At 38.1% G+C, this 115,343-nt stretch carries 107 protein-coding genes and 6 pseudogenes (2 of these 113 running past the window's edge); 17 read left to right on the top strand and 96 right to left on the bottom strand.

Going from position 1 to position 115,343, the window contains the following annotated elements; genetic code table 11:
* From MKX65_RS02455 to MKX65_RS02445, 3 genes and pseudogenes are all read right to left on the bottom strand, one after another.
* Positions 1-715, bottom strand: partial view of a hypothetical protein gene (locus MKX65_RS02455; RefSeq protein ID WP_340902096.1) — the start only. Its footprint begins 716 nt before the window's first position; the window shows 715 of its 1,431 coding nt (coding positions 1-715); its start codon is at positions 713-715; its stop codon lies beyond the left edge, outside the window.
* The gene (locus tag MKX65_RS02450) at positions 691-2,010 is read right to left on the bottom strand and encodes a DUF2399 domain-containing protein (RefSeq protein WP_340902094.1); all 1,320 of its coding nucleotides are present in this window, start codon (positions 2,008-2,010) and stop codon (positions 691-693) included. The genes MKX65_RS02455 and MKX65_RS02450 overlap by 25 nt, the downstream gene beginning before the upstream one ends.
* 885 nt (positions 2,011-2,895) lie before the next feature.
* Positions 2,896-3,966 (bottom strand): annotated as a pseudogene (locus MKX65_RS02445) (transposase); the annotation flags it as partial.
* 255 nt (positions 3,967-4,221) lie between these two features.
* Between MKX65_RS02445 and MKX65_RS02440 the strand changes: the two are divergent.
* The 6 genes from MKX65_RS02440 (at position 4,222) to MKX65_RS02420 (ending at position 7,464) form a co-directional block, all read left to right on the top strand.
* Entirely contained in the window at positions 4,222-4,662 is a 441-nt protein-coding gene (locus MKX65_RS02440) for an Hsp20/alpha crystallin family protein (protein WP_014481451.1), read from the top strand.
* Between the two features lie 251 nt (positions 4,663-4,913).
* Positions 4,914-5,345 (top strand): cell wall hydrolase, encoded by a 432-nt coding sequence (locus tag MKX65_RS02435; protein WP_340902092.1) that lies wholly within the window; start codon positions 4,914-4,916, stop codon positions 5,343-5,345.
* Positions 5,346-5,393: 48 nt separating this feature from the next.
* Positions 5,394-5,630: a DUF3888 domain-containing protein gene (locus tag MKX65_RS02430; RefSeq protein ID WP_340902091.1), complete on the top strand. Its 237-nt coding sequence runs from the start codon at positions 5,394-5,396 to the stop codon at positions 5,628-5,630.
* Between the two features lie 687 nt (positions 5,631-6,317).
* Positions 6,318-6,488: a hypothetical protein gene (locus MKX65_RS02425; protein WP_340902088.1), complete on the top strand. Its 171-nt coding sequence runs from the start codon at positions 6,318-6,320 to the stop codon at positions 6,486-6,488.
* Positions 6,485-6,661: a recombinase family protein gene (locus tag MKX65_RS26995; protein ID WP_445677900.1), complete on the top strand. Its 177-nt coding sequence runs from the start codon at positions 6,485-6,487 to the stop codon at positions 6,659-6,661. The genes MKX65_RS02425 and MKX65_RS26995 overlap by 4 nt, the downstream gene beginning before the upstream one ends.
* 131 nt (positions 6,662-6,792) lie before the next feature.
* Positions 6,793-7,464, top strand: coding sequence for a zinc ribbon domain-containing protein (locus MKX65_RS02420; RefSeq protein WP_340902087.1), 672 nt, complete (start codon positions 6,793-6,795; stop codon positions 7,462-7,464).
* 240 nt (positions 7,465-7,704) lie between these two features.
* Here the strand turns inward: MKX65_RS02420 and MKX65_RS02415 are convergent, their stop codons facing one another.
* The 17 genes and pseudogenes from MKX65_RS02415 to MKX65_RS02335 form a co-directional block, all read right to left on the bottom strand.
* The gene (locus MKX65_RS02415) at positions 7,705-8,982 is read right to left on the bottom strand and encodes a TIGR02679 domain-containing protein (RefSeq protein WP_160549667.1); all 1,278 of its coding nucleotides are present in this window, start codon (positions 8,980-8,982) and stop codon (positions 7,705-7,707) included.
* 10 nt (positions 8,983-8,992) lie between these two features.
* Positions 8,993-13,210 (bottom strand): TIGR02680 family protein, encoded by a 4,218-nt coding sequence (locus tag MKX65_RS02410; protein WP_340902086.1) that lies wholly within the window; start codon positions 13,208-13,210, stop codon positions 8,993-8,995.
* Positions 13,211-13,222: 12 nt separating this feature from the next.
* A complete protein-coding gene (locus tag MKX65_RS02405; protein WP_340902083.1) occupies positions 13,223-14,602 on the bottom strand; it encodes a TIGR02678 family protein in 1,380 nt (459 codons plus the stop codon).
* Between the two features lie 2 nt (positions 14,603-14,604).
* Positions 14,605-16,107 (bottom strand): TIGR02677 family protein, encoded by a 1,503-nt coding sequence (locus tag MKX65_RS02400; RefSeq protein ID WP_160549670.1) that lies wholly within the window; start codon positions 16,105-16,107, stop codon positions 14,605-14,607.
* Positions 16,108-16,154: 47 nt separating this feature from the next.
* Positions 16,155-16,346: a hypothetical protein gene (locus MKX65_RS02395; protein ID WP_160549671.1), complete on the bottom strand. Its 192-nt coding sequence runs from the start codon at positions 16,344-16,346 to the stop codon at positions 16,155-16,157.
* A gap of 186 nt (positions 16,347-16,532) precedes the next feature.
* Complete coding sequence (locus tag MKX65_RS02390) at positions 16,533-16,874, bottom strand: nucleotidyltransferase family protein (RefSeq protein ID WP_340902082.1); 342 nt, start codon at positions 16,872-16,874, stop codon at positions 16,533-16,535.
* A 4-nt stretch (positions 16,875-16,878) separates the two neighbouring features.
* Positions 16,879-17,277, bottom strand: coding sequence for a nucleotidyltransferase substrate binding protein (locus MKX65_RS02385; protein WP_160549673.1), 399 nt, complete (start codon positions 17,275-17,277; stop codon positions 16,879-16,881).
* 549 nt (positions 17,278-17,826) lie between these two features.
* On the bottom strand, positions 17,827-18,000 hold the full coding sequence (locus tag MKX65_RS02380) for a hypothetical protein (RefSeq protein WP_340902078.1): 174 nt from the start codon (positions 17,998-18,000) through the stop codon (positions 17,827-17,829).
* Between the two features lie 54 nt (positions 18,001-18,054).
* On the bottom strand, positions 18,055-18,216 hold the full coding sequence (locus tag MKX65_RS02375) for a hypothetical protein (protein WP_340902076.1): 162 nt from the start codon (positions 18,214-18,216) through the stop codon (positions 18,055-18,057).
* A 235-nt stretch (positions 18,217-18,451) separates the two neighbouring features.
* Positions 18,452-18,835, bottom strand: coding sequence for an aspartyl protease family protein (locus MKX65_RS02370; protein WP_160549674.1), 384 nt, complete (start codon positions 18,833-18,835; stop codon positions 18,452-18,454).
* On the bottom strand, positions 18,832-19,092 hold the full coding sequence (locus MKX65_RS02365; protein WP_160549675.1) for a hypothetical protein: 261 nt from the start codon (positions 19,090-19,092) through the stop codon (positions 18,832-18,834). Before MKX65_RS02365 ends, MKX65_RS02370 begins: the two co-directional genes overlap by 4 nt.
* 356 nt (positions 19,093-19,448) lie before the next feature.
* Positions 19,449-20,723, bottom strand: a complete 1,275-nt coding sequence (locus MKX65_RS02360) for a reverse transcriptase domain-containing protein (RefSeq protein ID WP_340902072.1) — start codon at positions 20,721-20,723, stop codon at positions 19,449-19,451.
* A gap of 792 nt (positions 20,724-21,515) precedes the next feature.
* A pseudogene (locus tag MKX65_RS02355) lies at positions 21,516-22,870 on the bottom strand (IS1182 family transposase).
* A 567-nt stretch (positions 22,871-23,437) separates the two neighbouring features.
* Positions 23,438-23,956 (bottom strand): RNA polymerase subunit sigma-24, encoded by a 519-nt coding sequence (locus tag MKX65_RS02350; protein WP_160549547.1) that lies wholly within the window; start codon positions 23,954-23,956, stop codon positions 23,438-23,440.
* Between the two features lie 86 nt (positions 23,957-24,042).
* The gene (locus tag MKX65_RS02345; protein WP_160549546.1) at positions 24,043-24,240 is read right to left on the bottom strand and encodes a hypothetical protein; all 198 of its coding nucleotides are present in this window, start codon (positions 24,238-24,240) and stop codon (positions 24,043-24,045) included.
* 49 nt (positions 24,241-24,289) lie between these two features.
* Complete coding sequence (locus MKX65_RS02340; protein WP_340906139.1) at positions 24,290-24,547, bottom strand: hypothetical protein; 258 nt, start codon at positions 24,545-24,547, stop codon at positions 24,290-24,292.
* Between the two features lie 227 nt (positions 24,548-24,774).
* Positions 24,775-25,185: a YcdB/YcdC domain-containing protein gene (locus MKX65_RS02335; protein ID WP_340902069.1), complete on the bottom strand. Its 411-nt coding sequence runs from the start codon at positions 25,183-25,185 to the stop codon at positions 24,775-24,777.
* A gap of 137 nt (positions 25,186-25,322) precedes the next feature.
* Here MKX65_RS02335 and MKX65_RS02330 point away from each other — a divergent pair, with 137 nt between their 5' ends.
* Positions 25,323-26,438: an IS4 family transposase gene (locus MKX65_RS02330; protein ID WP_101730630.1), complete on the top strand. Its 1,116-nt coding sequence runs from the start codon at positions 25,323-25,325 to the stop codon at positions 26,436-26,438.
* Between the two features lie 141 nt (positions 26,439-26,579).
* On the opposite strand, the gene MKX65_RS02325 is transcribed toward MKX65_RS02330, so the two are convergent.
* Positions 26,580-27,623: a YcdB/YcdC domain-containing protein gene (locus MKX65_RS02325; RefSeq protein WP_340902067.1), complete on the bottom strand. Its 1,044-nt coding sequence runs from the start codon at positions 27,621-27,623 to the stop codon at positions 26,580-26,582.
* 135 nt (positions 27,624-27,758) lie between these two features.
* Positions 27,759-27,821: pseudogene (locus MKX65_RS02320) on the bottom strand (hypothetical protein); the annotation flags it as partial.
* A 296-nt stretch (positions 27,822-28,117) separates the two neighbouring features.
* Between MKX65_RS02320 and MKX65_RS02315 the strand changes: the two are divergent.
* On the top strand, positions 28,118-29,314 hold the full coding sequence (locus MKX65_RS02315; protein ID WP_340902065.1) for a DUF4085 family protein: 1,197 nt from the start codon (positions 28,118-28,120) through the stop codon (positions 29,312-29,314).
* Between the two features lie 22 nt (positions 29,315-29,336).
* Positions 29,337-29,651: a hypothetical protein gene (locus tag MKX65_RS02310; RefSeq protein ID WP_160549549.1), complete on the top strand. Its 315-nt coding sequence runs from the start codon at positions 29,337-29,339 to the stop codon at positions 29,649-29,651.
* A 360-nt stretch (positions 29,652-30,011) separates the two neighbouring features.
* Here the strand turns inward: MKX65_RS02310 and MKX65_RS02305 are convergent, their stop codons facing one another.
* Positions 30,012-30,773, bottom strand: a complete 762-nt coding sequence (locus MKX65_RS02305) for an N-acetylmuramoyl-L-alanine amidase (RefSeq protein WP_160549543.1) — start codon at positions 30,771-30,773, stop codon at positions 30,012-30,014.
* A gap of 179 nt (positions 30,774-30,952) precedes the next feature.
* Here MKX65_RS02305 and MKX65_RS02300 point away from each other — a divergent pair, with 179 nt between their 5' ends.
* On the top strand, positions 30,953-31,234 hold the full coding sequence (locus MKX65_RS02300; RefSeq protein ID WP_340902062.1) for a hypothetical protein: 282 nt from the start codon (positions 30,953-30,955) through the stop codon (positions 31,232-31,234).
* Here MKX65_RS02300 and MKX65_RS02295 read toward each other — a convergent pair whose 3' ends face one another.
* The 38 genes from MKX65_RS02295 to MKX65_RS02110 form a co-directional block, all read right to left on the bottom strand.
* The gene (locus MKX65_RS02295) at positions 31,235-32,239 is read right to left on the bottom strand and encodes an IS1595 family transposase (protein ID WP_340902061.1); all 1,005 of its coding nucleotides are present in this window, start codon (positions 32,237-32,239) and stop codon (positions 31,235-31,237) included. It abuts the gene before it with no gap.
* Positions 32,240-32,597: 358 nt separating this feature from the next.
* Positions 32,598-33,932, bottom strand: a complete 1,335-nt coding sequence (locus MKX65_RS02290) for a recombinase family protein (protein ID WP_377058063.1) — start codon at positions 33,930-33,932, stop codon at positions 32,598-32,600.
* On the bottom strand, positions 33,877-35,160 hold the full coding sequence (locus MKX65_RS02285) for a recombinase family protein (RefSeq protein WP_340902058.1): 1,284 nt from the start codon (positions 35,158-35,160) through the stop codon (positions 33,877-33,879). Before MKX65_RS02285 ends, MKX65_RS02290 begins: the two co-directional genes overlap by 56 nt.
* 77 nt (positions 35,161-35,237) lie before the next feature.
* Complete coding sequence (locus MKX65_RS02280) at positions 35,238-36,221, bottom strand: N-acetylmuramoyl-L-alanine amidase (RefSeq protein ID WP_160547816.1); 984 nt, start codon at positions 36,219-36,221, stop codon at positions 35,238-35,240.
* Positions 36,205-36,639, bottom strand: a complete 435-nt coding sequence (locus MKX65_RS02275) for a phage holin family protein (protein ID WP_160547817.1) — start codon at positions 36,637-36,639, stop codon at positions 36,205-36,207. Before MKX65_RS02275 ends, MKX65_RS02280 begins: the two co-directional genes overlap by 17 nt.
* 88 nt (positions 36,640-36,727) lie before the next feature.
* Positions 36,728-37,786 carry a hypothetical protein gene (locus tag MKX65_RS02270; protein WP_340902055.1) on the bottom strand — a complete coding sequence of 353 codons (1,059 nt, stop codon included), beginning with the start codon at positions 37,784-37,786 and terminating at the stop codon, positions 36,728-36,730.
* Complete coding sequence (locus MKX65_RS02265) at positions 37,783-38,940, bottom strand: prophage endopeptidase tail family protein (protein ID WP_160547819.1); 1,158 nt, start codon at positions 38,938-38,940, stop codon at positions 37,783-37,785. Before MKX65_RS02265 ends, MKX65_RS02270 begins: the two co-directional genes overlap by 4 nt.
* A gap of 15 nt (positions 38,941-38,955) precedes the next feature.
* Positions 38,956-41,556 (bottom strand): phage tail tape measure protein, encoded by a 2,601-nt coding sequence (locus MKX65_RS02260; RefSeq protein ID WP_160547820.1) that lies wholly within the window; start codon positions 41,554-41,556, stop codon positions 38,956-38,958.
* Positions 41,557-41,620: 64 nt separating this feature from the next.
* A complete protein-coding gene (locus MKX65_RS02255; protein WP_160547821.1) occupies positions 41,621-41,899 on the bottom strand; it encodes a hypothetical protein in 279 nt (92 codons plus the stop codon).
* Positions 41,900-42,051: 152 nt separating this feature from the next.
* Positions 42,052-42,228 (bottom strand): hypothetical protein, encoded by a 177-nt coding sequence (locus MKX65_RS02250; protein WP_340902054.1) that lies wholly within the window; start codon positions 42,226-42,228, stop codon positions 42,052-42,054.
* An 11-nt stretch (positions 42,229-42,239) separates the two neighbouring features.
* Positions 42,240-42,665: a hypothetical protein gene (locus MKX65_RS02245; protein ID WP_160547822.1), complete on the bottom strand. Its 426-nt coding sequence runs from the start codon at positions 42,663-42,665 to the stop codon at positions 42,240-42,242.
* A gap of 25 nt (positions 42,666-42,690) precedes the next feature.
* Positions 42,691-43,572, bottom strand: a complete 882-nt coding sequence (locus MKX65_RS02240) for a major tail protein (protein WP_160547823.1) — start codon at positions 43,570-43,572, stop codon at positions 42,691-42,693.
* Entirely contained in the window at positions 43,573-43,917 is a 345-nt protein-coding gene (locus MKX65_RS02235; RefSeq protein WP_160547824.1) for a hypothetical protein, read from the bottom strand. It abuts the gene before it with no gap.
* Positions 43,914-44,348, bottom strand: a complete 435-nt coding sequence (locus MKX65_RS02230) for an HK97 gp10 family phage protein (protein WP_160547825.1) — start codon at positions 44,346-44,348, stop codon at positions 43,914-43,916. Before MKX65_RS02230 ends, MKX65_RS02235 begins: the two co-directional genes overlap by 4 nt.
* A 4-nt stretch (positions 44,349-44,352) precedes the next feature.
* Positions 44,353-44,688: a phage head completion protein gene (locus MKX65_RS02225; RefSeq protein WP_160547826.1), complete on the bottom strand. Its 336-nt coding sequence runs from the start codon at positions 44,686-44,688 to the stop codon at positions 44,353-44,355.
* Entirely contained in the window at positions 44,685-44,996 is a 312-nt protein-coding gene (locus MKX65_RS02220) for a head-tail connector protein (protein ID WP_160547827.1), read from the bottom strand. The genes MKX65_RS02225 and MKX65_RS02220 overlap by 4 nt, the downstream gene beginning before the upstream one ends.
* 17 nt (positions 44,997-45,013) lie before the next feature.
* Positions 45,014-45,235 (bottom strand): Head fiber protein, encoded by a 222-nt coding sequence (locus tag MKX65_RS02215; RefSeq protein ID WP_340902053.1) that lies wholly within the window; start codon positions 45,233-45,235, stop codon positions 45,014-45,016.
* A gap of 10 nt (positions 45,236-45,245) precedes the next feature.
* Positions 45,246-46,439, bottom strand: a complete 1,194-nt coding sequence (locus MKX65_RS02210; protein ID WP_160547828.1) for a phage major capsid protein — start codon at positions 46,437-46,439, stop codon at positions 45,246-45,248.
* 13 nt (positions 46,440-46,452) lie between these two features.
* Entirely contained in the window at positions 46,453-47,133 is a 681-nt protein-coding gene (locus tag MKX65_RS02205; protein ID WP_160547829.1) for a head maturation protease, ClpP-related, read from the bottom strand.
* Positions 47,134-47,136: 3 nt separating this feature from the next.
* Positions 47,137-48,360: a phage portal protein gene (locus tag MKX65_RS02200; RefSeq protein WP_160547830.1), complete on the bottom strand. Its 1,224-nt coding sequence runs from the start codon at positions 48,358-48,360 to the stop codon at positions 47,137-47,139.
* 49 nt (positions 48,361-48,409) lie between these two features.
* Positions 48,410-48,748, bottom strand: coding sequence for a hypothetical protein (locus MKX65_RS02195; RefSeq protein ID WP_160547831.1), 339 nt, complete (start codon positions 48,746-48,748; stop codon positions 48,410-48,412).
* A 119-nt stretch (positions 48,749-48,867) separates the two neighbouring features.
* Entirely contained in the window at positions 48,868-50,454 is a 1,587-nt protein-coding gene (locus MKX65_RS02190) for a terminase TerL endonuclease subunit (protein ID WP_160547832.1), read from the bottom strand.
* Positions 50,405-50,887 carry a phage terminase small subunit P27 family gene (locus MKX65_RS02185; protein ID WP_340902052.1) on the bottom strand — a complete coding sequence of 161 codons (483 nt, stop codon included), beginning with the start codon at positions 50,885-50,887 and terminating at the stop codon, positions 50,405-50,407. Before MKX65_RS02185 ends, MKX65_RS02190 begins: the two co-directional genes overlap by 50 nt.
* 87 nt (positions 50,888-50,974) lie before the next feature.
* Positions 50,975-51,190: a hypothetical protein gene (locus MKX65_RS02180; protein WP_160547833.1), complete on the bottom strand. Its 216-nt coding sequence runs from the start codon at positions 51,188-51,190 to the stop codon at positions 50,975-50,977.
* A gap of 61 nt (positions 51,191-51,251) precedes the next feature.
* Complete coding sequence (locus MKX65_RS02175) at positions 51,252-51,464, bottom strand: gamma-glutamylcyclotransferase (RefSeq protein ID WP_160547834.1); 213 nt, start codon at positions 51,462-51,464, stop codon at positions 51,252-51,254.
* Complete coding sequence (locus MKX65_RS02170; protein WP_160547835.1) at positions 51,457-51,696, bottom strand: hypothetical protein; 240 nt, start codon at positions 51,694-51,696, stop codon at positions 51,457-51,459. The genes MKX65_RS02175 and MKX65_RS02170 overlap by 8 nt, the downstream gene beginning before the upstream one ends.
* The gene (locus MKX65_RS02165; RefSeq protein ID WP_340902051.1) at positions 51,689-52,450 is read right to left on the bottom strand and encodes a hypothetical protein; all 762 of its coding nucleotides are present in this window, start codon (positions 52,448-52,450) and stop codon (positions 51,689-51,691) included. Before MKX65_RS02165 ends, MKX65_RS02170 begins: the two co-directional genes overlap by 8 nt.
* Positions 52,451-52,574: 124 nt before the next feature.
* Positions 52,575-52,889 carry a hypothetical protein gene (locus tag MKX65_RS02160; RefSeq protein WP_160547837.1) on the bottom strand — a complete coding sequence of 105 codons (315 nt, stop codon included), beginning with the start codon at positions 52,887-52,889 and terminating at the stop codon, positions 52,575-52,577.
* An 8-nt stretch (positions 52,890-52,897) separates the two neighbouring features.
* The gene (locus MKX65_RS02155) at positions 52,898-53,095 is read right to left on the bottom strand and encodes a hypothetical protein (protein WP_160547838.1); all 198 of its coding nucleotides are present in this window, start codon (positions 53,093-53,095) and stop codon (positions 52,898-52,900) included.
* A gap of 81 nt (positions 53,096-53,176) precedes the next feature.
* Positions 53,177-53,839 (bottom strand): HNH endonuclease, encoded by a 663-nt coding sequence (locus MKX65_RS02150; protein WP_340902050.1) that lies wholly within the window; start codon positions 53,837-53,839, stop codon positions 53,177-53,179.
* 32 nt (positions 53,840-53,871) lie between these two features.
* Positions 53,872-55,113 (bottom strand): site-specific DNA-methyltransferase, encoded by a 1,242-nt coding sequence (locus MKX65_RS02145; RefSeq protein ID WP_340902049.1) that lies wholly within the window; start codon positions 55,111-55,113, stop codon positions 53,872-53,874.
* Positions 55,103-55,540, bottom strand: coding sequence for a helix-turn-helix domain-containing protein (locus MKX65_RS02140; RefSeq protein WP_160547840.1), 438 nt, complete (start codon positions 55,538-55,540; stop codon positions 55,103-55,105). Before MKX65_RS02140 ends, MKX65_RS02145 begins: the two co-directional genes overlap by 11 nt.
* Before the next feature lie 348 nt (positions 55,541-55,888).
* Positions 55,889-56,242, bottom strand: coding sequence for an HNH endonuclease (locus tag MKX65_RS02135; protein WP_160547841.1), 354 nt, complete (start codon positions 56,240-56,242; stop codon positions 55,889-55,891).
* 224 nt (positions 56,243-56,466) lie between these two features.
* Entirely contained in the window at positions 56,467-56,895 is a 429-nt protein-coding gene (locus MKX65_RS02130) for a DUF1492 domain-containing protein (RefSeq protein ID WP_160547842.1), read from the bottom strand.
* A gap of 46 nt (positions 56,896-56,941) precedes the next feature.
* Positions 56,942-57,295, bottom strand: coding sequence for a hypothetical protein (locus MKX65_RS02125; RefSeq protein WP_160547843.1), 354 nt, complete (start codon positions 57,293-57,295; stop codon positions 56,942-56,944).
* Positions 57,296-57,524: 229 nt separating this feature from the next.
* Complete coding sequence (locus MKX65_RS02120) at positions 57,525-59,909, bottom strand: VapE domain-containing protein (protein ID WP_160547844.1); 2,385 nt, start codon at positions 59,907-59,909, stop codon at positions 57,525-57,527.
* A 90-nt stretch (positions 59,910-59,999) separates the two neighbouring features.
* Positions 60,000-60,254 carry a hypothetical protein gene (locus MKX65_RS02115; RefSeq protein ID WP_160547845.1) on the bottom strand — a complete coding sequence of 85 codons (255 nt, stop codon included), beginning with the start codon at positions 60,252-60,254 and terminating at the stop codon, positions 60,000-60,002.
* Positions 60,255-60,355: 101 nt separating this feature from the next.
* Positions 60,356-60,580, bottom strand: a complete 225-nt coding sequence (locus tag MKX65_RS02110; protein WP_160547846.1) for a helix-turn-helix domain-containing protein — start codon at positions 60,578-60,580, stop codon at positions 60,356-60,358.
* Between the two features lie 162 nt (positions 60,581-60,742).
* On the opposite strand from MKX65_RS02110, the gene MKX65_RS02105 reads away from it, so the two are divergent.
* Positions 60,743-61,171: a helix-turn-helix domain-containing protein gene (locus MKX65_RS02105; RefSeq protein ID WP_340902048.1), complete on the top strand. Its 429-nt coding sequence runs from the start codon at positions 60,743-60,745 to the stop codon at positions 61,169-61,171.
* A gap of 323 nt (positions 61,172-61,494) precedes the next feature.
* On the opposite strand, the gene MKX65_RS02100 is transcribed toward MKX65_RS02105, so the two are convergent.
* From MKX65_RS02100 to MKX65_RS02050, 11 genes are all read right to left on the bottom strand, one after another.
* Positions 61,495-63,138 carry an RNA-binding domain-containing protein gene (locus MKX65_RS02100; RefSeq protein WP_340902047.1) on the bottom strand — a complete coding sequence of 548 codons (1,644 nt, stop codon included), beginning with the start codon at positions 63,136-63,138 and terminating at the stop codon, positions 61,495-61,497.
* A 285-nt stretch (positions 63,139-63,423) separates the two neighbouring features.
* Positions 63,424-64,599 carry a Wadjet anti-phage system protein JetD domain-containing protein gene (locus MKX65_RS02095; protein WP_160547848.1) on the bottom strand — a complete coding sequence of 392 codons (1,176 nt, stop codon included), beginning with the start codon at positions 64,597-64,599 and terminating at the stop codon, positions 63,424-63,426.
* A complete protein-coding gene (locus MKX65_RS02090) occupies positions 64,596-67,802 on the bottom strand; it encodes an ATP-binding protein (protein WP_019155468.1) in 3,207 nt (1,068 codons plus the stop codon). The genes MKX65_RS02095 and MKX65_RS02090 overlap by 4 nt, the downstream gene beginning before the upstream one ends.
* Positions 67,774-68,397 carry a DUF4194 domain-containing protein gene (locus MKX65_RS02085; protein WP_160548401.1) on the bottom strand — a complete coding sequence of 208 codons (624 nt, stop codon included), beginning with the start codon at positions 68,395-68,397 and terminating at the stop codon, positions 67,774-67,776. The genes MKX65_RS02090 and MKX65_RS02085 overlap by 29 nt, the downstream gene beginning before the upstream one ends.
* A gap of 5 nt (positions 68,398-68,402) precedes the next feature.
* The gene (locus MKX65_RS02080) at positions 68,403-69,818 is read right to left on the bottom strand and encodes a Wadjet anti-phage system protein JetA family protein (RefSeq protein WP_340902043.1); all 1,416 of its coding nucleotides are present in this window, start codon (positions 69,816-69,818) and stop codon (positions 68,403-68,405) included.
* A gap of 68 nt (positions 69,819-69,886) precedes the next feature.
* Positions 69,887-72,520, bottom strand: coding sequence for a restriction endonuclease (locus tag MKX65_RS02075; RefSeq protein WP_160548402.1), 2,634 nt, complete (start codon positions 72,518-72,520; stop codon positions 69,887-69,889).
* Positions 72,521-72,531: 11 nt separating this feature from the next.
* Positions 72,532-74,400, bottom strand: coding sequence for a DNA methyltransferase (locus tag MKX65_RS02070; RefSeq protein ID WP_160548403.1), 1,869 nt, complete (start codon positions 74,398-74,400; stop codon positions 72,532-72,534).
* 65 nt (positions 74,401-74,465) lie between these two features.
* Complete coding sequence (locus MKX65_RS02065) at positions 74,466-75,305, bottom strand: hypothetical protein (protein WP_160548404.1); 840 nt, start codon at positions 75,303-75,305, stop codon at positions 74,466-74,468.
* 272 nt (positions 75,306-75,577) lie between these two features.
* A complete protein-coding gene (gene rlmD, locus MKX65_RS02060; protein WP_160548405.1) occupies positions 75,578-76,948 on the bottom strand; it encodes a 23S rRNA (uracil(1939)-C(5))-methyltransferase RlmD in 1,371 nt (456 codons plus the stop codon).
* Between the two features lie 149 nt (positions 76,949-77,097).
* Positions 77,098-78,375, bottom strand: coding sequence for a group II intron reverse transcriptase/maturase (gene ltrA / locus MKX65_RS02055; protein WP_160549940.1), 1,278 nt, complete (start codon positions 78,373-78,375; stop codon positions 77,098-77,100).
* Positions 78,376-79,102: 727 nt separating this feature from the next.
* Positions 79,103-80,041 (bottom strand): diacylglycerol kinase, encoded by a 939-nt coding sequence (locus MKX65_RS02050; protein ID WP_160548517.1) that lies wholly within the window; start codon positions 80,039-80,041, stop codon positions 79,103-79,105.
* A 229-nt stretch (positions 80,042-80,270) separates the two neighbouring features.
* Here MKX65_RS02050 and plsY point away from each other — a divergent pair, with 229 nt between their 5' ends.
* From plsY to MKX65_RS02030, 4 genes and pseudogenes are all read left to right on the top strand, one after another.
* The gene (gene plsY / locus MKX65_RS02045; RefSeq protein WP_340902040.1) at positions 80,271-80,858 is read left to right on the top strand and encodes a glycerol-3-phosphate 1-O-acyltransferase PlsY; all 588 of its coding nucleotides are present in this window, start codon (positions 80,271-80,273) and stop codon (positions 80,856-80,858) included.
* 120 nt (positions 80,859-80,978) lie between these two features.
* Positions 80,979-82,094: an IS4 family transposase gene (locus MKX65_RS02040; protein WP_160549407.1), complete on the top strand. Its 1,116-nt coding sequence runs from the start codon at positions 80,979-80,981 to the stop codon at positions 82,092-82,094.
* A 435-nt stretch (positions 82,095-82,529) separates the two neighbouring features.
* A pseudogene (gene putP / locus MKX65_RS02035) lies at positions 82,530-84,014 on the top strand (sodium/proline symporter PutP).
* 253 nt (positions 84,015-84,267) lie between these two features.
* Entirely contained in the window at positions 84,268-84,777 is a 510-nt protein-coding gene (locus MKX65_RS02030; protein ID WP_160548520.1) for a DoxX family membrane protein, read from the top strand.
* 67 nt (positions 84,778-84,844) lie between these two features.
* On the opposite strand, the gene yidA is transcribed toward MKX65_RS02030, so the two are convergent.
* From yidA to MKX65_RS01935, 19 genes and pseudogenes are all read right to left on the bottom strand, one after another.
* The gene (gene yidA, locus MKX65_RS02025; protein ID WP_160548521.1) at positions 84,845-85,669 is read right to left on the bottom strand and encodes a sugar-phosphatase; all 825 of its coding nucleotides are present in this window, start codon (positions 85,667-85,669) and stop codon (positions 84,845-84,847) included.
* Positions 85,670-85,973: 304 nt separating this feature from the next.
* Entirely contained in the window at positions 85,974-87,302 is a 1,329-nt protein-coding gene (locus MKX65_RS02020; protein WP_160548522.1) for a family 4 glycosyl hydrolase, read from the bottom strand.
* A 244-nt stretch (positions 87,303-87,546) separates the two neighbouring features.
* Positions 87,547-88,974 carry an Asp-tRNA(Asn)/Glu-tRNA(Gln) amidotransferase subunit GatB gene (gene gatB / locus MKX65_RS02015; RefSeq protein WP_340902037.1) on the bottom strand — a complete coding sequence of 476 codons (1,428 nt, stop codon included), beginning with the start codon at positions 88,972-88,974 and terminating at the stop codon, positions 87,547-87,549.
* 11 nt (positions 88,975-88,985) lie between these two features.
* On the bottom strand, positions 88,986-90,443 hold the full coding sequence (gene gatA, locus MKX65_RS02010; RefSeq protein WP_340902035.1) for an Asp-tRNA(Asn)/Glu-tRNA(Gln) amidotransferase subunit GatA: 1,458 nt from the start codon (positions 90,441-90,443) through the stop codon (positions 88,986-88,988).
* A gap of 11 nt (positions 90,444-90,454) precedes the next feature.
* Positions 90,455-90,745: an Asp-tRNA(Asn)/Glu-tRNA(Gln) amidotransferase subunit GatC gene (gene gatC / locus MKX65_RS02005; RefSeq protein WP_160548525.1), complete on the bottom strand. Its 291-nt coding sequence runs from the start codon at positions 90,743-90,745 to the stop codon at positions 90,455-90,457.
* Positions 90,746-90,867: 122 nt separating this feature from the next.
* Positions 90,868-91,293, bottom strand: coding sequence for a DUF1694 domain-containing protein (locus tag MKX65_RS02000; protein WP_160548526.1), 426 nt, complete (start codon positions 91,291-91,293; stop codon positions 90,868-90,870).
* Between the two features lie 158 nt (positions 91,294-91,451).
* Positions 91,452-92,735: an isocitrate lyase gene (gene aceA / locus MKX65_RS01995; protein ID WP_160548527.1), complete on the bottom strand. Its 1,284-nt coding sequence runs from the start codon at positions 92,733-92,735 to the stop codon at positions 91,452-91,454.
* Positions 92,736-93,381: 646 nt separating this feature from the next.
* Entirely contained in the window at positions 93,382-94,890 is a 1,509-nt protein-coding gene (putP, locus tag MKX65_RS01990) for a sodium/proline symporter PutP (RefSeq protein WP_340902033.1), read from the bottom strand.
* A gap of 543 nt (positions 94,891-95,433) precedes the next feature.
* A complete protein-coding gene (gene pruA / locus MKX65_RS01985) occupies positions 95,434-96,981 on the bottom strand; it encodes an L-glutamate gamma-semialdehyde dehydrogenase (protein WP_340902031.1) in 1,548 nt (515 codons plus the stop codon).
* Positions 96,982-97,089: 108 nt separating this feature from the next.
* A complete protein-coding gene (locus tag MKX65_RS01980; protein ID WP_160548529.1) occupies positions 97,090-98,259 on the bottom strand; it encodes a CamS family sex pheromone protein in 1,170 nt (389 codons plus the stop codon).
* A gap of 10 nt (positions 98,260-98,269) precedes the next feature.
* Positions 98,270-100,276 carry an NAD-dependent DNA ligase LigA gene (gene ligA / locus MKX65_RS01975; RefSeq protein ID WP_340902026.1) on the bottom strand — a complete coding sequence of 669 codons (2,007 nt, stop codon included), beginning with the start codon at positions 100,274-100,276 and terminating at the stop codon, positions 98,270-98,272.
* 136 nt (positions 100,277-100,412) lie between these two features.
* Positions 100,413-101,951: pseudogene (locus MKX65_RS01970) on the bottom strand (3'-5' exonuclease); the annotation flags it as partial.
* 96 nt (positions 101,952-102,047) lie between these two features.
* The gene (gene ltrA / locus MKX65_RS01965; protein WP_318010528.1) at positions 102,048-103,928 is read right to left on the bottom strand and encodes a group II intron reverse transcriptase/maturase; all 1,881 of its coding nucleotides are present in this window, start codon (positions 103,926-103,928) and stop codon (positions 102,048-102,050) included.
* Between the two features lie 459 nt (positions 103,929-104,387).
* The gene (locus MKX65_RS01960) at positions 104,388-104,519 is read right to left on the bottom strand and encodes a hypothetical protein (RefSeq protein ID WP_340902024.1); all 132 of its coding nucleotides are present in this window, start codon (positions 104,517-104,519) and stop codon (positions 104,388-104,390) included.
* Between the two features lie 155 nt (positions 104,520-104,674).
* Positions 104,675-105,358 (bottom strand): annotated as a pseudogene (locus MKX65_RS01955) (UvrD-helicase domain-containing protein); the annotation flags it as partial.
* 52 nt (positions 105,359-105,410) lie between these two features.
* Positions 105,411-106,103: a heptaprenylglyceryl phosphate synthase gene (locus tag MKX65_RS01950; RefSeq protein ID WP_340902023.1), complete on the bottom strand. Its 693-nt coding sequence runs from the start codon at positions 106,101-106,103 to the stop codon at positions 105,411-105,413.
* Between the two features lie 465 nt (positions 106,104-106,568).
* Entirely contained in the window at positions 106,569-106,883 is a 315-nt protein-coding gene (locus MKX65_RS01945) for a YerC/YecD family TrpR-related protein (RefSeq protein WP_160548533.1), read from the bottom strand.
* Between the two features lie 13 nt (positions 106,884-106,896).
* Positions 106,897-107,937: a DUF3048 domain-containing protein gene (locus MKX65_RS01940; RefSeq protein ID WP_160548534.1), complete on the bottom strand. Its 1,041-nt coding sequence runs from the start codon at positions 107,935-107,937 to the stop codon at positions 106,897-106,899.
* 55 nt (positions 107,938-107,992) lie between these two features.
* A complete protein-coding gene (locus MKX65_RS01935; RefSeq protein WP_340902022.1) occupies positions 107,993-109,735 on the bottom strand; it encodes an adenine deaminase C-terminal domain-containing protein in 1,743 nt (580 codons plus the stop codon).
* A gap of 269 nt (positions 109,736-110,004) precedes the next feature.
* Here MKX65_RS01935 and MKX65_RS01930 point away from each other — a divergent pair, with 269 nt between their 5' ends.
* Both MKX65_RS01930 and MKX65_RS01925 read left to right on the top strand, forming a co-directional pair.
* Positions 110,005-110,286 carry a YgaP family membrane protein gene (locus MKX65_RS01930; RefSeq protein WP_340902021.1) on the top strand — a complete coding sequence of 94 codons (282 nt, stop codon included), beginning with the start codon at positions 110,005-110,007 and terminating at the stop codon, positions 110,284-110,286.
* Between the two features lie 58 nt (positions 110,287-110,344).
* Complete coding sequence (locus MKX65_RS01925) at positions 110,345-110,455, top strand: EYxxD motif small membrane protein (RefSeq protein ID WP_340902020.1); 111 nt, start codon at positions 110,345-110,347, stop codon at positions 110,453-110,455.
* Here the strand turns inward: MKX65_RS01925 and purD are convergent.
* The 5 genes from purD to purF form a co-directional block, all read right to left on the bottom strand.
* Positions 110,427-111,704 carry a phosphoribosylamine--glycine ligase gene (gene purD / locus MKX65_RS01920; protein ID WP_340902019.1) on the bottom strand — a complete coding sequence of 426 codons (1,278 nt, stop codon included), beginning with the start codon at positions 111,702-111,704 and terminating at the stop codon, positions 110,427-110,429. The genes MKX65_RS01925 and purD overlap by 29 nt on opposite strands.
* 24 nt (positions 111,705-111,728) lie before the next feature.
* Positions 111,729-113,264 carry a bifunctional phosphoribosylaminoimidazolecarboxamide formyltransferase/IMP cyclohydrolase gene (gene purH, locus MKX65_RS01915; RefSeq protein WP_340902018.1) on the bottom strand — a complete coding sequence of 512 codons (1,536 nt, stop codon included), beginning with the start codon at positions 113,262-113,264 and terminating at the stop codon, positions 111,729-111,731.
* Complete coding sequence (purN, locus tag MKX65_RS01910; RefSeq protein ID WP_340902016.1) at positions 113,242-113,844, bottom strand: phosphoribosylglycinamide formyltransferase; 603 nt, start codon at positions 113,842-113,844, stop codon at positions 113,242-113,244. Before purN ends, purH begins: the two co-directional genes overlap by 23 nt.
* A 12-nt stretch (positions 113,845-113,856) precedes the next feature.
* Positions 113,857-114,882, bottom strand: coding sequence for a phosphoribosylformylglycinamidine cyclo-ligase (gene purM / locus MKX65_RS01905; protein WP_160548539.1), 1,026 nt, complete (start codon positions 114,880-114,882; stop codon positions 113,857-113,859).
* Between the two features lie 110 nt (positions 114,883-114,992).
* Positions 114,993-115,343, bottom strand: the final stretch of a protein-coding gene (gene purF, locus MKX65_RS01900) for an amidophosphoribosyltransferase (protein WP_160548540.1). It continues 1,062 nt past the right edge of the window; only the last 351 of its 1,413 coding nucleotides appear in the window; its start codon lies off the right edge, out of view; its stop codon occupies positions 114,993-114,995.

The following is a 115,343-nucleotide window of genomic DNA, read 5'->3' as shown; positions in this document are numbered from 1 at the left end:
GCATTAAATCTGATAGTACTAAACTATCTTCTACTGTTTGAAATTGTCTAAACCTCTCTTCTAACTTCACCTCTAAATCCTTCATTAACTGATGGATGAGTTCAAGCTGTGGCAATGCATTACGATCTGCAAGCATCTCTAATTCGCGTTCCCTTAGAAGGGAAATCGCATTTTCTACATTTCGGATCATACTTGCAATCTTATTTCCACCTGAAATTCCATTATCATCGTAAGCTTCACTAATTTCGGCGTCACGCCTTGCTTGAAATAACGACCGTCCTATATCATCGTTCATATAATAGGCAAGAGAATCATTAGCCAGACGTATAAGTGCATCCATCATGCGCTTTCCGACATCTCGTAGTTTGATTTTTCGCGTTTGTTTTGAGATCCAATTGTTTTTTACTAAAACATTAATGATTTGTTCGACTTTCTTTTTAGAAGGTGGTTCTGAGTCATCGTAACGATTCCGATAACGATAATAGACGGTTTCCACATTCTCAATCGGATCATCAAGACCCAGTGCCTCTTCATTTAAGAGTTGAATGAGCCTTAAAAATCTCAAAATTTCCCCTGGAGTTTGAAAAAAGTTATGAGCTCCTAAATCGCTTAAAACCCCAGCTAATGAAGATATATCTTTCATTGACTGCATGACCTCAGGAGCTGATTCGTTTGACTGAAATATCGATATTAATCCAGAATCCACCTTTTCCACAGAACAACACCTCCCATCATTTGTTCTTGCTCCATTTTGTTGTTCTCCAAGAAGCCCTTTAGATGTTCTTCATACTTATGCCAATCACTTATAACTTCCTGTTCAGGTAAAATCAATTTTATTTTCAAATTGCTATATTTATAAATGGTTGAGTAGATCTCTTTTGAGATTTGTAGACCATCCGGATCATAGTCACACCATATTAGTACTTGTTCAATATTACTGTTGTCTAGAATTTGTGTGATAGCATTTCTGTGAGCGGAACGTAAATGCCCATCCACACATATGATGAAAGAATTGGTTTCTTCTAAAAATTGCTCAGTTGCTGCTAACCGTGTCAGGATCGCTCGATTTTCAACAAGCCAAAGATTCGTAGCCTTTGTTAGATACTTCTCTTGTGCAATTGATAGATTCGTTAAAGCATGAACTGGTCCCAATTGGTAAGCAACATACCTCCCACTTAATTGCCCTGCAAAATACACCGAAGTAATTTGCCCAAGACTTGCTAAACCTAACTCAGTTGCCGGAACACTTGCCCACTCTTCTAATTGATCAATAAACTCTTGCTTATAGGGATCGAATTCCTTAGATCCTCCGATTTTTTTATAATAAGTTGCCCCGATTTCCTTCCAGTCAAAATCCTTCTTCTGAAGACATAATTGACTAAAGGCGTCAACAAATTGTAAATACTTCAAACTTTTTTTCACATGCCACTTCTGTGGAAAATACTCCGATTCATTTAAATCACATTGCTTAAGCTGATTTATGATTTTTACCATGTTCTCTAGTCCAAGCTTTTTACGATGGGGAAAATGATTATAATTATCATCTATAGTTGCTAGAGTTCTTAGAAGTTTATCTTTAACTTTGGAGAATTCGGAATAAACATAGTCTACTTTTTGTTGGACCTTTAATTGTTCATGTTCGTATAATCGATACCCCATCCGATATTGGGATGAACGAACCGTTTTCTCATCTTTCTCAAACCTGACTTCCTTTAAAATCCACCCTTCTTCCAGCCATTTAAAAGTCTGACGATCGTTATCATCTAAGCTAACTTTTTTCCTGGGGGTAAATTTTATTGCATCTAACTTATGGTCATTTGTCGATTCTATATCTTTAGTCGTTTTAGTTGATACTATTAAAAGCCCTAGGATACGATAGGTTCTCTCTGAACGCTTGATGATCCTTACTTCTAGTAAAAAGTTATCTTTATTGGGTTCCCCCAACTCGAGTACCTCTCCACTTTTAAGGATGAAATCCTTAATATATACTTGAAATGATTCTTCTATCATATTGATACCTCGTATAACGATTTTATATTTATTCTAACAAATTAATATAATAAAAGTTTAAGGTATCATTAGGAAAATCGGAGCCCTTTTGTCTCGAGATAAGGATATATAACTTGTTTGATAGGTTATATATTGGTACTTAGTTCAGCAAAATAATAGAAATGATTTTATGAAGTAATACTGAGGAGTTTTTGAGTGCTATAGAAGGGCAATCGAAGGGTTTTAAGTCCTGGGTGTACGTGGACATAAGAATGATGGGTATTTTCCGGATTCCTCGGTATAGACTTTTTACAATAAGAGGATTTTTCAATAAATCCTCTGTTTCTAATATAAGTTGAGAAATAAAATCAAGAGTTTCTTCAGGTGTAAATCTTGAATTTCTAAATTCAATAAGCTTCTCTCTCACAGCGGGAGTCCAAATCACAAAACGGGTTTCCATTATCAAAAATCCTTTTCCGAAAGTGACCTTAAAAGATCTAAAGTGTTAATTCCAAGTCCTTTCTTGTATTAACCTCTGACTACCTTAATTACGTAGCCTATTCGTAATGTTTTTTACATAATCTACTTCTATATTTTTTAAAGAACCCTTTTATTGGAAAGAGAGAATTGATAAAAAACCACTAATTTGAATCAATTTCATAATTGCCTATTTTAAAAATGATTAAAGTATCCCTAAGAGAAATTTGGGATTTTTAAAAATTTAACACTACAAACTTTGTTGTTGATTTCCGCTCCAGGCGGACGCTTTCCGCGGGCGGTCCGTGAGCCTCCTCGTCGCTTCACTCCTACGGGGTCTCACCTGGACACGCTTTTCCCGCAGGAGTCGCCGCCTTCTGCTCCAATCAACAAAGTTAAAATATTTATAGTTTTCTCATCGCCATTAGTTTAGGCAGCTTGCCGTTGATTTAACATTGCATTCATACGATCTGCTGCCAATTTTGAAGCATTATAAACCAATGTCACCAAATCAAAGTGAACTTTAGCACGTTTTCCAGTTCGATAACGAACATTGTTAAGTTGAAAGTACTCCTTCAGATAAGCATTTACACGTTCTACTGCGGTTCGGCGCTTAAATATTGTTTTCCAAGTTTTCGAACCTCGGGCTGGTGCAGTGTACTTTCTAAGATCAGTGGTAATCTTTACTTTATATACTTTTTGACATATTCCCTGATCGGCTAACGGACAATCCTTACATTCTTTTGGACGCGTGTATTTTAGGGTCTCGTATTTTGCGTCATAACTATCGTAACGATAGGAATGTTCCCTAAAACAAGTTGGGGCAAAGTGTTTATCAAAACCGATCGGTTCGGGTTCATTGCGTTTATTATAAGCAATGACGGATTGTAATCCCAATCGATGAACTTGTTCATAAATTGGTTCGTAATCATACCCAGCATCCATCGTTGTATAACGAAGGGTCTTTAAAGAAACGTCCAACTGTTCTTCAATTTTCTTTTCATAAAGAGGAAGATTTACTTCACGTTCAGCTTGTTCAACCAGCCATTTTTCACGTTCTTCCTTTGATTTGCGACCACGCTTCTTAGGTTCAGATGTTGTTTTTTCCTCTTTTGGAGGAGCCTGATCCTTCGCTTCAAAATGAGAGGCATCAAGGGCTGCAGTATCATCGTTGATAAACCCTTCTGTAATGGCTTGATTTAGAATCGTATTCTTAGCCCCTTCAAGAACTTCAGATTCACTGAGGATCGTTACAATTCTTGAATAAGCTGCCTCAGAAGGGACTATATCAGAAACCAAAAAGCCGCAGTCTAGTCGGAAAATCATATCGTTTCTTAATCGCTTTACCAAGTCTTTAATGAACGGAATTCGTTCCGATATGCGTGCAACTAATGAGTAAATCATTGCCACATAATTAAGCTCCACAGGTCTACCAAAACGTGATTTCTTCGTTACCACAGCGAAGATGGGATCAATGTCAATAGTAGAAAAAATAGCCTCAATTCAATTGTTTTATTTCCGACTGTTACGGTTCTATAAACTAAATCAGGAGAGTTAGATAATTGTTTTTTAATACTTTCAACACAATTTGCTTAGCCTGTTTTTTAAAAAAATTCACATAAATCTCCCTTATACTCCAAATTTAACCTTTAATATTTTTCACAATATAAAATTTCTTATACACATAACTTTCCTTGTATATTTTTTAATTCTAAGAAGAAAATACATGTGATAATAAAATAAGGAGTGATTTGTATGTCATTAACACCGTATGATCCATTTAGACAACTAGCAAATATGAGAAGAAATTTTGACCGTTTTTTCTCTGACTTCCCTCTAGATCTTGGGATGGAAAACAATAATTTTGGTAATATCAGAGTTGATGTGCATGAAACTGAAAATGAAGTAATTGCTTCATGTGATATTCCAGGTCTTGAGAAAAAGGAAGATGTAAATATTGATATTGAAAATAATATGTTAAGCATCAACGGTACCATCAATAAAACAAATGAGATTAAAGAAGAAAGTATGTATAGAAAAGAACGCTATACAGGTAGCTTTCATAGGACTGTATCCTTGCCAAGCCCTGTATCTAATGAGGGAGTAAAAGCAACCTATAAGAACGGTGTTCTTGAAGTCAGAATGCCAAAGAAAACAAATGATAACAAAAAGAAAATTGATGTAGACTTTCACTAAATGAGTAAACTATTACCTGTTATGAAAGAGTTCGGCAAAGATTGCTTGCAAGAAATAGCTAATGAACAACCAGATTTAGTTGATTTACTTATTTTAACTGTACATTTACCCTCTCATAAGAAAAAATTTATATTAAAGCAGTTAAACAATGATATTAAGAAATCTTTTATCATACAATAATGTATTACATTTGCATTACTTCATAAATTGGAGTAATGCTTTTATGTTTATAAAAGGGAGGGAAATTCACCTTGGCAGTCATAAAAGCTACTGAAGAAGACGTTAAACTATTAGCACGTTTAATTCGTGCAGAAGCTGAAGGAGAAGGAAGGTTAGGTATGTTATTGGTTGGAAATGTAGCTGTAAACCGAGTGCGCTCTAGATGCCTTGACTTTGAAGATATTAACTCAATTAGAAGAATGGTTTTTCAACGACCTGGAGGATTTGAAGCAACTATAAAAGGATATTTTTACCAAGCATCTAGAGAAACAGAAATTAGGTTAGCAAGGAGACTAATTAAAGGAGAACGATTTCATCCAGCGACATACTCATTATGGTTCTTTAAACCAGAAGGTAGTTGCCCTGCACAATGGTATAATCAATGGAATGCTGGGCGCTATAAATCACACTGTTTTTACTCTCCTACAGAATCATCCTGCCCCGATGTTTATCGAACATACTAGGTTAATATATAATCTTTAAATAAATTTACACTTACAAATGAACAAGTTATGTATGGGGGTAGCCCCCCTGTACCCCTTAATAAAAAAGAAATCCTTAATGCCACAAAAACATTTTATGGAAAACCAAAGCTTTTCTATCATGATGGAGGAATTATTGATATTACCCAAAATATACGGGATGATTATTATGATGTAACGGTCCAAATTACTACGTTTGAAGGAGCACATAATCCACCATATGGATTTGATACAATCAGTTTCGCGAGCAATAAAAGCTCTTGTTAACCCTAATCGATCTCTCCATTCTACAAGTCGATTACCTTCATCAATCCAGTTTTGCCTCCGTTCTCCTTTAATTCGAGCACAGTTCTCTTTTAAAGTTTCTACCTTCCTTGCTATTAATAAATCAACTAGATTCATTAAAAATTCTTCCTTCAAATTTATTATTCAACAAAAAACGCCCAGGCAGTCAAAATGTAGTAGACCAAGAAAAAACAAATGGTCTTTCATACTTGACGCCTAGGCGCTTTATCTCATGTATTTATAGTGTTATATTTTTTACATTGTGAAACAATGTTAATTTTAAAGACAAATATACAACGATTATCAAAATTTAGCAATAACCTTCCAAAAAATAATAATAATTATTTCTTAAGTAACAACGGGCAATCGATGCCCACTTTATAGAACATTCGTTCTTAGTAACGGGCAATTATTGCCCCAAAAACTATTGACATGTTATTTACATATTGTATAAATTAAGATTAGCAAAACTTTACTAAATAAATTACACACAAAAGATAAAACGCGATTCGCGATAAGTCATTACAACTTCCAACCAGAAGTCTGTACTTATTGCGGTCGCGTTATTTTTATTGCTTAAAAGTCTACAGCACACCTCAGAGAAACTAATATAATCTACTTCAGACAAGTTTAGCTAATTCAGCTTAATTCGTACTTGGAGGGGCTACCATGTCTAAAAAGAAAGAGAAAAACTTTATTATAAAGAGGACGTTCGTCGGAACGGAAAAACTTGAGGATGTATTACTAGAACTAGTTAATCGTAAGATTGACAAATATATTAGTTCTACTTACGATGAAACTATGGCAAGTGCTACTCTAGAAGGAGTGGCACGCAAATGAAAGGTGTAATATACGCTTGTGTATCAACAGATAGAGAAGAACAGAAAAGTAGCCTTCACAATCAGATAGTTCTAGCTGAGAACGTTGCTAGAGAAAAAGGCATCATAATTGTTGATAGGTATATTGATAGCAAATCAGGGACGGGGCTAAAAAGTCGAGAAGGTATTCTATAGCTTATAGAAGACGCAAAAAAGAAAAAGTTTGATGTTGTTATTGCAAAATCAGTCTCACGTCTTGGCAGAAACATGTTACAAAGCTTGCAAACAGCACTCACCCAGCTATTATTTCTAGAGAAGACTTTGATGTGGTCCAAGCTCTCATAAAAGCTAAAAGAAAAGCGAAATCAAACGGTAGAGAGAGTCTATTTGCGAATATTGCTGTTTGCGCTGACTGTGGTTCTGGAATGCATTTTAAATCTGACCGAAGAAACGGCGCATATGTTGTTTGTGGTACTTACGTTAAACATTCGAGCTCTTTCTGTTCGTCTCATATTATTGAAGAAAAAAAGCTATTAAAATTAGTCAGGAACGACGCACAAAATTTAATGAAAAGTGCGAACAACATAGACGAATTGTACGGCCTAGCAGAGGAAAAAGCATTATTGAAGCAGTCAAGTATTCTTAAAAAGATTAAAAGCCTGGAGAATCAGGCTGAGAAGCTCAGTAATCAATTTAATAGCCTATTATCGCTGCATGCTGAAGGTATCATTACAAAAGATCAATTTAAGGTGAAAAATCAGTCTATCTCAGAACTGCAGCTTGCATTAGCAAATCGCAAAATGGAATTAGAATCTCAGCTAGAGCAAAAAAAGAACCAGGAAAAGAATATCCTGGCTTTTAAAAGAATTGTTGACAACTTCTTAAACCTTGATGAGAAAGATCAACTAGACATGAAACAAATTCTTCAAAGAATGATTGACAAGATCAAAGTCTCTGAAGAAGGCGAGATTGACATCCACTACAATCTTGCCCCTTAGAATAATGCTTAGGTACAGTTTAACCAGCTGTACCTTTCAAAACAAGCTTCACTATCACCTCCACATGTCTTGAATGATGATGGCAGATAGTTTTGGATGTAGTAGTATACATACCTTAATCTAGTTTTTTCGTACCTCCATATTTAAAAAGTGATGATTAATTTATTTCACCACACGTAATAAACCGCAGATATGGTGGGCAATAAATTTTATTTTATTAATGATATAAAAACAACAAGATTAATCGATTTGAATGATATCCCTGTATAAGGCATCAATATGTCTTTCCTGATAACCCTTCTTTTTAACTCTCGACATTTCATGCTTTAGTGCTAATAGCTCATGTTCCGTAATATTTTCTAGTTTGGAAATACTCAAGGGTGATATTTCCTGCCCCGATAATGCCACCAAGTAATCCTCTACTGTATACCGCCAAAAATGAATCTTTTGACCAAATTTCACTTTTAATCTTTGTGCCATTTGGAGACCTTCAGGGTCATAATCACCCGAGTAATAGATGGAAATATCTTCATTGCATAATTTTTCTATCAATTGTAATGCAGCTAATTTAAATTGTCCATGTGTACAAATAAGGGGTAAGGGGGCGCCCTCATGGATATCTAATATGCTTGAAAACACGCCTGAATTTTCAACGATAAACACCTGATTCCCTTTTTTAGGGAAGATTCTATCATATTTAGCCAACTCTCTAAGCGGCACATTGTGCACACTTTTTTCTTCATACAGACATTCCCAAGAAGCCAATTTTTCATCATTCTTAACTGCTGACAACCCGAAGCAGGTTACAAAGTTTTGTATATCATCCTTTAATATGCCATAGTCATACAATAATTCATTGACTGTTTCGATATTTGAATTATTTGCATAAGGAACTTTATCCTTCTTTGATTGGATAATTTGTAACGCTGTAATAAACTTGGATTCTTTGTCAAAATAATGGGGATCTCCCGCAATTTGTTCTGCTAAAACAGGTAATCGTACTTTTTTCACCAGTGGTAATAGACTTATTGTCTGATATATTCTCTCAATTGCACTAAAATCTGTCTGATTGTAAGATTGAATAAAGCCGATTGAACCAGGCTCTTTATTAAGAATCGATTCCGTTAACCAAGCTGTATTTTCTGATGGATATTTTTCGATTAAATGGCTAAAGAATCGAATCCTTTCCTCTTCCTTTAACAACTTGACATCCTTTTTGTAGGAGATTGTTCTTCCTAATACCCCTTCTATTACCTTGTTAAAATCTACTCCTTGAAATTTCGTTTCGTCTAATTGTCTTTCAAATTTCCTCAGAGATACAGTAGTAGAACTTTTCTTTGAATAATCACGTCCGAACCAATTACGAAGTAACCTTTTTTCATCCTCTGTTAAATTGGAAAGTGTGACACTGCCACCAATATGACCCAAACTTTCGATTTTGTCTGCAAAAGCCTCAAAGAGCCGAATGTAGCCCGGCTCTTTCTTAAAGTAAACGATTGCCTCTTTCATTTCATCCATTCAAATCACCTTAAACTTCCATACTTTCCAACACATCGAACAAATTTTGCTGCTCCTGTGTTGGTTTTATATGCACTTCTTCTTTCACAGTATTTAGCTCAATACCATTCCATTTATACAACATAACCGTTACATTTTTGGCATTCTGCGGGCGGATAATTTCTGCAATGGATAAGGCATCAACTGTTTCATACGTTCCCCATAAAGCTTGGGAGTTTAAAATATAGTTCAGACCAAAGTCATTCATTAATTTAAACATCGTAGCAATATTATTTTCATCCACTCCGGCAAATGCTTCATCCATAGAGATGATGTAAGGAGCTTCATCACTTGCAGAAATAAACTTAGAATATAAAGCCGATAGTAATGGAATATACATGGACATAGCACGTTCTCCGCCGCTTAATGTATTATAGTTTGTTTTGGTTAACTCTTTGCGATCTTCCCCTTCTTTTTGAAAGTAAATTTTAAACTCAAACCATTCACGATAATCTAAAATCTCTTTAATCAGCACATCAAAAGATTTATCTCTTAAGGCATCATCGCTTTCATAGCTTTCTTTGGCAAACTTGATTTTAGAATTAAAGTGCTTGCTTAATCTTTTGTAGTCACTTTCTTTTAAGGTGTCAGGGTCTTTTTGCAATAAACGTACTAAATCAGAAGTCGACATTTCACCGTCTTCCGTTGCTTTTCGCGGCTTCCATTGTAACCATAACTTTAAGCCATTTGAGGCATTTGTTTGCATCATATACTCATTTATTTCTTCTTTCCACCTAGCTGCTTGGCTAATTAACTCACGTATACGCTCCCCAATATTATCGAGGATCACTTCCTTGTATAATCTTTCATCCTCTTCTGTTAAGGCAATTTTGATTGCTTGAACCTGTTGCTCAATAATTTGTTGAAGTTTCTGAGGAGACACCAATTTACCATCAGAAGTTAAATGAATTAATTGACGTGCTGAGACAGATTCAATTTTTTCAAGCTCATGTGAAAATAGCTCGTATCCTTCGTCACTAATCTCTTTAAAATAGGAATCCGTATCCGATAGTGTAAGGGAATATTCCTCCAGTCCTTGAACGCGAACTTCATTAAAGACAGCCACCATTTTATCCCTAATTCCTTGAACATTCTCTCTTGAAATTTCCTTATCATCTTCTATGGCTGCCTCTGCCAAAGCAACCATGTCCTCATCAACTGTTAGGACATCCCGGTCATACGTCTCCACTAATTTACGATTAACCTCTTGAACAAAAATTTCTTTCGACCAATCATAGGCTTCTTGATAAAAACGGACAGAAGCTTCTTCGAGCAAAATGTTATTTTTTAACAAGGGGATTTGTCCCTCTAAATGACCGACTTCTTTATTTAATTCGTCTCGGTATTGTGGAATTTCCTGAATCCGTCTCTCGGTTTGTTCAATTTGTTCTTCAATATTGCCAATATCTTTTTCTGCAATGGTTTTTCTCAGTTCGTTAACCTTAACTTTCGTTCGGTCAACTTCCTTTTCTTTTTGTAAGGTGAGGTCTCTGGATTGAGCAATATCGTCTTCCTCTCGCTCTTTCTGTTCCTCTAATATTTCCATATTTTGCAGAACAGTGTTCCAATCGTTAACAGTTTGCTTCATCCCTCTTAATTCACTTAAATATTCCTTCACATCTCGATTCACAACAGAATAGGCCTCAATCGTTAAGGGGGTCTCTCTTCCTTCTGTCAGTTCCATTCGTTTTCTCTTAACTTCGATATACGTTTTATGAAGGTCGGAAATCCTTTCCTTTAAATGAGTAATGGTCTTCTCAAGAATAATTAATTCCCGATCATAACTATCAATGGTTACATTTATCTCTTCCACTTCATCAAATGTAATGTATTGATCTGCCTCAATTTGCAACATCTGACCACGTTCTTTTAACTGCTGCAATTCAAATTCAGATTCTGTTTTTTGACTTTCTAACACAATTAATTCTTCTCTTAATTGGTGTAACATCCTCTCACGGTGTAACTTTCGCGCTTCCTTGCCGATATAAATTGAATTTTCTCGAGGGATGGCATTCCCTTTTACAACACCATGCTGATAATTACCAAACGTGGTGACATAGCTTTGATTTTCATGTTCGACAATGGAAATACTCGCTAAGATATCATTTGTCATTTGTTCCAGGTCTTTTGCCTCTTTAGGAAGATTGACTGTCAAATATTCCTTTAACGTTTCCCCTTCTGATAGCGGCTTTGGAATTAAGACGGCATCCGAATCATTCACCAGATGAAGGTATGCCGGTGATACGATTAAACTATCTAATATTCCCATTTCAATAAGGGCCGATTCTAGTCTCTCTTTTTCATAAGGATTTAATCCGTCAATAAATTCGACTGCTTCATAGAATGAAATGAAAGGAATCCCCTTTTTGGCTAAGCTTTTTCTCATCGTTTCCGTTTCCACTTTTCGAAAAGCAGGAATCGACTCTTCCTTCTTCTCCCACTCATCAATTTTGCCGTGCTTATCCTTTATCTCCCTTCCTATCAACTCCAATTTGTTATCAATTTGCAATTCTTTTTTTCCTAATGTTTGCCTTTTAGAGTGAAGAATCCCTGCTAATTGCCTTTCAATTTCTTTAACCGAGGTTGTATCAAATAGCCCCAAAATGGAATAGGCTACAAGGGATAGCTCATCTTTTGATAAAACAAATTCCTTATTCTGTTCATTTTTCTCCAAAATCAATCGATTTAGCTGTTCCAATTGACGTTCTAATTCATCGCGTTTTTCATCTATTGCTTTACGGATTCCGTCCCTTTCTTTCTCTTCTTTTAATAGACCTAGTTTTTGCTGATCTAATTCTTCTTCCACCCGTTTCTCTTTTTCTAATTCTCCTAAAATGTTACCAACTAATGTTTGAAAGGTTTCAGAGCTGACTTCCCACTGATTAATTGCCTCAAGAGCTTTCCTTTCGTTCAAAGCTGTTTTAAAATAATCACGGTTCAAAGAGTGAGCTGGATACTCCACATCCTCAGCTATAGCATCCAACTCTTCGACCGCTATGTTTATTTTATTTTCTAAGCCATATTTTTCATCATTCTTATCCTTTAGATTACCTTCTAGTTTTCTTAAATGGGCCACTTTTTCATCTAAACTATTTTTTAATTTGCCCCACTCCTTCGCTGCTTCCTCCAAGCGAGTTTCTAGGGCAATTAGTTCTTTTTTCATTTTGTAGACATCATTGTCTTTTAGATGTTCGACTTTCTTTATTAATGACTCCAGTTCATTACCTAATTGTTCAACTTCTTTTTGTTTCAAGCCAGACGTTTCCGTTGCCTTTTTCCATGCCTTTTGTGCTTTGTCCACACCTTTTTTGGATGCATCCCGCTTTGCCTTCATAGACAGAAACATGTTCGCCTTTTGGGATAAAACAGCGAAGTTATAATCATTGTATTTAGCCGATAGATTTTTAATCAGTTTTAAATCCTGCTCGGCTTTTGCCAAACGGCTCTTGATTTCATCCATATTTTGAATAGTTTCAGACAGCGAACGCAGGTCATTCGTACTTAATTCGGGCAATGAGCTTTGTAGCATTTCATATAATACATTTGGCCCCATATTGTTGGACAATTTCGGTGCACGAATGCGGACAATTAAGTCGACCATTTCTTTGAATTCCTGAATACTTTCAAACTGAAAAATATATTTATTTACCAGTTCTGCATACTCAGCTTGAGTTGTCACTAAATACCCGCATTTTTCGCGTTCAATAAGGTTTTTTAATTCCTTTTCACTTAAAGGAACCTTCACCTTTTGCCCGACTGTATCCAATTGATATTGAAAAAGTTTAATATCTTCATTAATTCTTTTATTCTTAATCAAAAAGTACCATGAGTCTACTTTATCGTTATTTAAATTACCTTTTAGACCAATTCCGGTTGTAATATATTCTTCGGCATCTTTTCTCTTATACTCCATATATAAATAACTCGTTTTTTCATTTTCCTCTGAAGATTCCCCAAATATATAATCAATCATTTTCCGGGATCGGGTTCCAAACGGATCTAATCGCTGTGGAGATTTGTTGCCGTCTAACAATAATGGTAAAAAGCTTTGTGTCGTTACCGACTTACCTGATCCATTACCGCCTCTTATTAATAAATGGCCATTTTCAAACGGAAATTCTTCTTCATCAAAGTACCAGTAATTTAAAATGCCAGTTTTATTTATCAACCATTTATGATTGTTTTCCATTGGATTACTCCCTTAATTTTTGTCTCGTTTCCGTACCTTTTCCATATCAATAACACAAACATTCCGTTCTTCGTTCAAGTCAACAAAACTACCAATCGAATCTTCAACACTTTTCCAACTGAATTTTTTCAATTGAAATCTAATTTTAAATTCATAGATCCAATCTTCTAAATCGGAAATAGCAATGGAATGCTCAATCCTTTCATTAAATTGGTCTGCCAATTTATTTTTTATTTTTCCTATAAAATAGCGCTGAAAACGATACTCAATAGGATATTGGCCACCGATTCGGGTTATGACTGGATAAAGAATAATGCTATGACCCTCTTCTTTTAGCATTTTCCAATCTTGGAAATAGGCTGTTAACTCTTTGGCAATCATTTCGGGGTATTGATTACGATATTCTTTGCTCCAGCCATGCGCATTCACTGCCTGAAATTCTTCAACACACTTCTCAAAAACAAATCGGGGAATCTCCCATTCAAATTCTGGCAGTTCTTCATTTTCCATTACCTTTTTCTGAATGAAATAGCCAAATTGGAGTGCGATTTGGCTCAACATTTTCCCATCTGGATATTGCTCTATTTTTACATTTCTCTCTTTTGAAATGAGCAAAATTTCATTTCGATACGTCTCAAGCTCATACGGTGTGTATTCTTCAAAGGCATCGGTTATACTGTAGCCGTAATTCGCAAAGTATCTCTTTTCCTCATCATCTAGTTCATTCCGATAAACTACAGGCGAAGTCAATAGTTTTCTAGAAATGGATTGTCTCCTGATTTTTGGCGTTTCAAACCCAGCGATTTTCCACCGGTCTTCCAGCATTTCTTTCCGGGATTGAAATTCCTCAACAGGCTTGGAAAAGAACCGCATAAAATACTTGGAAATCATTGTCGGCCGATAAAGTACTTCAATCGTCTCATCGTCTTTATATAGGTCAATTTCTCCCTCCATCACTTCAAGTAAGTGTTGTTTTTCCGCATATTTCATCACTCTTACAAAAGACAAGCGTTGGCGATAATTTTCCCACTTCACATCCATCTCTTGAGAAAGAAATTGTTTAACATACTCACTAAGCATCGATACGATGAAAATATCGTCAGCAGATTTTTCCTCTAAATAAGATAATACAGCCATAAAAAAGGCATAATCCAATGGGTCGGTGAAATCTTGAATTCCCATCCAGCCTGCCGTTTTACTTGGGATTTTTTCCAACTTTACAACAGCATTATTAACAATTAACTGATAGCCAAAATTATCAATAAAATATTTTTGAAGTTCTTTTCGATTTTGTCTAACCAATAAATATTTATCTAAATGATATTTTCGGGTAAACCAAAAGTTCTCTAACAGAAGCGTGATGCCTTCTCTGATTCTCTCCCTCTCTTCCATCACTATGCCTCCTCAAATTCGAATGTGATATCCGGAAGTGTTAAAATACCATCTACACATCTTAAATCTATTTTTTGATTTGAATTTTTTTGAAGCCTAAATTTTCTTCCATACTGTGTTCTTGCGGTTAATGTTTTATCTTGGAGCGATTTAGCAATCCAATCTAAGATTGCTTTTCTGACAAACATTTTAACTGGTCGATTGTTACTCTGTTCGGCCAAATCTTTCATGATAATTTGATTATTAATGATGAGAGATTGGATGATTTCTTTTTCTCTCTCCATTTGCTCTAAAATATTTTTTTTGATTCTCTCTTTTTCGGCTTTTTGATCCTTTACATAGGACTTAATTCGTTTGCTTCTTTCGTAGGTTCGGTTTTTAGGTGCCGTATCAATGATTTGGATTTCTTGCTCCCAAATTTCTTCGTCTTTCGTATCTGTCGCTTTCTGTATACCAAAAATATGCCGCGTATGCGGGATGCCAAAACAGCATACCGCCAATTCATGCGCATTTTTTAAATCATCGCATTGAATAAACATCGAAGCCAGTTTTCTATAATCTTCTTTTCTATTCCTAGCATTATTTTTTGTCTCTGTTAATTGGAGGGCATATCGGCTGATGATTTGAATACTCTTATCTGTTTCCAGTAGAAGAATATCAACATCGCATTCATAATCGTTCCTCTTAACAAACCAATTCCGTAACTCCATCCATTTTTCCTTATATAAACGTCTGTTCTTTTCCACATTAAATCGGGTCCCATCTATAGTAGGTATCGTAGAAAAATATTCAATCATTCGTTCTATATATGAATCGACAAATGATTCTTGAATCCACTCCAATGCACGTGAAATCTTGTAACGCGTTTTTTTCATCGATAGAATGAACTTACCTAGATAGTCTGTAAATTTTTCCTTATACAATAAGAATTCTTCCGTTTTAAACAATTGCTCAGCTTTATCACTTTTGATGTGTGATAGATAGTTTGCTGCATTGCGTTTTAAATTTTCTAATCTTCGCATCAAAGTAATCCAGTGTTCAAATAACACTTCATTTTTATCTGAATCAAGGTTCGATTTTGATATGGTTTCAATATCTTTTAAAATACGTTCAAACTCTTTGCTTTCTAAAGAACCTGTTAACACTTCATCTAACTCATCTAATTTCTTAAGTGTATTTTCAATTTCGTAAGCGAGGGGCGTGATTTGGAACTTTAAACGTTTCTTTTTGAAATCTTCAATGGTATAAACCATTTCTTTGTCATGCCTTGATATTACACAATCCCATGATTCAAGGGTTTTCATATCTTGATATAATTGTTCTTCTGAGTAATGTTCATCTAATATATTTAGGGTTTTAATATAGCCTAAAATTTCCTCTGTTTTGATGTAATAGCGAAATTTATCATACTGTTCAAACAAGAATCTCATAATAGGGCGATAGCGATAAGCATTTTCAACGGTGGCATACTTAAGCGTATTTACTGCTTCAAGGTGTTTTGTCACTATATTTCTCCTTTCATACTCTAAAACCACGGAGTAAAGATTTTACTTTACCTTCTTGACCTTTTTTCGCTTTTACCTTCTAGACTATTAAACGCACATTCAATTAGGTTAGAAATTGCTTGTGACCGGCTTGGAATTCTTTCGTTATATCGATAATCTTCTATTCTTTTTAATAATTCATCCGTTAATGTGATATTAATAATCGGTTTTGCATTTGGCGTTTTTTTATATCCTGACATAATACTTAGCTCCTCAATCTAAAGTTCTAATTCTATTATAAATAGTCTGTTGGTCTGTTGGCAATCTGCCTGAATTTTTTTTAAAAATTAGTAAGAATTGAAAATTGGAAAACAAAAAAAGCGGGGGAGCCCGCTTTTTTTGCTTCATGATTCATTTTTACTCCAATGGATAATCTCGCATAATACTTAAGAGTCTTTAATTACCTTACTAATAATATTGCTATCCATTTTTTTGTACACTTCACTTCCATAAGTATCAATATGGTTTTTTAAATTTATGTTATTTATTCCTTCATAATGAAGGATATCAAAAAAATAAGGAAGTGGGTATTCCTCGTTAAGAAGATCATTCAGCCTGTAAAGAGTTTCATTCGTAATATTTTGGCCATATATTGAAATATCAACATCTGACCCTTTTTTAAAATTTCCCATAGCCCTGCTGCCAAAAATAACAGCCCTGTCTATTTCATTAAATTTTTTCATGGCCATTTGGATATATTCTAAATCTAACTCTAAAAGTCCAAACATAATATCATTCCTTAGAAAGCTTGACATAAAGGGATTTAAAAATCGGGACATAAATTTCGATAATTTCACCAACAAATTTTATTGCAAGTACTTCATCATAAGTATGAGTGGTTAAATTTCTTTTAGATAAGGCATCCATCCAAGGATGTCCTTCTTCGATTAATCCAATTTGAAATGCTTGTTTTATTGTTTCTCTTGGACTTTTCACGTCATAACCTTGAGATTCCAAATAATCTTTTAATACTTTCCAAGATAACTCAAATGTCATTTCAAAGAATTGAATGATACCGGCTCTTTCTAACTCACTTTTAATATCCTGCGTAGAATATTTTTCTAAAAGTTTAAATGACCTTTCGAAATTTTCAAACCTCTGTCTCCATCTTGTATCCTTTAATGAATCCAAACTCACTACCTCCCTTATATCTTTTTCAAGTAATTTTCAAAAGGAGTTTTAATTATGGAAAATATTCTTTATTAATGTGCTAAATTCCTTTTTGACACCAGTATTAACATGTGCATAATTATTTTAAACCCATTACTATAAAGCGGCAGCATCACTTAATACCATCTTCCTTTCTAGTTAAACAGTTTAAAACCTCATTTCATCTAGTTTATCATGGTAAAAACCTTGTTAAAAGTTTCCCTTCTATTATTTCCAAAGAAGTTGTCCTATTTTCAGGCTTTGTAATTTCTCTTACCTTATTTGTTGGCGTACTCTATAGATAGACTGATTCTCTCAAGCTTAGAGGCTATTATCCGAAGGAATTAACTCCAAGTTCCGCAAGTCAATTGTAAAGTTACATCGCTAATTTTAATAACCTTCCACAAAGACCCATAAAGACATTTGTTTTAATAAGTTGTCCATCATATGAAAGCTTCATTAGATTCTTCTTATTTTTATTAAAGGGCAGCTGCATATATGCAGTGTGGGATTGACTCGAATGATCCTCGATTATTTTCTAACAATAGATATAAACTGCCTGCGAACAAAATCTTTTAATTCTACAAATTTTCCCTTTGTGTCAATTACTTCAAATGGAATATAAACTTCATGTTTTTTTAAGACAAAACCTCTTAATTCTTTGATATTAAAATGCAGGAGTTCCTGAACTTCCTTTTGAATCATTTCTCCTTTAATAGATTCTTTATTGCCTGGATCGACATGAAGTATTAAACAGTTTTAGCTTTTTTCACCATATAAAGTGGCAAACTTTGAACTTTTTACACCGAAACGGCGGGGCTTATATCCTAAGGTTAAAGTCTTGGGCGCAAGCGTATACTCCATTGCACCTAAACTATTTAAAAATTTATGTAGTTCACTAAATAATTGTAATTCGTTCAAAAACCTTTCCCCCCCTACTTTTAACAGAGTAAGACCAACCCATTCTTAGTTTACCAAAAAAGAACAAGCTCCACTAAAACATTGACTTTAGTGGAGCTTGTTTTATTTCGATTTATTACCTTGGTAGCAACTTCCATAAGGGTAAAGCCTTCAATTAACATGAGTTGCGAGACACACTCAACGTGGCTAGGATGGTGATGGCAGAATAATATGATGTAGTAGTGGTTACCTTAACCTAATTTTTTCGCACTTCCATATTTTCAAAGTCGATGATTAATTTATTTGCAAGAAAGAAGTCACTGCCGATGATGCCGTCAAACCCATGCATTTCTCTAACATCGCCGAGCTGTATAGTGAAATTATTAAGTTGAAACTCGTCAATATTCATACCGTATATTTTTTGCTCAATGCATATTTCCGTACCGCCAATTCCATACATCTTTCGTGTAATGGCCTTTTCTAAATCGAGCATCAATCCGACTTCTTCACATAAATCTGTATCTAAAATGGTTGAAGAGCAGCCGGTATCAAGCAATACGTTATTGGATATCTTTTTGTTCCCATTGTATTCAATCTCAACAGATACTAGAGGCAAGTGGTCATCCATTTGAAATCTCATACTCTTCTTCGCACTCCTATATATGGCTGCTCAATTACCTTTATTTCTTCGTTATTCGTGTGAAAAATATATAATTCACGTTTTTTATTTTCCCCATGTAGTTTTTTATACACCTTCCATGCTGCATTGCCGTTTTCAAAGTCATCGATCACTGCCATCTCTTCAATGACTCTTTCATTTCCTCTTGATTCTGATTTCAATGCTTCTACCAAGACACAACGTTCTGGAAAATGCCGTCGCACTTCAGACCATTTCATTTAAATGTACCTCCTGTCTATATTTTTATATTGCACTATACATCAATAACTAATTTATTTGCTAAAAGGAAATCATCTCAGTTGTCCTCGCCAAATATGCACCTTTTTCTTGTTTACAGGTTTATGCGTTTACAATTCATCCATTTTTTTGTACAATGAGCATATTCTATTATTAATATCGCACTAAACAGTAGATGTCTATTTATAGATGCTGAATCTGGAAGGTGCGTTTAGACGAATTAAGGTTTTCCTGTACGGTATTTGTTTACATATGCTTGAGTCAGGAAGCTCTTTTTATTCTCCCCATTTCAGGATAATCGCAAGTAAACTAACCCCTTATCCTTACCAAGTCTAGTTTATATTTTTGTATAAATCTTAACCCCTAACCTAGCTTCAATCCTTTTCTTTCTGTTTTTTATTTGTTTCATCATCATATTTTCCGTATTAGGGGATATTTTATCAAATTTATCTTGCGCTCTTTTCGCATAAGAAATAAAATTACCGTATTCTCCTTCATGGATACCTAGATCCGTATATAAACCATAGATCTTCCTTCTATAAGGTAGTTTCCTCAAGTCTTTCTTACCTTTCACACTTTTCGCCTTATCTATAATTTGGTATGCTTTACGATAAAACTTATAAGGACTTTTCCCCCTCATCCTTACTGTCTTACCATCAAAGACAAAACCTAAGTAGTCTATATGACTTACTTTTCTACCCTTCAATTCTATGATGCGTAAATCACTATATACATATAGTCCTGTTTTATCTTCATGGATTTCAATTTTATTTTCAGCAGCTAACCTCCTTACTTCGATTTCTATATTCCGAAACTCCTCATCTAAGAGTGTCTGTTGTTGTTGCTTTGGAAGAACCAAAATAAAATCATCTGAATATCTACGATATAACCCTGAATACTGGTCAGCTAACTTCTTCATGTCCAAATCAAACTTCAGGGCATACACATTTGCAAAAACCGCACTAATTGCTGTTCCTTGAGGAATACCTTCGTGACTTTTTCTTTTATCATTATTCCTGTTTTTCTTAGTAGGATATTGTCGCTGAAATTCTCTAAATTCCTTCAATCCATCAAAATAACTTTTCTTACCAGAACGCCTAATTTGTTTATCAGTGCCAAACCTTTCTATTAACAATGACTTCTCGTAATAACCGAATTTGGTAATTGATTTATACACATTGAACCAATCATTGCTCAGTTTTTCGACTTCTAATACTTTCATCAGGTTTTCCTTTAGCAGTTTATGGTCAATTTGATCGAAGAACTTTGTAAAATCGCCCACTAGAATATACGCTTCTTTTAAACTGACAATATCATTTATAATTTCAGCGGCGAAATCAATGTTCGACTTGCCCCTTTTATTACTACGATATGCCGTCACGCATTCGTCAATATTTCTTGACATACATTTATCATCTGATATGTACTGATTATATTTTTTATTCAATTTTTCATCCGCATAATATTTATAAATGAAGTTATCAAGGTGGCCCGCATACATAATGTCACGATTTTTTGATTTAATCGGGCGGTTATTCATATTAGGATTCTTCTCCCCAATATTTTTATTAAAGGAAGAAACATAGTGAATAAATGGTAAAAAGCTATGCATAGCAATCCTTCTCGAATTCGTTACATAGCTTTCCACCTTTTCAATTTTTACTTTATGATCAAAATGTAGATATCGTTTAGTTCTGTATTTATTGGAATCAAGCATATCTATACCCCTTTTTAGGAGCGGAAGGAACTGCAGATCTGGTTTCTGACAATTGTTCCTTCTGCAACGCTAAGTCATAGTACTACAATATTGACCATTTTTCACATGCAGCACACCAGAGCGATTCAACTATTCTGTTACAATGTTATTGATTGTGAAGTCAGTATTCAGGAAGGTGAGCTTATGAAGATTTGCGTGATTCTTAATTTACTCAGTTTGCTCCGTGAGTTACTGCTCGACAGTTTCAAACATTGTCTACTGCTAGCATATTAATAGCAGACTATTCTATTATATCACCCACTCTATTATTTGCAAAATTCCCTGTTTTTCAACTTACCTCTAACAAAAGGCAACTAGATTACTATGGTTCAACTTTCATATTTAAACAAGCGTCCGTTTCAATTATAATTTCCTTTTTTTAATGTAATTGAATCAATTTCTTAATTGCCTATTTTAAAAATGATTAAAGTATCCTTAAGAGAAATTTGGGATTTTTAAAAATTTAACACTACGAACTTTGTTGTTGATTTCCGCTCCAGGCGGACGCTTTCCGCGGGCGGTCCGTGAGCCTCCTCGATGCTTCACTCCTGCGGGGTCTCACCTGGACACGCTTTTCCCGCAGGAGTCGCCGCCTTCTGCTCCAATCAACAAAGTTAAAATATTTATAGTTTTCTCATCGCCATTAGTTTAGGCAGCTTGCCGTTGATTTAACATTGCATTCATACGATCTGCTGCCAATTTTGAAGCATTATAAACCAATGTCACCAAATCAAAGTGAACTTTAGCACGTTTTCCAGTTCGATAACGAACATTGTTAAGTTGAAAGTACTCCTTCAGATAAGCATTTACACGTTCTACTGCGGTTCGGCGCTTAAATATTGTTTTCCAAGTTTTCGAACCTCGGGCTGGTGCAGTGTACTTTCTAAGATCAGTGGTAATCTTTACTTTATATACTTTTTGACATATTCCCTGATCGGCTAACGGACAATCCTTACATTCTTTTGGACGCGTGTATTTTAGGGTCTCGTATTTTGCGTCATAACTATCGTAACGATAGGAATGTTCCCTAAAACAAGTTGGGGCAAAGTGTTTATCAAAACCGATCGGTTCGGGTTCATTGCGTTTATTATAAGCAATGACGGATTGTAATCCCAATCGATGAACTTGTTCATAAATTGGTTCGTAATCATACCCCGCATCCATCGTTGTATAACGAAGGGTCTTTAAAGAAACATTTTCTTGAATTCCTTTTAACAAAGGAATGGCTGCTTTTCCATCATTTAAATTTCCAGAAGAAAAGAGAGATTGAAGGATATATTGACTTTTTGTGCCAACTAACAAATGTGCTTTATAACCATACCAAAAAAACTCTTTCCTTCGCTGTTTTTCTTCACACCCCATTGTGGATCCTGGGGCATTTGAGAACGAAGTTCAGACAAAGAAACGTCCAACTGTTCTTCAATTTTCTTTTCATAAAGAGGAAGATTTACTTCACGTTCAGCTTGTTCAACCAGCCATTTTTCACGTTCTTCCTTTGATTTGCGACCACGCTTCTTAGGTTCAGATGTTGTTTTTTCCTCTTTTGGAGGAGCCTGATCCTTCGCTTCAAAATGAGAGGCATCAAGGGCTGCAGTATCATCGTTGATAAACCCTTCTGTAATGGCTTGATTTAGAATCGTATTCTTAGCCCCTTCAAGAACTTCAGATTCACTGAGGATCGTTACAATTCTTGAATAAGCTGCCTCAGAAGGGACTATATCAGAAACCAAAAAGCCGCAGTCTAGTCGGAAAATCATATCGTTTCTTAATCGCTTTACCAAGTCTTTAATGAACGGAATTCGTTCCGATATGCGTGCAACTAATGAGTAAATCATTGCCGCATAATTAAGCTCCACAGGTCTACCAAAACGTGATTTCTTCGTTACCACAGCGAAGATGGGATCAATGTCAATAGTAGAAAAAATAGCCTCAAAACGTTGGGTAGGTTCTAAGTCGTATAATTCTTGTATGTCAAACAGGCTTCCTTGTCGTATAATAGTCATAGGGAGTCTTCCTCCAGTCTCATAAGTTTGTAGTGGTACTTACTTATTTCGACATCTGGGGAGGTACTCCTTTTTTTAGTGTCTGAAAGCCTTGAGCCCGTTGGGCTCAGATTTATGAAATTGATTCAGTTCACTAAATAATTGTAATTCGTTCAAAAAACCTTTCCCCCCTACTTTTAACAGAGTAAGACGAACCCATTCTTAGTTTACCAAAAAAGAACAAGCTCCACTAAAACATTGACTTTAGTGGAGCTTGTTTTATTTCGATTTATTACCTTGGTTAGCAACTTCCATAAGGGTAAAGCCTTCAATTAACATGAGTTGCGAGACACACTCAACGTGTGTTATCATAAACGCTTGATACATTTTCGCTAAAGTTGCCCATTTCGCGTAAATTTATACATGTAAAAGATTGTTGTTCCATAGTTTTTCCATCACCTAAAATCAATATCCATTTATTTAAATTTAGCTTTTTAGGGTATCTCTAGAGCGATTGCTTTAACAAATACAATTATAAGAAAATCCCTAATTTTATACCCATTCTCAGACCTTCGATACCCATAAGAGTCAGTCATTCTTTATATATGAAAGCAGTAATTCTTCTAGCCATTTAGGTACATAATCAACCTTTTGTCTCTTCATAATTTTGCCTAAAATCTCTGCTGCATCTTCTTCCTTAAAGAACCTGTTTCTAACGTAGCAATCGTTACTACAAAACTTCCGCTTTTTTACTCTTTCCGATAAATATTCTTTTCTACAATAATCACACCTAAGCTTATAAATTTTAGGATTATCCTTTTCCCACTTCCGTTTACATTGGATTGTACAATATTTCTTTTTTGTGCCTATTCCTTTTTGCTCTAATTTCGAACCGCAACTTAAGCAATATTCATTCGTTATTTTTCGTTTGAATTTTTCATCTTCTTCTTGATTTTTTACTAAATCAGTTGCACGGCCATTAAGTCCATGCCTTTTACAATACCCTCTAATAATATCACGAGATAATCCCAGAGTTTCTCCTATCTTCATATAGCCGAGACCTTGGTACCTTAATATTCTAATTTGGTTTCTTTGTTCATCAGTCAAATTTAAAACACTCCTTTACAAATGGTAGCCTAGTAATCACTCTGAATGGCCTATTTGTCAAGGAGTTGAAAAATAACAACACACTTTTAATAAATATCAGTATTTAGTTTTTTCAACTTTACTAAATTTCCAACAAATCCAATAAAGCCCGTAACAGAAAATACTATGGGAATAAGCAATGAATTAACAGTGGATGCTGTTTCAATTGCTAAACGATACACCCCAAAAAGACATATAATAAGACTGCCGATTAGTCCAATAATCAATTTTGTTTTTTTGTCCATGCAAAACACCTCATGACTTCCTCTTTTAACAATCTTTCCTAAATTAAAGTCACCCTTCTGATATTGGCATATACTTTGTAAAATAAGCACCTAAAATCAACAAAACAACAGTAATAGACCAATTTAATAGCCCCATAAAATTAAACCAGTAAGCTAATAGGTTTGTTATGGCAATAAGAAAAAAACAAATTGAAGTCAGAGCACTTTTTATTCCTGTAATGCCCGCTTTCTTTCTTTTTTTTACAACAACAGATATTGAAAAGACAAGAGCGATTATTAGTATTATAGATAAAATAATCGGTACCAGTTTAACCGCCTCCTTTATAGTAACCGTGTCCCCCCTATTTTTAATATACGTTTTGCATTATCTTAAGTTTCATTTCTTATTGAGTTTAAAAGGGTAGACAATAATAAGAAATGGAGATTACCCTTTGGTTAATCCAACCATTTGCTTAGAAAAGTGGATACCAAGGTTGTAGGATGGGGTTAGTTACTTGTACTTTCTGAACAAATCCAATTTAAGATCATCACATCCTACTTATCTTTTGCAGTAATAACGGCCCCAGTCATGGCATCAATGTACCGGATGGGAGTTCTGGTAAACCTATCACACGCTTGATAGACAAGAATATGGGATTCTGTTTCTTCGTCATAATCTTTGTTCCAAGCTAATTCAAAGTCTAAGTGACTGAAAAATATTTTTCTCGCTTCTTTTTTTGAAATCGCTGGTTCTGTAGGGATTTGGCTCAATTGTTCCATATCAAAACTTGGCCCGCTATAATGATCAATTTGTCCTGTTTCACGATTAACTGCAACGATTACTATTTCTAACTGAACGGGTATGCCATTGCCGTTATGTATACGGAAAGAAAATGCTTCATTTTTTCTAGTATCGTCCACTTCATCTTCATTCTCTCGAACAATTAATTGTAGATACTTATGCACTAGTGTTGCATTAATTTAATTTCACTATTAAAAATACTCAAAATGTTCAACTTTATTATATTGTGCAAAGAAAAAGTCCTTTATAATGGATAAGTCAGGTGGTAACCCGTCCAAATCCACTAAAAAGGACACATCTCATGGACAAGATTACACGAAAAACTTCATTTGGACAATGGTTTTCACCAATTAATATTCAATTATTTGAAGAACAGGTGAAAACGATGAAATTAGATTACTATACGAAAAAATTAACGACAGAGTCTTTCCTAAAATTACTACTTTTTGCCCAGCTAGAAGAAATCGAAAGCCTGCATGCGCTAGGTGATTGTCTATTCGATGACCAACTTCAAAAAGGGATTGACCTTGATTCGATCAGTATTTCTCAGCTGTCACGGCGATTAAATGGCATGAACCCAGATCTATTTCAAAGGCTTTTCCTTGATTTGGTCGTACAAATTCATGCCAAGACACACTATACGAAACTGGTCATGCCGTTAAAAATCATTGATTCAAGCACATTGCCACTTAATTTGACCAATCATAAATGGGCAAAGTTCCGTAAGACAAAAGCCGGTGTGAAGTTGCATCTACGCCTTGTGTTTATGGAAAAAGGTGCGTCCTATCCCGAAAAAGCAGTCATAACAACGGCAAACGAACATGATCGTGGTCAACTTGAAATCATGGTCGATGACAAGGAATGCATGTATGTGTTTGACCGTGGCTATCTAGACTACGAGCGCTTTGATCGCATGACAGATGATGGTTACTTTTTTCTATCAAGGCTAAGAAAAAACGCCGTTATACGGGAGGTTTATGATTTTAAACTACCCGAGGATTCCGCTGTTTTATCAGATCAAATGGTCCTGATTGGTACAACCCAAAACCGTGCTGAAAATTACTTTCGCCTTCTAAAAGTGCTTGATTCCAAAGGAAATGAACTCCATTTAATCACCAATCGCTTTGATTTGAACGCTGAAGAAATTTCAGAGATGTATAAATCAAGGTGGGCCATTGAGTTGTTTTTTAAATGGATCAAACAGCACCTTAGCATCAAAAAGTTCTACGGACAAAGCGAATGGGCCATTCAAAATCAAGTGTTTATCGCACTTATCGTTTTTTGCCTACATGTTCTTGTTCAACTTGAGACAAATAGTAAGCGAAAAACCTTAAAAATTAGCCGTTATCTACGGGCTGCCCTTTGGAAACCAGCCCATATTTGGCTCCGAAAAATTGAAGGAAAAGCCATTCCTTGATAAGAAAGTTGTCGTCGTCACACAGGTCTAATTGTAAATAAATTTCCAAATGGATGGAGCCACCTTTGTTGGGTATTTACTTTTTTGGCTCTAAATAGAGAATATAATTAAACTGAAAATTACGAAATTATTTATGCAACACTAGTGATACTTATGATAATCTGGAAGAATCATTTGAAGAAAGTCAGTAGCCTTTTGTAAACATTCTTCATGAGTAAGCTTGAGATCGCCACTTCGTTCATTGAACCACATAAAACTTCTGACTTTTCCTGTTTTCTTTGAAATGATGGCTTTAACTGTATCCTCTGAATGTCTCTTGAAAAAGCCATCTATGGATAAATCCTGATCCTTCATCTCCCAGTTCCGATCACGCCACACAATTCCCGTTTCTCCCCCCATATCGACTTCCCGAATTATTTCCATTCCCTCCCTAATACCAATGACCTCTTTTATCGATAAATCTTTTTGTTTGGTCGTATTGGAAGGAGGAAGTGGAACATAAGTTTCTGGAACATCTTCATCATGGATAATGCTTAAGGTCGGAGTTAATATATCCGCTCTATATTTCATGAAAGATGGCTCTGGTTCATAGACAAGACGGAGATCATCTTCTTCTACATCATGAATAATAGTATAAAGATTTGTAATTGTTTGCTGAAAATCAAGTCTATTTTGTTCGTGTTCAATCAGTTTTTCTTTTGAAATCAGAATGGTTGGTATTTCTGGTATATGCCCCGCAACTTTATAAGAAAATTTAATAATATTCCCCACTTGGTCTACGTCAATAAAACAACCAGCAGACTTAAGCGGTAAGTTCATGATAATCCGCTCATAGTTAAAGCGAAAGGCTTGATCCAATTTTTTTATTTCATAAAAGGTTAAATCGCTTAAAGCGTCAGGATAGTGACTAAGAAAAAATTGCTCCGCTCGTTCTTTTCTTTCCTCTACTTCTAATGGAACCGGATTGGGATCCCTACCATCATCCATGTCAATTGATAAACTTGTTAAATTACCGACCAAATCGAGATTTATAGTAATCCCTTTATCTTTTTCTTCGTTTGCCCATGAAAAAATTGCCTCTCCTTCACCATTCTCTCCCTCAGCATACTCCTCTATGATAGGCTTAAAATCAGCAGGAATTGAGACCAATGATAATGCTCGTTTTCTTAATTCTTCTCTATTCAATTTTGCCACCTCCACATTTGTTCTTTATCAAAGATCCTATTGCACGAACATACATTATAATTCGAAACTGCTCTAATCCTTTTCTACTTCCCCTAGGTACTTTTTAATTAATCCTTCAGCCTCTTTAATACCAGCTTACGTTAAGTAAACAGATTTGGAGCGGATGCTCCCTCGTGTTAGATCATCATCAGTTAATTCATTTAATGTATCAAACGGATATCCCTTCCACTTCTTCTCATTTGTCCTGGAAGTTCATTTTCTTTCCATGATGTTAAGTATAATAATAACAGAGTAAGCTCCTTAATCTTTCCCTCCATGTCTAACAAAACCCTTCCTAAATCAGTGTTAGTTTTAGCTTATTAGAAAATCCAACTATTTACAATCATGTTTCTTCATCGTTAGCTCTGTCTAACATAGGGAATAAGACTTTACTAGAATCACTAGTTAAAAATTTATAGTATACTATTTTTACCAACTACTCCCGAGGTGATATTATGTGGAATATATCGAAAGAAGCAAAAGAAAAATTTTTAAAATATAGTCTTCTTCCCATCCATGAATCCGATCACGAGTGGGAAATTGTATTAAGAGAAGCAAAAGAAGAAGGGGAAGATCTTAATACTCGTTTAAACGAAGAGATTGAAGAGGTACGAGAGGAATTGTTACATGTGTTACCTAGCCGCTTCATTCCATATTTGAAAAATGGTACATTAAACCAACCTACACTACCAAAAGCAGTGCGTGAAGATTATTTACAATGGATGAGAGAGGCGGACAAGGAATTTGAACAAGTTTTAAGTGCTGCCCATGAAAATACGAAGATGGCCGTTACATACTTGCCAGCTTCTATACAAGATATCTTTGCGGAAAGTTTGCATGATTCAACTATTGAGCGAATTGAACGAGAAAAGGATACGCTTCACCTTTACGTTAATACAGATGGTGGGTTTTCCTCAAAATCGCTTATCCATTTCATTTTTAAAGGAGTTAAATCTGAAGAAACGGATGAGCCAATCCAAGTTGGACAATGGTTTATTTATGATGAGTTACAGAAAACCGATGATGGATTTGCGTTTCGTGTATTATTTGAATGTCCGGTAAGCCAGTGGACAATTGCAATGCAGGAGCTAGATGCCCAGTATTTTTATCGTCCATTGGAATATACGATATTGAGAGATGAAGAGAAGCTTGAGGATATGTCAATTACTGATTACATCGCAAAGTTAAATTCAGAGAATCGTTATTGGTTCATTACACCACATTTAGAGTGTGCCATTCAATCATTATCGGAAACCTTCGTCATAGAAAACGGGTCGATTGAATTTGGACAAAATGAAATGGTTGTTACTGTAGGGAATGAACGTTATTCGTATGATTTAAGCGAATACAATCCAATTAAGTTTATTTACACGGACGTTTATGAAGATCCATATGCGCATCTTAACAAGCCTGTGTCAACAGAAGAAATCGAAGTAGCGGCATTGAGTGATGATTTAGAATTACAAGTACGAGCATGGAACACAATGTATGCAAATCCTAAAGAATTGGCAGACGTTATTAATCGCGTATTATGGAAAATAGAAATTACGGAAGAAAATGAAATGATGTTAAGCATTTATGCAAGTCATTTTTATAAAGAAGAAATTTTGAAAGAAGCAGTTATCGAAAAATTCCGCACGTTAATTGATTAGCTTATACATTGGGGGATCAGATATGATTGGTTTGCTTAATATTGGCAGCCTCGCGCTTGGACTAATTGCTTGGATACTGCCTGTTGTTAATCTCATGCAATATGATAAGCATGACCACAGGAATTGGGTCGCTCTCTCCATTTTGAGCATCAGTGCTTGTGCTATTTCGCTATGTTTCCAGATTTTCTATAACTATCATCTGGTAAAGATTGAGGATTGGTCTGCTCTTATGGACACAATGGGTGCTGTGGCGTTCGTCGCAGCTGCTCTTCTCATCGTTACCATCATATTAAATGCAATTACCCTGATCGTATATCGTGACTGGACAGCAAAGTAGGATATAAATCCCAGCTTGTAAGGTTGTAATATATAACTAATTCAAAGTCATAAAGAATTAATTCACGCTTTGCTTATTATATATCGAAGATTGTGAAAGGTCTTAAAGTAACGGAGTGCGATTGCTGAACAAGGGCAGTCGCTTTTTCACTAACGGTGCAGGTTTGTTGAACAAGGGAGCATAGCCGTTATAGGACTTTATTTTTTCCTATTGAAGGTAAATTCTTTTGCGATGCAGAAATTTGTAAGATAAAAACAAACATAAATTTTGAAGTATGTTGAAATAGGAAGAAAGAGAGACATCGTGAATCTCTCTTTCTCATTTTTCTATTTGAAGACCAATATTAGGAGGAATAACTAATTATTCTGAATACACAATCGCATCAAATCCGGCATTCCTTGCTTTAGTTGCTAAAGATTCTGCATTTTCTTTTGATGTGAAAGCTCCAATTTGGACTTTGTATAAACCATCTCTAAGTAAAACTATAGCATCGAATCCTTTTGACCTTGCATCTGCAGCAAGTTTGTCCGCATTAGACTTGATACGAAATGCACCTATTTGAACTTTATACAGAATAGTTGGTTTTCTCGTTAAATTAAATGCCCTAGCTAGTCCATTAGCGTGTCCTGTGGCAATAGTCGCTAAGAAACTTGTGGATTTTAATTTTTTAGCGTCATTAGGGTTATCTATAAACCCATTTTCCGTTAACATAGCTGGCATTCTTGATTCCCGTAATACATGGAAGTTAGCTGTTTTTTTACCACGATCAACAAAATCTACTGCCTTAATAATTTCATCATGAATGATATCCCGATATGTGGTTGTAGGGGCTCCAACACCAGGATAAATATAGCTTTCGAAGCCTGTCCCCCCACCAGCATTAATATGGATGGAAAGGTAGTAGTCTGCTCCCCAATTGTTTGCGGCATTTGTTCTTTCACTTAAGCTTACAGTTTGATCGCCTGTTCTACTCATTAGGATTGTTACACCTTCGTATTCATTCAATAAGATATCTCTTAGAGTTATAGCTATCTGTAAAGTAAGATTCTTTTCTTGCAGTCCATTTCCTACAGCTCCAGGGTCTGAACCGCCATGTCCAGGATCAATAAAAAGTTTAACCATCTTAATTCATCACCTCCATTAATAATATATTAAAAAGGTGCTAATATGCTTGGGCTAATAAATTAAGGCTGTTTTCGTAAACTTTGTGGTTTTTGATAAGAGATATATTAACAGTTTCCATAAAATAGAAAATATGATAAAATTTCTTTAAATTCAGATTATTAAAGGGGGGAAGTCTTTTGAAAACAAAGGAATTTGCTTTATCCATCATTCTAAATGCCTTTTTAGGCTACTTATGGATATTATTCATTGACCACATTGTTAGAGTGGCAAATTCAATGGAGAACACTTTCATTGTTGGTGGACTTATTATTTTAATTGGAACGACTTTATTTTGGGAAATTGTAAAGAGGGTAACACCTTTTAACGAGTATAAATTTACTCATCCAGTTAAATTAGCAGGATTTATTTCCTTCGGTGTAGTGGTGGTTGTGAATTTATTCGTCTTGAATTTAATTTAACTAACCACGCAAGTCATCAACAGTTAAACAAACCGATTTTTGACACGCCGAAATAAGCATTTGCTCAACTTGTTTTTCAAATGCTAAGTTCTTCCCTATTTGAAGCCAACGAAACCAGTAGAGGTAGTTATCCAAATATTTAGTCGCCACGCCTTGGAACCGTTCCATCCAATCTTTTAATCGATGGTGAAAGTTATTAACGTGTTGGATATGAAAAATCCCTTTCTTGACACGTTGTTTTTGACGCTCATTCACAGTTTCGTGTTGCAGTTTCTTATTTTTAGCAAACTTCTTGTAGTTAGTAGCTGTATCTGTGCATAGCAAAGCAGACGGGTGAATAAAATCACCAATCACAGCGTCAATTTCTTCGGCTTTCACTCGCCCTGTTCCAGCTTTGCGAGCTATTACACTCCCGTTTCGGTCTTGAGCTACCACAACAGCGATTTTAAGATTGGAAATCCCTCTCTTTTCGTCTTTTTCTCCACGCTTTTTAGCTTTTCTATGAGTAATTTCTCGACCTTTCATTGACTCACGAAAAAAAGTTTCATCACTCTCAACGATACCTTGTAATTGATTAAAACCTTGAGTTCCTAATGCGTTCAGGATTTTATGTCTCCAATAAAATGCAGTGGAAATATGAATTTTTAAACGTTCAGCGATTTTTGGCAGAGTATAGCCTTCGACCATCATTTCAATGTACTTTACCCATTTTTCAGGGTAACGAGAGCCTGAAAATGGAGTATTCGTCATATCGTTGAAAGACTTACCACAATCGTTACATAAATAGCGTTGTCTTGTTCGATATTTCCCGTTTCGTTTAACAGACGTGCTTCCGCAATGAACACAGCCCATACCAGAGGAAAAACGTGCTTCTCTGATGGATTTCAATAGCTGTGTAATTTTGTCTGGTTCATCTGGAAATAAGTCTTCCTTCATTGCGTTAAACAACGCTATTTGTTCTGATTTTGATAGTTCGCTGAACTCTTCATATATGTCTAACCACATAGTTGAACGCCTCCGGAACCGTATTATATCAACATTCTATTAATATGGTCAAGAAAGCAACAATCTATACGAAAACAGCCTAAATTAAAGATAAAATTATGCTCAAAAACTATTATCATTACAATCGTTACAATTATGTTTTTTACAAGGTCTTGTACCCATTATTAAGCCTCCTTTTAATTGAAGTCATAATAGTAAATCCAGGAATTAGACAACCTGTAACGGCTACAGTATATTCTGGCTGAAAAAATGCTGATAGTTGGGGGCTAATAAAAAAATGTGAAATACTGCACTTAAAGTAACGGGGGCGTTAGTGGAGGAAACAATTGAGGCTTGGAGCTATTTCCAAGCCCTATTCTTATTTATCAATTTGGCACTCAACCTCTGTACCATCGAGCAAAGTCACAATGACCTTTTCGTCTTTGTAGATTGTCATCTTCTCTACAAGGCTGAAGAATAAATTCGCATCAAATGTTGTAATGGGTGTAGCGTTTTTTGTGATTTCAATAAATTGTTTGGCTTTATATTTCTCGAGTTGGCTCTCGCTGGTGTACTTCTCTTCCCACTTTTTAATAAAATACTCGCTGTTTTCTAAAATGGCATTAAAAACATTAATGAAAATTTGGTAGAGTACTTTATCTTCAATGTGCGTATTGGTGCAGCCCTTTTTCCCTTTCTCCATATACTTTTTGTTACATCTCCATACTTTCCTTCTAAACCGATCATCATTGGAGTTCCACACCTTTCTGCCAAAGGCGCTGCTGCAATCGCCGCATATCACTTTTCCTGCAAATGGGTTATCGCTGGTTCCATAGTCTATTCTTTTAAATCCATGGTTTTCTGCAAATTTCTTTTTCCTTTCCATTTCAAGCTGCACCGCTTCCCACATATCCTTGTCAATAATCGCCGGGTGGTTATCTTCCACATAATAACGTGGAACTTGTCCGGTGTTTTCCACCCTCTTCTTAGTTAAATAATCAACGGTGTAGGTCTTTTGAAGAAGGGCATCACCTTTATATTTTTCATTACTCAACATCTTTCTAATGCTGCCTTCATACCATTTGGCTTTGCCGTTCCAATTTGGAACCCCCTCTTCTTCAAGCTCTCTAGCGATTCGATTTGGCCCCTTTCCATCGAGATAATCTTTAAATATCCTTCTGACTATCTTGGCTTGTGGCTCGTTTATGATTAGGTTGCCATCTTCATCTTTATCGTAACCCATGAATTTTGTATGATTAAGGGCAACCTTCCCCTGTTCAAACCGTCGCCTGATTCCCCAGGTAGAGTTTTCCGAAATGGACCTACTCTCATCTTGGGCCAGGCTGGAAAGGATACTTAGTAATACTTCCCCTTTCGCATCTAATGTATTTATGTTCTCTTTTTCGAAAATAACGCCAATTCCTAAATCCTTTAGCTGCCTTACAAAATTCAAGCAGTCCAACGTATTTCTTGCAAAGCGCGATATGGATTTTGTAATGATCATGTCAATTTTTCGGTTCTTACAATCCTCAATCATTTTATTAAATTGTTCACGCTTTTTCGTATTGGTTCCTGAAATTCCTTCATCTGCGTATATACCTGCTAGTTCATAATCTGGGTGGTTAGTAATGTAAGTTGTATAATAGTCAACCTGTGCCTCATAACTTGATAACTGTTCTAATTGGTCGGTCGATACCCGGCAATACGCTGCCATTTTCTTTTTCCGGGGTTCGAACTGTTCTGGATTTACCTTCATGTTTGCACTTGCTGGAATAATGGTAATGTTTCTTGCCATTCTTTATAACCTCCTGTACAACAGTTTCCTCTTTTATGTCGAGCCTTCCAGCAACCTCATCATCAATTTTCGTTCCTGGGCAGGCATTCTTTCCGTTTTTTATATAGTTGCTGCATTGCCACACTATTTTTCTGCAAGGTAGTTTGCTGTTCCACGTCCTTCGCTTTAAGCTGGATCCGCACTTCCCGCAATAGAGCATTCCTGTCAAAGGATATCGCTTTTGATATTTGCTTTGATCGCCAACGTTTCCTCTTGCCTCAGCCCTTAATTTCATTTCTTTTTGAACTGCATCCCATTCCTCTTTTGAAATAATGGCTGGATGGTTACCTTCAATATAATAACTGTCTAGTTTACCGTTGTTTCGGATGGTGCCTTTTTTAAGATGGTCCGGGGTATAATACTTTTGAAGAATAATATCGCCTTTATATTTTTCATTCTTCAGCATGTTCAAAATGGTGCTCTCCTGCCAATTGCCACCTGCAACGGTTGGTATCCCATCTGCGTTTAATTCCTTGGCAATCGTGAATACCCCTTTGCCCTCCAAGTAATGTTCAAATATCCTTTTAACAATTTCTGCTTCCTCTTCATTGATAACTAAGTCGCCATTTTCATTCTTGTCGTAGCCTAAAAACCGATTGGTGTTTATGATCAGCTCCCCTCGTTCAAATTTCTTCCTTATCCTCCATTTAATATTTTCACTAATATTTTTGCTTTCTTCTTGTGCCAAGGAGGAGAGGACGGTAAGCATTAACTCCCCATCCCCTGATAATGTGTTGATATTCTCTTTTTCGAATCGAACTTCAACGCCTAGTTCCTTGAGTTCCCTAACCCTTTTGAGCACAACTGTTGTGTTTCGTGCAAATCTTGAAATGGATTTTGTGATAATTAAATCAATCCCACCTTGCTTTGCGAGTTCTATCATTTTTTTGAATTCTGGGCGTTTGTCAGTAGTCCCGCTTATACCGCGATCTGCAAACACTCCCACAAATTCAAACTCCGGGTTTGTTCCAATCAATCTTTCATAATAATTAATTTGGTTTTCTAAAGACTCACCTTGCTTTTCATGATCAGTTGACACCCTAGCATAAGCACATACTCTTTTCTTTTTGTCTTTCGCAATGGTTGGTTCTATAATTCTAACTCGCAATGAAGGCCCTCCTTTCTATCAATTTGGTACTACCATATATCACTCTAAAGGCCTTAAAAATCAAGTTAATAGAACCATTATTCGAATTTAATAAAGCCATCAAATCCTGCTGCTTTTAGCTTTTTAAGTATCGCCTCTGCATTGTTTTTCTTAGATAAGGCACCCACCTGTACTCGATAATACTTATTTGCCTTTGACAGTTTTTCCGTTTTAGTAGATGAATTAATTAGCGTTAGAGCATCCTTATCAATCCAGCTCATAATCCCCGCAGATTCTCTACCATTCTTCTTATCTACCTTTTTACCTAGTAAAACACAGGACTTTCCACCTTTAACCACCGTTCTCCCATTCGAAATAACCTGAGTTACTTTATGGTAGGAACCTGTTTTGACCCAAGTTGGAATGGATGCCCCGCCGGGATAATAGGAATTTGCTGATGCTTTCACTTCCACTACATCACCAACCTGAATTTCAGTTGATACATCGCCAGGGGTACTTGTCTTATTTAGTGCAGCTCCCACCGCTACTCGAAAAGAGTTCATACTTTCCCCATGCTTAGGAAACCAATGCATAACATCTCCATGGTTACTGGCAATACCTTTTTTACTTCCCTCTGAATGACAGATAATATCCTTTTCAGTAAGGCCATACTGTTTGCAAAGCAACACACAAAGTTCCACCGCATTTTGCCAAGCCTTTCTAAAATATGCTTCGTTCTTTGAAACATTGTAGCCCACCATTGTGGAACCTTTACCATAAGAAAACCCACCTGGCTCACAAATCTCAAAACCAATGTGAGTATTATTTGCTGTTCCACCAGCATGCCAACCCCGATGGTTCCAAGGCAAGTACTGCCACACCCCTTGGTCATCAACAAAAGCATGGACACAAACCTGTCGATTGGTTTCACCCGCCTTGTACGATTTATTCCAACGACTGAACCACTCCGCTGCCATTACTCCAGGAGTTGCTGTTGAGTGGACCATTAACCCTTTCGGAGCAATTTTCCTTCCAGCAGTAAAACAATCATTTCTGGTCATATACTTAACGTTTAGTTCCATTCTCATCTTCCCCCTTCGATTTTCCATGCAACTGAGCTAAAACATCTTTCAGTTTTTGTGGTACCGGAAGTCCAATTCTTGTGGAATTTTCGATAATGCTAATTCCTTCATTGGAAAGATAAAAAAAGATGACAGCTGTCCGGATGACACTGCCCTCACCAATCAGTCGGCTGTCAATGATATGAGCAATTCCGACTAATATAAAAATAAGGATCTTTTTGAAAATCCCTCGTGCACCAATTTCACTAGAAAGTTCTCGATTGATAATCGCCACCATAATGCCAGTAATGTAATCCACAATGACAAAAATAATGAGAGCATATAAAAATCCATCAAGTCCGCCAAGGAACCAGCCCAACCAACCGCCCACTGCAGCAATTACTGTTTGTACAACTATCCAAAACTCTTTTATTGCCATGTTTCTCCCCTCGCTCTCCAACCTGTTTTAATCTATATAAAAAGACGCCTGTGACAAGATAGCCACAAAGCGCCTGTATTTTCATTATTCAATAGGGTGCATAATACACATAACCACTAGCTTTCACATAAAACCCGTCACCTGGTACATAGATAGCCCCACCAAATGTATCTGAATTAGTGGTAGTAAATCCTGGTTGTTCGACTCCTTCCCACGTCAGTCCATCTGCTGATACATACAGCATGCTTTCGTTAAACAAAGCATATTTCCCCCAATCTTCCATCCAGATGATATTTTCTGGATTCGGAATGTTATTATTGGCGAGATCCCCGCCATGAGATAAATTGGTTTCTGTAAGTTCGGTCGCACTGTCATTCATTACACAAAGATTCACATGAAAGATCCCACTAACATAGCGGTATTTCATCACAAAGAGCTTATCGTGAACGGAACGGACATACATATAATATGTATTTAAATCCTCTGGAATCGTTGTGGACCAAGAACCTGGGCTTGAGGTGCTTGCTGCTGCAATAGAACGATCTCCACCTACAACTCCAACGAATCTTCCTTTATGAGTGGTCATGTAACTAAAAATAGGAACCGATGAACCATCCGCTCCTACCAATGTCCAAGCCGTTCTTTCTGTTAGCGAATCAAAACTGTAATACACCGGCGACTTATAGTACCACCAGCTAACGACTCCAGAACCAATACTAGAATCATATGCCCCTGTGGTCATAGAGTTTTGTGCTCCCTGACAGTACCCAGCGTTATGCCAAGTGATGCCGTCAAAAGAAGCAATGATATTAGCAAGCCCTACTATCTTTGCTAAAAACACTCCACCACCAGCATACAAAATTTCTGGTTGGCCGTAGCTCCACCAAGGAACATCGACTACTGTCCATTCCCCAGTACTTTTATTGAAATAAGACATATACGGTGTTTTGGCATAATACACTGCAACTTGTGCATTTCCATTATCGTACACATTAATTTGCCTTTCACTTCCATACTGAGTGTATCCAAAATCATTATAATATTTTCTTTGCCAGCTTAAGGTGGGGATGGGAAGAATGAGTTCACCTCTACCACCAAAAGCGGCCCAAATAGCTAATGTATTATTAAAATTCCTGTGATAACTCATCCTTCCACCACCTTTTCAATTCCCGTAATTCTGCCGCTGCTATCTGTTGAATAGTTGTAACTTGCCGTCTCTCCATCCGCATAGACGATATCAAACCTCGCAGAATCCACTGTCAAAGTCGATACTTCTTTTAGCAACAACTCTGAAAAAATATCTTGCAAAGTAATGCTTGTAATTCGACCATTACTATCAGATGTATAACTATAATCAGCAAAGTACTGGTGCGTATCCCCTTTTTCAACTTCATAGGTTACATGAATCATGGTTTCATCAATCGTCAAATTCTTTACTATCGTATAAGAAACTCCAAGCTGATCCATTTGGTACTTAAGGCCATCTACAGAGCTGCCCACATCATTCAGAGAGCTTTCCACTTTATTCATTGAGTTTTCTATCCGATAAAAAGTATCCGAAATACTTGGTTTGTATCTGCCAACCTCAACTTGAATGTTATATCGATAGAAGGGGTTATATTCCAATGAAATAATCCTTGTTTTCACATCAATACCGAGTGGTTTAAACACAATATGCACATTATCCCCGACTGCTAAATTCAATAGTTTAAAGAAAGAGATATTGTATGATGAGGCATTTTCCCTTGAATCATGAGAAACAGATACATTAGTGACGTTTTTTGAGCCCATTACTGGTTGATACTCACTACTGCCACGATGTTTACGGATATTAATTAAATAGCCGTTATACTCAATTTCGCCACCTAAAATGGCAACGTACTGCATAAGAGCTGCCCTTATAGACACTTCCTGGTTAATTTTCATTGTGCAACTATCGGTAAAATCAACTATTCCTGCTGAAAAAGGAGTTCCTGATAATAGCTGATTTAATCCAGCCATAGGATCTCCCGTAAAATCAAACGCATCTATATTAAAAATCTCATCATTTAAAATGTAAGATACATGTTCACACGTGACAGAACAGACTGGAAGGCTACCTTGTAATGACTTAGAGATTTGCACAATTTCAAAATACTGATCGTTTAGCTTAGCCAACTGCTTTGTCTTTAAAGCGAGGGCAGACTTGGCCAGAACGGTAAAAGAAAGAGTAAATTCTCCCTCAAGCGTTTCCCTTAAGTTCGCAGACATTACTTTTCGGACCGTTTGAATTAACGTATTTCCTGCATAGTTTTCTATCACCAATCTGCCCTCCTTTTACGATCCTGCCACTCCTAAGTTTCTGACGGTCACTGTATTTTGGTTCCATTGAAGCTGGGCAATAATCCGAGTTAGCACATTCCCATCAATAGTTAATGGAATCGTTACATCAAATGATGCACCGCTCTTTCCTCCTTCAACTCCAGTGACCACACTATCCATATTTAAATCAAAATCAGTAGGAATAGCGCCTTCCATTTCTTTTTCTACATTGCCCATCGCATCTGGAAAACCAACACCAATTCCTTCACCCATGTTCTCCCCGATACCAGCGAAGACTCTGGAAGGTGAACGAATCCCAAGAATCCCTTTCACGCTACTAACAATGCCTCCAACAAAGCTACTGACCTTATCCTTAATCCACCCAACCATGGAAGCAATACCGTTCCAAAGTCCTCGGACGATGTTTACCCCTACTTGACCAATTGAAATAGCCGCTTTTCCAATCCCTACAATAATTGCAGAAACGATTTGTGGTAACTGTGCCACAAGCTGAGGAACCGCCCGAATTAAACCAGCAGCTAATTGAATGATTAGCTTAATTCCCATTTCAACAATCATTGGTAGATTACTAGTAATAAAATTTATAATCGATGAAATAATGGCTGGTAAGGCTTCAATTAATCTTGGTAAGGCATTAATAATCCCTACCGCCAAACCTTCTATAATTTTAAAAGCCGCATCCAACACCAATCCGAGATTGTTTATAATTGTTTCCACGATTAATAGAATTGCTGCTACAATCGATGGAATCAAGTTTGGCAGGGCCTCACCAATACCAGTTGCCAGGGTCACAATCATAGTGAGTGCCGCTTCGATTAATGCAGGCAGATTGGCAATAATTCCATCTACTAAACTAAGGACAAGGTAAAGAGCTCCTTCTGTGATTTGAGGCAGAGCCTCAATAAGTCCCTGAAGTAGAGTCGTTACAATTTGCATGGCAGAATCGATGATCATTGGAAGGTTTTCTACAATGGCACCAACAAGGGACATAATGATTTGAAGCCCTAATGTAACGAACTGAGGCAACTGCTCGGTAATGAGTTCAGTTATACCAGCAACGGTCTCACCAATCACCTCTGCAATTTTTTCAAAATCCCCGTCTGCTTCATTAATCACATTCGATAAGCCAGAAAATAAATCAGTGATTCCTGCAGACACTTCGCTCACAGCAGGCAAAAACACGCCTTGTAAGGAACGTTTTACCCCCTCAATGCCATCAGTTAGGTTGTCATATTTGACCTCTGTTATTTGGGCCAATGCGTCTCCGCTAGCTACAGTACTGTCTTTTATCCCAGCAAGAACAGGAAGTACATTTGCCTCCAAGTCTTCAAACTGAGTACCAAATAGCTGCACACCAATCGTATTTTTGAGGAGAGGATCTTCAATTTCTTGTAGTTTTTCGATGACACTGAAGAAGGCAGCATTTGCAGTCTCACCGCCCTGGGCAAACTTATTCATCATCTCTTCTGCATTGAGGCCCAAAGCCGTGAAAGCTTCCATACTCGTATTACTTCCATCTTTGGCCCTGATATTAAATTCCTTAACAGCATCCCCGACCTTATCAATACTGAATGCTCCACTTTCTGCTCCGCCTATTAAACTAGCTATAAACTCATCCGCACTAAGACCAAGGGATGCATATTGAACAGAGTATTCATTCAAAGTATCTAAAAGGTCACCGTTTTTATCAGCTCCGTTTTGGGCACCCACAGCAATGATGTTATAAGCTTCATCTGCAGAGATCCCAAAGTTTTTCATGAGAGCACTTGCCGCTCGAGCAGATTCTTGCATATCGAAGTCAAAGGTTTTCCTCAAAGCAAAACCGGACTCGGTGGCTTTTTCTAGCTCATCACCCATGAGTCCGGTTATCTTTTGTACCTCTGAAATTCCTACAGCCACATCATCCAAGCTGTCACCGAAATTATGCTTGTACACGTTTTGGGCAATTTCACCCAATTCCTCAAGCTCTGCACCTGTTGCACCTGTTGAAGCAGAGATTTGGTTGACGGCCATATTGTATTCATCACCAAGTTTTATCAGGCTGGCCCCTGTCGCGATTGCTGCTGTTCCAATAGCAGCTACTGCTGCACCAATCGTCGCACTGATACCTTTTAAGACGCCACCTAACTTTTCAAAGCGGCCAGAAGCATTTTCAGTCTCATCTGCTGCATTTTGTACTTCGTCAGCAAACTGCTCCACTTCCTCTTCAGCTTCATCAAATCCTTCATTTAGCTGATTAATGGCTTGGTTATTATTTTCAAGCTCCCGCTCCATTTTCATCAATTCTGATTTGGCATTATTCAGTTGAATTTGCCAATTTTGAGTTCGTCTGTCGTTCTCTCCAAAAGAATCCGCCGCATTTCTCAGGGCAGCTTCTAATGTACTGATTTTATCCTTTTGAGCATCAACCGACTTGGTGAGCGCTCCATTTCTTGCAGTAAGAGCTTCGATCGATTGATCTTGCCTATCGAATTGGGCGGTTACGAGTTTCATTTCACTACCTAATACTTTAAAGTTTCGATTGATGTCCTTTAGTGCATTCTTAAAATCCTTTTCTCCTTCAACACCAATTCTGAGCCCGAAATTGTCTGCCACGACTCCACCTCCCCTCATCTAAAGCATGAAAAAAGACCCCCTTTGAAGAGTGCCTTCCGATTCGTTACAAGTAGTACCTGATAATTAATCTTGACCCATATCCTTTTGTTTCCGTATTACCAGACTTAGGCTTCGGTAATTGAATCACTTCATCGCCAGGTTTCATACTTTTATACATCGCCTTGCAACAACTAAACATTCTTGCATTTTTGCCTTTATGATCCCCCATCATTTTATGGAGTGTACCACTACAAATTTCGATGCTGCTTTCCCCACATTCCCTTGCATCTACCTTCAGCCTATTAATCTCTTTCACAAAATCCTCAAGCTTTGGAATCCCCATCACTACAACCCCTCTCCCTTTTTTCGGATTGTATCACAAACACCATTTTGTAAGTCAAGACTATGACTCTGTATTGTGTTTAGTGGTGTGATACGAGAAAAAGCTTGATATATCAATGGTTAAGAGCACTTTCATCTCTGAAAAAATTATTTTTAAATCCCTACCGGAATCACGTCATCGATGAAGATTTCTTGTTTTGGCTTAGCAATTCCAGTAAACTGCTTGTGGCATTCCCATAAATCCATTAAATAGCCCATTGGCATCAACCAGACTTCTTGCTCACTCCGATTTAATTGAGCAGTTCCATAATAAATAAGTCGGATAAACAATTCTTCATCGCTTACCCGACTTCCGCGTTTTTTGACGTTTCACTCTCGATGTGCCGTTTTGTTCCTTTCAGCATACTTGCCATGATGGCGTTTTTGTACTCTGCTAATTCAAAGGGAGTAGTCAACAATTCCACTTCATCCTCTGACAGCAACTCTTTCTTTTCGTTTTTATTTCTTAGATTATGAATCAGGATGGACTGATTCGCTAGCAAAGTAATTAGCCAAACAATCTCATCAAGCGCTAGTTCAAAGTCCTTTGTGTTCATTAGCTTAGCACCGAGGTTCTCTAGGCCACCATATCGTTTTGCGATTTCCTTTGTTGCCTTCATGGTCAAAATCAGTTTATATTCATCATCACCAATTTCAATAACAGCACTTCTTTCATCAGCTGAAAAATCTAGCTCTAAAGCTGCAGACTCTTTATTTTCATTTCCCATCTCTCATCTTCCTCCTATCTTAAGCTTATGACACATCCACCATAGCTACATTCGTTGTAACACTACTAGCACCAACAGAACTCAGCACGCAGTAATAATAGTAAGTTCCTCCAGTAAGATCCGTTGGAATATCCAAGCTAGCTGATGTTTCTCCATTGATAACCGTTCCCCCACTGGTGCTGTCCAAGGAGTTTTCATACCATTGATAGGTTACTGGGTAACTTGTATTTGTACTTGCGACCACTGATAAACTACCGGAAATACTACCTTCAGCTACTTCCGTTAATTCCTCTGGCTGGGAAGTAACTGTAATTGTAGGAGTTACCGGCGAAAAATCAGGCTCATAAACAGTACTAAACCAATTCGTAATGGTTTCCTGGGCTACCCCAGTGTCACCTTCGGTCACTTCTGCCTTCCATGGATGTTTATTTTCCGCATCCAGTTTATTTCGTCTAAAGACCGTACCTTCTATGGTGGGACTACTAAACGTAATCGATTCACCCTTCGTCGCAAGGCTAGTCGTGGGAATACTAAAGATAACCCGATACAACCAAAAGTATCGATACTTTCCATTCGCTTTCTTAGCACGAAACCCAACAGCCACAGGCTTTCCACCATCTTCACTCCTCGAGATCACGACGTTGTTGCTATCAATTTTACAGCCCGATAAATCTTGGGCCACTAATGAACCGATATCATCAATCCCAAGGCTTAACGTCCCACTGTTAAACTCTTTTACGATCTCAGATGCTCCATCATCCGCATATAGTATCGCTTCAATGAGCTCAACACTCAATTCAGCTGTCATCGCCTTGGCTAGTATCTTTGGGGTTCCATAACTTTCAATGCCATTCTCATCTTCTGTGATATTAGCATAATACAAACGATCAAATCCGATAGTTGCCATTTAACTTTCCTCCATTTCATATTCTTTCATTACATCAATCGCGTAATGATGGTATTTTGTATCATTCTCAAACCCTATATATTGTCGATCTGTAATCGTAATGTCTCCTGATAGAATTGCCTTTGATAACTCTTTTTTCAGTTTCAGGTAATTCTTTTTAGAGAATATCGATAGCCGAGCTTCCTCAATAACCGTATGAGCCTGATTATCCGCATAGAAATCAAACCTGTCTGACATAGGGGTTATTACTACATATTCATCCGGTGGTTTTCCCGAGAATACCCCTGTTTCAATTGGGATGCCAATGGGTTCAAGCAAGCTATTCAAATCTTTTAATAGACTCATAGTTTTTCAATCTCCTTATCCAATGCCCTTTCCATCGCTTCCACGCAGGCTTTTCTTGTGGCTGTCTTGGTCGGTTTCAACCATGGTTTGGGAGGTTGTCCTGATTTTCCATATTCCAACACAGCAGCCTTCAGAGCATTGGAAATCCCTTTGCTGTCCTTGGTTGTTGGAATCCCTACCCTAAGGTTCCAGTAGCCTTTTGTATCTTGCACAGCTTTTGTCGTTTCAAGTGTTGCAACCAATTCACCTGTGGACTGAGAGGGCTCTTTTGTACCTTGACCAATTCTCGCTGCTAGATTGCTTTTGGCTTTCTGAATGACAGGTTCGGCACCCTTTTCTAGCACTCTTGGTACAATTTCATCAAAGCGATGGTTTAGTTTTGAAATTCTCTCCAAAAAGTCGTCTGGCATCTTCACTGCTGCTCTTGCCATCCCCTCACCCCTTTGAACCAATGATTTTTTCGGCTAATACTTCCACATACATTCCCTGCTCTTTAATATCCCCAACACTTAAAATGTTGAATGACTCATCATTACAGCGAATGATTAAATCCGTTGTTACGTCAAATCCCTTAGGCTTCCGAAAACGAAAAAGAGAACTAGCCTCTGAAAAGCTAGCCCTGTTTTTCCAAGCTTCACTCCCATGACGATTCTCTTTATAAGCTCGAATAGAGGTCAGGAGTTGCTCTTCTTTGGTGGCAAAGCCTTCTGCATCTTTAATAGATATCACTTCAAATATCTCAATGTTTGTACGCATCTTTCCAAGACTCATATGATCACGTCCTTATTGAGACGAAGGAGCATATTGACCACATTCCATACTTGCTTACTAGCTTCAACATTGTCCGCAAAAAAGCCACCAGTACTACCATCCCGACTTTCATAGAAGTGAGACGATAACATGATGACAGCTTGTTCAGTCGTCGGATGCATGGGGTTATCGTTATAAAAACCATCCGGTTTCTTTTGATAGCTCTCTGCGTAGGAAATAGCTGCAGTGATGAAGCTGGAAAGCAGAGAATCGTCTTCACTATGATCTAAAATCAGATTTTGTTTCACCTTTGCTAATAAATCCTCCATCACTGCTTCCCCCTTTGTTATTCAGATTTCATCAGACCCGCTGCATTTAATTTGGCTAACAGCGAATTAAAGTCTGTGACAAGACCAGCAACATCAGCTGCTGTACTATTCACTTGGTTATCTGCGGGATTTACTTCTGTTCCATCAAACAACAACTTGCCACCAGGAACAATTTCAAGCGTTCCTCCGATGATCGTTTTTTCTCCACCTTGTTCGGTATAGTTTTTAACATTACTCACTCACCATCACCTACGCTTTCTGTTGAAGCACTTTAATCGCTTCAGGAAGAATTAACTTTCCATCTACCCGCTGCGTTGCCTTAAATCCAACTTGGCCGGTTGCGGCATAAAGTTCATTTAGACGTTGGAAAGAACGACCTTGTCGATCTGCGACCCAATAGTACCCAAAATCACCAAAAGCAATCGTCTTGGCCCCTGCTTCTACAGTTGGAACATAAGCTGATGTTTTCACTGGACGATTTAAAATCGTATCAGGTTGACCCGCTTGAATCGAAGGCTGCCATAAGTACTGCCCGTTCCCATCTTTCAACTTTCGAATCACCTTGATCGTCGTATCATTCATGACAAAAATAGCCTTTTTACGATATGGCGATTTTAGTGAATAGAATAAATCCATAATCTCATCCACTGATACGGCGGTTGCGGAGGATGCTGTAACCCCAAGTTCTCCTCCTCCGGTGGCATTAAAAATACCAGTCGGTTTTCCGGTACCATCCCCAATGAAGAAAGCTTCCTCTTCCTTGGCACCAATCCGTCTGGCAAATTCCTTTGCAATATACGCTTGAAGATTGAACACACTGTCGTTCAACAATTCCTCTGAAACTTTAATCATAGTGGCCAACTTATAAGCCCCAATCGAAACTTGTCCAAAACTATCATCTGATTCTGGGATAATCCCTTCTTCATCCACCCAAGAAGCGGTTCCTTTTGAAGCAACCACTGGAATTTTCCGATCTCCTGATGAAGTGGTAATGACCTTTGCTAATGAACGGAAGATATTTTCCTCTTCCAACGATTCAATAAGGGTTCTTTCAAACTCATCTGGAGCAAGATAGCCACCTTCAGAATCTGTTCCAACTTTTAAGGCATTCTGAACCTCATAGTTACTCTTGTTTCTCATCGTTTTCCAGAATGCTTGTCTATATTCATCTGTAGCTCGCCCTGTTTTTTGACCTTCAACACCTGTTGGCTTTGAAGTAATCGGCTGGTTAATTGGTTTGGAAAGCTCTAAATCAATTGCTTGCTGTCTTTCCAATCGGTCAATTTCCTTCCCGAGATTGACAACTTCTGCCTCCATCTTTTCATAGGTAGATGTATCCTCGGCAGAAAGAATCCCATCTTCTCCACGTTTTGAATCAAGAAATGCTTTTGTTTGTTCCCATGCTTTTGCTCGCTTTTCACGCAGTTCTAATACTTTACTCATCCAAATCTCCTCCTTAAAATTTTAAAAGGTCTAGCCTCTTGTCTAATACGGCGATATCAGTTCCTGTTTTCTTTTGTGGCAGCTTGTGTAAAAAGGAATTCACAACCGCCATTTTGTTGTAAATAATCCCTTCATCCGATGAGTCCTGTTCACTTTCTTCTTGGAACATAATCTCATCGGCAAAGCCAAGCTCTACCGCTTTTTTTGAATTAAACCAACTTTCATCATCCATCATGTGCGAGAGCTTGGTCCTTGAAAGACCTGTCTTCAGTTCGTAAGCGTTGATAATACTTTCTTTGACCTCACTCAGCATCTGGATCGCCTTTTTCATTTCGGCTGTATCTCCAAAAGCTATGGTCATCGGATTATGAATCATCATCATGGAGACGGGTGACATGTAAACCTCCCCACCTGCCATTGCAATGACTGAGGCAGCACTAGCAGCAATCCCGTCAATCTTTACGGTCACAGCCCCTTTGTAATCCATAAGCATGTTGTAAATTTGACTTGCAGCAAAAACGTCACCACCTGGTGAATTAATCCAAACGGTGATATTCCCACCATCATTGTTTAGCTCTGATTTAAACTGTTTCGGTGTTACTTCATCGCCAAACCATGATTCTTCAGCAATGACGCCATCCAGATGAAGTGTCCTGCCGTCTTCATTCTTGACCCAATTCCAAAACTTCTTCATGGCTTATCCCTCCTCATATTTTTCTGTCCAAGCTCCGGCTTTTGACATATCAACAAAATTCCCGTTCACTAAATATTTCGATCCACCCTGTTCTTCTGGGATTAAGTTCATCTCTTCTAGTTCTCGGATGTCATTCGCCGACATCACTCCGTTTTGTCGCATGATTTGATAGAATTGAGCTCTTGAACCTGCATCTCCTCTGAGTCGTCCATTCAGATTAAATTTGATAAAGTATTCCTTCTTATCTGTTTCACTTAACAAAGCCTTCTTCATGGACTGTTCAATTCTCGTAACCCAAGGCATGATAGTGTTATCAATGAAACTAATTGACTGGTGTTCAATATTACTGAAAGTTGCTTTATCCAAGTTTGCTACAAGATGAGGTGGAACACGAAAGATTCTACAAATCTCCTCCGTTTGAAACTTCCTCGTTTCTAGGAACTGTGCCTGTTCAGGAGGAATGCCAATGCTTTGAAATTTCATCCCCTCTTCAAGTACTGCAATTCGGTGGGCATTGCTACTTCCTTGATAAACGGCATTCCAGCTTTCTCTAATTTTCGCTGGGTCCTTGACCACACCCGGATGTTCCAACACACCCCCTGGGTTAGCCCCATTTGCGAAGAACTTTGCTCCATATTCTTCGGTGGCTAGTGCCATTCCAATTGCATTTTTAGCCATTGCAATTGGTGAATATCCCACCAGGCCATCAAATCCTAGTCCTGGAATATGAAGGACCTCATCACTTCGGAGAATGACTGTTCCCGTATCCTTTCGGTATTCATAGCAAAGATCTCCTGTAGAAGTTCTATCCACTATCATCCTGTCAGGAAGTAAAGGATAAAGGGAAAGCACATTTCCTCTGCCATCCCTAATGATCTGTGCGTAGGCATTTCCCCATAATAAAAGATGACTCATTAGTGTTTCCCTAAACACAAACGAAGTCATCTCGGCATTTGGCTCATCATGAAGCATATTATATAAATTGTGTTCTACTGCTTTCTCCTTACCATTGTCAGTGTATTTGTATAAATGTAGCGGCAGACTTGCGATAGTTTCAGCCAAAATGCGCACACACGCATATACCGCAGTGGTCTGCATCGCAGTGCTTTCATTGACTGCTTTTCCGCTTGTCGTACTACCAAAGAAAAAGCTATAAGTACTTCCAAACAGGCTGTTTTTGGGACTTGCTCTTGATTGAAATAATTTTGATAAAATCGGTATCTTCATGTTCTCCACCTCCTAAAAATGAACATAAAAAATAGCACCCTAATGAGTGCTAGATTGTTTGCTTAGATTTGATTTCCCCTAATGCTTCTTTTGCCATCTTTACAGCTTTAGGCTCTTCTTTATTAATTCGATCTGAAGCAATGATGTACTCCAAAGCTTCAATCATTTTATTGTTCTTAATAATTCTTAAAACAGCATTAACACGAGTTCTAGTACCCCCATAATCTTTATCTCTTCCTTGAGTATGGAATACCTCTCTTACAAACTCATTTTTAAAATCTTTATCGTTTTCTAATTGATTGAATTTGTTCCGTATCAAAGCTGCATATTCTCCAACAAACCATCCACCAGCAGATTCAATATTCCTTTTCAATGTCTTATCCTGCACTATTATCACCTCTAATGCAATTATATCAAAAGAATATGCAGCCGGATTTAGCAATTACAATGGCTATCAACCGTCATTAACCGCACAGAATCAAGCATGGTTGCACAACAAAACTACTATTAAAGAATCAATATCCCTCGACCATCATAAACACTCTCTCTATTTTCATTTCGAATCGCCCGATCCAGTGCCATAATTAGCGCCACCGCTCCATCAATCCGTTCTGTACTTTTCTCTTTGTCGGGTTTAATGTTACCTGCAGGGTCCGTTTTCACAAAAATGTTATCCATCATCCATCTTAAAACCGGGTTTCCACCATGGACCAGTCTTTTCTCTAGTGTAATTTTCATCAGTTCTTTTGATGCTGGTGACATATCTTTATAACCTTGTCCAAAAGGAACAACAGTAAAGCCCATTCCTTCAAGGTTCTGAACCATCTGGACAGCTCCCCATCTGTCAAAAGCAATTTCTTTTATGTTGTATTTTGTTCCTAGTTCTTCAATGAACTTTTCAATGAATCCATAATGAACGACGTTCCCTTCTGTCGTTTTAATATAGCCTTGCTTTTCCCAAATATCATATGGAACATGGTCTCTTCTAACCCTTACTTTCAAGTTGTCATCTGGTATCCAGAAGTAGGGAAGAACAATGAATTTCTCATCATCTGTCCTTGGAGGAAAAACCAGCACAAAAGCGGTAATATCCGTGGTGCTTGAAAGGTCTAAGCCAGCAAAACATTCTCTCCCACGAAGACTATCGAGGTCCACCTGATCATCACAAGCATCCCATTTCTCCATTTGCATCCAACGGGTAGATTGCTTCACCCACTGATTAAGTCTCAGTTGCCTGAAGATATTTTCTTCAGCCGGATTCTCTTTCGCACTAATAAAAGCATTTCTTACTTTCTCTACATCAATGGTATGATCAAGCGACGGGTTTGCTTTATACCAATTCATTTCATCAGTCCAATCATCGTCATCATTGATTCCGTAAATCACAGGATAGAATGTAGGATCAATCTTTCTTCCTTCTAAAATATCCACTGCCTTTTGATGTACTTCATAACAAATCGAATTTCGATCAGTTCCTGCAGTTGTAATAAGGAAAAAGAGCGGTTGACGTCTTGCATCACCGGATCCTTTCGTCATAACATCAAACAACTCTCGGTTTGGTTGAGCATGCAATTCGTCAAAAACAACAGAATGAACATTCAGACCGTGTTTTGTATACGCCTCTGCTGATAGCACCTGATAAAAACTGTTTGTCGGTTTATAGACTAGACGTTTCATTGACATAACCGGCTTAAACCTTTTCCTAAGAGCAGGGGATTGATCCACCATCTCAACCGCAACGTCAAAAACAATCGAGGCCTGTTGCCTATCAGAAGCACAACCGTAAACCTCAGCTCCCCACTCACCGTCAGCACAAGTCATTAATAAAGCAACCGCAGCAGCGATTTCACTCTTTCCATTTTTCTTTGGTATCTCGATATAGGCGGTATTATATTGACGATAGCCACTATCCTTCACTGTTCCAAATACATCTCGGATAGTTTGATCCTGCCAAGGTAACAGATCAAAGGGAACACCACGCCACTGGCCTTTTGTATGTTTTAAACAATTTATAAAGTTCACAGCATGCTGAGCCTTTTTCTCATCATACACCTTTACCACCGCCTTGAGAGAGCATAAATTCCATTGGATCATTCGCATCACTAGGCTTGTCTGCCACAATTCTGCTTCTTGATGAAGGGGTTAATCCAAACTGCTCACAGAAACGATTCATGATTTTTAAATAGCTTTGAGCGATGGAAACCTGCGGCACCTGTTGCCAATATCCTGAAGGGGTTTTGACAATGGTTCCATGCTTTGTGATAAACTCTTCAGCCTCTTTCCACCTTGCGTAGGCTTGGCAATATCCCGCAAATGCAGCCATATCCACTTCTGTAAGGATACCTAATTGCTCTAATTGCTTGACCATCCTTCGCCACTCTTTTTTCGCTTCTGGTTCCAGCCAAGTTGGGCATCTTGGTGCTTTCTTATCAGGTTGAGGTTCGCTCTGATTAAGCTGTCTCTTGCCAGGATTGCCTTCTAACGCCTTTATTGCTGTAGGTTTGGGTTTCCTTCCACGTTGGGCCACAGGCGCCACCTCCTTTCAAATTTGGCGTTAATAAAAGAGCCTATCCGCAGACAGACTCCATTTGAACCTCTATTCAATTCCAACTTCTTATTCCTTCCATATCTCCATTTTGAACTCTCCATTAAAAACCATCCAGCGTACTTCACCATCTTCAAGTTCCAAGACTACCATTCCCGGCATTAGATAAATTTGATTTTCTTGATATCCTGATGCTTCTAAATCTCTTTTTTGCTCGAGTAGCAGTTCCATGCCTCTCACCGAATCAATGTTTCCTTGTAGCATCTGAACCATATCTCTGGTCATTCAAACAACCTCCCTGTGTTTTGGTAGTCTATACATCACTCTAAACACAGGGATTATCAAGTTAATTATCGACCTTAATGCCTTTATAATTGTAATTCCCTTTCTTGATTTCTTCATGGTCAGCTTTTACTGCTTCACCATAGTCAGTCCGCTTGGATTCCTTATCCTTGCATGACATACAAATGCAATTGGTATTGTACATGGACATGATCCGCCCACTTTTTAGGTTACCGCCACAGCGATCACAATGTGTTTGTGAGAAAAATCTATCCATCCCGTTTCACCTCAGAACTGTACTTCTTTTTTGTTTCCTCAATGAATATCTGAAGGGCATTTGCATTCGGATCCAAGTTCTCTTCACTGTTCCAAAATTGGTCCAGATCCTCTAGTAAATCCAGAATGTTAAGAACTCCGCCTTTAGCATCTGCCTCACCTAGCACTACCTCTTTTTCAATGATGGTCGCCTTAAGCCCCTGAATCATGGCTTGGTAGGTTTCTTTATTCACTTGGCTCACCTACCTTTCTAAAGGCTCCGCTTCCTTCAAGGTTTTGAAGCAGCACCTTCCTGGTCGTTTTGTACTCAGGGCCATTCATCCCAAGCCTTATCAGCCAAGTCCTAAATGCATATTTCGGATTGTCATCCTGAGCTTGTTTGAACGATGCCCGCTTTTGCTTTTTGGCATTTTGATTGACGAATGCGGTGAGTTCTTGAAAGGCTGCAATTTTATCGGAATTTAAGTTTTGCGCTGCTAGTTTGATAGTGAACGTTTCGTTTTCAAAATCGAAAGCTAAGCCTGGGAGCCTCTCAAGGCCAAGTTCTTTGAGTGCCTTTTTAAAATCCTCAAAGGTACTTGTTTTCTTTTTACTTAAATCCTCTGGGAAAGTTTCGTCCATCAATGGCTCGGTTGTATCAAATGCTCTCAGGATCAGGTGCTGTTTGCTATAAAGCATGTTTACTAGATTTCTTAATGTGTTTCCGGTGTGAGCCTCTAGCGGAAGTGTCACCTCAATCCCATCAAGGTCAAGAACCTCTGACTGTTCCTCAATCGTGCTTCCACTTTCTTCTTTCGATTCTGGCAGGATTACAATCTCGTCATAGGTTTTCACTTCCCCAGCTGAGTTCGTAATGGTTCCCTGCCTGTCGATTGTGTAGGTTTCTTCCTCCGTAACAATCTCGTAAGCAAAAGTGGGAGCGCTGAGATATTTTGGTTTTACTCCTAAAAATTTACCAAGTCTTTTGACCATTTCTTTTCGGTCCATTATCATTACCTCCTGTGTTTTGGTGTAGTACATATATCACTCTAAACACAAGGAATAGCAAGTGAATCCTGGACAATTTCGCATTTACTTTGATAGAAGAAAACAGGCCCCCTAATGCCTGCCGCTAATCTATTTCTATCGCTGTATATCTTGGCCAACTGTACCCCTCACTGTTAACAAGTACCTTTTCACCCGTGTCTTTGTTAATGACTCTGATGCAGCAAACTTCCCTGTTCTCATTCACTCCGCCATCTTCTTTTGTGATCCAAGGCTGGTCGTTGAAGAAGTCGTTTGCAAAGTTATGAAAATCGGTATCTTCTAACTCCACTTCTTTTGTTACAATGTAGCTTTGTCCTCGCTGCCCTTGTTTAGCAGCTTCTACTGTGATTTCCTTCATCTCCGCTAGATTACTAACTTTCCTTCCGAATAATACTTTCATTTCATGATTCACTCCACCTCAACGTATTCCATGATAATTTGAAGGGCCTCATCGTATGAGCCGGATCCCATCACTCGCTCACTCACTTCCTTGGCTTGTACGTCTTTTCCATGCTCTTTTAAATTTCTACTGACCCGCCCAAGGATTGAAAAAATATTCCCATCTTCACCCAGCAACTTGCATGTAGGCTTAAGGTTTTCTTCCATTGCTGCGCCTCCAATCTATTCAAGGTAGTAGCATATTGCCATACATGTTGAGGGATAGCAACTAGATTGCAAGGATGTTTTTCAAGCACTTTCATCCTCTAAAACAGAAACAGCCGCCTTATCAAAATGGCGACTGCATTTCTCATATACTAGTTTTTTAATCCATACAGGGGCTTCTGGTGCATCGTTAAGCCTTCCAAACTCTCCAAACATTAATTTCATCCCTTCATTTCTTGCCTGAACTGCCTCAATAAAATGATGAAAATACCCTAAGTGAATATCATACTGTGAAACCTTAATTCTAGCTCGATACTTTCCTCTTGGTGAGTAGAAACTAACACCAGTTACACCAGAGGTATTATTTATTTGCAACGGTTGATTACATTGATTTTGCTGATGGGTACATATCCTTAGATTGCTTCGGCAATTATTCAGTGGATTTAAATCAATGTGATCCACTTCAAAGCCTTTAGGTGGGGTTAGGAGAAACTGATGAAGTTGTTGCCCTCTACAATCAGTAACATAAATGGTACCCTCTGTCCCATTTGATTTATTCGGGTACCATGCCTTTGAACTTACCTTTTCAAAATCTTCTAAGTCAATTGTAAATTCAAATCCACCAGAAAGAGTTCCTACCATGGTGGTACCATCTTCAAGTAAATGATACATATTTTTGCTACTTGCTCTTAATGAACGAGTTTCTAAACTTTTCACATCCTTACTCATTTCAAGGGCCGTTTTCAACCGCTTCTCCCCCCTTCAACAATATCGCTACATTATTCTAAAATTTCTACCTCTTGAGCCAGCTCTGAATATGGAATTTTCACTCCATCCCTTTCAACAAATACATTTTCATCGGAGCCAACCTGTTCGATATATCGTTTGACGCCAACATCCACAAATTTCTCTTCTAATTCAATGGCGTGGCAAATCCTATCCAGTTGTTCACAAGCAATAAGGGTCGATGCACTTCCTGAAAAAGGGTCAACGACGATAGCATTAGGTGATGTACTATTTCGAATGGTATAAGCAATTAGTTGTACAGGTTTCATGGTGCTGTGGAGATTATTTTTTGCTGGCTTATCGAACTCCCAAATAGTGGTCTCTTTTCTTCCTGCATACCATTTATGGGTCCCACTTTTCTTCCATCCAAATAAACAAGGTTCATTTCTCCACTGGTACGGGGATCGACCTAAAACCAAGGTTTGTTTCACCCACTGACAAACGCCTGATAAATGAAACCCTGCATCTTCAAATGCTCTTCTAAAAATAAGTCCTTTCGTATCTGCATGAAAAACATAGATAGACGCATCATTGGTCATGACGTTTTCCATATTCTTAAATGCATTAAACAAAAACTGGTAGAATTCATTATCCTTAAGATTGTCATTTTTAATGGTTCCTTGGCTTCCATCATAAGATATGCCATAAGGGGGATCTGTCACGACTAGATTTGCTTTCTGACCATCCATCAGCACCTTATACACTTCTTCTTTGGTGCTATCTCCACAAGCTAACCGATGCCTTCCTAGATGCCATATATCACCTGTCTTTGCAATTGCAGGCTCTGATAATTCCTTCTCCACATCAAAGTCATCTTCTTGGACGTCCTTATCATGAACATCACTAAATAACTGATCAATTTCTGGTGGCTCAAAACCTGTAAATGAAATATCAAAGTCCGCTGACTGTAGATCCTTGATAAGGTCAGCCAATAGTTCTTTATTCCATTCGCCGCTGATTTTATTCAGAGCGATATTAAGTGCCTTTTCTTTTGTCTTATCAATCTCAATGATGACACAGTCTATTTCTGTATATCCTAAGGTTTTCAGTACTGTAATACGCTGGTGTCCACCAATCACCGTCATATCCTGATTGACGATTACAGGCTCAACATAGCCGAATTGCATAATACTGTTTTTGATTTTTTCAAACTCACTGTCTCCCGGCTTAAGTTTTTTCCTTGGGTTATAGCTAGCCGGAATTAAATCATCAATGGGCAGTTTTTTAAACTCCATCTTCTTCACTCCAAAATCTTGATTTGATATAGCAGTCATGACTGCAGAACTTTCTTTTCTTGTTTCCGTAGCAACTGAACTCTTTTTCACACTGCGGGCAGGTATAGTGGTAAATAGCTGTTTCACTTTTATTACGTGCCTGAGGATTTTCTTTCCACCACTTCCGGCGACATTCATCCGAACAGAACTTCCGAGTCCTTCCACGACCTTTTTGGTTGATTGGGTTCCCGCAGCAAGTGCAGAGTAGATGATTGTCCATTTGCTCTTTCACATTTAATGCGACAACTTTTGAATTACCAGCAAGTCCATTCCTTTTACAAAAACCACGGATACTATCTCTGGATTTTCCCAAGACAGCTGCAATGGCTTTGTATCCCACTCCTTTAAGCCGAAGGTCATAAATCGTCTGTTTTTCTACTTCGTTCATCTCTCACACCCCTTTCTGCGTTAACTGTATTGAAAATAGCAATAAAAAAACGCCTTAATCAGCTATTTTTCAAGTGATTACTGGCGTTTAACTAACATTTTTAATTTAATTAATAAAGTTGCTTCAACCCTAGTATCCATAAGGATTGAGCAGTTTTTGCACTACTTCTTAATTAAAACCTCGTCGCAAATTCAAAAATAGTTTTAACCCTTGCGCCTATTGAGATTTAATATCTTTTCCAACCTTAGAGGTATACCCCCCTTATTTAATTCCGCGAAAATTCACGTGAAGGGGGCGCGCGGTCGCCATATAAAAGGTTGTAGAGATTTGACCTCCCCCACCCGTCCATTAAAAAGTGTAGATTGGATACTGATCTTCTGTTCTTGTCTTACGATCATGACATCTCTTACACAAAGGCTGCCAGTTCTTTTCATCCCAGAACAGTCTCTGGTCTCCTCGGTGTGGTTTGATGTGGTCAACAACCGTTGCTTGAGTCAGCTTCCCTTTCTGCTCACAGTGTTTACAAAGAGGGTGGGCGTTTAAGAAACGCTTGCTCGCCTTCCTCCATCGGTTATCATAACCACGCTCGGTTGCGTTTGCTCTATCATCTACATGAAGCTTTACATGAAACTCACAGTACTTGTCGTCCGTTAACAAAGGACAACCGTTGTGTTTGCATGGCTTCTTTGGTTTCATTGGCATGGCTCTCAACTCCGTTTAACCGTCATCATTATGTAAATAACAAAGGGCATTCAATAGAATAAAGGCATAGAAAAAGCCCCTATGATTAATAGGAGCTGGGTTATCAAGAATGTTGCGTTTCCTAAGATCGACTCGATATAACTTAGGCATATGCTACAACATATGGTATTCTTGAAACTTCTATACCTTTGCAACTTAATACTACTATACTTTTAGAGTGGCATTCAATGACATTTAGTGGCCTCTTTAAGATTATCCATTTCTTTAATTGCTTTTCCATGAATCCTTATTACTGTCCTTTTATCATATCCCATAGTTGCCGCAACATCTTCCCAGCTTTTCCCCGAAAGGTACCTCAACTCCAGTAAAAACTGATCATTTAATCTACTTATTTTTTTGATCATTTTCATAATGTTTATCTTTATTTCAACCATGCATTCAATATCATCTTTGATTTCATCTTCTAATTCCAGCACTTTAATAATCGTACTTTCCATTCTACTTTTCTCAATGCCCCCACCACCCACATTATCCATCGTAAAGTTGGTGGTTACTTTCATGGACAAGCTCTTTAAAGATTGTAGCTGCTCCAGTTTGTTCTCAATCATCTGATCTAACCAAATAGCTTTTGACAAATAAGCCTTTGAATTCATTAACGTCATCCTTTCTAGTTATTTTTTGTTCTTTCATTTCATTTTCTTAACTCTCTGATTTTAAAAGCATGGGCATCCAATGATCGGTTTTATAATCCTTCGCAATATTTGCAACAGGAATCTCTGGCATATCACCATCTATCAAATAGTTTAAATAGTTAGATGGTTGGAGGCATATCTTATTTTCTTCCAGAATAATTGCTAGAATATCGATGGCTTGTTTATTCCAACCACCCCAAAACAGAACATGTGGATACTTGCTATGATGAATCACCTTATCCCCTTGATACGCAAAACAGTGCTCTTCAAAAATCCTCTCCACTTCAATAAAGCTTACATGGTCTTCGTTTAAAACTTTTGCAATGATGGATTGTTTTATCGTTTCGAATTGTTCTTCCATTTCAGCAGCTCCTTTCATTTTAAATATGATTCTTTCCATTTCTGCCAGTTGCCTAAGTCCTTTTAAAAAGGGGCAAACTATCTCTACTGGAGATTTCTCCTATACTACTAAGCTAGTACTTATACTCTAAATATCATTTACTATTCTTTATAAAAGATAAGACTTTAGGAAACACAATCTCTGTAACCCCTGTAAATAGGGGGTTTTTAGTGGTTTCCTTTACGGTTGCCTAAGTTTCTTTGTGGTCTTCTCTCACATACGTGATCTGCACACCATAAATAGGATGCTTCATCTTGCCTGATTTGTTTCCATCGTATCGTTTCCAACCACCAAGTTTCACTAAAATCCCTTGAAGTTCAAATGAAACGCTACGCTTTAAATCCGATTTATCTTTGCCAAAACATTCACACCATATCTCCTGAAAACATACTTTTGTCCTTTTCTTGGTTCCTAGCGGTGGTCCAGAATCAAAAGCTGTTTCCCCAGCCAAGTAATTACGTCTTTCAAATAACTTCATGGCATCCCAGTTTTCTGGCAATAAGGTTTCTAGATACTCTTTCACAAGACCCTCTCGATCGTCTTCTTCCATTGCTTCCTGCTGATATCGATAGGCTAACTCTGCTGATTCTCCTTTAAGGATCAGTTCCTCGCCCTGCTTATAATAAACAATAGCCTCGGCCCATATCTGATTCACCTCTGACTGGTTCAAATCTGCCCATATATTCTTTTTTCCTTTCCCAACGTGAACAGGCCAATATCTCCTATTTCCAGTAACATCTCTTAAAATACCTTTTTCTGAATTCGTCGTCCCCACAATGATGCACTGCCTTGGGTGACTTTCCACATAAACACCATAGCTATGTCTAAACTTATCATCCAACCTCGTGATAAATGCCTTTACCAATTCCATATCGACCTTTCGAAGTCCCGCAAGTTCGCCAAGTTCTAAAATCCAATAGCCTTGTAATTTTTCAGCCGAAGCCTTGTCCCTCATATCCGACAAAGTCAAACTATCTGAAAACCAATCCATCGCAAGTTTGGAGAAGAAGGTCGATTTACCTAATCCTTGGTCACCGATAAGAATTAACACATTGTCGTACTTGATACCCGGTTCGTAGACTCTTGCTACTGCTGCACATAACGTTTTTCGCATGACCTCCTTTGTATAGCTGTTCTCTTCAGAACCAAAATAGTCAATCAGCAAACGATCAATTCTTTTAGTTCCGTCCCAAACAGGTAGTCCATTAAAATAGTCCTTTATTGGATGAAAAGCTCTTTCAGATGCAGTTGTTAAAAGGGCATCCTTAAACTTTGATGGTGAATAGATCCCATACTTCTTATCCAACAGCACCTTCGCATTCGATAAATCTGCATCATTCCAGCCAGGCTTTACCTGTTTCCAAGGTGGTTCACCGTTAATATCCAATCGATGAGACAACTGATTATAAGCAATCGGTATAAAAAGCTCATCATGACGAAGGATTTCCGTTATATTACTCAGTGTATCTTTGACACTACCATTCTTATTAACATCAAGCTTTAACTCCCAATTTTCATCATCAAACTCTTCCTTTGCCTGTTCTATCCGTTCAAATGCTAGTTGCTTTCGTACTTGCTCATCTTCTGAACAAATTTGCAACATTGCTTTATAGGAAGGAAGACTGGTAGGCGGCGCCCCTTCTTTTGTCATTTCATCTAGCTCAGAAAACTTATGGATTCGCACCAAGTCGAAAGCGTTTAGCAATTTCCCACAAGCAGGGTCTGTAGCATGATGTGAATAAGCATATTTGTCATCATAGATCATGACACCCGCTGATGAATCTGCTGGTATATAATCAAATCGCCCCTCCATTACACTTGGTGCATAAACATCTGATAGAAAGGTTTCAATTGACGCTGTAATGCTATAACTTCTACAAAAAGCTCCAACCATTCCACTCTTGGTTATAGGATCTTCTTGTTTTTTTATTTTCTTTTCAATAACCGTCGTTTGTCTTGAAGAAACAGGCCAAGTAGAAGTATCCTTCCAATCCTTATAAAGTTGTAAAATAGTGTCTGGGTCTAGAAATGAACCATCAATCTTTTTAAAAAAGTACTCCCCGTCTGATGAAGTGCTCGGCCAATACATAAGGCGATTCGGTTCATAGGTAGTATCATCAAACAGTTCCATACCTATTTCCTTTGCAATCATTCTGCTAAGGGCTTGGTACTCATCTGGTGAAACAGTTCGTGACAATGGGATGATAAGCCTGAGTCTAGGTTTTTCTGGACAATGCTTATGAGTAGAGTAGATACAGCATGCATAGTCATAGAGCATTTCAATATTGGTGGCTATCGACTCCGTATGATCTGCGTAATCCATATCCAATGTGAGCATAGAGCGAGATAAGACATTTTCTTTTCTACGCCTATTATCTTTAAGCTCTCCAGCAACAAAACCCCCGACGTCCTTCACATTATCCTGTTGGTACTTTTTCATCTTGCGGTACTCTGCCTGTGTCTCATTCGTAACGATAGTTCGGGAAAGTTTTTCTGTAAACTCTTCCCATGACACTAGCTTTTTTTTCCAAAACTTATCTTTACGGCTATTGCCCGTTGAAATGATGAAGTTCATGACGTCCTCCTTTTTTAGTAGTTAAGATTGGACTAACCGTAGGGGAAAAACAGTATGAAACCCTTTTTGTTAGTCCCATCCTCAGTTTTGTTAAATATCGTTTTTGTTCTTCCAAGATGAATCGGTAACCTGAATATTATCTGAAACAAAAGTTGCTAAATTCGTATATTCACAAAGTGTATAGATATACTCTGTGTCACAACCAGCACTTGTGATAAGCTCTTTCACAGCTTGTACTACCTCTTTATCTTCACTATGTGCTAGCAATTTCAATTGCTCTAGAATTCTTGCGATAATAACTTCTGTCCCATATTTCTCGGTTAGTGATATTAATGTTTCATTCATTTCAAATCCTCCAGTATTTTTTAGTGTATTAGCTCTTTCATTTTCGCAGTAAATTGACATTTCCAATTCGTTCAGTAAATTACGTTTTCGTTTAAAACTAGTCACCTGTTTTGCGTTTGCGTAATTTTTGGAGTAAAAAAAATTTCACTAGGATCCTCTATATTTAAATAGTCACAAAGCAATTGTATTTCTCCTCTGTAAAAATCACTACTCCCATTGACTTTACGATATAGAGTAGCTTGATTGATCTCTAACAAATCAGCTACTTGTTGCATAGTTTTTCCTGACATAATCACTTGTGCCTTGAATTTTTTCTTATCAAACATTCCTTTTCACCTCCTTTTTTGCGTTTACGTAATTTTATCCTAATATGTCTTTTTGTAGCTGTCAATACTTAAACGCAATATTTTATGTCAAAACAGACGATCTAATTGCATATACGCAAAATTTCTAGTATATTTAAATCAATCTTATAAGAAGGTGAAAAAATGGAGTTTAAAGATAAAGTTAGAAACAGGAGACTGGAACTGGGTTTAACACTTGAAGATGTTGCTAAAGCGGTGGGAGTAAGTGCACCTACGATACAGAGATATGAAAGTGGAGAAATTAAAAACATTAGAAAAGACAAAATTAAAGCTTTATCTGACGCCTTAAGAGTTACTCCTTCCTTCTTAATGGATTGGGAAGAAACTGCAGAAGCCAAACAAAGCTTTGATTATTTTCTAGAAATGCAACTACGTTTATTAGGCTATGAAATAGTTTATGACGAAGAAAATGGCTGTGTTGTCTTAGTAGGAAAAGAAGGGACTTTTGAAATATCTGAATCAGATGTAGAAGACCTTAGTAATAATTTGAAATCATTCCTTAACTTTAAAATATACGATTTAATGCAAAACTCTAGGAAAATCGATAAGTAACAAAACGAAAAAAAGCATCATTTCATAATAATGTGCTGATGCTTTTTTCTAGATATGATTTGCGATTCATAAATTAATATTTTGGTCCACTTTCGGGCCACACGTCAATTTTGCGGTCCAATTTGCGGTCCACTCATTGACTTTATGGTCCGCTTTTTGGCCCAAATATCAACTTTTCAGATCACTTTTCGGACCAAATACCGATTTTGCGGTCCACTTTCGGACCAAATACCGAATTTACAGTCCGCTTTTCGGTCCACTAATTGGATATAAAAATCTTCTTTCGGACCGGTCACACGTCTATGAATAAGATGTTCTTATCTTTATTTTAACTTATATATACTGGATCTAGATTTCCCTTCTAAAATTAACGTCCCGTCTTCCCTTAATTTTTTTAAAATACGTTTACTACTTGTAGAAGAAAAGCCACATAGCCTCTCAACATCCGCCCTAGTCATAAATGTATTCTTAGACAAATAATCAATAATCATTGTCTTAGCTTGAATTTCATCAAAATCTTTATCTTTAGTATATTCAATGTTATCATCGAATGATTCATAAACCCTGTGTGTAAACATATACCTATTTCTATTTTCCCTTTGAAGAATATTTTTCTTTTTACAAAGGACATTTAGTACGTTGGTGGCAGACTGTGTTGTTATTTGAGCTACCTCAGCAGCTTTACTTAAACTAATTATTTTATTCATTTTTACATACTTAAGTATACAAATTTCAGAAACGGAAAAATCACCATTTTCTTCTGTTTCTTTATTAATAAATCTTAGAAATTCTATATCCTCTAAACTGCTTCTTAAAGTCAAACTAACGGCTTCTGTATAAAGTTTATATTCTGGAGCGGATTTTCCCAATGACAGCATATCCTTAAATATAATATCTACGCCTTGTCCAGATCTTTGAACATATTTTAATCTTTGAAGCGTTTCGGCAATTAATTTATTTCTAGGTGCAGATGGATGAGTTATAATATTATTACTGTCAATTCCTAGTGGAAACGAACCAGGATTTTCAATTATTATTTCACTTGGATAATACTTAATAATTATTGACGATGTACTCTCGTAATCCCTGTGTGCAATGGCATTTAACAAAGCTTCTTGAAATACATTTGTGGGATAATCATATACTTCTAATTTAAACAGTCCCATTTGAATATTCTGTATTGAATTTCTATCTTCAAATATTTGCTGTATTCTGTCAACTGCTGAAATTAATGGAACTTTTAGCTCTAACCGCTTGTTATATTCGGTTTGGCCATCATTATTATATGTAAGTAATATTATCTCAGCTTGTGGTAGATGCCTCACTATCGATTCCTTTTTACCAACAAATAGCAATCCTGCAATAGTTAACCTCACACCGTCGCTATTATCTTCAATTAGCCTTAAATCCCTTAAAAAAGATAAATCATCCTCTTGATACAGAGTTGAATCTTTATCTCGAGATTTTATTTTCAATTTTAAACTTTCTACTTCATGAAAATCTATATCAAATTCAGAAGTATCTTTTAAAATCTTAGCAGAGAAATCTCCTTTAAACCCCTGAATTATATTGGATTGATACTCTCCAGGATAAAAAGGTTTTGTATTTTTTCCTAATCGCTTATACACTGTTCCTCGAGATGTCGCTACAGTTTCAGGGGCTTTAGGAACTATAATTTTTAATATTTCTTTTCCATCAATAGTAATGTTCTCTATATCTGTAAAAACTTTTGGCACTGTACGGTCATATATACTCTCTATGATGCTCTGTTCATCATAATCTTGGCAGCCAGTTATTTCACCGTTATCTTCCACACCTACTAGAATTATGCCACCCTCAGCATTAGAAAAGCCTACAGTCTCGTTCGTTAAGATTTCCATAAGCTCTTTCTTATTCGGAATCTTTACCCAACTTTTAAACTCAACTACTTTATTTTCACCTCTTGCTATTACGTCCTTGATATCCATTAATTTTCCCCCTGCACTAATATCGGATATTAATTATATGTTATATTATACAGGAAATTATATGTATTACAGCTTTGAATAACAATAGCTCCTTTGCATTTGCACATTATGTGAATAAGTGTGTGGATAAAAGAAGTTTATATAAGGAAAAGTTATTAGAAAAAAGTCAAATAATTCATCATCAACGCTTCTCATTCTTCTTTTTCTGGACATCAAATATACATGGGTCTCTACACTAGGGTGGTCATAGGTGGTCATAAATTTTTTATTAGCAATAACAAAAAATCATTCAACATTTACAGCTTCTTGTTCTAACTTGCAATTGTTTTCAAGCATATAGTTAATTACCTTATGATATTGGCTATCAACTAGCTTCGTAAGTCTTTTTTTATCATTTTCTGTTAATCTTTTGGTATACTTTTTGTGTGCTTCTAAGGTTTCTATATCCATTTTAAATGGTATGAAATCTACGCCTGTTTGCCTCTTTAAATGCTCCAATATATAGAATCCACCAGCATCAATATCGCCAAAATGATAAAAAGCTATCTGAGAATTTTGTTGATGTATTTTTTTAATAATTTCTCGTCTCACTCTGTTATGGTAGCCACCAAGATAAATAGCAAGCATATCTTTATCGCTGAATGTATGAAAGCTGGTTAAGTTTTCAATGGTTATGACAGCTTTTCCTGTCACTTCAATGCATTCAATATCAGAAAGCATTTTTGATGAGATAGCAATGTCGCTACTCAGGCTTGTTAAGTCAATCTTCTGGTCATTTATAGTTATACTCCCGGGGCCTTTAAAATTTACATAAGTGGGGTTTTTTACAATATTTAGATCACCTAAAATTCGATCCTTTTCCGGAAAAACACCGAATTCGTATATAAGATTTACTACTTTACCTGCAATTCGCTCAAAGACCTTTGAATCTTTAAAAACTTTTACTGAAAAATCTCTGGAAAAGGTTTCAGTGTCAACTTTCAATAACTCATCAACGGCTATTAAAATATTCTCTAATTCCTCTAAATCATTATTAAAAAACTGTATCGTTTTATTAGAATGGATTCTCTCATATTGTGTTTCACAATATTTATTTAGTATTTGATTTTTGTTTTTGTAGATTTCCATTAGATTCAATACTGAACTATTGATGTCCTTCTTAGGTTTTCGACCAATATATTTATATATATCTTCTAGTTTAGCAACATTCAAAATGACATTACTGTACACATGGGCAGAATTTGCCTTTGCAATGATAAAAGATGCTCTCACCAAAGTATCAACGGCTTCATTTACAGCCTGAAATATCTCATAATTTGAGTGATCAGTGTATCTGGGAAATACCGAAGAAATTTTCACATTAAATCTTTGATTCACTTTATTTTCCCCGACAAAACTTTTGCTTTTCTCATACTTATCCAATAACTTATTAATAATTTCCTTTTCATACTTGCTTATCATAGGTCATACTCCTCAATTATAGATGTACTCCCTTCTCTCATTGCCATTAAAATAGTATCTACCTTTTCACCAATTACTTCTAACTTTGCAGGTGGAGTCGCTAATATAATTTGGAAATTTTGACTGTTAAAAAAGTCCATCATAGCACTGATTCGGTTGTCATCCATCTTGTCAAAGGCTTCATCCAACATGATAATTCTAATCGTATCGCCAAGCTTATATAGCTGAACAAAAGATGCCGCTATTGCAACATAGTATGGGGTTTGGGTTTCCCCACCGCTCTTTTCTCCATAGATTTTAGAAAAACGTTGAACCGTTCCATCTTTTTTCTCAATTACAATATCATAGTCTAAATAACTACGATAATCCGTGTACTCTGCTAGAACTTTCTCTCCCTTATCGTCATATGCAGTTAATTTAGCAAATAAATCTTCCATTTCTTCCTTATATTCTTCTTCAAAGGAATTGGACCATATAGTATATCCTTCATTATTATCTTTTGAAGTAATCATATGATAAATGCTTTCCTTCTTTTTATTGTAGGTTATTTCAAATTTATAACGATCCTCACCATAATATATATCTTTAAGTGCTGAATTGAGGTTTTTAAATTCTAATCTTGCATTCTCGATGTTTTCTTTCAATCTCGCCAAAAATGATTCCCTGAATTCTAACTCACAATTCTCTTTAGCTCTTTTTAAATCCTCTTCGTATTTTATAATATCTGATGCTACCAACTTATGATGTTCCTGAATATATTCATTGATTTGGTCATACCCAGTACCGAGATCACAGTCATATTTACTACAGTAGCTGCTTTGGAGCTTAATCAGCTCGGTACAATACTCCTCTTTTTTATTTTCCAATCCAACTTTAAGTGGTGAAAAATTATGAACAATAGTTGCTGGAGATTTGATTTTTACTTGCTCATTAAACTTATTAATCCCTTGTATAGTAATTTCTGTGTCAATATTACATAGGTCATTGAAATTATTTTCTAATGCAGAAATTAGGCTTCCCTTGCTTTCTATATTTTCCTCATTTGATTCTATGGTATTTTTAAGCTTACCAATTGTTTCAAAAAGGGTATTATATTGAATTTGTTTTTTATCTACCGCTTGTTTACATTCGTCAATCTGCATTTGTATCTCAATATACCCTGGATTAGCTTGTGCTTTTTTTAGCTCGAATAACTCCCCGTTGATCAAGTCAATATTATCTGCCAAACGTTTAGGGGCATCCATGTTTTCTTTTAGGACATCCATTTTACATAGGTTTATTTTTTCTATTATTTCTTTATCATCAACGAGTTTACTTTCTGCTTTTTTTATATCCTCTTTTAAAATTTCTAGCTCAGCTTCTTTATTTTTAAGCTGAATTTCATATGCGTGTGCTCCTATATAAGGAGTATGATAGACACTCTCAGCGATTTTACGAACTGCAAAATTTTGATAAAGCATACAATCAGATGTTATTGCAACTTTATAGTTTTTTAGGTTTTCTATATAGTCACAACGGAAAACACGATTAAGTAAGTAGGTAGCGTATGCTTTTGCATAACGATTATCACTTTTTAGAACATATGCAAGTGAATCTTTGTCAGCCACTGCATTAGTATCAAGCTTTCCAGTATTAACAAGTCCCACTGTATGGACTTCCTTTTTAATATTATTGTAAACCGTTAACGCCACTCGATAATGTTGTGGCTCAACAATAATGTAAAATCTCTGACTATTAAGGTACCCCTCTACTGCATTTTGCCACTTACTATCTGTAATCTCGAGCAAGTCTGAGAAGATTCTCACTTCACTTCGTATTCCCTGATTTAAAAATTCCTTTTCAATCGCTGTTTTCAATTTCATTGTATTCGGTGGGTATGTTAATTTCTTATTTTTAAGATTTCTAATTTCATTTTCTAAATCAAGCCTTTGAAGTTTATATCTTTCAAGTAAATCCTTGATTCTATAGTGTTCAGAGCTATACTCTTCAAATAATTTCTTAAGTTCTTTTTCTAATTTATAGATCATTTCCGCTTTCTTTTCAGTTTCTGTATTTACCGTCTCTAAACTTAATAGTTCTTCTTTTGTCATGATAAACACTTCATGTTGATGCAATAAGCTCAATGCATCAACGACTTTGTTTAACATGGCTTTAAGTTTATTAACTTCTATTACCTCTTTTTCCTTATCCTTCTTCAGTATTTCAATTCTATGTTTTATATCTTTAATAAGTAGTGTTGTTTCATTGTTTGAGAGTGCACCTTGTAGACTAGCAAGTCTATCTCTCTCATTTTCAAGACTTACTTTTTGAGTTTTTTCTATATTCTGCTGATTAATAAGCTTTTGCCCTAAGACGTAATTGTTTTGTATCAGTTCTTCACATTCTTGCTTTTTTGCTTCAATCTCAGCTTTTTTTATTAAAATTTCATTGGTCTTTATCTCTCGATCTTTTGAAACAATGTCTTCATTTTTTGATAAAATCGTCTCAAGCTCTGATATCTTTTCCTTAGTTGAATCCATCAAATCTTCTAGCTCTTTTAAAGCAGCTATATTATTTCTCAAAGTTTCAACTTCTATTGTTTTTTCTGGGAGTATGAATTTATTAATAAAATCTTTAACATTATCCATAGGTTTAAATGCTAAGGATTTAGGTATCATATCAAAGAATCGAGGCTCCAAATTACCTAGCCTTTGCCCAAACCTTGCTTTAGCTTCAGAAATCTGTGAAATGAGCTGCACCTTTTTATCATTTTTTCTAAATTCCTCTGTCGTAGATGGCCTTCCGCCGGTCAAGAAAGATAATTCCTCAAGTTTACTTTCTTCTCTAAACCATTTTGTTGTAAGTTTACTTTCTTCATCTGGTGAATCTATTTTAACTCCAAGAGTAAAATATTTACTTGTTTTTTCCTCATAGAATTCCAGTGCAACATATGTAATTACGCTGCCACTTCTGACATAGTTACTACCTTCAATTCCTGTTTTACAACGGACATAGCCCTTTAAATCACGACTGCTTTTCTCATTTGCAGCTGTATTGAACTTACGTGTATTCGTAGTTAAAACTAATTGAATTGCATCTAAAATTGTTGATTTTCCTGCCGTATTTTCACCACTGACTAAAAATGAGCCATTGACACTAATGGTTTCATTAACAAAGTAATGCCAGTTAATTAACCTAATCCTGCATAGTTTCTTCATCATCATTCTGCTCACCTCCATTCATATATTTATTTAGTTTTTCATTTATAGCATCGTAAAGAAGAGTTAAATTATCATTGGGCACAGCAAATAATACGGACGGATAAATTTTTATTCTTGCATCAGACATCGTAACATCACTGTCAAGATTTGAAACGATATTAAATCTCTTAAACAGTCTAATTGTATCTCTAAACACGGTTTTATCTATGTTTGTTTTGGCCTCAATTTTGAGCATATTATACTTTTCGTGTATTTCATCTGATAAAACGATTACTTCCTCATTCAGAGTTAATTCCTTCCGTTTTTCGATATACAATAGCCTCAAGATTAGTAAAATAATGCTTTCAATTTTCCTTAGCCTTATCCTCCCAGTGCCAGCAACATTAGTAAGGGCAACAACGCCTTGCATCTCATTAATTTCAATTTTATAACCTAGTAAATCGAAGTATTCTATGAAAAGCTCTCTATTCTGGACAATAAAAATATAATCATTCCGTGTATCGTCTTTTTTCTTAAGGATAAAGCAATGATTGAGAAGTTTATTAGCAGTCGTTCTAAATTTTTCTTTTTGTATGACACTTTCTTTTAATATTTCCATTCTTACTATTCACACCTCTCAATCACAAAATCTGAGAATCGAAAATCATTAACCGTAATAACCTCATTAGTTTGGGTTGTTTTATACATAGATTTTTTGTCTTTTCCATAGAGACTTATAAAAATTATCCTTATTAAATCTCTCTTAGTATCTAAAGGAAGCGTAGAAGCCAGGACAGCTTGTTTATCCCTTAATAATTCTTCAATATATGTATTAATATTTTTTCTAGAAAATCTATTCTTATTTTTTTCATGTAAAGCAAGTTTCCGGCGTTCTCGCTCATCTTCCGAAATCCCAAGCGTAGAGCTAAGTTCTTGTGGAATAGACATTTTCCTTGAAATAGGAACTACATATAGCGAGTCACTATCGATAAATCCTTGTGGGAATATATTAAACACATCAAGGAGTGTGTCATCCACCTCATCATATAGGTTTATGGTTTCATCACGATTAAATTCATCAGATAAATACGCTAGTATCTTTGAAATCTTACCTTCTGCATTATTGGTATTAGTCAACAGGAACTTCGCTCTTGCAACAGCACTTCCAATGTATTTAGCATTTTTATTGTCTATCTCGGAAATAATATCATCATAATTTCTAAAGGCCGAGATAACATTTAATATCTTTCCTCTCAATAAATCTTCTGCTTCTACTTTTTCTTCTACTTGCTCTATTTCCATATAGCCCAGTACTGCACGCTCAAAAATATTTTTATCATTTAATATGTTGTAAAGATTCTCAATTATTGACGTTCTAAAATGTGATATATTATCACTCGTTTTAATACGATGATAGGCTTTAGATCCGATATCTTTATGGTAAACAAAGAAATCCTGTACAATTTCCCCAGCCGTCTTTTCATTTGTAATAGCATCAATATATTTCTTAATATTGGTGTTTAGTTTCTTTAGACCCGTGATTAATTCTTCCGTATTTTCTACTACACGTTTTATAATATATTCATAGGGCTTCACATAGGCTTCTTTATTCAAAAGGGTGGCATGTATTTGAGATACTAGGCTCTGATATTCCATTTCTTCATTCTTTAATATCTTGTTGAAAGATTCAATCATAGTAGCAGCATAATCAAACAAATTTATCTTTACCCTATAGTCATTGGAAACCTCATATTCTATCCAACCATTATCCTTTAAATTACGTAAAATTGCGTTTGCCTTTGCCCTGGAGTCCTTTGCAATCTCTTCATTATCATCAAATATCATATCTTCACTTGATTGATCTTCAAAATAACTTTCAAGCTCTGCAAGGATAACTTCCTTATCAACGCCAAACGACAATTCAGTTTTATATGTATTGTATATGAGCCTGATACAATCAATATAGGTAGTTTTATATTTGCTCGTTAATGGTTTGAAAAAATCTTCTGAAATTATGTTGAATAAATTTATTATAATCACCTCTTTCTTAACACTCTTGATAGTAAAATAAAAAGGAAGCTCAGGGCCTCCTTCTCTGAATAACTAGTTTAGACTTGCTCCGCAGCCGTCACTTTCTTAAAAGTAACTTCTTCTAGTACATTGAAGTGCGCCTTCCCACACTCTATCTTATCATTTTCACTTTCACGAAGTTTTGTCTCATCAAGTGTTGATTTTGTTTCGGCAACTAAATAGAGTTTAGCTTCTTCTCCTACTCTTTGTCTAACAATCGCCCAATCTGGATTGTATTTTCCAAGTGGTGTATCAACAGTAAACCAGCGAGGGAGTTTAAGGAAAAACTTAATATCTTCACGTTGATCTAATTCTTCTGCAAACTTTTTCTCCACTTCAGAATCATACTCAAGAGCATCATATATAGATCCTTCTACGCTAACCATTCTACTAATGTAGCCTTCTATTTCATTTTCCTCGAATAATCTCATTTCATATTCGTCACCAGATATTTTTTCATACTTTATTCCTTCAACCATCATCTTTTGCATGGTTATACGAATAGCTTTAGTTACCTGGTCCAAAAATTGTTGTGGATTTTGCCAGATATCCGCGAGACGGTTGGATTTCTTGAGAATAACAGCTATTGTCTTACGTGTTAGTTCAGTCTCCTTTTGAATATAAGAAAGAATATCAGGGATGTTAGTAATTTTATAATCTATACTAGCTTCGTTAATAGCAAGCATTTTATTAGAGATACCATCCTTCGTAATTCCAAAGCTTGCCTTCCGTGTATAAATTTTTGTTTTTTCCACCTTGGGCATTTGTCGTATTGCAGTAGCAGCCCTTACAATTAGATCATTTGAATCATAATGTACGGAGTATCGAGTCTTATACTTAATTCTTTCCCATAGCTCAACAAATTCTGTGTGATCACGCCATTTAGGAATAAGGTTCACTTTCTTACGCTCTCGCTTGTTGTTTATTCTCTCTTTGTTAAACACCTCGCCAGTTTCTTCTTCAATTTCAGTTTGAAGAGAAGTAGCAAAATCTTCGTAATTCTCATTAGCAATTATGGTTAAGCGATTTATATGATCATCAAATATTCTATTACCTGTCTCATCTACAGGAAGACGCAGACCTCTCCCTATTTCCTGTCTCTTTTTTAGTTCAGACTTCGTTTCATTGAGGGTACAGATTTGAAACACATTAGGGTTATCCCAACCCTCACGTAAAGCAGAGTGGCTAAAGATAAAACGAAGCGGTTCTTCCAGTGACAATAACCTCTCCTTATCTTTCATAATTAATTGGTATGCCTCATCGTCTGCTTTCGTATTACCTCTTGTATCTTTTGCTTTACCTTTTGTATCAGTTGCAAAATATCCATTATGGACCTTTTCCACCGTTGGAAGATTGAGGTCTTTGTAACGTGGCTTAAAAGATAACTCCTCATACGCATCAATAAACCACAGACGTATTTTCCCGTCGTCTTCAGTATAATTCGAAACTTTATCAATAAAAAATAGGGATAGTACTTTTAATCGACGGCCTTCTGGACGCTTTTGTCTAATTCTTAACTCTTTCTCAAGATGTTCCTTTACCGTTTCATAAATTTGAACCTTCATTAATTCATCTGTTTGTCCACCAATAGTTTGTCCCTCATTTAGGCTAACACCATTTGTAAAAGCAATATATCCGCTGCCTGCATCGATATAATCTACTACAAAACCTTTATACATAGTTCTCTCATTAGAGATTTCATATAAATCTGTACCATTCTTACTTATCGATATGCTTTTTCGTTTCGGTCCGTTTTTTTCCTGTATATCCATTTTTACCTTAGCTGTAATTTTTGTTTTTGTTGCTTTAATAGATTCTACAGCAATAAAGGGCTGATTAAAATCTGGATCATCTAAAACAGAATCAACTTCTATCTTCTTTACCAACTTCATATCATAAGCTTGTACTGGTCCTAAACGATATAGTTGGTTATATAGTTTCCTGTGAGTAGCTGAATAACGTAATGTACACAAAGGATTTAGCGATTGAATAGCATCCTTTGCTTGTTTACTTTCCATGTTTTGTGGTTCGTCAATAATAAGAATAGGATTAGTAGCCTGAATAAATTCAATCGGTTTTCTCCCTGAGAGTTTGTCGTTTTCCTTATGAATGATATTGTTATCCTTTTTATTAAAAGCATCAATATTAATGACCATAATTTGTAATTCCTTGGAGCTAGCAAACTGGCGTAACAATGAAACTCGACTTGAATCGTAAACCCAATAGTCAAGGGGCTGCTTTCCAAATATCGTCTGGAAATGATCTTGTGTAATTTCTAAATTTTTCAGAACCCCTTCACGAATAGCGACACTGGGAACAACGATAATAAATTTAGTAAATCCATATTTTTGATGGAGCTCATGAATCGTTCGTAAGTAAACATAGGTTTTTCCTGTCCCTGTTTCCATATCAATTGAAAAGTGCATTCCTTTTAGTTCATCAATGGGTGAAATTTTATTTTCTTCTTGAATTGCTTGGACATTTTTTAATATCTGCCAATCCTCTAATAACAGTTGATTTCCCGTTCCCAGTTCTGATAAAAATCCACCTACCATGCCTGTTAAATCAACCTCATATTGCCCTTTAGCCAAGGGTTGTCCATTAAAAACCTCTACAACTGATTTTATTGCATCCAATTGATAATCCTGGTTAGCCTCAAACTGAATTTTCAATTATATGCCCCCTAGACCGTTCTAAACTTGATAGTTCTTGACTTCATCTCAAGAACTGTATTTGTTTTTAATTCATCTTGTTCATGAAAAGCCATATCTAAACAAACTACCTGTTCCGGCTCTTCTTCAACCATTGCCTGAATAAGATTCTTATTCATTCTGTCAAGTAAACAAACAAATAATGATTTTTCTGCAACAGAATACACTCTTTCTCCTGCAAGCTCAACTTCTTCTATTTTTGTTGTAAGGTTAAAACCAGATTTCAACACAATTTCATATAAAATATCCAGTTCAGAGCGTCCATCTTTTACATTTTCCACGAATAAATCTAGCTGTTCTTCAATCTGGTCTGGCTGAGCTGCCACTTTTGAACCATCCCAAACTTTAAAATTACTAGAATCTAATTTGAACACTTTAAACCCTAAACCAACTTTATGTTCGTTATCAAACTGTAATCCCTCTTGCTCCTCTTGTTGAAACTTATAAATTACTCTGCGAACACGTTCTTTTGTAATGTCAGACATTTTACTAAATCCAAAACTTCTAGCGGCTGACTTTTCAGGAGTTTGCTCAGGTAATTGAACTAGAATATATTGATGCTCTTTATTTTCACTAGCATTTAAATTCATTAATGCATGCGCTGTACTACCAGAACCAGCAAAAAAGTCTAAAACTATTTGCCTATCTTCTTCACCTAATCCTTGCCTTAACAACTCTTGTATAAAACCTACTGGCTTCGGAAAATCAAATACTTCTTGTTCATTAAAGATTTGCCTAACTTCACGAGTACCTTGTGTATTGAATACCGTATCTAATATTGTTGAAAAACCAGTATAGTTACTTTCTAAATCCTTCAAGAATTTCTTTCGACGAGGGCGTCCATCTGGATTCTTAGGAAAAATAACTTCACCATTTTCAATTAATATTTTCATCCTTTTTGGTTCATAACGCCAACCAGTAGGTGGGCAAGAATAAGTAATATTAGTTATTGGGTCTGTTAAATCATAATGTAGATTTGGACGTTGCTCCTTGGTTGCTAAGCCGACCATATTATCACTCATCCAAAGCCCCCTAGGATCATTATCAGGGTTTGAATATTTATCTAAATCTTTGTCCTTCCCACGTAATTTTGAGCTTATGCTTCTACCATAACAAACTATGTACTCATGGTCTTGGGAAATACCGTTTTTAGAACGACTATCCACATTTTGTCTCCTCTTCCATATTAATGTACCAAGGTAAGACTCTTCACCAAAAATTTCATCTAATATTTTTTTCAAATTATCATACTCATGATCATCTATACTAACAAATATCAGTCCATCTTCTTTTAAAAGATTTCTAGCAAGGAATAAACGTGGATACATCATACTTAACCACTTCGAATGATATCTTCCACTTGTTTCAGAATTTGTAGACTGCTTAATGCCCATTTCATCTATCTGACCTGTATACTTCAAATAGTCAACCAGACCCTCCCTATAATTATCAGGATATATAAATTCATTGCCTGTATTATATGGGGGATCGATATAAATCATTTTAACTTTTCCATAATAACTTCTTTGAAGGAGCTTTAACACTTCTAAATTATCGCCTTCAACTAATATATTGGATGTTTTATCAAAGTTAATTGATTCATCAAGGATCGGCCTTAATGTTCCTGTGCTTTGAGTCTGAATGTTTTTTATTGCTTCATTTTTCCCTGCCCATGATAATCCATATCGTTCTTGATCAGTTTCAATTTGTTTTCCCAAAATCTGTTGAAACTTTTGAAAATCAATTTTCCCGTCAGTAAATACTTCGGGCATAATTTTTTTTAACTGATTAATTTTATCCGAAGTAATGTCTAAAGAATTTAACATTAATTTTTCAACCACAGTTTTTCTCCCTCCATTTTGACTATATCCTTTGCAATTATTACCCATAAACATAACAGGTAATGCTACAATTTCAATTTATTTATTTCACTTGAATACCGTTCCTTCATAGAAACATATTCAACAGATCCATCTTCATTTGGAAAGCCGATTGTCCTATCTAATAACATATCTATCGTTTCATTCGGATCATGAAAAAGCAAACTGTATCTACCACAAAGGTCAGGTTCATAGGTTTTTTCTGTATACATTATACGTACAAGCATATCCCACTCGCCTACTTGCATACTCAGGAACTCTATATCCTCATTCCTCTTTACAGGAAGCGGTCTAAATTCTCCTCGAAGACTTTTATTAAAAATTGTTATGTCACTCATAAAATAGGTAACCGAAAGGCTTATATTTGATACAAATTCATCAACTGTTACCCCCTTAGGTAATATAAAAAAATCAACTCGTACATTGCTCCTATCGTCCATTTCAATAATAATGTCTTCCTCTCTCTCCTGAACCTCTGTTAAGTCTGAAGTATCAAATTGAGAAGGTAAATAAACACTACAGATAGGAAATAGGAAAATATTCTCTTGTTGAACAACTCCCCTATGTCTAGAGCTATAAATCTTATCATGATTATGCTTAAAGTGAATAACAGGAAGCTTGATAGGATTCTCTCGTTCATCATAATAACCATGCCACGAGGCTGAATTTATAGGTTTTCCACAAAAGACCCTGCCTTTTTCAGTTTGTAAACAGGCTACATCAAAGCATTTGTTTTTAGCTGCAGAATCTATTAATATATCAACTTCACCTTTACTTGTATTATATCGTAATGGAGTTTCCTTTACTTTTATTCTTAACAATTGTTTTCCATTTCTAACTAATCTTATAAATTTCTTTTTAATCATTACATTGCCTCCCTTCATTTGTTATTGATATATATTTTCCAATCCATAAAGTTGTCATAATTATAGCAAACCTTCTAACCTGTTGACTTTGATTAAACAAACAATATCCTACAAAAATCCTTCACGCAAAACTACGGAAACCTTAAAACACTACCTAGTTACGCGAAAAAGTAAGACCCCGGGGGTCAAAAAATCCCCCGAACCATTAGTCCGAGGGAACATAAAATACACTTCATATATTGTTGGAAATCGCTAAACCTATTGATACTAAGCTATTTTAACTCTATCAACGCCACGCACTCGACGTGCGTCGTATGCGGAAACATATCAACAGGCTGAACCTCAACCGTGCGATACCCACCATCCTCAAGCACACGCAAATCCCGCGCCAACGTAGCCGGATTACAAGACACATACACAACCTTCTTCGGCTTCATCTCAATAATCGTTTGCAGCAATGCATCATCGCAGCCTTTACGTGGTGGATCCACAACAAGAACATCGGCAACAATCCCCTTTTTGTACCAATTAGGGATCACCACCTCTGCCTCACCTACCGCAAACTCTACATTATCAATCACATTTAACTCTGCATTCCGGTTCGCATCCGCAATGGCCTCTGGGACAATCTCAACTCCGTACACCTTCTTCGCCTTTTGCGCTAGAAACAGCGAAATCGTTCCAATTCCACAATAAGCATCGATCACCGTTTCCTCACCAGTCAATTCTGCGTAAGAAAGTGCCTGGTCATAAAGCACCTTCGTTTGCGCTGGATTCACTTGGTAAAACGATCTGGAGCTAATCGCAAATTTGACGTTTCCGATTAAGTCATAGATAACCTCTTCTCCCCATAACACACGAGTCTCGTCGCCAAGGATGACATTGGTTTTCTTCGAGTTAACGTTCTGGATGATCGATTTGACCCCTTCAACTGCCTCCACGATTTCCTTAACGATTTTCTCCTTGTTTGGAAGATCAGGTGTACGTGTGACAAGAACGACCATGACTTCCTTCGTAACTTGTCCATGACGAGCCATGATATGTCTTAACGATCCTTTATGGCGCTGCTCGTTATAGGCGGTGACTCCGTATTTCGTACAGATTCTCTTTACTGCCTGTACGACCTCATCATTTTTTTCCTGCTGAATCATACAAGCTTCCATATCGATGATTTCATGGCTTCGCTGCTGATAAAAACCGGCAATCAAGCCAGCTTCACGCTCACCCACAGGAACTTGAGCTTTATTTCGGTATCTCCAAGGCTCACTCATGCCTATTACCGGATGAACCTTTACATTTTCTAGCTTGCCAATGCGGGTAAGCACATCTCTTACTTGTTTTTCCTTTGCTAACAGCTGTCCTTCATAACTCAAATGCTGCAGTTGACAGCCTCCACACTCCTTGTAAATTGGGCAAGGTGCATCTACACGGTATGGGCTTTGTTCAAGGATTTCTTCTAATCGGCCGAATCCATATCCCTTATTGACCTTAATTACCTTTATTTTTGCTTTTTCACCAGGTAGCGCATTTTTAACGAATAACGGATAGCCATCTACTTTCGCTACTCCTGCACCGTCATGGGTTAAGTCTTCAAATACAACTTCTAGATAATCATTTTTTTGAACGGGTATTGTTTTTGTCATTGGTTACTTCCTTTATGTTTTTCGATATGAAAAATTGTATCATAACTCCCTATCGGATACGAAATCACAAAATCGAGTAGGGGTAGCCATTTCTGACCACCCCTCTCACAGAGCTCGTACGTGCGGATCTTCGCATACGGCTCTTCCCACTAATCCCCTTTGGGGACAACAGTTGTAAATCTAGATTCAAGACTGACTAATCCAAGGTTTGAAAAGAATTCATTATCCAGGGCTCCATGAACCATGGGGCTCTTTGAACTTCTCCAGGCAAACATCCTTATCCCCTGCAGACTATTTTCTCTCCATCCTTTCTTTCTAAGTGCTCGATGTAAGTTTTTAACATGCCTCCAGCTTCTTAGCTGAACCATTCTCAATCTTCTTCTTATCCATGAATCAAGTTTTTTAAATAGAGATTTTACATTTCCTTTTCCAAAGTAATTACCCCATCCCCTGATTAAGGGATTGAGTCCTTCCTGAATTAGAATTTGAATATCTACTGTTTGATTCTTTCTTGTTTTCAGTTTTACTTTATCCTTAAATTTCTTAAGCTTCTTTGGGTCTACTCTGCGGATGTTACGGTAGAATTCATACCCTAGAAAAGTGAAGGTTTCCTTTGTTGAATCCACCACTTTAGATTTTGTTGGATGGACTGTAAGTCCTAATTCCTCTTCCAAAAATCTTTTGACACCTTTCATCACTCGTTCTGCACCTTTTTGACTTTTACAGAGAATGATAAAGTCATCTGCGAATCTTACGATTCGCTGTCCTCTTTCTTTCATGAGGAGGTCTAGTTGATGTAGATAGATATTTGAAAGGAGCGGACTTAACACCCCTCCCTGGGGTGCCCCCTCCAATGTTTCTTGATATACTTGTTCTTCCATAACTCCTGCTGTAAGGAATTGTCGAATAAGGCTCAAAATAGAACCGTCAGTTATTCTTTTACGGATTCTTTGGATAAGTTTATCATGAGGGATTGTGTCGAAATAGGACTGTAAATCTGCATCAACTACATGTACATATCCCTGATTAAGATAGTCGGACACTTGGTCAAGTGCCATATGAGCGCTTATTTCAGGACGGAAACCGAAGCTACAGGGCAGAAATTCTTCTTCGAAGATAGGCTCAATGATATTACGTACTGCCGCCTGAACAATTCGGTCTTCTACCGTTGGAATACCTAGCGGTCTTACTTTGCCATTATCTTTTGGAATATATCTCCTTTTAACTGGCTTCGTACGATATGTCTTTTCCTTTAGTCTCTTTTGAAGAGCTTCTAGATTGCTCTCCAAATCCCTTTCATAATCCTCGATTGTCACCTTATCGATACCAGGGGCACCTTTGTTCTTTCGGACTTGATAAAATGCCGATTGGAGATTCCCCATTTTATATACTTTATCGTATAGGCTATACCAGACTCTTCTTTCCATCTAAATACTCCTCTTGCGTAACTGGTACACATCTTCCTGTTTCTGCTTCTCCATTATCGTTTACTAGCGGAATCAATAGCTACAACGGCAGTTCTTTCCATGTTCAACTGGTGGTGGACGGCTTACCCTTCTGTTCAGCCCTAGCGTCCGTGTTTGCACTACTAGCTTCTGCCCACTTCCACAGACATGCAATATGGTACTTTTATGTTATCTTCATGGGTCCTACCCTTCGCAAGTTTCAGTCCTTTTGAGAAAGAAACCCAAGTGCCACGGTTGGACACTCTCACTTATGTGCCGTCCTCGTCTCTATTACTAGAGAGTCATAGGCATAAGCTTCTTTACTACTATGGTGTTCTCTGACTCCTCCCCCCACATTTCGCAGTCTTGGATTCCCTCCTTGAGCTGCAATACCTGTCTGGATGGACAAAGGGAGGTCTCTGTGGGTCACATCGCTCACTTTCACTCTATCCCAGCCCTCATAACACTTCAAGCTACGTCAGTTATTGGGACTTCCTGTTCTCTTGCACAGTCATCCTGCTATCGTGCCAACATGGGATTTACGGCTCTGGTCAGAGTTTTGCCTTCAGACCCTCCGCACGAATCCTCACGGACTTCGCACTGTCTGTCAGCTAATACTTCCCGACTGAACGGCGGTTGTATTCGGGACTTTCACCCTATAGCGAAGCGTGCTGCCACACGCACAAGAAACTAACCACCCTTCTAGTGATTAGTTTCCTGAAACATTCCAACCCTCTGCTGGTCGGTCCTGTTCACGTATTTGATCAATCGGTACAAACACTTCTAGATGTCGGTATAAATTCACGAATTCCGCAGGTAAAAGGCCGCCGAATTCTCCATCCAGATTAAGCTGAACCTTTTCCTCGGAGTGAACTTTAATACGGTTTGCCTTTGTATAAATCACATGCGGATCGTTCACATGCTCCCCGCGAACTGCTAACGTGGCGATACGGATAAATTCAGCCAGGTTTGTCTTCTTTAAAATTAGCAAAGTAAACATTCCATCATTGATCGACGCATCGGGAGCGAGGCGCTCAAAGCCACCCACTGAATTGGTAAGCCCAACTAGAAACAGCATGACTTCTCCTTCAAAAAGCTTTCCATCATACTCGATACTTAAATCTGTCGCACGAATGGAAGGAAGCATTTCAATGCCTTTTAAGTAATAAGCCAGTTGTCCCAGCATCGTTTTTAGTTTGCTTGGTACCTCATACGTTAGCTCCGTTAAACGGCCTCCACCAGCAATATTAATAAAATACTTGTCATTAATTCGGCCGATATCAACAGGAATCGTATCTCCCTTGACGATAATGTCCGCTGCCGCTTCAATGTCACGTGGAATATGAAGCGCTCTTGCGAAGTCATTGGTGGTTCCAACCGGAATGACTCCTAGCTTTGGACGATACTCTTGCTCTGCCAGTCCATTCACTACTTCATTGATCGTTCCATCTCCACCTGCTGCTACAACTAGATCGTATTTTCGAGCGACAGCAATTTTAGCCGCCTCTGTCGCGTCACCTGCACCAGTTGTTGCGTGACAAGAAGTCTCATAACCGGCCATTTCTAGCTTTTGCAGTACCTCTGGCAATTGCTTTTTAAACGCTTCTCTTCCTGAGGTAGGATTATAAATAATTCTTGCTCTTTTCATTTTCATCATCCTATTTCAAAAATAAGGTTCTCTTCTATTAGTATGTAATCTCCGTAGTTGATTCCATCATTTAACATTAATATCATATCTCACAGGTGTCATTCCTGCAAATTTGTTGACAATCTATCATATCATGGAGATAGGCAAAAGTAAAAATCTCAACTCAAACAGCACCGGTAAGAATATGGTAAAATTTAGACATATCAAAATGAATGTAAGGAGGACTTTTATGGAGTATGGACTACTTATCATTGCCTATTTACTCGGTTCCATTCCGACTGCCTTATTAGTTGGAAAGTGGCTCTTTCAAGTGGATATTAGAACACTCGGTAGTAACAATCCAGGTGCGACCAATACCATAAGGGTTCTTGGAAAAAAGGCCGGAATCATTGTTCTTCTTGTGGATGTTGGCAAAGGGGCCTTTGCGACTTATTTACCCATTCTGCTTCATTCCGATCTCGATCCTCTATATGCGGGCTTCATGGCGGTAATCGGTCATTGTTTTCCGATCTTTGCAGGGTTTCGCGGAGGAAAAGCTATCGCAACCACTGCTGGTTTTTTAATGGTTTATCATCCTTTTTTATTTATGATTACTTTTCTTACCTTTTTCACCGTGATTTTTATATCAAAATATGTATTTTTTGGTTCGATCTCTGTTGGCTTTGCCATGCTGATATTTTCCCTATTTGAGGAAGGCTATCATCCTGATCTTATCTTTTTCTTATTCTTACTTCTGCTTTTCTTTTTGCACCGCTCCAATATCCGGAATTATATGAATCATACAGAGTTAAAAATCACTAGTGTTGTATTAATTTAATTTCACTATTTAAAAAACTCAAAATGTTCAATTTTATTATTTTATGCAAAGAAAAAGTCCTTTATAATGGATAGGTCAGGTGGTAATCCCGTCCAAATCCAATAATAAAGGACCAATCTTATGGATAAGATTACACGAAAAACATCATTTGGACAATGGTTTTCACCTATAAATGTTGAATTATTTGATGATCAAGTGAAAACATTGAAATTAGATTTCTATACGAAAAAACTTACGACGGAATCATTTTTAAAATTATTACTTTATGCACAGCTTGAAGAAGTAGAAAGTCTTCATGCGTTGAGTGATTGTCTTTTTGATGATCAACTCCAAAAAGGCATTGATCTGGATTCCATTAGTATTTCTCAGCTTTCACGACGATTAAATGGGATGAATCCAGATTTATTCCAACGACTTTTCCTTGATCTGGTCGCACAAATTCATGCCAAAACACACTACACCAAACTCGTCATGCCGTTAAAAATCATTGATTCAAGCACATTGCCACTTAATTTGACTAATCATAAATGGGCAGAGTTCCGCAAAACAAAAGCGGGTGTAAAGTTACATTTGCGCCTAGTATTTATGGAAAAAGGAATTTCTTATCCTGAAAAGGCTGTGCTAACAATGGCAAAGGAACATGATCGTGGTCAACTCGAAATCATGGTAGACGACAAGGAATGCATGTATGTATTTGACCGGGGCTATCTAGACTATGAACGCTTTGATCGCATGACAGATGATGGGTACTTTTTTCTATCTAGGCTTCGTAAAAACGCAGTCATACGAGAGGTCTACGATTATAATCTACCCGAGGATACGAATGTTCTGTCCGATCAAATGGTGTTGATTGGTACAACTCAAAACCGTACTGAGAACTACTTTCGTCTTTTAAGAGTGATGGATTCAAAAGGAAACGAACTTCAGTTACTTACGAATCGTTTTGATTTAAGCGCCGAAGAGATTTCAGAGATGTATAAATCGCGCTGGGCAATTGAGTTGTTTTTCAAATGGATCAAACAGCACCTCAATATCAAAAAGTTCTACGGTCGAAGTGAATGGGCGATCCACAATCAAGTGTTTATCGCATTAATCGTTTTTTGCCTACATGTCCTCGTTCAACTCGAGACAAAAAGCAAGCGTAAAACCTTACAAATTAGCCGTTATCTAAGAGCTGTTTTGTGGAAGCCGGCACATATTTGGCTTCGGAAAATCGAAGGAAAAACGATTCCTTAATACACAAACTGTCGTCGTCGCAACTGTCTAATTGTAAATATTTTTCCAAATGGATGGAGCCACCTTTGCTTAGGTACTTACTTTTTTGGCTCTAAACGGGAAGAACTTTAAAACTGAAAATTCAGTCAGTATTTATGCAACACTAGTGTTAAAAATTAATGATAAAAAACTTAAAGATGATAGAATTCCTCCTAAACCTATAAAATGAAGGCTCAAAAAATTCAATCAAACGTTTGATTGAATTTTTTAAATTATTTTCAACAAATGAATTATTATTCTAAAGACTGATCAGATACTTTCTGAGAAAAGCTTTATTGTTACCCCTTTCACGATTTATTTCGGCTAAAAAAATATCGTCTCGTTCGCATAACAATGATAGAATATTGCATATATTTTTATAATTATGCTTTTACTATAATAAAGGAGGAAACCTATTTGTCGAATGAATTTTACCAAGCGATCTCCATTGCCATCTACATGGCGGGGATGCTACTAATTGGTTGGTATTCTTACAGAAAAACTAGTAATCTGACGGACTATATGTTAGGCGGACGCTCACTAGGCCCTGCCGTAACCGCACTAAGTGCCGGTGCCGCCGACATGAGTGGTTGGTTATTAATGGGGTTACCTGGAGCCATTTATGTTAATGGCATGGTCGATGCCTGGATTGCCATCGGACTTACCATTGGAGCCTACCTTAACTGGGTTCTTGTTGCTCCAAGACTTCGTTCTTATACTCAAGTGGCAAACGACTCGATTACGATTCCTGGTTACTTAGAGAATCGATTTAAAGATCAAACGATGCTGCTTCGAATCGTGTCTGGTCTTGTTATTCTCGTTTTCTTTACGTTTTATGTTTCTTCCGGAATGGTCTCAGGGGGCATATTTTTCCAGAGCTCTTTCGGTGTTAGCTATCATACCGGTTTATTGATCGTATCTGCTGTTGTAGTTGCCTACACCTTATTTGGTGGGTTCTTGGCCGTCAGTTATACCGACTTTATTCAAGGACTTATGATGCTCCTTGCACTTATTTTTGTCCCTATTATTGGGGTATTTGCAACAGGTGGACCTTCTGAAACGTTTGAAACGGTTCGACTTGTGAATCCAAACTTCTTGGATTTATTAAAAGGTGCTAGCTTCATCGGAGTTGTGTCGGCTATGGCATGGGGATTAGGATACTTTGGCCAGCCACATATCATTGTACGCTTTATGGCCATCACTACGGTTAAAGAAATAAAGAGTGCCCGCCGTATTGGGATGACATGGATGATTTTCTCTCTACTCGGAACCATCCTTACAGCGATGATTGGGATTGCGTATTTTAAAAAGAATCCTGAGTTAACCCTTTCTAATCCAGAAGCCGTCTTTATTGAACTTGGACAATACTTGTTCCATCCAATCATTGCCGGTTTCCTATTAGCTGCGGTCTTAGCCGCGATCATGAGCACGATTTCATCTCAGCTCATTGTAACTTCAAGTGCTCTTATTGAAGATTAGTACAAAGTGTTATTAAAGAAAGAAGCTTCCGACAAGCATTATGTATTATTGGGAAGATTAGCTGTATTAACCGTGGCTGTAGTTGCCCTTTTATTAGCTCTAGATCAAGACAATACGATTCTTTCACTTGTTGCCTATGCTTGGGCAGGCTTTGGCGCGTCCTTTGGTCCTGTTATTATTCTCAGTCTCTTCTGGAAAAAGATGACGAACTGGGGAGCCATCTCAGGTATTATCACCGGTGCCATTACGGTAATTCTATGGAAACAAGCTGAGGGCGGAATTTTTGACTTATACGAAATTGTTCCTGGCTTCCTCCTCAATGCAATCGTTGCGATTATCGTAAGCATCCTTACATTTAAACAAAACGATCAAATTGAAAAAGAATTTAATGAAAGTATCGCGTTATTAAAAGAAGAGAAATAATTTTCAAACAACTCATTCGACAGCGAATGGGTTGTTTTTTTGTCGGAAATATTCTTTTCCTGGGAAATACAGGCTTATTTCCAGAGAACTTGTCTAATCCTGTTGTTCATAAAAGTGACATAGTTCACACTTCGGTCAATAAGCTTTTAACAAACTGTGAACGATTGTTTTTCCCTATGGTTATTACTATGGTCACATCGTATATTATGAGTGTAATCATCAATTAAATCCTTTTTGAAAGGCGGAATCATTTATGTTTAATCAATTTTTAAGAGAAAACAAGATTTCTGCAGCTCTTCTTACTCTATTACGTGTGTATCTCGGCTACGCTTGGATGACAGCAGGCTGGGGCAAAATAACTGGCGGGTTTGATGCTGCTGGATTTTTAAAAGGTTCTATTGCAAACCCTGTCGCTGGTCCAGATGGAATTGTGTATGGCTGGTATGTATCTTTCCTTGAAGGTGTGGCACTACCGAACGTGGATCTATTTAATTTCCTTGTACCTTGGGGCGAGTTTTTAGTAGGATTAGGCTTAATTCTTGGGTGCTTTACAAGTGTAGCGATGTTCTTCGGTTTAGTCATGAACTTCTCTTTCATGTTAGCAGGTACCGTATCTCATAACCCTACAGACATACTAATGGGTGTAATCATTCTTACTGCCGGATTCAATGCAGGACGTTACGGCTTAGACTACTATGTGGTCCCTTTCCTTCGCAAAACGGTTTTCAAAAAAGGCGCCGATCTTCTTCAACAAAAAGCCTAACCGAAACTAATAAATGAAAAGACAAAACCTATATTATATATGTTTAATAGGTTTTGTCTTTTGTTGTTTAACTAACATACCCGTCATTATTGTTTAAAATTAATTGTTCAATTGCATAGGCAACTCCATGTTCATTATTGGAATGTGTATGGAACTGTGCGATTTCTTTGACGGTGGATACTGCATTCCCCATCGCTACGCCGCAACCTGCATATTCAATCATGGTTAAATCATTCTCGCCGTCTCCAATACAGATGACTTCTTCGCGAGCAATTCCTAATTTTTCAGCAAGGAGCTTTACGGCATTTCCTTTACTCACACTCGGATGTAAGATTTCATAAAAGTAAGGAGTACTTCTCACCATCGTATATTTTTCCTTAAGCTCTATAGGAATCGAAGCAATCGTTTTATCTAATTGTTCTGGATCTCCAGCAAACATTACTTTAGGAATTAAAATATCTGTTGGTACTTCTTCCATTTCACGATAATGTAATGGCACATTATTCACAAACGATTCTAAAACGGTATATGGACTGATATCCTTATTCGGAGTGTATATTCTTTGCGTATCAGAAAAATGCATGGATGTCTCTAGTTCCTGACTGACTTTGTAGAGTGTCAATAAGTCTTCACGTGTCAATGATATTTCTGATAATACTTCCTTTGTTTCTGAATGCTGAACAAGGGCCCCGTTAAATGTAATGACAAACTGGTTATGAAGATCGAGTTCTTCAATGAATTCATGCACCCCACCGATAGGTCTTCCAGTACAAATAACCACTTTGACTCCTTTTCGTTTTGCTGCTTGGATTGCTTCATTTACTTCCTTTGTTACCTCCTTTCGATCATTAAGTAAGGTTCTATCAATATCAATAGCTAGCAATTTATACATGTTAATCCTTCACTCCAGTGCTGTTGATCTACAAGATTAGATTTCCAATCCCCCACAATAAAACAAAACTTATTAATATCGTTAAATTAAAAACAATTCTAGATATTGCTTCTCCATCACTCTCTTTGATAATATTACATCGTTTTAATAGATAACCTAACGAAATAATGATAATTGAAAAGATGAATTGATCGTTAAAATTGGACAACAGAACATTCCTCTATTCTTTATAGTAATGAATAAAAAGGATGAGTTGAGATGATAAAACAAGGGATAGTCCGCTCTTGAACTATCCCTTTAAAACCTATGCTTCCACTTTTGTAAAGAATTGTGGTAAATGCTCTTTGTGTGCTTCTAGCATTTCATCTAAGATTTCTTTAGCTACTTTATCTCCAGGTACCAGAGGGTTAATAGTCATAGCTAGTAAAGCAGTTTTGTAATCCCCAGTAACCGCAGCTTCAGCGCTTACTCTTTCAAAGGATTTAATTTGTTGGACCAATCCGTTCACAGCAACAGGAAGTTCTCCAACTGCAAATGGTTTAGGGCCGTCTTTTGTGATTACACAGTTTACTTCAACAGCTGAATCATCAGGAATTCCTTGGATGGCTCCGTTGTTTCTAGTATTAACTGGTTGTATGTCGCCTTTGTCATTGTAAATAGAATTGATTAAACTACAAGCAGCATCACTATAATAAGCACCGCCACGCTTTTCTAATTGAGGTGGCTTAATGTCTAGATTCGTGTCTTTGTATAACTCAAACAGTTCTGTTTCTAAAGCTTTTACTACTTCTGCACGCGTTCCTTCGTTATCCGCTGCACGTTTTTCATCTGCTAACATTTCATCCGTTTTGTAGTAATAACGGTGATACGGACAAGGGATCACGCCTAAACCACGAGCGAAATCAGCTTCCCAAGCAAGGTTACGAATGTTTTTCATGGTCATTTCGGCAGTTGGATTCGCCAACGCTTCAACTACTTCTTCTTTTACACTCTTACCGTCTAAGAATACATCTAAGCCAAAGACCATATGATTTAAGCCAGCAAAATTAACTTTAACTCGGTCTGCATCTACATCTAATATCTTAGCAATATTCATTTGAATACCGATTGGCACATTACATAACCCAACTACTTTTTTGATATTGGAATAACGAAGAACGGCTTCTGTAACCATTCCTGCTGGGTTTGTGAAGTTAACTAGCCATGCGTCTGGACATAGCTCTTCAATGTCCTTACAAATATCTAGAATAATAGGGATCGTACGAAGACCTTTGAACAGTCCACCTGGACCGTTTGTTTCTTGACCAATCACATCATATTTTAGTGGAATTCTTTCATCTTTAATACGAGCATCTAATAAACCCACTCGGAATTGAGTAGTAACGAAATCTGCATCTTTTAATGCCTCACGTCTATCTAAAGTTAAATGAACTTCAATTGGAAGACCTGCTTTTTCTACCATTCTTTTTGCTAAATTTCCGACAATCTCTAACTTTTCTTTCCCAGCCTCGATATCAACAAGCCATAGTTCACGTATAGGAAGTTCATGATAGCGCTTTATAAAACCTTCAACTAATTCTGGAGTATAACTTGAACCTCCACCAATTGTAACAATTTTAATGCCTTTACTCATTTTACATCCTCCTAAATAGTAATGACTTACTAACTTCTATTCTAGTTGGAACCAATTAATTTGAATATACCTCTTGATGAAGGAGATTTGTTTCCCGTTGAAAAACACTTGTTTCTTAAAAATTACACTGTGTTTTTTATGAACTGATGGAGGGAAGGGTTTGATTAGAGGATTAATAATAGAAAAGAGGATAACTGCTCGTATATGGAGCAGTTATCCTCTTTTTCGCCTGAGGTCTTTTTTTTTACCGTTTTCGAATCTCTTGTTGTAATAACTTGTTTACTAACGGAGGATTCGCCTGGCCCTTGGTGGCTTTCATGATTTGACCAACTAGGAATCCAATGGCCTTTTCCTTACCATTTTTAAAATCATCAATGGATTGTGGATTGGCATCAAGAACTTCGGCAATGACGGTTAGTAGAGCACCTTCATCAGAAATTTGTACTAGACCTTGGTCTTTGACAATTTTCTCAGCACTTCCGCCTTTTTCAACAAGTTCTTTAAATACCTTCTTCGCAATCTTCGAAGAAATCGTTCCGTCGCTAATGAGCTTAATCATTCCCGCAAGCCCCTCTGGTGTTAGAGCTACATCAGTCAGTTCCTTTTGTTCGGAATTTAAGTAGGCTGATAATTCTCCCATAATCCAGTTAGATGCTTGTTTCGGATCCGCTCCTGCTGCAACCGTTGCTTCAAAAAAGTCAGCTGTTTCCTTAACCACCGTTAATACAGCCGCATCATACGCAGGTAAGCCCCACTCTTCGGTATAACGCTTTTGTCTTGAATCTGGAAGCTCTGGAATTTCCGCACGAATGCGAGCCTTCCAATCCTCATCAATATACAAATCCGTTAAATCTGGTTCAGGGAAGTAACGATAATCTTCCGAACCTTCTTTGACCCTCATTAATAAAGTGGTATTGGTTGCCTCGTCATAACGGCGTGTTTCCTGCTGAATCTCTCCCCCAGCACGAACTACTTCTTCCTGACGCTTCGCTTCATATTCGATTCCTTTGCGAACAAAGTTAAAGGAGTTTAAGTTCTTCAACTCCGTCTTTGTCCCAAATTCCTCTTGTCCTACTGGACGAATGGAAATGTTCGCATCACAACGTAAGGAGCCTTCCTCCATCTTACAATCAGAAACTCCAGTATATTGAATAATTGATTTTAATTTTTCTAAATACGCATAGGCTTCATTCGCTGTACGAATATCCGGCTCTGATACAATCTCAATCAGAGGCGTTCCCTGACGATTGTAGTCACAAAGAGAATACCCATTTTCATGATTTAGTTTGCCAGCATCCTCTTCTAAATGAATTCTTGTGATGCCGATTTTCTTCTTATATCCATCGACTTCGATTTCGATAAACCCGTGCTCACCAATCGGCTGGTCAAATTGGGAAATCTGGTATGCTTTTGGGTTATCTGGATAAAAGTAATTTTTTCGGTCAAACTTCGTATGGGTTGCAACGTTACAGTTTAAGGCCATACAAGCCTTCAACCCGTAGTCAACCACCTTTTTATTTAAGACCGGCAACACCCCTGGATATCCAAGGTCAATCACCGTTGTATTGGTATTGGGTTCCGCACCAAAATGGTTGGGACTTGCAGAGAAGATTTTTGATTCTGTTTTTAACTCTACATGGACTTCAAGTCCAATTACCGTTTCGAATTCCATTCTTATCCCCCTTACAGACCTGGCTTTTGCTTGTGGAAGTCTGTCGCCTGCTCAAATGCATGAGCTACACGGTAGACAGTTGCTTCGTCAAAGTGCTTACCGATAATTTGTAAACCTAATGGCAGTCCTTGATCAAAACCACATGGCACAGAAATTCCAGGTACCCCAGCAAGATTTACTGGAATGGTTAAAATATCATTAGCATACATTGTTAATGGATCGCTTGTTTTTTCACCGATTTTAAAAGCAGGTGTTGGTGTCGTTGGTCCAACGATTACATCATACTTCGCAAATACATCTTCAAAATCCTTTTTAATCAATGTACGTGCCTTTTGTGCTTTCTTGTAATACGCATCATAATACCCTGAGCTCAAAGCAAAGGTACCAAGCATGATTCTGCGTTTCACTTCATCTCCAAAGCCCTCTGCTCTAGAGTTTTTATACAGTTCCATTAAATTGTTCGAATTCGGCGAACGATAGCCATATCTGACTCCGTCAAAACGTGCTAGGTTAGCAGACGCTTCGGAAGAACTAAGCAGGTAATAAGTTGAAAGAGCATACTTTGAGTGAGGTAAAGAAACTTCCTCCCAAGTGGCTCCTAACTTTTCAAGTGTCGCAAGAGCTTTCATGACTGATTCACGAACCTCTGGGTTCACACCTTCTCCGATATATTCCTTTGGTACCCCAATCTTTAACCCTTTTACATCACCTGTTAAGGCATTCACATATGATGGAACCTCAACATTGGCAGACGTTGAATCCATTGGATCCACACCAGCAATGGCCTGTAAAACATATGCGTTGTCTTCAACGGTTCTAGTAATTGGACCAATTTGGTCTAGCGAAGAAGCAAAAGCAATTAAGCCAAAACGAGATACTCGTCCATAGGTAGGCTTTAACCCAACCACTCCACAAAAACTAGCTGGCTGACGAATGGACCCACCTGTATCAGATCCTAATGAGAACGGAACCTCACCGGCTGCTACAGCTGCTGCTGAACCGCCTGAAGACCCACCTGGAACGGTTTCAATATTCCAAGGATTTTTCGTCTTTTTAAAACTTGAGTTTTCCGTGGATGATCCCATGGCGAACTCGTCCATATTTAATTTCCCAATCGTAATCGTTTCAGCTTCCTGAAGCTTTGTCACAACAGTAGCATCATAGATAGGATCAAAATTATGTAGAATTTGGCTTGCTGCTGTTGTACGTAAATCCTTCGTTACAATATTGTCTTTAACCCCTACCGGCATACCAAACAGCAAACCTTTTGCCTCGTCCGTTCCTAGCTTTTCATCTAGTTTTTTGGCTTGGCTTCGTGCTCGCTCTTCATCTAATGTTAAAAACGCAGACACTTGGGTTTCGACTTCTGCAATTCTTTTATACGACTCATCTACAAGATCTGACACACTAATTTCTTTTTTATGTAACTGTTCATGAAGATCAGATACTTTTTGATCGAATAAGCTCATATGGTCCCTCCTTACTCAATAATCGGCGGAACTTTGATTTGTCCGTCCTGTTGATCTGGTGCATTTTTTAAGACAAGCTCTTGTGGCAAGCCTTCTTTTGAAACATCTTCTCTTAATACATTCTTAATATCTAAAACATGGGACGTCGGTTCCACATTTTCTGTATCAAGCTCGTTCAATTGCTCCGAGAATGTAATGATGGCATCCAGCTGTTTTTGAAAATTCACAGCTTCTTCTTCAGTAATCGCAAGTCTCGCTAAATGCGCCACATGCTTTACCTCATCGATGGAGATTCTTGACATCCTCTCACCTCCATAAATTTTTTTGAACTTTTCACACAATAATACACTGATGATATCAAAGATTTAGGCTTTGGGCAAAGAGAATCCAAAGAAAAAGCAGTCTACTTTTCGTGACTGCCGAGTTAATTGCCAAATAGCTTTCCAAAGAAGCCTTTTTTCTTTGGAGTTGGATCTATGGTTACTTTCTTTTCGACATAAATGCTTTCCTTATCTATTGCGTAATCATAGGCAAGAACAAGCCCCAGCTCCGAGTCATATTCTTTGTTTGTCACAAGCGTATACTCTACATCATATTGATCGGCTACTTTTTTATACTTAGACAAAAACTCGTAGCTCATGTTGCCATTCAAATAGAGATGTGCTTTTTTATTTTCTTTTAAAGCGGTCTCTACCTCTGGATAGATACCTGGTTCAATCAACTGTGGTTGTTTTAAGGCAATGACGACACGTTCTCGTAAGGTTCCTAAAAATCGGCGTCTTTCATCAGGATTGATTTCCTTTTTTCCATGAATCCCTTGCTGCAAATAATCATCAATATCCGGTCGCATATATCATCCCTCCTCCATAAATTTGTATGATACTCCCCTAATAATTGTTCGTATATAAAGTATAACCCAATCGTTAGGACAAAAAAACTCCTTCCCTTTTAAAGAGAAGGACAAAATGGAGGTTTACAAATAAAGGTGTAAAACAAGTTTGAATCCTCTTACTTTGTTGCAGTAAACTGCTCTTCTTCCGTTGAACCTTTTAAAGCAGTGGTGGAAGAAGTGCCACCAGAAATCACCATTGAGACTTGGTCAAAGTAACCTGTACCCACTTCTCGTTGGTGCCTTGTAGCCGTATAGCCATTTTCTTCGCTAGCAAATTCTGCTTGCTGAAGTTCTGAATATGCTGCCATTCCACGGTCCTTATAACCACGAGCAAGTTCAAACATACTGTGGTTAAGCGCATGGAAACCAGCTAGAGTGACAAACTGGAATTTGTAGCCCATTTTACCAAGCTCGATTTGGAACTTTGCAATCGTGTCATCATCGAGCTTCTTCTTCCAGTTAAACGATGGAGAACAATTATAGGCTAAAAGCTTTCCAGGGAATTTCTCATGGATCGCTTCGGCAAATCGACGGGCTTCTTCAATATTTGGTTCGGATGTTTCACACCAAATCAGATCGGCGTAAGGTGCGTACGCTAATCCTCTTGCAATGGCTTGATCAAGTCCTGCCTTTGTTCGGAAAAATCCTTCCGGTGTTCGTTCCCCTGTGATAAACGGAGCATCAATTGGGTCCACATCACTTGTAATTAGGTCCGCCGCATTCGCATCCGTTCTTGCCACTAGTACAGTTGGAACACCCATCACATCCGCAGCAAGACGCGCCGCAATGAGGTTGCGTACAGCGGTTTGCGTTGGAAGTAGTACTTTTCCGCCTAAGTGACCGCATTTTTTCTCAGAAGACAGTTGATCTTCAAAGTGAACACCCGCCGCGCCTGCTTCAATCATGCCTTTCATCAGTTCAAAACAGTTTAATTGTCCACCAAAGCCAGCCTCTGCATCTGCCACAATCGGGGCAAACCAATCGATCGAGTCGTCTCCTTCTGAATGAGTAATTTGGTCCGCGCGTTGTAATGCTTGATTAATTCTCTTTACCACACTCGGTACAGAGTTTGCTGGATACAAGCTTTGATCGGGATACATATGTCCAGAAAGGTTCGCATCTGCTGCCACTTGCCACCCGCTTAAGTATATTGCCTTCAAGCCCGCCTTCACCTGTTGAACCGCTTGATTGCCCGTTAATGCGCCAAGCGCGTTTACGAAGTCTTCTTCATTCACCAGCTTCCACAACTTTTCTGCTCCCCGACGAGCCAGCGTATGTTCGATATCAATAGATCCTCTTAGTTTAATCACCTCTTCGGCAGAATACGGTCTTTCAATCCCCTTCCAACGCGCATCCATTTCCCAGCTCTCCTGTAACTCTCTTACTCTTTCATTTGTCATTGTAAAAACCTCTCCCTTCGATTTTTGTCCCTTTTGTTATAATACAGTTTTCTTTACATGTTGTATTATATAACAGAGATTTGGAGATAGGAACCACTTTTTATAAAATTTTCAGATTATTTTTTCGACAAAATCTCCAAAGCAGAAGCGGCTTGGCTAGGGGCGACAGATGATATTTTCTAATTGACCAGTTGAGGATCAGTGGGGCTCTAGCGGGCAGTTAGAACTCTCCTATTGGACCATCTGAAACCATTTCGGGCTCCAACGGGCAATTAGGACTTCTCTATTTGACCGCCAGCCACCCATTCAGACTCCGGCGGGCAATTAGAACCTCTCTATTTGACCGCCAGCCACCCATTCAGACTCCATCGGGCAGTTAGAATCTCTCTATTTGACCGACAGCCACCCAAACAGACTCCATCGGGCAATTAGAACCTCTCTATTTGACCGCCAGCCACCCATTCAGACTCCAGCGGGCAGTTAGAATCTCTCTATTTGACCGACAGCCACCCATTCAGACTCCAGCGGGCAATTAGAACCTCTCTATTTGACCGCCAGCCACCCATTCAGACTCAAACGGGCAATTAGGCTCTAGCAAGCAAGGCGACACAAAAAACCACTCGCAAACTCGCGAGTGGTTCATCCATTATTTACTCTCAATATCATTCTCAACCGCTTCAACAAATTCCTCTTTAATGATTTTCCGCGGTTCATTCCCTGTTAAGCTAAACACAACAATCGCAATCGTCGCTAAAATAAACCCAGGCACAATTTCATATAATTCAAACGGGATCATGCCAGCCACAGTTAACTGCTTCCACATAACCACGGTAACAGCACCTGTGATCATCCCCGCTAATGCACCATTTCGGTTCATTCGCTTCCAATAAAGAGACAGGATGATTACCGGACCGAATGCCGCTCCAAATCCACCCCAAGCATAACTAACAAGGTCTAAGATAGACGCTCCACCATTTTCAGGATTGCCTGTATAAGCAAGTGCAATGGCAACAAGAGCAATCACGATGACTCCTGCTCTACCAACCCACACCAATTCTGCATCACTAGCATTCTTTCGGAACAGCGCTTTGTAGAAGTCTTCAGCTAACGCACTGGAAGATACTAATAGCTGTGAATCAATGGTACTCATAATTGCCGAAAGAATGGCAGCAAGCAGAATTCCTGATACCCAAGGATTAAACAAGAAATCTGAGAAAAAGATAAACACTTTCTCACTATTATTTACGTCGGCTGAAATTAGTGGATTATCAGCAAAATAAGCGATTCCGACCAACCCTACAATAATCGCACCAGCAATCGAAATGGTCATCCAGCTCATCCCAATCCATCTGGCTTTTCTTACTTCCTCCGTAGATCGAATGCCCATAAAGCGGGTGATAATATGCGGTTGACCGAAGTACCCTAATCCCCAAGCAAGTAATGAGATCGTCCCTAAAGCCGTGACGGAATCAAACGCATTGAGATAGGATGGATCAATGCTGCGGATGGCGTCCATCGATTCACCCCAACCACCTAATTTAAAAATTGCGACAATCGGAACAATCACCAATGCTAAGAACATTAATAACCCTTGGAAAAAGTCCGTCCAACTCACCGCTAAGTAGCCTCCTAAGAAAGTATACGAAATAATAACAATGGCTCCGATAAAGAGAGCTGTATTATAAGACATTCCAAACGTTTCTTGGAATAACAGTGCTCCTCCTACTAAACCTGAGGACGCGTAAAAGGTGAAAAAGATTAGTATGACTAACGCGGAGATCACTCGTAGTAAACGTGATTGATCTTTGAAGCGATTTTCAAAAAAATCGGGGACCGTAATCGAATCATTCGCCACCTCAGTGTACGATCTTAGTCTGGATGCGACAAATTTCCAGTTTAAATAGGCACCAATAATTAACCCAACACACATCCAAATGGAATCCAAACCTGTGGCATAAGCGAGCCCTGGTAAGCCAAGCAGCAGCCATGAACTCATATCAGAGGCTCCAGCACTTAAAGCTGTGACACCAGGTCCAAGACTTCTTCCTCCTAAGACATAGTCCGATAGATTGCTAGTTAGCTTAAATGAGATCAAACCAATGATCAGCATGCCAACTAGATACACAATAAAAGTAACTAACGTAGCTGTTTCCATATTTTTTTCACATTTCCCCTCTCAACGATTTTATTGGTTCATACAATCTTTCTGTAAAATTATACACATGATTTCTTGCCGTGGCCGAACCAACATAACAAGCGTAGCATACATACTAGGTTCTATCTAACTGAATTATCTGAAAACTAAAGGATTAATTCATAAATATTCATAGGTTCTGTATGATTATAGGGCTCAACTCCCCGTTTACTGATATGTATACACTGAAATTTATAAAATTAAGTTGGAAAAATGGGCTTTTCGGGTGGAATTCTAGTGAACTAACTCTTACATTTTTCTTAATTTTTATGACTCCTCAAGTGGTATTTCCCTTTCCGTGATGTCATAACTCTGTTCTTATGACTTATCGTTCTCATTTTCGTTCTCATTTTCCTTCTCGTTTACGTCATAATCTCCTTCTTATGACTCTTCTCGAGCCTTCAACCTTCGCGCTCACGTCATAACTACCACCACCCCTTGCTCCAGAAGCACCCAACTCACCAAAAAACACCACCCCCAACTGGAGTGGTGCTACCATATTAATTAATACAATTCAGATGTTGTTTTAGCCTGCAGATGCAGCAGCAAGTAGTCAGGTCCGCCCGCTTTTGAGTCGGTTCCTGACATATTGAAGCCTCCGAATGGCTGGTACCCGACAATCGCACCTGTACAGCCACGGTTAAAGTATAGATTTCCTACGTGGAAGTCTTCGCGTGCTTGTTGCATGTGTTCACGGTTGGTTGTTATAACCGCTCCTGTTAATCCATATTCCGTGTTATTTGCGATGCTAATGGCTTCTGTAAAGTCCTTAGCTTTTGTAAAACCAACAACCGGTCCAAAGATTTCTTCTTGCATCAATCGTGCATCCGGGGCTAAGTCAGCGAAAACGGTAGGCTTAATGAAAAAGCCTTTCGAGTTATCTCCCCCTCCTCCAGCGACTAAACGGCCTTCCTTTTTTCCCATATCAATATAACTCATGATTTTTTTAAAAGCACTTTGATCGATCACAGGTCCCATAAACACGCTTTGCTCTTCCGGATTACCAAGAGTTAACTGATTGGTTAACTCCACCACACGCTTTAATACGGTATCGTAAACATCCTCTACGATAACTGCACGGGAGCACGCAGAACATTTTTGACCCGAGAAGCCAAATGCCGAGGCAACAATGGACTGCGCCGCTAATTCAAGATCCGCTTCCTTATCAACGACGATCGTGTCCTTTCCACCCATCTCAGCAATCACACGCTTTAACCAAATTTGTCCTTCATTCAATTTAGAAGCACGCTCGAAAATGCGAAGTCCCACATCTCTTGATCCTGTAAAGGAGATAAAACGTGTATCCTTGTGATCAACCAAGTAATCACCCACCTCAGCTCCGCTACCAGGGACAAAGTTCAATACACCCTTCGGTAATCCCGCTTCCTCCATCACTTCCACAAACTTCGCTGCTACCACAGGAGTGGTGGAAGCTGGTTTTAGAAGAACGGTATTTCCTGCTACGATCGCGGCTACGGTTGTTCCAGCCATGATGGCTAGCGGAAAATTCCAAGGAGAGATGACAATTCCTACTCCCAATGGAATATAGTCATAACGATTAAATTCATTTGGTCGGCTATTTACCGGCACGCCGTCCTTCAGCAACAGCATTTGACGCGCGTAATATTCGAGGAAATCAATCGCTTCGGCTGTATCCGCATCCGCTTCTCTCCAAGGTTTCCCCGCTTCCTTTGTTAACAGGGCAGAGAATTCATGTTTGCGACGGCGAATAATTGCAGCGGCTTTAAAGAGTACATCTGCACGTAATTCTGGCTTTGTTTTTCTCCAAGTTTTAAATGCCTCCATAGCCGCTCGCATGGCTTTTTCTGCTAGTTCACGATTTGCCTTAGATACGCGTCCTACGACTTCTATTTTATGTGATGGATTATATGAAACAATTTTTTCTTCTGTAGAAACTCGCTCGCCACCAATGATTAAATCATAGTCCTGACCAAGATATCCTTCTACTGTTTGTAAGCCTAATAAATATCCTTCGCGTTCCTGATCATTAGAAAAGTCTGTGAATGGTTCATGTTTATACGGTTGCACCAATTCTTCCGCCTCCTTATGATAAAAACGTTCCATCCCCATTCTAGCATGCAAATGAACGCACCTTCAAATGAAGTAAAAAAAGACAAGGCATTCACCTTGTCTTTGGAATTATTGATAAATATGAACAAATGGTTCCTTGTCTCCAGCTTCTTTCACGATCAAACCTTCTTGTCCGTTCACGGATGTGATGTTCACCTCGACTGAATAATAGTCAGGGAAATGCTCCATCACCAATCCTGTTACGTACTGCGTGAAGCCCACTGCTTCTGCTTTTCCGTAGAACTGGATCGGGATATCGATTTTCAGCTCTTGAAGCTGATCTCCTACATAAAAAGCCTGACCTATAACACCATTAAAGTTTGGGAAATAGGTTTCCACGTCCTGTTTAAAATTCAAAAAGAAAGTCACATCATCACGATGGGCATTGGTTGCTTCGGTAGACGGAAACAGAAAATAATTTTCGTTCACACTCTGCCAAGCACCCAATTTTGAACTTCCTTTATCTGCTGATGCGTAAGCGATAAAATTCCCTGGAACGACAGAAGAGCGACTTTTCTGTTTAAAAAGGGCAATCGTAATAGGGACATTCGCTAAGCTCTTCATCCCACGTAGTCTCGTCAGTACTTCTGCCGCGATTCTCTTTCCTTCTTCTTCAAGTTTGGCTTGAGATATTTCGGATTCAAACGTGGCACCGTAAGCTTCCTTTTGGTAATAGTGGACAGAGTTTAATGCCAGACCGATCACCACTCCTCCGAGACGAACCGTTCCGTCTTCATCTTTAAGAAGATAGTTATGCTCAAGAAGATGCGCTAAATAAATCGGGTTCTGTTCATTATTCGCTGCTATATCCCCGCCTTCAGGAATTTGCGGATTCAAACCAATGTTTTCATTTTCTTTTAAACCAGCATCTTGTAGCTGCGTCGCCGTCATTTTACGGTTCAACCATAAACCAACCGTTTCCCGGTCAAGATTTTGCCCTTCCTTAAAAAGGTACTTATCTGGACCAAAGGATGTTTGCGCAAGCCTCATTAACCCTGTTTCAAACTCACTGATATCGTATCTTGTGTTTAAGTTATTTACGATTAACCCTCTTGCTTGTGATGGCTCGAAAGGAAGGATCGTCCGATAGTATTGATCAGAAATCTGATACTTCGGTATAATGGCCTTTTGCTTTGTATCTTCGTTTTCCTGTACCACCTCTTCTTGCTTCTGAAGATTAGGAGCACAGGCGGTTAAACTCAAGAGAACGGTAAGAGCAACCATTAGAATCTTCCTCATGGTATCACCTCTATTTCTTCAATTCTTCCACTAATCTCTCTTCATTCCATACTTCAATTCCTAGCTGTTCTGCTTTTGTTAATTTGGATCCTGCCTCTTCCCCAGCGATCACCAAATCTGTCTTCTTACTTACACTTCCTGCAACTTTCCCGCCAAACGCTTCGATTCTCTCCTTTGCCTCATTACGAGAAAGCTGTTCTAGCTTTCCGGTTAAGACAATCGTTTTCCCCGCAAAAAAATGATCAATGTTTTCAACAGCAACCTTTTTCGGCCCAAGGTAAGTGGTATTAACTCCTGCTTCTTTTAGCTCTTCAATTAATTCTTTCACTTCTTCAAGCTCAAAGTAAGCGACCACCGATTCGGCCATTTTTTCTCCGATTTCGTTGATGGCTGTTAACTCCTCAGCTGTAGCCACCGCGAGTCGGTCAATCGTTTCGAATTCCTGCGCAAGAGTTTTTGCTGCTTTGGCTCCCACGTGACGGATGCCTAATCCGAACAACAGCTTTTCAAGAGAATTGGCTTTTGAAGCATCAATCGCTTCAATCAGATTGTTAACTGACTTTTCTCCCATTCTCTCTAATTGAATCAACTGATCAAAGGTCAATTTATAAATATCTGCCACATCTTCAATCAATTGTTCGGCAAATAACTGACTGATGACCTTTTCACCAAGACCATCAATATTCATAGCGGTTCTTGATACGAAGTGGATCAATCCTTCTCTGATTTGCGCCGGACATTTCGGATTAATACAACGTAGCGCCACTTCCTCTTCAAGCCTCACTAGTTCACTTTCACATTCAGGACAGTGAGTGGGCATACGGAACTCTTCCTCTGCCCCTGTTCGTCTCTCAACGAGTACATTTACGACCTCTGGAATAATATCTCCTGCTTTTTTTACAACAACCTGATCGCCAATTTTGATGTCCTTTTCACGAATCAAATCTTCATTATGTAAAGAGGCCCGTTGTACGGTTGTTCCAGCTACACGGACTGGTTCTAAAATAGCCGTTGGTGTAACGACCCCTGTACGTCCGACACTTAACTCAATTGATTTTAAAGTCGTGACCACTTCTTCAGCTGGGAATTTGTATGCGACGGCCCAACGTGGGCTTTTGGCCGTTGTACCAAGCTCCTCTTGCTGTGCGAGGGAATCGACCTTAATCACAATCCCATCAATATCATACGGAAGATTTGGTCGCTGCTCCGTCCACTCATTCACATAAGAAATGACTTCCTCGATAGAAGCACATTTTCTTCTTTCCTTATTCGTTTTAAAACCTAGACTTTCTAGCAAATCTAAGCCTGCACTATGGGAAGTCACACCGGTCTCCCCTACATCTGCAATATTATATAGGAAAATATCCAAATTACGTGATGCAGCAATCTTTGGATCAAGCTGTCTTAGTGAACCGGCTGCAGCATTTCGGGGATTGGCTGCCAGCTCTTCCCCTCGTTCTGTCTTCAATGCATTCAATGCTTCAAACGATTTTCGAGGCATAAAGACCTCTCCGCGAGCTTCAATGGACACTGGTTCATTTAATCTTAGAGGAATGGATTTGATTGTACGTAAATTAGACGTAATATCCTCCCCAATGGTTCCATCTCCTCTTGTCGCTCCTTGAATAAACAAACCATTTTCGTAACGAAGCGAAACCGCTAGACCATCAATTTTCAATTCACACACATAAGAAATTTGATCTCCCACTGCTTGGCGAACACGTCGGTCAAAATCAAGCAAATCCTGCTCTCCGAAGGCATTGCCAAGACTAAGCATAGGCGATTGATGCTGTACCTTTTCAAACATATCTAAGACGGCTCCACCTACGCGTTGCGTAGGAGAGTCCGGACTTTTTAGTTCAGGAAAAGTTTCTTCCAGATTGATTAATTCTCTTAATAATTCATCGTATTCAGCATCTGAAGCGGTTGGTTGGTCTAATACGTGATATTCGTAATTTAACTGATTTAACTGGACATGCAGCTCTTGTACTCTTTTTTCCGCAGCTTGTTGATCCATGTACTCAACCCTTCCATCAGAACTATTTTAAAATAGAAAAATATTTTTCAATCAAACGTTTGATTGAATTGCCTTCGTGCCAGTTGTATCATGGTTTGAAGCAATTTCAATCAATCGTTTGATTGATTGAAATCCTTTATCCTTTTGTTATAGGAGCAAACTTCGCTAACAGTCGTTTGATCCCAACTGGTTTAGGAAATGCGATATCAAGCTCGATTCCTTCTCCTTCGCCTTTTACGCTAACCACGGTACCTGTGCCCCATTTTCCGTGCACGGCCTTGTCTCCCACTTTCCATCCAAGCTCTTCTCCACCCGTTGAATTCGTCATTGGACGAAGTACCGGCTTACGTACAGCCGCTGCTTGTCTAGCGGCAAAAGGACTGGCTGACTGTGATTGTAACGACGGCTTTTTCGGCTCTAATCCTTCGAGAAGATTTGCTGGAATCTCTCCTATAAATCGAGAAGGAGGGTTCATATTCGTACGCCCAAATAAGGTCCTCATTTGAGCATTGGTTATAAACAGTTCTTCCTCCGCTCTTGTGATTCCCACGTAAGCAAGTCGACGCTCTTCCTCCATCTCTGCTTCTTCCATAAGAGATCGGCTATGCGGGAACACTCCTTCCTCTAGTCCTAAAAGGAACACAACAGGAAATTCAAGACCTTTTGCGGAGTGCAAGGTCATCAACACAACGGTATCGACTTGCTTTCCGTCTTCATCCAACTTATCGATATCGGCAACAAGGGCAAGATCGGTTAAGAAGGCAATCAGACTTTTATCTTCATTTCCTTCTTCAAAGTTTTTCGTAACAGACAAAAATTCGTCCAAGTTTTCTAGTCGGCTTTGTGCTTCAATCGATTTTTCTGCCTTTAACATTTCATAATAGCCGGTTTTCTCTAACACTTCTTCTACAAGATCTGTCACCGATAAATACTCTTGCATATGCGTGTAGTTATTAATTAAATCGTAAAATTCACGACAAGCCTTTGTAATTTTCGGGCTTAATCCGATTAACTCAATCGATCCCAGTGCTTGGAACATAGACATATCATGCATGTCCGCAAAGTTCGCAATTTTATCAACCGAGCTCGACCCGACTCCTCTTTTTGGAACATTAATCACACGAGTTAGGCTGATATCATCATCTGGGTTTGCAATCAAGCGTAAGTAGGCCAGTGTATCTTTGATTTCTTTTCTGTCATAGAACTTCACCCCACCGACGATGGAGTACTCAATGTTCGACTTTAGTAACACTTCCTCCATTACACGGGACTGAGCATTGGTTCTATACAGGATGGCAAAGTCGGAGTATTTTCGTTTTCCGCTTTGAATAGCTTCCTTAATTTTTCCTGCTACGAACTGCGCTTCACTTTGCTCACTGTCCGCACGATAATAGAAAATCTTATTTCCTTCTGGATTCTCCGTCCAAAGATTCTTATCTCTACGATTTAAATTGTTCTTAATCACTTCATTTGCCGCAAAAAGAATTCTCTTTGTCGAACGATAGTTTTGTTCTAGAAGGATCACCTCTGAACGCGGATAATCCTTTTCAAACGAAAGGATATTAGCGATATCTGCCCCACGCCAGCGATAAATCGACTGATCCGAGTCCCCAACCACACATAGATTTTGGAACCGTTGCGCCATAAGTTTAACCAGCATATACTGAGCACGGTTTGGTTGCGATAGGTAAGACTTTGAAGTAATCTCCATCTTTTCCCCCGCTTAGCACCGTACGTGAGACTTTCACCTCATACGGCGCCCCATCAACTACTAGCTCGTTACATTATCAATTACACAGTTGCCCACTTTTTTACGAAGAGCGTTAACTTTACTCAGTTGTTCTTCATTAAGATTCAGTACATTAAGGTACTTATTAATGGCGCTTTCCTTTACCGCATGGATTAACTTATGGACTTCCTTACATATAAATATAAGGTTTTGATAAGCGTCCGTTCCACCTTTATTTCTAGGCTTTTTATGATGGAGTTCCATTTCCCCAATGATTAAATCTTTACGTGTTATTGCACATTTACCTAATTGAGCAATATATTTTGAGAGTCGATTGTCATTGTATTCCATACTCTCCGATTTTATTGGGTTTTCCATCAAATAATGTACCATGATCGGTGGTACAGCCTCTTGGCTATTGTGAACCAAGATTCGTCCACTTTCGGTATAAGAGTTTTTCTCCTGAGTAAAGTTCAAAGGGCTTTTGTGTTTCACCCCATCTATCGGGAATAAAATCATGCCACACGCAAAGAATTTCTTTTTATTAAGATAATCTTTATATGCTTTTTGAAAGAATGGTGTGATAACTCCCTTTGAACTCTTTGCTTTTTTAAGCTTGTTATACAGGATTCGTTTGACTGAGTAAGAAATTTCACTGAAATCCTTTGTCGTATGTGTCGCATACCGATAATAATTGTGAATTCCCAAGATAGTTGAGTTAAATTTAGTTACTTCAGCCTTATTCGGTTTTCTTCGAATAAATTCAGCTTTTGTTTTTATTTTCTCAATTACCTTGCGTCGTGATTTATCTGTCATATGCGATTTAACAACACGCTTTTTGCCTTTTGGAACTACTTTGAACTTAAACCCTAGAAACTCCGAATAGTTCTTACGTAAATTGACTACTCTCGATTTCTCATTGCTGATTTCAAGGCCTAATCTTTCCTTTAACCACTGCTTAGAAGATTCAAATATAATAAATGCGGTTTTGTGGTCTCGACAAAAGATTTTAAAGTCATCTGCATATCTTACAATAAACATTTCCTTTAACTTGGTATACCTTTTAAGGGTGGCGTATTTCACCGTTTGGTCAAACCGCTGTTTTCCACCAATTACACGTATCTTTGTGTAATCCTTTCTCGTCTTAAATGTTTCCCACTGATTACTTATCCACCAGTCGAATTCATTCAATACTACATTTGAAAGTAACGGAGAAAGAATTCCTCCCTGTGGAGTTCCCTTAGTAGGTTTCCCAATTCCTTTAACCTCAGCTTTGAGCATCTTACTTATAATCGAAAGAATACGTTTATCCCTAATTCCAATTGTCCATAGTTGTTTAAGCAACTTCCCATGATCAACGTTATCGAAGAAACCTTTAATATCAACATCTACTACATAATGTAGTTTGTTTTTGTTTGCTAATGTTACAGCCCTTGAATATGCGTGGATTTGACTCCGATGAGGTCTGAATCCATAGCTATGTTTATGAAAGCGAGCCTCGCATATAGGTTCAAGAACTTGTAATAAGCATTGTTGAATAAGTCTATCTTCAATAGTAGGAATTCCTAAAGGACGAATGCCGCCATTTGGCTTTTGGATTTCCTTACGTTTCACTTTATGAGGTTTATAATCATCTAGGCGATTTTTAACATATTGTACAAGCATATCAGGGCTTCTAAGTCCGATTTCGAATATAGTGTTTTGATTCACTCCTGCTGTCTTACTTCCCTTGTTTTTCTTGATGTTACGAAAAGCAAGTTTAACATTTGCAGGGTTTACAACTAATTCATATAACTTATTAAAAGTTTTTCCTTCCGAACTTAGCTGATATAACTGGTCAAACATGTCTTGCGTGTTGTAATACTCATTGTTTCTCAGCTTTTGACTTTTTAACTCCTTCGGCTTTGCATGGGTTTCAGTCAATTACTCACCTCTTTACATTCCCAAATTGGGTTTGTAATTTCAGCTTTCATTTCTCTTAGTCATACTCGAACCTGAAATTTCTGTGATAATAATGTCGTCTTCTAACAGTTGACTAATGGCTATCCCTCCACTGTTTGTTATCACAGTTTCTTTGGTACTGTGCCATTACCTTCACCGACATAAAAGAGGTTATACATATACACTTTCGACATATATGCTTTCCCTGCTACCGCTTCATAGAGTGCAAACTCTCCACGTTATCGGCTTACCACGTTCCAAGAATCCTATCTATTCATTCACAATCCGTAGGTGATTCCTCTAGCCCTGTTAGCTGGATGGTGCCTGTAACACCATAAGGTATTTCATAAAGACAAATTTTACTCTACCTCACTAACCCCGACATGCGGGACTATCCATTTCGAATAGCTATACCTCTAGAGCCGTACATTCGGAATTTCGTCAATAGATGGCTGTGACATCTAATTTCTCACCATAGACTATCTTGTAGAACCCCGGTCTATCAGCCATACCCTCTGCCTCCAGAGAGCTTTCCTCGTCTTTCTCGTTAGGATGACCTTCAACCGACTTCACCGAGCTTATAACCTTCAAGTGTTTTGCACCACCTGAACGCTATTCGGAGGATTAGGCGAGCCTTTCAGGGCGTTACCCCATCATTCGACTCTTCAGATTCTTAGTTCTCCTAGCTTTAAGCTAGTGGCTAATCTTTTCAATTAGCAACGTGTCGCACTATCTTGGTACTCGTCTACATGAATGTATTGAAACTTTCGTTGATAGAAAGTTAGTACTTCTGGAACACGTTGAAACAGTTGAATCGTTGTCATAATCAAGTCATCAAAATCGAGTGCTTGATTTTTGCGCAGTCGCTTCTGATAAAGCTCGTACACATCGGCAACAATTTGATCCATATGACCGCCCGCATTTTTCGCGAATTCTTCCGGACCAATCAGTTCGTTTTTCGCTGAACTAATAGCCCCAAGGATCGCACGTGGATCGTACTTTTTTGGATCAAGGTTTTTTTCTTTTAAAATGGTCTTAACCACGGATTGTTGGTCTGTTGTGTCAAGAATCGTAAAGTTACGATTGTATCCTAGTCGGTCAATATCTCTTCTTAAAATACGTACACACATCGAGTGGAACGTAGATACCCAAATTTCATCGGCTACTCCACCCATCATGGAATAAATACGTTCCTTCATTTCACGCGCCGCTTTATTTGTAAACGTGATCGCCAAAATATTGTACGGATTCACTTGTTTCTCTACCATCAAATAGGCAATACGATGCGTTAGTACTCTCGTCTTTCCACTACCCGCACCAGCCATCAATAACAGAGGACCATCCGTCGTTTTCACCGCTCGCTGTTGTTCTGGATTTAAACCATTTAATAATTTATCTGTTAAGTATTGCACTATATTTTCACCACCATACAAACATATGTTCTTATTCTATTTTACCTTTATACTATCGTTTAATCAATTTAATTTCGACCGTTTGAAGAGCTTCCTCTAAATTGTCGTAAACAGCATTCCCCACAATAATCACATCTGCTAGTTCAGCCATTTCCTTCGCCTGCTCTAATGTATGAATACCTCCACCGTAAAACACGGTTGTCTCCTGGGTTGCTTGGCTAACGGCCTTCACAATTTCAGGGTCCCCGTAGGTTCCACTGTATTCTAAATAAAAAATAGGCAAATGAAACATCTTCTCAGCAATTTGCGCATAAGCAACCACATCTTCCTTGGTTAAAGATGTTTGGGCATGGGTTAGTTTGGCTACTTTACAATTTTCGTTCAAGATACAATATCCTGCAACAAGAATTTCATCCCAATTCATGATATCCCCATATTCCTTAACCGCTTGATGATGTAAATCAACAATCCATTTGGAGTCAGGACTATTTAAAACCGTTGGGATAAAATAAAGATCAAAGCCTGGTGTAATCGACTCAAGGTTGGAGATTTCCAACACACAAGGCACCGTGTATCTTCGGATTCTTGCCATTAAATCCAGTACCTTTTCATCCGTTACTCCATCGGTTCCACCAACAATGACGGCATCTGTGCCTGACTCACATATTCTCTCCAGCGCTTCATCTGAGATTGTTTTATCAGGATCTAATTTAAAAGCATGACGCCATTCTCTTGTATCGTACATGCTGTAACCTCCATTCTACTATCACATTACACCATTATAGCACTAGCGAAAGTTTCTAAAAAATAAAACCAAAGATTTCTTATGAAAAAGCACTTGAATTCACGATATCATTCACAGGGCGTTTTTCATTGACATTTTGGCAAATTTTAATTGCTTATTATGTCTTGATTCACATAGTAGATCACAGGGTAAGGGTAATAAGCGGAGAATTTCCGGTTAGGCTCCTGAATACAGCTTGTTTTGGGGTAAATAAGCGGAGGTTTTCCGATTAAGCAAAGCAAAATTGCCGATTTTCACGTTTTTCGAGTCAATAGTCGGAATCTTTCCGTCTATTTAGCTATTTTCAGTACGATTTCCTTAATTAAGAGAAATTTCTCCGCTTATTTTTCAAACACGCTTTATTGCTTAAGCGCTAAAAAAGGATTAGAGATATTTGCATCTCTAATCCTTTTATCCCGCTATTTTTTACTCCGAAACCGTTCCTGCTTCTTCTTCCTTCACACGCTCTAATGCCATTTCATACGCATCGTTTCCGTAATTCAAGCAACGCTTAACACGTGAAATCGTTGCTGTACTTGCACCTGTTTCTGTTTCGATTTTATGATAGGTTTTCCCTTCACGAAGCATACGGGCCACCTCTAAGCGTTGGGCTAATGATTGGATTTCATTGACCGTACATAAATCATCAAAAAATTTATAGCACTCTTCTAAATCCTTTAACGTTAAAACCGCCTTAAATAACTGGTCGAGCTCTTTGCCCCTTAATTTATCAATTTGCATGATCTAGACTCCTTTATGATTGTATCGTAACGGTTTGTTCCAATCCTGGATTCGTTGGAACGATATTGATCCATGTTTTTCCTGGAACAAACTTGACTTCTTCGCCATTTAAGAAAGGAAGAATTCTTCCATCTACATTTTTCCACTCTACCTGAAGAAGCTTTCCTTGCTGTAATAAATACCCTTTTCCACCAGAGGTTAAATCAATCTCTCTTCTTCCAGAGTCATCGAGTAAAGTGTGCTCCATCTCCGCAATAAAGACATTGTCGAGAAGAACCGGCTCCTCTGAATCTAAATCTATCGTTTGTTCATCATTTGAATATCTAGCATATTTTTTGCTACTGGTATCGTATTTGTAGTCGACCTTAAACAGATTGCTCTTTAAGTAGGCAACTGTAACATTCTCAGCAGCTTCACCTGTGATACTGGCTAACTCGTCTTCCTCATAAAAAGGCAGTGCCTCTGGAGTTTCTGACATGTCATAACCGACTTGCTTTGCTCCTTTTAAAATATTCTCATAAGAAATATAGGAGTTATGTGGTGCTTGCCTGAAGCTCGCACGTTTAAAAAGCGTACCATCATACTGCATTCCATTTAAATTATCTATAACCCCACTCGTAAGCATTTCCTGTGCTTCAGGACTGTACCCATGAGCGATATATAATGAATCATACCCGCTGGCAAGGTCAATATAATAATCTCTTGCACTTCTTACTGGCCCAATATTTTCAGGATGTTCGCTTTGAAAAATAGCCAAAAATCTCGTCACATTGCCTTCTGCTAACACTTCGTAAACGATGTCTGCTTGGTTTAGAGCGGACTGCGGCCTTGCTTTTGGATCATTGTTGATCATCACACCAAATGCTCGACCAGATGGTTCATCTGAAAGTTCCACACCAGTTAAAGGAGCTTCAAAAGTTTGGGATACTTCTTCTACGACTGTATCTTCCTCTTCCACTGGTTTTTCACTTTCCTTTTGAACCTCTTCTACTTTGTTACAGCCAGTTAGTATAAAGGCAGATGCCAATCCGACTGTTATCCATTTCTTAAGCATCAATACACCCCTAATAATCTTTTTCTATGCTTTTTCTATGAGGTCCTTTTATATTTTAACGCATTATCGTTGGAAAGAGTATCATTTTGTTCATCACATCGTACATCCCTTGCTGCGTAATTCGGATATACGGCAGATGTGTGGATGAGAAGAATAGCAAGGTATAGATAGGATCGCCGTACGCATACCCTTTTGTTTTTAAATAAGCAAGCAATTCCTTATCTTCCTCAACCAGCCTCTCAACTGAGTGGTCACTCATCACTCCACTTAAAGGCAGTGGAATTTCTAACACAATTCTTCTTTCCTCACTGATGACAATTCCTCCACCCAGCTCGACCATGCGGTGAAAGGCGTTCATCATTTCATACTTGTTTTTTCCAATTAAGATAATATCTCCTGTTGTCGAGTACGAACTAGCTAAACCCTGTACCTTGTTAGAGAATCCTTTTAACATCGTGTTGATTCTCCATTTGCCATGTTTATCAATTAGCATGAAGAAGCATTCATCATGGTCACACGAAAGCTCATCATAATTGGCATCAATAGACACAGAATATGGCTTGGTAATAACGGCATTCTCCATTTTTATTCCAAATGGCATAGAGAACTGAAAATCATCCATGGATAGTTCCCAGTCTAACTTTAACGGTTCAAACCCCATATCCACCCAATTTAGTTGCTCATAGGCATTGGTGTCTTTTCCATCCCTTTTCACCCACTGACCTTTTGCCAAAACCGATACAGGGGTTGGATTACGTTCATCTGTCAAAAAGTTAATATTCGCTACTCTTCCTGTCGCAATATTTCCATGGAGGTGTTCTACATTGTAGTAGCGTGCTACATTAATCGTCCCCATATTGTAGGCATCAATGACTGGTACTCCCTTTTTTATGGCGATTCGAATCATATTATCAATAATTCCATTTTCGTAAAAGTGAGGAGATGCGCCGTCTGTGGTAAACATAAATTTATCGTACATCGTGATTCCCAGCTGATGTATTTCATCTAAAAGGACAGGTAAATCTGGACGGATAGATGAATGTCTTAACGAAACCATATAACCCTGCATGAGACGATTATAAATTTCTTCTCCAGTCATCGCTTCATGATCACAGTCTGCACCAAATAACATCATCTTTGCCAATGTTTTTTCAGATGCGCCCGGAAAATGGCCTTCCACTTTCTTTCTCATTCGTTTGGCTTCTTGCATCCAATGGAGCATCATATCATCCCCATCAAGAAGCTTTGGCCAACCGGTCAGCTCTCCGCCTTGAATCACTGCATCGTGTTCGAGCCAGGATTTCACATTGCTATGTGAAAAAATTTGCTCCTCGTCTCGGATCTCTGTTTGGGCATCAAAGCGGCACCACCAATACATGGAAGTTGGTGAGTTATGCATCTCCCTCATAAATGAGAACGCTTTATTTTTTTCCATCTGCAACGCAAGTACCATATTGTCATTAATTAGTGTTGTTGTTCCATATTGCGATGCATAGTGTGCAAGCGAATGGGGATTATATACTTGAAAGGGATGCGCATGTGGCTCAATATAGCCTGGAACCAGTAAAAGACCTGAGCAATCCACGATTTCACAATTGTCTACATTGTCAGGATATTGGTCGCCCACATAAATAATACGGTCGTCGTATATCCATATATTCGCTGTCATCCAAGCACGAAATGTTTGATTCAGGTACTTGGCATTTGTTAATAGAATAGTCGGAGAAACATTTCCATCTAGAACGGAAATATGTTCTCTAATATGTTTATTTTTCCATCGATATCGTTGATCCAGCATGTATGTCCCTCCTTAAGCAGTGTCCTTTATCTTAGAAAAAATTTGTCATATTACGGGTAACAATAGTTCAAATACCAAAGATCTACCATTGATTGGTTAGATTTTTTGACACAGTTTTTTCAAAAATATTGTCAGAAATTCAACACTACCTATCTAAAATGAAAACCCTTACATTTTATAGGTTTGGTTTTTATAGTACCATATTTCACTGTTTAACGCAGTAAAGAAGTACTAAATTTTTAAAATAATTGTAAAGGAGTGACAATTTCATGAATGTAAAGCCCAATATTGGCATTTTAAATGCTCTTGTCCGTATTACCATTGGTTTAAGTGTCTTAGCATGGAGTACAGCGAAACATACAAAAATGCCTTGGAGAGATTCCTATGTATTGCTAGGAATTTTAGGTGCTATGAAGGTGGCAGAGGGGATCGTTCGTTTTTGTCCAATCACTGCCCTCTATGAAAGAGAACAAAATTTGAGAAACAATCAAAATCAATCTTCTAATGAAAAATCAATGACGGAACAGTTTTTACCTTATAATACCCAATAAAAAAGCCCCCTCTGATCACAGAGGGGGAAATCTCACCATAGAAAGGAGTCATCACTATATGTTTTGGGAATATGTTAGCGATATGTCCTTTGTATTGATTGCTTTGATTGGAAGTATCATTGCTCTTCTATTTGTTTATATTAAGAAGTCTGGCAAGCGGCAAACGTAATGGCTTTATGTCCAATATCTTTTCTATAAAAAATGCCCTCACTTGATACATGGGATAACTCAGCATACACACGCTCTTGTGCTGCTTGAAGAGTGTCTGCCTTCGCAGCTGCTAGCAATACACGTCCGCCAGCAGTAACGATCTTTCCTTCCTCGTTCTGATCGGTTCCAGCATGGAAGACAAGTCCTTCCTTCACAGAATCAAGTCCTTCAATAACACTACCCTTTTCCGGCTGTTCGGGGTAGCCTTTTGCTGCGCAAACAACACCCACCACGGCATCAGATGACCACTCGATCGTTGGCTGTTCTCCGTTTAACACGGCAAGAATGACCTCTACTAAGTCCGATTCCATTCTTGGAAGAACCACTTGTGTTTCTGGATCACCGAATCGAGCATTGAACTCAATGACCTTTGGTCCGGAAGTCGTTTGAATCAGACCCGCATAAAGAATTCCACAGAAGCTTCTTCCTTCTTCAATCATCGCATGTGCAGCAGGCTTTAACACCGTTTCAACAGCTGTTTGAACAGCTTCACTGCTGATTTGCGGAACCGGAGAATAAGCCCCCATTCCACCTGTGTTTGGTCCTTGATCGCCATCGTATGCACGCTTATGATCTTGAGCAATTTCCATTGGCACCACAACGTCACCATTTACAAATGCCATGAGAGAAAATTCTTCTCCCTCTAAGAATTCTTCAATAACGACTTTCGCAGAGGCTGCACCAAACTTGCTATTCACGAGCATTTCTTTCAAGCTGTCAATCGCTTCTTCTAACGTTAGAGCAACGGTTACTCCTTTGCCTGCTGCAAGACCATCTGCCTTAATGACAATAGGAGCGCCTTTTTCCTCCACATACGCTTTCGCTGCATCAAAATCTGTGAAGGATTGATAAGCAGCGGTTGGAATTTGGTACTTTTCCATCAGCTCTTTAGCAAACGATTTGCTGCCTTCAATTACAGCAGCTTTTTGATCTGGACCAAAAACCGCTAAACCTTCTGCGCGAATGCGATCAGCAAGTCCCGCTTGAAGTGGTGCTTCAGGTCCAATAATCGTAAGACCAATCTTTTCTTCTTTTATAAAATGAATCAGCTTGTCTTGTTCGTCTTCAGAAATATCTACACGTACGGCTAAGTCTGTCATTCCTACATTCCCAGGAGCGACGAACACCTTTTCTACAGAAGGACTTTGGCTTACCTTCCAGCAAATAGCGTGCTCTCTCCCTCCACGACCTACGACTAGAACGTTCATGGTTTGTACCCCCATTTTTGAAAATTAGTGTTTAAAATGTCTAACTCCAGTGAATACCATTGCAATTCCGTACTCATCTGCTTTTTTCACTGAATCTTCATCACGAATTGATCCACCCGGTTGAATAATCGCTGTAATTCCAGCCTTTGCCGCTGCTTCAACGGTGTCATCCATTGGGAAGAATGCATCTGACGCAAGTACCGCACCTGTAGCTTTTTCTCCAGCTTGTTCTAAAGCAATTTTCGCTGCACCTACACGGTTCATCTGACCAGCACCAATTCCAAGTGTCATGTCAGCATCGTTCACAACGATCGCATTGGATTTCACATGCTTAACAACCTTCCAGCCAAGCTTCAGTGCTTTCCATTCCTCTTCACTAGGTTCACGCTTCGTAGCTACCGTTACAGTCGCATCTTCTAGTGTAAAACGGTCTTGATCTTGAACAAGTAGTCCGCCTTCAATTGACACATGCTTGTTTTCTACCTTAACTTTTTCATCAAACGGAATCGTTAGCAAGCGAAGATTCTTTTTGCTTGTTAATACTTCTAAAGCTTCCTCTGAATAAGAAGGAGCAATGATAATTTCTAAGAAGATTTCATGAAGCTTTTCAGCCGTTGGTTTATCCACTTCACGATTCAAGGCAATAATTCCACCAAAGATCGATACAGGGTCAGCAGCAAACGCCTTTGTGAATGCATCATAAACATCCGTTCCTGTTCCTACACCACAAGGGTTCATATGCTTAACAGCTACTGCAGCAGGCTCCGTAAATTCCTTTACGATTTGAAGGGCTGCATCCGCATCATTAATATTGTTATATGATAACTCTTTACCATGAAGTTGAGTGGCATTAGCAATTGAGAAAACAGAGCCAAGTGGCTTACGATAGAAAGCTGCCTTTTGATGTGGGTTTTCCCCATAACGAAGGCTTTGCTTTAATTCATAAGTAACGGTCATTTTTTCAGGATTTTCTTCACCAGCAAGATCTGTCATATATTCAGCGATCATCGCATCATACGCAGCTGTATGTCTAAATACCTTAGCAGCCAGCTTACGACGTGTAGCTTTCTCTACATTACCTGAAGCTTTCAGCTCTTCTAGTACCACTTCATAATCAGTAGGGTCAACAACCACAGTTACGAACTCATGGTTTTTGGCTGAAGCACGAAGCATTGTTGGTCCACCGATATCGATGTTTTCGATTGCATCTTCAACGGTCACATCAGGCTTAGCAATCGTTTGTTGAAACGGATAAAGATTGACACAAACGATTTGGATTGGGTCAATTTTATGCTCAGCAAGTTGCTTTTGGTGGTTTTCATCTGAAAACTTAGCTAAAAGGCCTCCGTGAATGTATGGGTTAAGTGTTTTTACCCGTCCCTCAAGAATCTCTGGAAAACCTGTTACATCGCTTACGCTAATAACTGGAACACCTGCAGCCTGTAAGGCATTCTTTGTTCCTCCAGTAGAAATTAATTCATATCCTAATTCACTTAAATGACGGGCAAACTCAACAACCCCAGTTTTATCAGATACACTAATTAATGCTCGTTTTTTCACTTTCCGTTCTCCTTTCACCCTTTAAAAGCTGGCTGATTACTGATGGATAGAGCTTGTGCTCCACCTCATGTATTTTTTTCTGCAGACTTTCCTTTGTTTCTCCCTCATCAACAACCACTGATTGTTGAGCGATAATAGGACCCGTATCCATCCCTGCGTCCACGTAATGTACCGTTACTCCACTTTCTTTCACATTAGCAGCTAACGCTTGACCGATCGCATCTTTACCCGGAAAGGCCGGCAGCATCGATGGATGGATATTGATGATTTTTCCTTCAAAATCAGTTAACAAGGTAGGACCAATTAATCTCATATACCCTGCTAATACCACAAGATCAATGTTTTTCTCTGTAAGAAGAGCACAAATCTTTTGCTCATACTCCTCTTTTGAAGAATAGTCCTTCGCACGAAACACAAACGTTGGAACGCCTGCCTCTTCTGCTCTTTGAATGGCGTACGCACTCGGCTGGTCACATACTAACAGCTGCACCTTCACCTCGAGCTCACCACATTGAATCGCTTCTAAAATCGCACCAAAATTACTGCCCGAGCCTGATGCAAATACAGCTATATTTTTCATACTGTCCCTCGCTTACCTAATGTGTATTCCCTCTTGGCTTGATACCGTTCCGATTGCATAAGCTTTTTCTCCACTTTCGTTAAAGAAACGAATCACATCGTCTGCAATCTTCTTATCCACTGCTACTACCATACCCGTACCCATATTAAAAATATTATACATTTCCTTACGGTCAAGCTCACCATACTTTTCAAGCAAGTTAAAAATGGCTGGTACCGTCCAGTTTGACTCTTCTAAGTCTGCTCCTAATCCCTCTGGAAGCATACGTGGGATGTTTTCTACAAAACCACCACCGGTAATATGAGCCATTCCCTTAATGTCAAACTTTTTCAATGCAGCTAATAATGGCTTCACATAGATTTTTGTTGGCTGTAGCAACTCCTCACCAAGGGTGCGACCAAGTTCATCTACGTGCTGAGTAAGATCAAGTCCTGCTTTTTCTAGCAATACTTTACGAACTAATGAGAAACCATTGCTGTGTAGACCGCTTGATGCAAGGCCGATTAGAACATCACCCGATTTGATCGAAGCACCGCCAACTAATGCCGACTTTTCACAAGCTCCTACCGAGAATCCAGCCAGATCATATTCTTCTTCACTGTACATACCAGGCATTTCAGCTGTTTCTCCACCAACAAGTGCGCAGCCCGCTTGTTCACAACCGTCTGCAATTCCCTTAACGATGGCTTCAATCTTACTAGGCTCTGCTTTTCCGCAAGCAATATAATCTAAAAAGTAAAGCGGCTCTGCCCCTTGAACCACAATATCGTTCACACACATGGCCACGGCATCGATTCCAATTGTGTCATGCTTATCGAGCATAAACGCAAGCATCAACTTCGTTCCCACGCCATCTGTTCCAGAGACGAGCACCGGCTCCTTCAGGTTTAGACTTGAAAGATCGAACATACCACCAAACCCACCTAAGCCTCCAAGCACACCTGGACGAATGGTACGCTCTACATGCTTTTTCATACGGGAAACAGCTTCGTATCCAGCCTCAATATCTACCCCAGCTTGTTTATAAGCATTTGCCATTGTAAAAACCCTCCATAGAAAAGCGCAAGCGTCTTAAGTAGACGCCGGTGCTAAACAATTTTCATGTAAAAATAGATTTCCGAAGAAAAGGCAGCATGTGCTGCTGCCATTTATTTGACCGTTTCTAGTGTTAGTTCCGTTGGATAAATTTCCGTTGGGTATTTACCAGTAAAGCAAGCTAAGCACTGTCCGCATTGATCCTCTCGTGGATCCTTCCCGATTGCTTCAAGCATTCCCTCCACACTCAAGAATGTGAGCGAATCCGCACCAATCATCTCTCGAATTTCTTCAGGCGAAAGCTTAGACGCAATTAACTCTTCTCTTGTAGACGTATCAATTCCATAGAAACACGGATTTTGAATCGGAGGAGAACTAATGACCACATGGACTTCCTTTGCTCCCGCTTCCTTCAACATCGTGACGATTCTACGGCTTGTTGTCCCTCTAACAATCGAATCATC

Origin of the sequence: Robertmurraya sp. FSL R5-0851, assembly GCF_038002965.1 — a bacterium.
GTDB lineage: Bacteria > Bacillota > Bacilli > Bacillales > Cytobacillaceae > Robertmurraya_A > Robertmurraya_A beringensis.
Note: the sequence above shows the minus strand (reverse complement) of the source record. Positions and strands in the feature narration are given on the sequence as shown.

Bases quoted from the DNA above. Each gene is read 5' to 3' on its own strand.
- MKX65_RS02450 (WP_340902094.1), bottom strand. From the start codon at position 2,010: ATGATAGAAGAATCATTTCAAGTATATATTAAGGATTTCATCCTTAAA.
- MKX65_RS02440 (WP_014481451.1), top strand. From the start codon at position 4,222: ATGTCATTAACACCGTATGATCCATTTAGACAACTAGCAAATATGAGA.
- MKX65_RS02430 (WP_340902091.1), top strand. From the start codon at position 5,394: ATGTATGGGGGTAGCCCCCCTGTACCCCTTAATAAAAAAGAAATCCTT.
- MKX65_RS02425 (WP_340902088.1), top strand. From the start codon at position 6,318: ATGTCTAAAAAGAAAGAGAAAAACTTTATTATAAAGAGGACGTTCGTC.
- MKX65_RS26995 (WP_445677900.1), top strand. From the start codon at position 6,485: ATGAAAGGTGTAATATACGCTTGTGTATCAACAGATAGAGAAGAACAG.
- MKX65_RS02415 (WP_160549667.1), bottom strand. From the start codon at position 8,982: ATGGATGAAATGAAAGAGGCAATCGTTTACTTTAAGAAAGAGCCGGGC.
- MKX65_RS02410 (WP_340902086.1), bottom strand. From the start codon at position 13,210: ATGGAAAACAATCATAAATGGTTGATAAATAAAACTGGCATTTTAAAT.
- MKX65_RS02405 (WP_340902083.1), bottom strand. From the start codon at position 14,602: ATGGAAGAGAGGGAGAGAATCAGAGAAGGCATCACGCTTCTGTTAGAG.
- MKX65_RS02395 (WP_160549671.1), bottom strand. From the start codon at position 16,346: ATGTCAGGATATAAAAAAACGCCAAATGCAAAACCGATTATTAATATC.
- MKX65_RS02390 (WP_340902082.1), bottom strand. From the start codon at position 16,874: ATGTTTGGACTTTTAGAGTTAGATTTAGAATATATCCAAATGGCCATG.
- MKX65_RS02380 (WP_340902078.1), bottom strand. From the start codon at position 18,000: ATGATTCAAAAGGAAGTTCAGGAACTCCTGCATTTTAATATCAAAGAA.
- MKX65_RS02370 (WP_160549674.1), bottom strand. From the start codon at position 18,835: ATGAGATTTCAAATGGATGACCACTTGCCTCTAGTATCTGTTGAGATT.
- MKX65_RS02365 (WP_160549675.1), bottom strand. From the start codon at position 19,092: ATGAAATGGTCTGAAGTGCGACGGCATTTTCCAGAACGTTGTGTCTTG.
- MKX65_RS02360 (WP_340902072.1), bottom strand. From the start codon at position 20,723: ATGCATAGCTTTTTACCATTTATTCACTATGTTTCTTCCTTTAATAAA.
- MKX65_RS02345 (WP_160549546.1), bottom strand. From the start codon at position 24,240: ATGGACAAAAAAACAAAATTGATTATTGGACTAATCGGCAGTCTTATT.
- MKX65_RS02330 (WP_101730630.1), top strand. From the start codon at position 25,323: ATGGACAAGATTACACGAAAAACTTCATTTGGACAATGGTTTTCACCA.
- MKX65_RS02315 (WP_340902065.1), top strand. From the start codon at position 28,118: ATGTGGAATATATCGAAAGAAGCAAAAGAAAAATTTTTAAAATATAGT.
- MKX65_RS02310 (WP_160549549.1), top strand. From the start codon at position 29,337: ATGATTGGTTTGCTTAATATTGGCAGCCTCGCGCTTGGACTAATTGCT.
- MKX65_RS02305 (WP_160549543.1), bottom strand. From the start codon at position 30,773: ATGGTTAAACTTTTTATTGATCCTGGACATGGCGGTTCAGACCCTGGA.
- MKX65_RS02295 (WP_340902061.1), bottom strand. From the start codon at position 32,239: ATGTGGTTAGACATATATGAAGAGTTCAGCGAACTATCAAAATCAGAA.
- MKX65_RS02290 (WP_377058063.1), bottom strand. From the start codon at position 33,932: ATGGCAGCGTATTGCCGGGTATCGACCGACCAATTAGAACAGTTATCA.
- MKX65_RS02280 (WP_160547816.1), bottom strand. From the start codon at position 36,221: ATGGAACTAAACGTTAAGTATATGACCAGAAATGATTGTTTTACTGCT.
- MKX65_RS02275 (WP_160547817.1), bottom strand. From the start codon at position 36,639: ATGGCAATAAAAGAGTTTTGGATAGTTGTACAAACAGTAATTGCTGCA.
- MKX65_RS02270 (WP_340902055.1), bottom strand. From the start codon at position 37,786: ATGAGTTATCACAGGAATTTTAATAATACATTAGCTATTTGGGCCGCT.
- MKX65_RS02255 (WP_160547821.1), bottom strand. From the start codon at position 41,899: ATGGGGATTCCAAAGCTTGAGGATTTTGTGAAAGAGATTAATAGGCTG.
- MKX65_RS02245 (WP_160547822.1), bottom strand. From the start codon at position 42,665: ATGGGAAATGAAAATAAAGAGTCTGCAGCTTTAGAGCTAGATTTTTCA.
- MKX65_RS02240 (WP_160547823.1), bottom strand. From the start codon at position 43,572: ATGGCAACTATCGGATTTGATCGTTTGTATTATGCTAATATCACAGAA.
- MKX65_RS02235 (WP_160547824.1), bottom strand. From the start codon at position 43,917: ATGAGTCTATTAAAAGATTTGAATAGCTTGCTTGAACCCATTGGCATC.
- MKX65_RS02230 (WP_160547825.1), bottom strand. From the start codon at position 44,348: ATGGCAAGAGCAGCAGTGAAGATGCCAGACGACTTTTTGGAGAGAATT.
- MKX65_RS02225 (WP_160547826.1), bottom strand. From the start codon at position 44,688: ATGAGTCTTGGAAAGATGCGTACAAACATTGAGATATTTGAAGTGATA.
- MKX65_RS02220 (WP_160547827.1), bottom strand. From the start codon at position 44,996: ATGGAGGATTTATTAGCAAAGGTGAAACAAAATCTGATTTTAGATCAT.
- MKX65_RS02210 (WP_160547828.1), bottom strand. From the start codon at position 46,439: ATGAGTAAAGTATTAGAACTGCGTGAAAAGCGAGCAAAAGCATGGGAA.
- MKX65_RS02205 (WP_160547829.1), bottom strand. From the start codon at position 47,133: ATGAAGAAGTTTTGGAATTGGGTCAAGAATGAAGACGGCAGGACACTT.
- MKX65_RS02200 (WP_160547830.1), bottom strand. From the start codon at position 48,360: ATGAAGATACCGATTTTATCAAAATTATTTCAATCAAGAGCAAGTCCC.
- MKX65_RS02190 (WP_160547832.1), bottom strand. From the start codon at position 50,454: ATGATCCAATGGAATTTATGCTCTCTCAAGGCGGTGGTAAAGGTGTAT.
- MKX65_RS02180 (WP_160547833.1), bottom strand. From the start codon at position 51,190: ATGACCAGAGATATGGTTCAGATGCTACAAGGAAACATTGATTCGGTG.
- MKX65_RS02175 (WP_160547834.1), bottom strand. From the start codon at position 51,464: ATGGATAGATTTTTCTCACAAACACATTGTGATCGCTGTGGCGGTAAC.
- MKX65_RS02165 (WP_340902051.1), bottom strand. From the start codon at position 52,450: ATGGACCGAAAAGAAATGGTCAAAAGACTTGGTAAATTTTTAGGAGTA.
- MKX65_RS02160 (WP_160547837.1), bottom strand. From the start codon at position 52,889: ATGAAAGTATTATTCGGAAGGAAAGTTAGTAATCTAGCGGAGATGAAG.
- MKX65_RS02155 (WP_160547838.1), bottom strand. From the start codon at position 53,095: ATGGAAGAAAACCTTAAGCCTACATGCAAGTTGCTGGGTGAAGATGGG.
- MKX65_RS02145 (WP_340902049.1), bottom strand. From the start codon at position 55,113: ATGGAGTTTAAAAAACTGCCCATTGATGATTTAATTCCGGCTAGCTAT.
- MKX65_RS02140 (WP_160547840.1), bottom strand. From the start codon at position 55,540: ATGAACGAAGTAGAAAAACAGACGATTTATGACCTTCGGCTTAAAGGA.
- MKX65_RS02135 (WP_160547841.1), bottom strand. From the start codon at position 56,242: ATGCCAATGAAACCAAAGAAGCCATGCAAACACAACGGTTGTCCTTTG.
- MKX65_RS02130 (WP_160547842.1), bottom strand. From the start codon at position 56,895: ATGAATTCAAAGGCTTATTTGTCAAAAGCTATTTGGTTAGATCAGATG.
- MKX65_RS02125 (WP_160547843.1), bottom strand. From the start codon at position 57,295: ATGGAAGAACAATTCGAAACGATAAAACAATCCATCATTGCAAAAGTT.
- MKX65_RS02120 (WP_160547844.1), bottom strand. From the start codon at position 59,909: ATGAACTTCATCATTTCAACGGGCAATAGCCGTAAAGATAAGTTTTGG.
- MKX65_RS02115 (WP_160547845.1), bottom strand. From the start codon at position 60,254: ATGAATGAAACATTAATATCACTAACCGAGAAATATGGGACAGAAGTT.
- MKX65_RS02110 (WP_160547846.1), bottom strand. From the start codon at position 60,580: ATGTTTGATAAGAAAAAATTCAAGGCACAAGTGATTATGTCAGGAAAA.
- MKX65_RS02105 (WP_340902048.1), top strand. From the start codon at position 60,743: ATGGAGTTTAAAGATAAAGTTAGAAACAGGAGACTGGAACTGGGTTTA.
- MKX65_RS02100 (WP_340902047.1), bottom strand. From the start codon at position 63,138: ATGGATATCAAGGACGTAATAGCAAGAGGTGAAAATAAAGTAGTTGAG.
- MKX65_RS02095 (WP_160547848.1), bottom strand. From the start codon at position 64,599: ATGATAAGCAAGTATGAAAAGGAAATTATTAATAAGTTATTGGATAAG.
- MKX65_RS02090 (WP_019155468.1), bottom strand. From the start codon at position 67,802: ATGATGATGAAGAAACTATGCAGGATTAGGTTAATTAACTGGCATTAC.
- MKX65_RS02085 (WP_160548401.1), bottom strand. From the start codon at position 68,397: ATGGAAATATTAAAAGAAAGTGTCATACAAAAAGAAAAATTTAGAACG.
- MKX65_RS02065 (WP_160548404.1), bottom strand. From the start codon at position 75,305: ATGATTAAAAAGAAATTTATAAGATTAGTTAGAAATGGAAAACAATTG.
- rlmD (WP_160548405.1), bottom strand. From the start codon at position 76,948: ATGACAAAAACAATACCCGTTCAAAAAAATGATTATCTAGAAGTTGTA.
- ltrA (WP_160549940.1), bottom strand. From the start codon at position 78,375: ATGGAAAGAAGAGTCTGGTATAGCCTATACGATAAAGTATATAAAATG.
- MKX65_RS02050 (WP_160548517.1), bottom strand. From the start codon at position 80,041: ATGAAAAGAGCAAGAATTATTTATAATCCTACCTCAGGAAGAGAAGCG.
- plsY (WP_340902040.1), top strand. From the start codon at position 80,271: ATGGAGTATGGACTACTTATCATTGCCTATTTACTCGGTTCCATTCCG.
- MKX65_RS02040 (WP_160549407.1), top strand. From the start codon at position 80,979: ATGGATAAGATTACACGAAAAACATCATTTGGACAATGGTTTTCACCT.
- MKX65_RS02030 (WP_160548520.1), top strand. From the start codon at position 84,268: ATGTTTAATCAATTTTTAAGAGAAAACAAGATTTCTGCAGCTCTTCTT.
- yidA (WP_160548521.1), bottom strand. From the start codon at position 85,669: ATGTATAAATTGCTAGCTATTGATATTGATAGAACCTTACTTAATGAT.
- MKX65_RS02020 (WP_160548522.1), bottom strand. From the start codon at position 87,302: ATGAGTAAAGGCATTAAAATTGTTACAATTGGTGGAGGTTCAAGTTAT.
- gatB (WP_340902037.1), bottom strand. From the start codon at position 88,974: ATGGAATTCGAAACGGTAATTGGACTTGAAGTCCATGTAGAGTTAAAA.
- gatA (WP_340902035.1), bottom strand. From the start codon at position 90,443: ATGAGCTTATTCGATCAAAAAGTATCTGATCTTCATGAACAGTTACAT.
- gatC (WP_160548525.1), bottom strand. From the start codon at position 90,745: ATGTCAAGAATCTCCATCGATGAGGTAAAGCATGTGGCGCATTTAGCG.
- MKX65_RS02000 (WP_160548526.1), bottom strand. From the start codon at position 91,293: ATGCGACCGGATATTGATGATTATTTGCAGCAAGGGATTCATGGAAAA.
- aceA (WP_160548527.1), bottom strand. From the start codon at position 92,735: ATGACAAATGAAAGAGTAAGAGAGTTACAGGAGAGCTGGGAAATGGAT.
- putP (WP_340902033.1), bottom strand. From the start codon at position 94,890: ATGGAAACAGCTACGTTAGTTACTTTTATTGTGTATCTAGTTGGCATG.
- MKX65_RS01980 (WP_160548529.1), bottom strand. From the start codon at position 98,259: ATGAGGAAGATTCTAATGGTTGCTCTTACCGTTCTCTTGAGTTTAACC.
- ligA (WP_340902026.1), bottom strand. From the start codon at position 100,276: ATGGATCAACAAGCTGCGGAAAAAAGAGTACAAGAGCTGCATGTCCAG.
- MKX65_RS01950 (WP_340902023.1), bottom strand. From the start codon at position 106,103: ATGTACGATACAAGAGAATGGCGTCATGCTTTTAAATTAGATCCTGAT.
- MKX65_RS01945 (WP_160548533.1), bottom strand. From the start codon at position 106,883: ATGCAAATTGATAAATTAAGGGGCAAAGAGCTCGACCAGTTATTTAAG.
- MKX65_RS01940 (WP_160548534.1), bottom strand. From the start codon at position 107,937: ATGCTTAAGAAATGGATAACAGTCGGATTGGCATCTGCCTTTATACTA.
- MKX65_RS01935 (WP_340902022.1), bottom strand. From the start codon at position 109,735: ATGCTGGATCAACGATATCGATGGAAAAATAAACATATTAGAGAACAT.
- MKX65_RS01930 (WP_340902021.1), top strand. From the start codon at position 110,005: ATGAATGTAAAGCCCAATATTGGCATTTTAAATGCTCTTGTCCGTATT.
- MKX65_RS01925 (WP_340902020.1), top strand. From the start codon at position 110,345: ATGTTTTGGGAATATGTTAGCGATATGTCCTTTGTATTGATTGCTTTG.
- purD (WP_340902019.1), bottom strand. From the start codon at position 111,704: ATGAACGTTCTAGTCGTAGGTCGTGGAGGGAGAGAGCACGCTATTTGC.
- purN (WP_340902016.1), bottom strand. From the start codon at position 113,844: ATGAAAAATATAGCTGTATTTGCATCAGGCTCGGGCAGTAATTTTGGT.
- purM (WP_160548539.1), bottom strand. From the start codon at position 114,882: ATGGCAAATGCTTATAAACAAGCTGGGGTAGATATTGAGGCTGGATAC.